Source organism: Hyphomonas sp. (assembly GCF_036964145.1).
Classification (GTDB): domain Bacteria; phylum Pseudomonadota; class Alphaproteobacteria; order Caulobacterales; family Hyphomonadaceae; genus Hyphomonas.
On sequence record NZ_JBALUC010000005.1, the window covers coordinates 217,657 to 329,340 of the forward strand.

Genomic DNA, 111,684 nt, shown 5'->3' on the forward strand with positions numbered 1-111,684 from the left:
GCGAACAATACTCGAATCCATACGCCTCATAGATGCGCCGCGCCGGCAGGAAGCCGACCATGGACCCGGTTTCGAGATACAAGGCGGAATAGTTGCGTCGCTCGGCTTCGGCCATGATGTGTTCCAGCATCCGGCGGCCATGCCCCTGCCCCCGCAAATCGGAGCGTGTGTGCATGGATTTCACCTCACCCGTCCCGTCAGGCAGGGCCTTCAGGGCACCACACCCCACCAGCACGTCATCATCCCACATTGACCAGACGGTCACATCCGGTGTGCGCAGGCCCTCCGCGGGCAGGAAATGGCAACTGCCCGGGGGGGACAGGGCCAGCATCAGATCCGCATGTGTGCGCAATAGCGCCAGCATGTCCGGACTGGTCACATCATCTACTCTGATCTCAATCGGCATATATATGCGCCGCTCCCGAATTTACTCCGGCGCACATGTAATCGCAATTTGCAGAGCTATTCCAGCCCGGCAATCTCTGCGCGTAATTCGGGAATTCCCCACCCTTTTTCGGACGAGGTCTGACGCACGACCGGATGGGCTGCACCGCGCTTTTTGAGCTTGGTGGCAATCTCGTCGACGCGTGCTTCAACTTCGGATTTCTGCATCTTGTCGACCTTGGTCAGGACGATCTGATAGGTGACCGCCGCCTTGTCGAGCATGGTCATGACTTCCTCGTCCGTATCCATCAGGCCCCGGCGGGAATCGACCAGCAGGAAGACCCGGCGCAACGACGGACGGCCGCGCAGATAGGAGCGCGTCAGCCGCATCCAGCCCTCGGCCTGCGTACGACTGACCTTGGCATAGCCGAAGCCCGGCAGGTCGACGAGGAACATGCGGCCTTCGCCGAGGTCGAAATAATTGATCTCGCGCGTGCGGCCCGGCTCAGCCGAAGACCGCGCCAGTTTCGCGCGATTGGTCAGCGCATTGATGAGGGAGGATTTGCCGACATTCGACCGGCCCGCAAAGCAGACTTCCGGGCGGTCTGCCGTGGGCAGGCCCTTCAGGTCCACCACGCCCTTGACGAACACGACCGACCCGGCAAACAGGACACGTCCAGCTTCGAGCGCTTCTTCACTGAAGCCGTCTGCGGTTTCCATCTGACTATTCCGCCGCTTTCTTCTTGCCGTGGAACAGCCGGCTCACGAATTTGCCAATCTCGGTGTCCACGCCATTCCGGCGCATGATGAAGTATTGCTGCGCGAAGGACAGCAGGTTCGACCACACCCAGTACATAACGAGGCCTGACGCAAATCCACCGAATACGAACATGAAGACAAGTGGCATCGCCTGGATGATCCGGCGCTGGGTCGGGTCTGGTGGCGGCGGGCTGAGGGTCTGGATGGCGGCCATGGTCACACCATACAGGATCGGCAGGATGCCGATGCCGATAACGATCCCGACGAATGGAATGGATTTCAGGTCTGTCGCAGACCACCATGGAATCAGGCCGAACAGATTGCCGATGGCGGTTGGGTCTGGCGCCGAGAGGTCCTTAAGGAACATGAAGGACGCATGGCGCATCTCGATGGTGACATAGAGGGTCTTGTAGAGCGCGTAGAAGATCGGGATCGTGAACAGGATCGGCAGGCAGCCTCCAACCGGATTGGCGCCCTCCTGCTTGTACAGCTTCATGACTTCCTGCTGCTGGCGCTGGGGATCGGCTTTGAAGCGCTCGCGGATCTCCTGCATCGGCTCCTGCAGCTTCTTCATCTTCGCCATGGATTTGTAGCTCTGATTGTAGAGCGGCACGAGCGGCAGCTTGATCAGGACCGTGAAGGCCAGGATTGCCCAGCCGAACGAGCCGACAATGCCGGATAGCCATTCCAGCGCATAGAAGAAGGGCTTGGTCAGGAAGAAGGCCCAGCCCCAGTCGATCGCATCCACCATGCGCGGAATGCCAAGGTCATTCTGGTAATGCTGCAGCACTTCAAACCGTTTCGCACCGGCATAGAGGCTGTTGGCCATGGTCTGGCTCTCGCCGGGCGCGAGCGTCAGCGGCGCAGATTCCGTGCGCACCTCCAGGGGCTGGCCGCGCGACAGCTTGCGCTTGTCGACAAGGCCGGCAAAGAACTGATCCTGCTGGGGTACGAGCGCGCCGAGCCAGTACATGTCTGACAGGCCCCACCAACCGCCCGTGTCGGACGGAAACGTGCCTTCGCTGGTCTCGCCCTTGATATCCTTCAACTGGAACAAGGGCTTATACTTCTTCATGCGCAGCTCATCATTCACCACGCCCATCAGGCCCATATGCGCCATGCCCTTCTTGGCGGACGAGCCGGGATCGGTGGATTCGAGAAATTCCTGATAATCCCCGTGGCGCTCAATCGAGCCAATGGCGCGCAGCTGGCGCGCCTCGCCGGAATTGTTCGTCACCGTATCGGTAAAGGTGAACAGGTAATCCTCGTCGACGGAAATGACTCGGTCGATGGTCAGCCCTTCGCTTTCGAGACGCAGCGTGAGGGGATTGCCGGGCGTCAGCTGGCCTTCCCCGACTTGCGTCCAGGGCGAGTTGCGCCCTGCAACCAGTTTTGAGCCATCCGCCCAATACCAGGTGGCGAAATAGCCGAACTCGGTATTCTCCGGACGAAACAGGCGGACTTCCTGTTCCTTGTCGACGGTAAGGTAGTGCTTCTTCAGGCTGAGATCGTCGATCCGCGATCCGGCAAGGCGGATCGAGCCGTCTACGGAGGCGGCATCAAACGGCACGCGCGCATCATCCTGCAGCGCTTCCTCGACGGGCTTGATTTCGGCAATCGCCGGCGCGTCGGCCGCGACCGTCGGACCCGTTTGCTGTTCGGCTTCACGTACGGCCTGATTGGCTTCGAACTCTTCCTGCGCGGGCTTCATGATGAAGGCCTGATAGGCAAAAACGAAGGCGATCATGGCGACCATGGCGATCAGAAAATTGCGCTGGTCTTGTTTTTCCATCTGGCGGGATCCCGGCAAATCTTGTGAGCACGCCGGAATCGGCGGCGGTGGGGTTAATCAGCGGCGAGGCTTATCAGCGCGCTTTCCATATCGTCAAGCAAACGCGGCCACGCAATGTCAGCGGTGTCCATACGTGCAATGAAGACATAATCCCACCCCGGTTTGCCATGCTGCGGCAAGAGAACACGCGCGGCCTCACGCAGGCGCCGTTTCGCCCGGTTGCGGGTCACGGCGTTCCCGATCTTCTTGGTGGCGGTAAATCCGGCGCCGACATGGTCACCGCGCGCCTCGTCCTTGCGGCGGCGCGCCTGCACCAGCAGGGCTTTGCGGCGCTCGGTCTTGCCGTTGCGCACATAAAGAAATTGAGGCCGCACGCGCAGGCGGGCGACCTCAAATTCGGTAGTGTCTGTTTCGCTGGTCATGGCCTGTTGCCGCCTGCTTGAGACGGTCCCTGGCCTGCCGCCTTAAGCGGAAAGCGTCTTGCGGCCCTTGGCGCGGCGACGTGCCAGCACCTTGCGGCCGTTTTTGGTCGACATGCGCTCGCGGAAACCGTGCGTGCGGCTGCGGCGAAGGTTGCTTGGCTGGAAAGTGCGTTTCATGGGTCTGCTCTGAAAGCTAAGAATCTCGGAAAGAGGGGCCAATACAAGCAGCACAGGCCCCAAGTCAAGCCGAAGGGACAGCCAAAACCGAATATATCTGTCCGCCGACGCGACGGACTCTTTACATGGCGGCAAAGTCTTGTGAACTCTGGGCGCTGAGGCTGGGTGCAGAAATCTAAGAGGTCCTATGCGGTTTCCACGCTTCGTTATCCCCTGCCTGATGGTCCTGCTCGCTGTCCCCGGAAATGCGGTCGCGCAGATCATAGACTATGGACGCCTTGATGCCCGGCTGACCCAGCTTGCGGCCGACGAGGAGATTGTCGGCCTGTCCGTCGCCGTTATCGACCGGGGCGAGCTTTCCTTTGCCAAGGGATATGGCGTGACCGAGATCGGGGGAGAGCCCGTCACAGCCGAGACCGTCTTTCGGTGGGCGTCGCTCTCCAAAGGGGTGGCTGCGACAGAAATCGCCATCCTCGCAACCCAGGCTCGGCTCAATATTTCCGATCCCGTGTCGAAATTTCACACTTCGCTCCGGCTGCCAGAGGGCGGCGAAACCAGGGCCACGCTGGAGGATGTCCTCTCCCACCGGCTGGGCATTCTGCCAAACGCTTATGATACCAGGCTGGAGGATGGCTGGGATCCGGCGAAGATCCGGAACAGTCTGAAATCCCTGAAGCCCATTTGCCCCATTGGCGACTGCCACACCTATCAGAATGTGGCCTATGACAGCATTGCGGAAGTGATCGAGAACGTCACACAGTCCAGATATGCTGACGCCGTTGATGCGGCGATCTTCAAGCCTATCGGCATGGTCACCGCCAGTATCGGCCGGTCAGGACTGGAAAATTCCGCATCCTGGGCCCGCCCCTATTCCAAACGAGGCAGCGGCCCGCCCCGCAAGAAGATCGTCAATGATGACTATTACCGCGTCCCCGCCGCCGGCGGGGTTAATGGGTCGATTCGCGATCTCGCCCTCTATGCGAGGGCGCATATGGGCCTGCTCCCGGACGTGTTGAGCGATACGACACTGGAACTCCTCCAGACCCCGCGCATCTATACCCGCCGCGAACAGGCCAGCATGTCCAGTCGCTATCGCGGGACAGTCCGCGATGCGCGCTATGCCCTTGGCTGGCGCGTCTATAAATATGGTGAGGCCGGTAACCGGGTTGTCGGTCATCGCGGCGCGGTGGAAGGCTACCGGTCCTACATCCTGTTCGATCCGGACCGTGACACCGGCGTTGTCATCCTCTGGAATTCCAGTTCCCGCCGCCCCAATGGCATCGGGTTCGAGGTCATGGACATGGCCTACAACCTCCCCTTCCACGACTGGATGGATCTCGGCACGTCCGCCAGCGCCGGCACTCACTGACATTCCAATCACGGGCCTGTCAGCGGGACGCACGCAGACGTGACGGGATATTTCTGCGGCATCGGGCTATGTGGGGGCTTTATTCGCTCCCTATGCCAGACCCGGTGCCCATGCCTGATTGTCTTCCTGCCAAACGCTTGCTGACCAGCCTGCTGCTCGCCCTTCTCGTGGCCCTGCCCGGCGCGGCGCAGGAGCACGACGTGTGGACCCGCCTCCTCGAAACCTATGTCCATGAGAGCGCCGACGGCGTGACCCGCGTGGACTATGCCGCCCTCGCCGCGAGCCCCGAAGACCGCGCGGCGCTGGATACCTACATTGCCAGCTTCGAGTCGCGTGATCTCTCCGGTGCCAGCGATGCCGATTTCGCCGCTTGGGCCAATCTCTATAATGCCGTGACGGTCCGCTATATCGTGCAGGCCTACCCGCTAGAGTCGATCCGCGACGGCTATCTGTTCGGTGGCCCGTGGAAGAAGATCAAAGTCATGGCTGGCGGCCGCGAGGTCTCCCTCGACGCTATCGAGCATGAAATCCTGCGTCCGCGCTTTGCCGATCCGCGCGTGCATTATGCCATCAATTGCGCGTCCTATGGCTGCCCGAACCTGCTCAGACACGCCTGGACAACCGACACGCTGGACGCAGACCTCGACGCCGCCGTACGGGATTACATCAACCATCCACGCGGCGTCCGCGTGGGGAAACATGGCCTGACCGTCTCCTCGATCTACAAATGGTTCGAAGCCGATTTCGGCGGATCGAAAGACGGCGTTATCAAACACCTGCTTGAATATGCCGAGCCCGCACTGGCCGAAAGCCTTCGCGCCGCCCCGAAAATCCGCGACTATCAGTATGACTGGTCGCTCAACGACAGCCGGACGGATCCAGCCAATGACTGAAGACACGCCCCAGCCATCGCGCCCGCTCTGGATCCGCCTTTGGCCGCTTTACCTGATCGCTGGCGGCCTCATCGCCGCCTGGGCGTTCGGCCTGTTCGATTATCTCTCGCTCGACACGCTGCGCCAGCAGCAGGCCAGCCTCCGCGCCTTCGTTGAAGACAATCTCTTCCTCGCCATCGCGGCCTATATCGGCATCTATGCCGCCAGCACAGTCTTCATGCTGCCCGGCGCCTTGTGGATCACGATCAGCGGCGGCTTCCTGTTTGGGCTGGCCGGCGGCACGCTCGCCACCGTGGTGGGCGCGACGCTTGGCGCCAGCCTGCTCTTCCTCGCTGCGAAGACGTCCCTTGGCGGCTTCATGCGCAAGATCGCCAGTGGCTATGCCGACAAGGTCCGCACCGAATTCCAGAACAGTCCGCTGGCCTACATGTTCGCCATGCGCTTCATCCCGGCCATGCCCTTCCCCATCGCCAACATCCTGCCCGCAATCCTCGGCGCGAAGTATCGTGACTATGCCATCACCACCTCGCTTGGCATCGTGCCCGGCGTGCTCGCCTATACCTGGGTCGGGGCCGGGCTCGGCGCGACCTTTGCCCGCGGCGAAGACCCGGACCTTGCCTCCGTGTTCCAGAATCTCTTGCCAGCCGCCATTGCGCTTGGGATCGTGTCCCTGCTGCCAGTCGCGTGGAAGAAATTCTTCCCGCGTAAAGCCAACCAGATCGAAGAGGCCGCCTGATGCCCGAAACCGCCGACCAGAATGCCCGCGCCCCGCTCGCCGGCGCGGTCGATCCCGCCCGCACGCCGACCTCCCCTGCTCCGCATTCGCCGGGCGCGGCCCCCATGCGCGAGATGAAAGCGGACCTCGTCGTCATCGGCGCAGGCTCGGCTGGCCTGTCCGCCGCCGCAGGCGCAGCCCAGTTCGGCCTGTCGGTCGTGCTCTATGAGAAAGGCGAAATGGGCGGAGACTGCCTGAACACAGGCTGCGTGCCGTCCAAGGCCCTGCTCAGCGCGGCGAAAGCCGCCGCCCAAATCCGCGAAGCTGGCAAGTTCGGCATCGAGACCACTCCCCCCCGTGTGGACTGGGAAAAGGTCAAGCTGCACGTCCGCACCGCCATCGCCACGATTGCGCCGGTCGACAGCCAGGAACGGTTTGAAGGCCTAGGCTGCACCGTGATCCGCGAGCATGCGAAATTCGCCGCGCCCGATACGATCATCTCTCCGAGCACACGGGTGAAAGCCCGGCGCATTGTCATCGCCACCGGCTCGCGCGCGTTCATCCCGCCCATCGAGGGGCTCGCAAAAATCCCCTACCTCACCAATGAAACCCTTTTCGACCTGCCGGACTTTCCGGAACACCTTGTCATTCTCGGCGGCGGACCGATCGGCATGGAAATGGCGCAGGCCTTTGTCCGCCTCGGCGCCAAGGTCACCGTGATCGAAATGGACAAGGCGCTCGGCCGCTCCGACCGCGCCCATGCCGAAATTGCCATCGAGACGCTGCGCGCCGAAGGCGTCACGATCCTGGAAGGCTACAAGGCCACGAAGGTCGAGCAGGAAGGCCAAACTATCCGTATCCACACAGAGCCAAAGGATGGCGCAGCCTGGATCGTCGAAGGTTCCCACCTGCTCGTCGCGGTGGGCCGCCAGACTGTGTTCGACGGCATGGACCTCGAAAAGGGCGATGTCGATCATGACCGAAAAGGCATCCTCGTCGGCGACACTCTGCGCTCCAGATCCAATCGCCGCGTCTGGGCGCTGGGCGATGCCGCCGGGCGCGAACAATTCACCCATATTGCCGGCTGGCACGCCTCCGTGTTCGCGCGCCGCGCCTTTTTCAAACAGCGCACCACGGCCGACAGCCTGCCCGTGCCAGCCGTGACCTATACCTCCCCCGAAATCGCCCAACTCGGCCTCACCGAAGCCGAGGCCCGCAAACAACATGCCGACGACATTACCACACCGAGTTTCCGTTTCGAGGAAAGCGACCGCGCCATCGCCGAAGCTGATACCGAAGGCGAGGTGAAGCTGATCGTGCGCAAGGGCAAATTGCTCGGCGCCTCCATCATCGGCAAGGATGCGGGTGACCTGATCCAGCTGGTTTCGGTCGCCATGTCCAACGGGCTCGGCGTCAAGGAACTGACCAATTTCATCTCCCCCTACCCGACCCGTGCCGAAGGGGTGAAACGCGCCGCCAATGCACATTATGCCGATGTCGTGTTCGGCAAAAGCGCGAAACGGCTCGTCGGCTTGCTCCAACGTATCCCCTAGGCTAGTTCAGGCGATGTGAACGACACCGCCGACCTGCCCCTGCCGGATCCAGGCCGAACCCGCGCCGGAGCGCGCTGGTTCAACAGCCTTTCGTTCCGGCTTTTCGGTCTGACCATTCTCGCCATCCTCGTCGTGGAAGCCTTCATCTTCGTGCCGAGCGCGTCCGGTTTCCGGACCACATGGCTGACCGAACGCGTCGAGGCAGCCCGCATCGCGTCCCTGGCCCTCGAGGCCGCCCCGGACAGGTCGGTCTCTGAGGAATTGTCGGCGCAGCTTCTGAAATACGCCGAAGTGTGGGCCGTCACCGAAATGGAAGACGACATGCGCTTCCAGCTCCTGCCAGCACAAATGCCCCTCGACGGCGGCATGCATATGCTTGACCTCCGTGAGACAACGTCCATGAACCGTGTCGGCAACACGCTCGGCGCTTTCTTTGCCCCGGCTGATCGCATTCTTGTGGTCACGGCGCGGGGCGTGGAAGACGACCGGGTGATTGAAGTCCTGATGCCACAAGCCCCGATGAAATCTGCGCTGCTTGCCTATGCGCGCCGGATTGCGGGCCTGTCGCTATTGATCGCACTCGCGGCGGCCACGATTATCTATGTCCTGCTTCACCTCTTGGTCGTGCGCCCCATGCAGCGCGTCACGCTCAGCGTCGAACAATTCCGCATGGATCCCGGCGCCTGGACCCGGCGCCTGCCACATATCAAACGCCGCGACGAGATCGGCCGGGCCCAGAATGCCCTCGCAGACATGGAAAGCGCCGTCGCCGAGAGCTTCCGCCAGCGCTCTCATCTTGCCGAACTCGGCACGGCAGTCGCCAAGATCAATCATGACCTGCGCAATTCGCTCGCCTCGGCGCAGCTGGTCTCGGACTCGCTCGACCGCTCCGAGGATGCACGTGTACAGAAGGCTGCGCCCCGTCTGGAACGGGCTCTGACCCGCGCCATCAAGCTGGCCACCGAAACGCTGGACTATGGCAAGGCCACGCCTCAACCCGCTGAGCTGGAAGGGGTGGGTCTGAGGCAGGCGCTTGACGAGGCCGCTGACGAAGCGCTCGCGGCATGGCCATCGGTCGAATTCGTCAACAATGTCCATATGCTCGACCATGTCATGGCGGACCCGGACCATTTGCATCGCATCGCATCCAATTTGATCCGGAACGCCGCAGAGGCCATGTCCGCCGCCGGATCGGATCCGTCCCGCATTTTCGTCAGTCTGGAAACGAACGATATCATCTTCACAGACACCGGTCCCGGCCTGCCGGACAAGGCCGCCCAGAACCTGTTCACCCCCTTTGCAGCCACCACGCGCCAGACCGGCACAGGGCTTGGCCTCGTCATCGCGCGGGAACTCGCCCGGTCCATGGGCGGCGACCTCTCCCTGTCGGAAACCGGCCCGGATGGCTCGGTCTTCCGCCTCACACTTCCGCCACAGGACTGACACCTCCTGCCATAAAGCCGGGAACCAAGCCCCGCCGCATGCATTGGTCCACCAGATAGCTGGATGGACACCATGACCCCCGAAACCATTGTTTCTACTTTATTTTCCACAGGCGCTGCTGCGGCGGCCGGACTGGCCGTCATGCTGCAGCCCACGCTTCCCCACCCGGATGTGACGCCGGTTGACCACTTTCAGGAAGCTGACTTCGCGATCTATGACCGCGACTTCACCCTGCAAAACCGGAATTGCGAAATCGGCATCCAGAAGCGCGGTATCTGCCTGAGCGGATCGCCTCTGGAAGACTTTATCGTTCCCGGCATGGTCCTGCCAGTGGAAGTGCCGGCCACAAGCGCGGAATTTCCCATCATCCTTGAGAGCCCCCTGAAGAAACCGAACCTGCAGACGGTCCGGTTCGGTCATCGCATCGCCCTGTTCAATACGAGCACCCGCGAGATTATCGACGTCATGGACCTTGATGCGCAGAGCTTTGCCGAAGCCCATGACCTCAGCCGCCAGAAAGCTGACCTGGCCGAGAGCGCGGCACGTTCCAGCTAGGGTTTTCCTCCCGAAACAACCCGGCACAAAAAAAGCCAGCCCCGAAAGGCTGGCTTTTTGCTGTCGATGGCAGCGAGACTAGTTGGCCTCGTCTTCGATGTCGTCAGCAGCATCGTCAATCTCTTCACCAAGCTCTTCAGCCGGGCCTTCATTCGTGTCACATGCTGCGAGACCAAACGCGCCGAGACCGAGCAGAATTGCAATTAGTGGCTTTTTCATTTCCATAACTCCTTTATCAGTCAGCCCCCAGAGTGAAGGCGTCCCCCTCCCAACGTGCGGATGGGGGTCTGGTTCCGACGGAGCAGGACCGGTTTGACATCCCCCTATACCCCCCCACCGGAGGCCCCTGCCCTGATCCATGTCGATGAGTGGCTGATCGTGGCAGACAAGCCGTCCGGTCTGCTCTCGGTGCCGGGGCGCGGCCCGGACAAGGCCGATTGTGCGCGATCCCGCATTCAGGACACCTATCCCGATGCGCTGACCATTCACCGGCTCGACATGTCCACCAGCGGCCTGTTGCTGTTTGCCCGGTCAAAGGAGGTGCAGCGCGCCCTCGCGGCCGAATTCGAACAGGGGCGCGTGGAAAAGTCCTATCTGGCAGATGTCTGGGGCGCCCCCGCCAGTGACGCCGGCCTGATCGATCTGCCGCTCATCAATGACTGGCCAAACCGGCCCCGCCAGAAAGTCGATCACGAAAGCGGAAAACCGAGCCAGACCCGCTATGAAATTCTGGACCGCCGGAAAAACACCGCCCGCCTGCAACTCACACCGCTGACCGGGCGCACCCACCAGCTGCGCGTACACCTTGCTGCGCTCGGCCATCCCATTCTCGGCGACGACCTCTATGCACACGAGGAGGCCCTTCAGATGACGCCGCGGCTGCACCTGCACGCCACGGAACTTCACTTCCGCCACCCCCGCACCGGGGTCATGTCACGCTACGAATCCCGGTGCCCTTTCAAAACGCCTTGACCCGAGCCGATTTCGATATTATCGTTTTTCGATAATTTGGAGATTTCCCATGCACGCCGAGATCGTTCGCCTGTCGCTTCATCATGTCGATATCAAGATCGTGAAAGACGACCAGATGCATGTGCTGCAATGGCGGCGCAATCTGCTCTGGGACGAAGTGCTGCTCGACGGCAAGCGCCAGGCCTCCAGTCACGGCCTGTTCGGCCGGGAGAAGGTTTACGGTCTCGTCTTCGGCCGTGATGAAGAGGGAAAAGGCGGCGAACAGGTCATGCTGCTGCTTGATCCCGCAACGCATCACGAATGGCTGGAAAGCACCCAGCGCGTCAAAGGGGTTCGGCTGGAAGGCCGGGATGGCCCGCTCGTCGCCTTCGGATCCCTTGATCCCAAGACACTCGAAAAGCCCGCAACATTTGCGGACTGGATGAAAAAGAGCATGGGCATGGAATGGGGCGACGCGCCTTCGAGCCGCCCCAATTAGCAATCCTTAGGAATCCCGCGAGTTCGCGGACACCGGAACGAGACGGACCGTGGCTTTCCGGTTCAGCGGTTCGACAATACCGTTCGCCGCATAGGCTTGGGCTTCGCCTTTCGGCATGACGCCAATCTGCTCGGCAGAAATCCGGCGGGCTTCCAGAGCGGCCATCACGGCTTCAGCGCGATCTTCCGACACTTTCTGGTTCAGCTCTGCTGGTCCGGTCGCATCGGCATGGCCAGCCACTTCAATGCGGAAATACTCGCACTGCGCGGAATCCGCAGCGACAGCATCGAGAACCGCTTCAGCCTGATCACCAAGCTGAGTGACACCGCGCTCGAAATAGATCGTGAATTCCTCGACGGCGCAGGCGGCAGGTGCCGTTTCATAGGTGACCGGCTCCTGCGGTGGGGCGGGCAATTCTGCATGGGCCGCCAGGGCTGCCGTCGCGGCAGAAATCAGGGTCAGGCTGGCGAGTTTCATGGTCGTCTCCATAAGTGACTATGCAAACAGAAACGCCGCCTTTCCCGCCCGGTTCCTCACAATCTTTTCTTCGTCCGCCCCTCATGAGCCTTCGCCGAGGCCGGATCGGCCGGCCAGTCATGCTTCGGATAGCGTCCGCGCATGTCCTTTGCCATGTCCAGATAGCCCGCCCCCCAGAACCGTCCGAGATCCTGTGTCGTGGCCACAGGCTTCATGCCCGGCGACAGCATTTCCACGGTCACCGGCACCCGCCCCGACGCCAGTTTCGGATGCGCGCTTAACCCATAAAAGGCCTGGGCCCGCGCAGACACCAGCGGCGCGCGGTCATCGAGATAATCGACCTGCGCCGTCTGGCCGGACGGCAGCGACAGGCTGAGCGGCGTCTCCTTGCGCAGGGCCTCCTGCACCCGCCAGTCGAGCGAGGCGATCAGGGCCTCGCGGACCGCATGTGGCGCAGGCACCTGCGCCCCCTTCCGTTTCAACAGGGGGAACAACCAGTCGTTTGCCGTCTCAACCAGTTTCACTGTGTTCCAACCCGTTTCATCCAGGCACCCTGCCGTTTCAAGCATTGCGATCCGGGCCAGAGTCTCGCGCACCACATCGCCTGCGCCGATGGCTTCGAAGCCCTCTTCCGCGACCGCTTCCAGCATCGCGCGGGCGGCCACAGCCGGGCTCGGCTTTGGCAGCGGACTTTCCGACAGGACAATCGCGCCGAGCGCCTTCACCCGCCGCGCCGCAAACTTGCCGGTCTTCGGGTCGAAACTGGCCCGGTCTTCCGAGACGATCCCGCCAATTTCCAGTGCGTCCGCCTCGGAAATCGGCGCAGCCAGCGAAATTCGCGCTTCCTTCGCCGCGCCGCCAAGATCTGCAATCACCAGCCAGTCCTGTTTCGCAAGCGCTTCGGTCTCCGGCAGCATGGCCGCCCGGCCCGACGCCATGAGGTAGCTGCCCGAACTGCCGGGGCGCTTGCGGGCAATCTGATCCGGCCAGGCGCGCGCCAGCAATTTCGCCACATCGCCGCCCGGCGCAGCCCCCTTCCCCCAGCTTTTCGCCTGCGCCTTCAGGCTGCGGGCGCGCGGCGAGCCATCGCGGCGGAACCCGGCCAGCCGGTCGCGCACATCCGGCGAATTCCCGCCCATACCGCGCTCCCCGGCAAGGGCGGCAATCTCTGCCGCCAAGGCCCGCGCCTCGGCGTTCGGTGCGCTCGCCACCAGAGCGCCAAGCCGGGGGGGCAATGGCAGGCGGGCCATTTCGGAGCCAAGCCCCGTCAAGGCGCCCGCTTCATCAATGGCACCCAGCGTTGAGAGCAGATCCTGCGCCGCCTTCAGACGCCCGGCGGGTGGGGCATCCATCCAGGTCAGGCGCCCGGCATCGCGTTCGCCCCATTCCGCGAGGGTGAGGACGAGCCCGGAAAGGTCACTCTTCAGTATTTCCGGCACCGGGGCGGGCATCAGGCCCCGCGTCGCCGCCTCGTCCCATAGCCGGTAACAGACGCCCGGTGACAGGCGCCCCGCCCGGCCGCGCCGCTGGTCCACGGAGGCGCGCGAGGCTTTCACTGTCGACAGGCGCGTCCCCAAGCCGCCGACGGCCTCTTCCGCCACGCGCGAGAGGCCGGAATCGATCACGATCCGCACACCTTCAATGGTCAGCGCGCTCTCCGCAATATCCGTCGCCAGCACAATCTTGCGCATTCCTTCCGGCGCGGGTGACACGGCCGCATCCTGCTCTGCCGGGCTCAGCGCGCCGAACAGAGGAGCCACGCGCACATTGTCCGGCACGGTCTCAAGCTGCTCTGCCGTCCGCTGGATTTCCCGCGCGCCGGGCAGGAAGGCGAGGATCGAGCCTTCCTCCTCGCGCAGCGCCTTGCGCACAGCGGCCGCCATCCGGTCTTCGATCCGGTCCTGCGACCGGCCGAGATATTTCGTCTCCACGGGATATTGCCGCCCCTGACTCTCCACGACCGGAGCCCCGAGCACGCTGGATACCTTTTCCGTATCGAGCGTGGCCGACATGATCAGGATCCGGAGATCATCGCGCAGCGCGCCCTGGGCTTCCATTGCCAGCGTCAGTCCCAAATCCGAATTCAGCCTGCGCTCATGGAATTCGTCAAAGATCACCGCGCCGACGCCTGCCAGTTCCGGATCCGACAGGATGCGCCGTGTGAACAGGCCATCCGTGATCACTTCGACGCGCGTCGCCGCAGACACCTTTCGGTCTACCCTTGTCGTCAGGCCGACAGATTGCCCGAGCTTCTCCCCGAGAGAGTTCGCCATCTGCTGCGCCGCCATGCGGGCCGCAATGCGCCGCGGCTCCAGCATGATGATCTTGCCGTCTATGACGGGGGCGTCGCCGAGCAAGCCCGCCAGCGCCAGGGGCACGCGCGTCGTCTTGCCTGCGCCGGGCGGCGCCGCGAGCACAAGCCGCGCATGGTCGCGCAAGCCCGCGCATATTTCGGCCAGCACATCATCAATCGGCAAGAAGGGCAGGGAAGGCCGCATCCTGCCTGATAGGCTTTTCATCATCCGGCTGGCAAGCTGCAGGAATGCGCACCGCGCGATTGCCTTCCCCTGCAGCGCGCCCTACCGTCGGGCGCTACAGACGGGGCAGGAGCAGCTTATGAAATGGTGGTTTGGTATTGATCTCTGGAAACGGGTGATCGCAGGACTGGTTCTGGGCGCCCTCGTCGGCTTGGGCCTGCGTTATGGCCTTGGCCCGGAAGCCGCCAGCGCCAATGTCTCCGCTTGGGCCAAGCCCATTGGCGATGCCTTCATCAATCTCATCAAGATGCTGGTTGTCCCCCTGATCTTCACCACGCTGCTGTCCGGTGTGCTGGCGATGGGCGACCCGAAAAAACTCGGCAGCCTCGGGGGACGCGCCCTGCTCATGTATATGGGCACCACGCTCATCGCCGTCAGTTTCGGCCTGCTCATGGGCACGCTGATCCAGCCCGGCGCGGGCTTTGACCTCTCGATTGCCTCAGCCGCAGACATTGCCGAGGCCAAATCCCGGCTCGATGCGAACCCGCAGCCCGGCAGCATCGGCGAACAGCTGATGAATACGCTGCTGTCCATCATCCCGACCAATCCCGTCGCGGCCCTGACCAATGGCGATGTGCTTCAGATCATCTTCTTTGCCATCCTGCTCGGCATCGGCATCCTGATGACGGGCGAGGCCGGCAAGCCTCTGGCAAATGTCATCAACAGCGCCGCCGAAGCGGTCATGAAGCTGACCCTGATTGTCATGGAGACCGCGCCCTTCGGCGTCTTCGCCCTGATGGCCTGGGTGCTTGGCGAGCGCGGGCTCGATATTCTCATCTTCCTCGGCAAGCTGACGTTGACCCATTACCTCGCCTGTTTCCTGCACATCGCCATCACCTATGGTCTGATCATTCGCGGCGGCCTGCGCCTGCCACTCATGCCCTTCTTCCGGGGGGTTGTGGACGCCCAGGCCGTGGCCTTCTCGACCTCGTCCTCGAATGCAACGCTGCCCATGACGATTTCCTGTGCGCGGGAAAACCTCGGCATCGGCAAACCGGTTGCCTCCTCCGTCCTGCCGCTTGGCGCGACGATCAACATGGACGGCACCGCGCTCTATCAGGGCGTGATTGCCCTGTTCGCGGCCCAGGCCATGGGCACCTCGATGACGGCGGGCATGTATCTCACCATCATCCTGATGGCGACGCTCGTCTCGATCGGCACGGCCGGCATTCCCTCGGTCAGCCTGTTCCTCGCCGCCACCACGCTCAGCGTGATCGGCGCAACGCCGGAACAGATTGTCGTCGTGATCGCCGTCCTGTTCCCGTTTGACCGCATCCTCGACATGATGCGGACGGTGACCAATGTGACGGGCGACCTCACTGTCGCGACGGCGGTGGCGAAATGGGAAGGCGAACTGGACGAAGAGGTCTTCCGCGCCCGCGACCCGGTCTAGGCCCATGGCGCACACTTGGATTGCCTTGTTGCGCGGGGTAAATGTCGGGGGCACGGGCAAGCTGCCCATGGCGGATTTCCGCGCCGCGCTGTCGGCAGCCGGGTTCGGCAATGTGCGCAGCTACATCCAGTCCGGCAACCTCATCCTTGAATCCGAACGCGACCGCGAGACGGTCGAAAGTCGGATCAAGGACATCCTGCAAGACGAATTCGGCCTCGACCGGCCCGTCCTGCTGCGCTCTGTTAATCAATTGCGCACGGCCCTCGCGGACAATCCCTTCCCTCCGGCCGAAGCGGACCCCAAGACGCTGCACATCATGTTCCTGACCGGGGATGTCTCACTGGACGAAGAGGGGTTGCGCGCGCTCTGCGACAAGGGCGAGGAATTTTCCCTGCATGGCGATGTCTTCTACCTGTACACCCCCAATGGCTATGGCCGCTCCAAACCTGCAGAAAAGCTCGACCGATTCCTCAAGGCCGGAGCCGTTACCGCACGCAATCTCAATTCATGCATGAAAATTCTGGCCCTGGCTGACAGGTGAAACATCCTGACGTCCCCCTGCATCTGGGGAAGTGCACTCACTGGCATTCGCCGGGCTAAGCCAGAACAAAGATCGGGATGACGCGCCGCCAGGGCTCGGAACCGGACGCTGCCTGAGGTATTGAAACCTCATGCATTTTTCCCGGACCCAATGGCTGTGCGCCGCTCTCAGCCTGTTCGTCTTTGCCGGTCTCGCTCTGGGCGAGGCCGGCATCTGGCCTCTGGAGGCGTTTGACCGCGCCATTACCGATGCCGTCCCGGCCCTTCGCACGGAAACCCTCAACCTGCTGATGCTGGCCATTACGGGGCTTGGGGATTCCCGCTTTCTGGTCTTTGCCGCCTCGGTAACCGTGCTCGCCCTGCTCGCCGCCAGGGCCTGGCGCGAGGCGCTCCTGTTCGGCGCCGCCTTCGCGCTGATGCCGGTCATCGTGAAGCTGTTGAAGATGACCATCGCCCGCCCCCGGCCCACGGTGGACCTTTATGGCGGCGTCGAATCCTTCAGCTTCCCGAGCGGCCATGCCACCAATTCCGCGCTCATCTATGGCGCGCTGGCCCTGCTCGCGCTCGCGGTCTTCCGCAAGCTGCCCGGCCGCCTGCTGGCCGCCGCCTTCGCCCTGCTCGCCGTCATGATCGCCGTCTCGCGCATTTATCTCGGCGCGCACTGGCCGAGCGACACGCTTGCCGGGCTCGGCCTCGCGGGCCTGATGCTGACCCTCATGTCGGTCGTCCAGGACGAATTGCGCCTGCCGGACGCGGCGAAATTCGTCCCCTTTGTCCTGATCCTGCTCACCGCCGCCTTCCCGCTCTACCTGCTCATCGCCCTGCCGGAAGCGCGCGAACTCTACACAGCGCTCCACGCCGAATAGGCCTCGCCCCCACACCGCAATCAGGCTAAGCGGGCGGGCATGCTGACCCGCGGAAAAGTCTTTTCCCTCGCCGTGCCGATCATCCTGGCGCAGGCCGCGACCGCCACGACGGGCGTCGTCGACACGGCCATCATGGGCCGGTTCGGGGACAAGGCAGACCTTGCCGCCGTGGCCATCGCGGCCGTCGCCTACAGTTTCATCTATTGGGGCTTCGGCTTCCTGCGCATGTCCACCACGGGCCTGACGGCGCAGGCCAATGGTCAGGGCGACACAGCCGAATCCCGCGCCATCCTGCTGCGCGCGCTGATGCTCGGCGGCGCCATCGGCGTGTCCCTGTTCCTGCTCTCTCCCCTCTTGAAGATCGGCACCTTTGCGGCCTTTGAGGGCACACAGACGGTCGAATCCCTTGCCAAGGGCTATTTCAATGCCCGCATCTGGGGCGCGCCCGCCTATCTCATGGGGCTTGCTGTCACCGGCTGGATGCTTGGTACGGGCAAGACCGGCCAGATGCTCGCCTTCCAGATTGTCATGAACGGCACCAATGCCGGGCTCGATGCATGGTTCGTCGCGGGTCTTGATTGGGGGCCGACGGGCATCGGCGCGGGCACCGCGATTGCCGAATGGGTCGCCCTCGGCTTTGGCCTCATCCTCGTCGCGCCCGCCTTCCGGGGCCATGCCCGCCTGCTCGACCGCGACAAGCTCACCGCGCTGTTCGCCGCCAATCGCGACATCATGCTCCGCACGCTGGCGCTGGTCTTCTGCTTTGCCTGGTTCGTCCGCTCCGGCACGCTGATCTCGACCGCCGTGACCGCCGGCAATGAAGTCCTGCTCCAGTTCATCACCGTCGCCGCCTTCGTCCTCGACGGCTTTGCCTTCGTCGCGGAGAAGGAGGCGGGCGAGGCCTATGGCGCCCGCGACAGCAAACGCCTTGCCCGCGCGATGCGCCTGACAACCGAATTCGCCCTCGTCTCTGGCGCCGTGATCTCGCTGCTCTATTTGTTCGGCGGAGGCTGGGTGATCGAGACCTTTATCCGCGATCCCGAAGCGCGCGCCGCAACACTGGCTTACCTTCCCTATTGCGCGGCTGTGCCCCTGCTCGGCATCGCGGCCTGGCAACTGGACGGGCTCTTCCTCGGCACGACACAGGGCCGCGCGCTGCGCAATGCCGGCATCATCTCTGCCGGGCTCTATCTCGGGGCAGACCTGCTGCTCCGCCCGGCCTGGGGCAATGCCGGCGTCTGGACGGCCTTCCTGATGATGTATGTTTTCCGCGCCGCCGCGCTCGGCGCCTATGTGCCGGGCCTGTTCAGAGATCTTTCCCGACGGCTTCAGCCAGTGTCGTGAACCCGTCTGCCTGCACAAGGCGGACAAGTTCGCGGTTGATCCGCTCAGCGAGGCCCGGCCCCTCATAGATCATCGCGGAATAGAGTTGCACGGCATGGGCCCCTGCCCGGATCTTGCGATAGGCATCGGCCCCGCTGGCAATGCCGCCCGCGCCGATCAGGTCGAACTCGCCCTTCAGCTCCCGCGCGAACGCCGCCAGAATATCCGTTGATGCATCCATCAGCGGGGCGCCCGAGAGCCCGCCTGCCTCATCCTTTTGTGCACTCTTCAAGCTGTCCGGTCGCGCCAGGGTCGTGTTCGACACGATCAGGCCGGACAGCCATGCGCCCGGCCCGCGCAAGACACCGCAAATGTCCGCAATCGCTTCCGGATCGAGATCGGGCGCCACTTTCAGGAAGACCGGCTTGCCCACCCGCTCGGCTGCTCCACAAGCGGTCAAAAGCGCTTCCAGAGAGGCCTTGTCCTGCAGGCCGCGCAGGCCCGGCGTATTCGGCGAGGAAATATTGACCGTGATATAGTCCGCATGGGGCGCAACGGATTCGATGCCGAGCACATAGTCCGCCACACGGTCATCACTGTCCTTGTTCGCGCCGACATTTGCGCCTAACGGGACAGCGCCTGAATAGGCCTTGAGGTTGGCAACGAACGTGTCCAGCCCCTCATTGTTGAAGCCCATCCGGTTGATGACCGCCTTGTCATCGCTGAGGCGGAACAGGCGCGGTTTCGGATTGCCGGCCTGCGGCTTCGGCGTGACCGTGCCGCACTCGACAAAACCGAACCCATATTTCGACATGGCGGTCGGCACGTCACAATTCTTGTCGAACCCGGCGGCCAGGCCAACCGGCCCGGACAGGGCGAGACCAGATTTCGGCAGCTTCACCGCGAGGGTCGGATGCGTGGCCGGAGCATTGATCGGCACACCCAGCCTGGCCTTCAGCAGACGGATCGTCGCGGTGTGCGCCGCCTCCGGGGGCAACAGTTTCACAGCGGCAACGCCGAGATCAGTCAGGCTCATCATTCAGATCCTCTGGCATGACCGGGGCCCCGTCCTCACCACGCGCAAGCCGCCAGACGGCATCGGCCTTGGCGATCTGCAGGCGGCCATAGAGGTGGGGGAACAATTGCCCGCCCCGGCTCGTTTCCCATTTGAGTGGCGGCAACCGGTCCACCGGGAAGCGGACAAGCCGCACATCCTTCAGGCCGGAAAAATACTTTGCCGCCGTCTCGCCGACCTGCTCGGCCTTAGAGAAGTGCACATAGCCATCCTCCCGGTCGATGGGCACATCGGTCACGCCGGAGGCCTCGGCCGCGCGCCACTGGTCATCGGTCAGCAATTTGTAGACATGCGCGTCTTCCATACTCGCCATTCAGCAGGCTTTGACGCGCGGCGCAATATTGGGCCACTGTTGGAAAGGACCAAAGGGACAGATTATGCCATCACGGATTACGCGCGAAGAAGCCGAATTGCTCCATTTGCCCAATGGGCGCACCGTCGCTGACGAAATCGCCGGCTTCGACCGGTTCTCGGATCTGATGGATACGCGCTTCAAGATTGCGGGCGTTCCGTTTGGTCTCGACTCCCTGCTCGGCCTCTTGCCCGTGGCAGGCGATGCGATCACGGGCGCGGCGGGCCTCTATGCGCTCGGCACGGCAGCGCGGCTCAAACTGCCCATCACGGCGCACATTCAGATCGTCTGGAATCTTGTTGTCGATGTGGTTATCGGCTCCGTCCCGCTGGCGGGCGACGTGTTCGACTTCTTCTTCCGGTCTCACCGCAAGAATTTCCGCGTGGTCGAGAAACACCTGATCAAGCGCGCCAAGCGTCATCACAAGGATCTGGCCAAAGCCTAGATGCTTGATTTGGAGCCTTCGGTCGCCCGCGAGATCAGCCATTCGCCCTTGCCGGATTCGCAGGCGGCGAACCGGCCGCGCTCCTTGCCCGGAATGACATAGCTGAGATCCCGGCAGGTCAGCGTCACGCTGCGATCGACCTGCGCCGTCACCGACCGCTGCACCGCGCGATATTCGCTGACCGAATAGCTGACCGTCTTCAGCACCGGACGGCTCGCTTCGCGCGTCGTGGTCTGCTCGATGGTGATCTCTATCCGCCCGCCTTCTGGCAGGGTAATCTCCGAGATCGTGCCATCCTGCGCGGAATTCACGATTGTCAGGAACTCGGCCTGCAGCGTCTCAAGCGCCGCCTCGGATACAGGCGCATCCGCGGTGCGCTGCACGCGCTCGGCCATGAAGGCTTCGACCTTTTGCGACGCCTGTTGCACCGGCACCGGGCGATCAAAGGCGCGCACATGGGCCACGTTCGGCTTCAGGGCCGGCGGCACGGCGCGCTCGACCGGGGTCTGCGCGACCAGCACCAGGGGCTTGGACGGTTTCAGCGACGCCGTGGTCGGCATCGGGCCTGAATAGGCGGCCCAGGTCGCAGCCGGCTTCGCTTTCGGCGTCCGCACCAGCGGCTTGACCTGCGGCGTCGGCGCGACCGGCAGGCTCACCGCATTGGCCATCGACACATACTGCACCGGCGCGCGCAGCGCCTGCACTTCCGCAGCGGCCACCCGGCGCGCCTCGGCAAGACGGTCGGCTTCCAGATTGGCAAGGCGCATGGCCTCCGCCTCGGCATGGGCGATACGGCGCGCTTCCAGTTCGGCGAGACGGGTCGCCTCGGCGCGCATGGCGGCGGCCTGCTCTGCGTCCAGTTCAGCCCGACGGATCGCTTCCATCCGGGCGACACGGGCGGCTTCCTCTTCGGCAAGGCGGCGCTTTTCTGCGGTCGCATCGGCAAGGCGGGTCGCTTCGGCGAGGCGCGCGAGGCGCTGCTCTTCGGCGAGTTGCTGGGCTTCGGCTTCTGCGATGGCAGCGGCGGCGCGGCGTTCCGCCTCAGCGGAGGCAGCCATTTCGGCGGCGCGCTGGGCCTCGACCTGCGCCTCGTTGCGGGCGGCAATGTCAAACGCGATGGCCTTGTAATCGAACCAGGGCTGGGCCGCCCCATCCATCGGCGCAGAGGCACTGGCCATGGCAAGGGCCGAGGCCTGGCTGGACGTGATGCGCTGGCTGGTCGCCGCTTTCAGGGCCGCGCGCGTTTCCGCCGCCGCCGCATCCTCGTCGCCATCGGCCGTGTCATTGCCAGTCAGCGCATTGTCGGCCGCCATGAAAGAGAGGCCCGCAAAGCCGAGCACGGCAAGGCCGGCAAAGGCGAGCTGGGACAGTTTCGACAGCCGCTCGCCCATCTTGGACTCATCATCGCCATCCCCGCCGCCGAGGCTCAGGCCATTCGACAGGGTGATCGCCGGCAGGGCGCCGCCCATGGACGACATCGCCCTCATCAGCATCGGCGCGCGACGTGGCTGCGGCTCGGTCATCGCATTGACGGGCCGCTTCGGCCTGGCCGCACGTATCGGCGCAGAACGGGTACGGCCAGCCTCCAGCGTCGGATACTGAATGCCGGATGTGATCGCCAGCGTAGACTGGGGCCGCACGGCGCGCCGCGCTTCCAGCCGCTCGCGGAAGGAGGCGTCGGGCGCTGGCCGCACCGGCGCGTCCACACGCTCATGGACACTGTCCAGAACGGCGCGGCGAAGGGAGTCGGGAAGAAGGGAAACGGGCTCATGCCCATCTGTCATGTGCGTCTCAAGCATGACCCTATCTAACCTCCCTCTGCCTACCTTAACCTTAACGGCCCGACTATATCGCGTTAACCGAGATCAAACTATCCCTCCCGGCAAAGAGTCTTGTGAGAGTTGCGTGACCGCCCGGATCGTGTGCAGCGCTTGTCACGACGGGCTTTCCCACCTATTGCATCCCCGCAATCAGCAGGCCCCATAGAAGGTACAAATTCATGTCCGTTTCCGCTCCGAAAAAAGTCGTGCTCGCCTATTCCGGCGGACTGGACACGTCGATCATCCTGAAATGGCTGCAGACGGAATTCGGCGCCGAAGTCGTCACCTTCACCGCAGACCTCGGCCAGGGCGAGGAGCTGGAGCCCGCCCGCGCCAAGGCGCTCGCCGCCGGGGTCAAGCCGGAGAACATCTTCATCGAAGACGTGCGCGAGGAATTCGTCCGCGACTTCGTCTTCCCGATGTTCCGCGCCAATGCCGTCTATGAAGGCGTCTACCTGCTCGGCACCTCGATTGCCCGGCCGCTGATCTCCAAGCGCCAGATCGAGATCGCAGACATGGTCGGCGCCGACGCCGTCTGTCATGGCGCGACCGGCAAGGGCAATGACCAGGTCCGCTTCGAGCTTGGCTATTATGGCCTGAACCCCGACATCAAGGTCATCGCCCCGTGGCGCGACTGGGATTTCAAATCCCGCACAGATTTGCTCGCCTTCGCCGAACAGCACGGGATCGAGATCACAAAGGACAAGCGCGGCGAGGCCCCCTTCTCCGTCGATGCAAACCTGCTGCACTCCTCCTCTGAAGGCAAAGTCCTCGAAGACCCGGCAGAGCCCGCACCGGAATTCGTCCATATGCGGACGATCAGCCCGGAAGACGCCCCCGATGAAGCCGAGATCATCACGATCGGCTTCGAGCGCGGCGACGCGGTCTCGATCAATGGCGAGGACATGTCGCCCGCCACTCTGCTCACCGCGCTCAACGCCTATGGCAAGAAGCATGGCATCGGCCGGCTGGACCTGCTCGAAAACCGCTTTGTCGGCATGAAGTCGCGCGGCATCTATGAGACGCCCGGCGGCACCATCCTGCTGACGGCGCATCGCGGCATCGAACAGGCCACGCTCGACAAGGGCGCGGCCCATCTGAAAGACGAGCTGATGCCGCGCTATGCGGAGCTGATCTATAATGGCTTCTGGTGGAGCCCGGAGCGCGAAATGCTACAGGCCGCCATCGACCATTCCCAGCGCTGGGTGACGGGCGAAGTCACGCTGAAGCTCTACAAGGGCCAGGCCTACCTCACCGGCCGCTCCAGCCCCTATTCTCTGTACCGGGAAGACATCGTCACCTTCGAAGACGACCACGGCGCTTATGATCAGAAAGACGCCGAGGGCTTCATCAAGCTGAACGCGTTGCGCTTGCGGTTGCTGGCGGGGCGGGACCGGAAGTTCGGGAAGAATGACTAACAAACCAACTCTTGCGATTGTGTGCGGGCACTGCAAGGAAACAGTGATTGCGCACGCGCATTATTGGCAGGTTTTGCCCGAGGACGACATTTTCGAGCATGTTGAAGTTAGCGTTTCCTGCAACAACTGCTTTAAGCTTTCAATATTGACCTTTGTTTTCTTTCCAAGGGCACAACGGCATACTGAATTGCAGAAAACCCTTCTTGCGGAGCTCGAATCTGGGATCCCAATTTCTGCCAAGCCGGGTCGACAAAATCCCTCGCTTACACGCCTTCTCCCTCGAGGCGCACCGTATAATGAGCTTAGTGAAGCCTGGAACGAGGCTGAAAGAGCATACTCCAGGAATGATATGCCCACACTAGCCACCATAGCGTATAGGCGGGTTCTGGAAGGGGCAGCAAAGTATCTCGACAATCAAGGTGCCGATAAAAAAGTACCACTTGGGCCGCGAATGAAGAGCCTTAAAGAAAACGGAATCATCAGCCAAGAATTGTACGATCTAACTTCGCAAGCTCTGGAATTTGGCAATGCCGCAGCTCATGAATCTAAGCCCCTGAAACAAGCAGACGCTAGAGTAGCACGCGATCTGGCAGAGGCATTTCTGAGGCAAGCTTTTTCTGTTCCACGACTTCTGCTTGATGCGAAAGAAGCGCTAGAAGCACGAGCAAACGAAGTTGATGATGACGAAGTACCTTTCTGATTAAGATACACACAGAGTCATGCCGTTTCCTATGACGTACTGTGACCTTCGGCTCGGCCTACACCCCCAATCAAGCAATAGCTTATGGCGTAACTTCACTCTCCTACTCAGGATGAGTCCGGTGTTTGCTGCACTCTCTATTGCCAATCCCCGACCTATGCGCCAAATCGCGTCCCATGCCCATCCGTCCCTACACCCCTTCCGACCTCCCTGCTCTCTACGCCATCAACCAGGCCTCAACGCCCGGTGTGGGGCATGAGGCAACGGCAGAGGGCCTGAAGCGCTGGATTGATCTGGCCACCTGCCTCGTCGCGACAGATGCAGGCGGCGCGCCGCTCGGCTTCATCAATTTGATCGAGCCCGGCACGCTGGCCTATGAGAGCGCCAATCTCCGCTGGTTCGAAGCGTGGCAGGCGGAGCAAGACTGTGACCTGCTCTATGTCGACCGCATCGCCCTATCCGAGGCCACGCGCGGACAGGGCCTCGGCCAGCGCCTCTATGAGGCCGCATTCGACCTCGCCAGGGGCCGCCAATGGCTCGGCGCGGAAGTGAACACAGACCCGGACAATCCGGGCTCACACAAATTCCATACCCGCTTGGGATTCGCCTGTGTCGGCGAGAAACGCTACACGCCGGATTATGCCGTCGCCTATTATGCTCGCCCGGTGTGAGCCCTCCATAAAAAAGTCCCCCGGAAACACCGGGGGAAGGTCCGAGGAAACGCAGACAGGGATTGGAAGGAGAGAGCAAAGACGGCTCGCCTTAATTAGGCGGAACGGAACAATCATCCGTGGGCGTGATGATCCAGTCGCCTCCACAATCCCAGATACAGGAAAAGCCCGTATCCATGACGAGGGTGCAGCTATAGGAGGTCGTACCAGCGGGCTCAGCCCATGGCGCGAGGGACATGTTCTGCGCGCGGTTCACCACCGGGACAGACGCGTCGGTCACAGGCAATCCTGTGCCAACCATCATGATTGCGGCCAGAGGGGCCGCCAAGAGAGACAACATATCTATTCTCCAAGTCAGTTGAAGGAAATGTTGCCTGGCCAAGCCCTTGCAGCATAGCGCAGCTAGAAAGAGATTTCTACTATTTGGAGAATTTTTGTTTTCAAGGTTCCAAGAATGCCTTCATTTCCAGCATTTTTCTCCCCTCAGCCATGCATTCGCTTGCCTGGGGCTAGGTAAGGCCGGGGTCGCGGAGTTGAGGGGAAAGAAATCTCTCTCCCCCGCAGGCCCCTGCGGAGGCAGGGGCCTATCTCCGGATGTTTCCTCCTGTGCATGAGGGAGCAGCAGGAGATGGATCCTGCCTCGGGAAATCGCAGTGCGATTTCTTATCCTCGGCAGCTGCGCAGGTATCTTCGGAGGTGAGGTTTTGATCCCGTATCCGTCTGATACTCCCTCACCCCATACTAAGCATCTGCTCTCACAGGAGCCGGATCAGGTACCGTTCTGGTTGTGGGGGCAGGGTCAGGAGGGTGCGGGTCGGAGATACGGTCCGATGCGCGCCTAGGCAGGTCAGGCCAGGGTGGGCTTGCGAAGGCAAGTTGGGAATCCGCCTCGTCCGGTCGCACGGGAGTAAGACCTCCCCGGATGGGCCATGCGTGTCAAAAGCACGGTGGAATCATTCGCGCGGCGCCGGTAACGAAGACCCGGGACCACGGGCCCCCTTGAGGGTGCTCGCCGAAATTCCTGGCCGGCGCGGCGGGCGGTAACGCTCCATTCCGTAGCCTTTATTTATTTCAGGCGGAGCGCCACGGCGCCTGCCGCGCCGACGGTTCCGTGAGGGGCCGGCTACGAGATACCCGGATGGCGTGCGCCAGTCCGGCTTTGGGTGCTGCCGAGGAACGGGAGCGGCCCGGGCACGTTGCTTCCTCATGCCGAGCCTGTCAGACGCCAAGCATCTCAAGAAGGATCCGGACCGCGTGCTGCACGGCAAGTGGGCGCTGCCGGGTGCTGCGGGCCTCGGCTTCCTGGAAGGCAGTTTCGTGATCGCCCCGATGGAGCCGCTCTTCATCCCGCTGATGGCAAGCCGGGGGCGCGGCGCGTGGGTCATCGCGCTGGCCCTTCTGGTCGGGAATGTGCTGGGCGGCCTGCTCATGTATGGCCTTGGCGCCCTGCTGGCCGAGCCGGTGATCGAGCCCTTCATCCGCTGGATGGGGGCGATGGAATCGTATCGCGAGACGGTGGAGACGCTGAAACAGGACGGCTTCGCGACACTGTTCATGATCGGCATTACCCCCTTCCCCTACCAGGTCGGCACGGCGGCGGCCGGCGCGGTGCAATATGCGCTGCTGCCCTTTATTGCGGCCATCCTGCTGGCGCGCGGCATTCGCTATTTCGCGCTTGCCGGGCTGGTCATGGTGATTGGCGAACGGGCGCAGGACTGGATCCAGAAACATGAGGGCAAGATCATGGCTGGCGGGATCCTCCTCTTTCTCGGCCTGCTCGTCTGGATGGTCCTGCGATAAGGCGACTGCCCGCATGTCTGGCTCCCCTGTCGCAAACCCGCTAAAGCCCGCGCATGAGCGAAATCGCCTCTTTCGACACGATTGTCCTCGGCGCCGGCGCGGCGGGCCTGTTCCATGCGGGCCTTGCCGGTCAGCGCGGGCGGCGGGTGCTGGTGCTGGACCATGCGAAACGCGCGGCCGACAAGGTGCGTATCTCCGGCGGCGGGCGGTGCAATTTCACCAATCTGGAAACACGCGCCGACCGCTTCCTCAGCCAGAACCCGCATTTCGCGAAATCGGCGCTCGCCCGCTACACGGCCTGGGATTTCATTTCCCTGATGGCCGCCCACGGCCTGACCTATACCGAAAAGCACAAGGGCCAGCTCTTCTGCGACCAGAAATCCGGCGCCATCATCCAGATGCTGCTTGACGAGTGCGACAAGGGCGGGGCGGAGATTCGCCTGTCCACGGAGGTTTCGGACGTCGCGCATCGGGATGGCCGTTTCCTCGTTGAGACAAGTGGCGGCGTGGTCAGCGCAGAGCGGCTCATCGTTGCCACGGGCGGGCTCTCCATTCCCAAGATGGGCGCGACCGGCCTTGCCTATGACATTGCCCGCCAGTTCGGGCACGACATCGTGGAGACGCGGCCCGGCCTTGTCCCCTTCACCTTTTCGGGCGAGCTCGGCGAGAAGTTTGCCGCCATTTCCGGCGTCGCCACACCCGTCATCGCCAGCGTGCCCGGTGCACGCTTTGACGAAGACCTGCTGTTCACCCATCGCGGCCTGTCCGGCCCGGCAGCGCTGCAGACCTCCTCCTACTGGCATCAGGGCGAAACCCTGTCGCTCAGCCTGCAGACGAAAGAAGATGTGGGGGACGCGCTGCGCACGGCCAAGCAGGCCACGCCGAAGCAGACGCTTGTAAAGGCGCTGGAAGCCCACGTCCCTGCCCGCCTCGCTGGCCTGATCGCCGATGTGGGACCGCTTCCGCAAGATGCCCGGCTGGCGGACCTTTCCCACGCCGCCATCGACGAGTTCGCAGCCTTCCTCAAGGATTGGCGCGTCACCCCGATGGGCACGGAAGGCTATCGCACCGCCGAAGTCACCGTGGGCGGAATATCAACCGACGACCTCGACCAGAAGACCATGGAAAGCCGGCATGTGCCCGGCCTGCATTTCATCGGCGAATGCGTGGACGTCACCGGCTGGCTGGGCGGATACAATTTCCAATGGGCCTGGGCCAGCGCCCACGCCGCCGCAATGCCCTGATCAGGGCGTCCAGCGCGGCCGCGACAGAAAGCCATCCCGCTTGCGCTGGGCGACGAGGTCCGTATGGTCGAGCTTCACCGGCGCCCCGCCCTGCGGCGTGTCGAGGGCCTGCAGGGCTTCGGCGAGTCGCTGATGGAACAGCGCATCAGTCTCGACCCGCAGCGGAAAGGGATGCTCCAGGATACGGGAATTGTTGGGATTGGTGTTGATTTCGTAGACTTCGACCTTGCCGTTCACCAGCGTGAAATCCGCGCGGCCGAAGGCGATCCCCGCTGCCTTGAAATGCTTCGCAATCGCCTCGGCATGGCGGTTCGTTTTGACCGCGTCCATTTCATCGAGATAGAGCGCCTCATTGGCGACGCCCTCCTTGCCATATTTGGCATGCCAGGTTTCGTCGTGGACGGACATTCCAGTGATGACGCGGCCCCGGACACAATAGGCGGCGAGCTTGCGGAACAGGCCCTCCCCGATCGGCTCGGCGCAATATTCGACAAACATCAGGTCGGCGCGGCACAGGCCAGATTCCACGGCTGCGTCCAGCGCGGCCTGCGCGTCTTCGGTATTGGCCAACAAATCCGACAGCGCGCCCCGGTGCGCTGCACGCGTGCGCAGGAAGACAGGGTAGCGATCCGGCAGGCCGTCCGTTTCGGCATCCCAGACCGCGAAACTGTTCAGCCCCTCCGCCTTCAATCGCTTCAGCATGGGCAGGCGCGTCAATGCGGTGGCCGGATCGTTCAGCACGGTCAGGCCAGCCGCCGCCATATTGCGAAAGGCCTTGGCCGCAAGTTCCCGGGTCCAGAAGTTGATACGGTCAAAATCGGTAAAGATGTAGGTCGCGCGCGGCAGGGACGCTTTCCGCAACAACTGGTTGTACGACATCAGGCCAATTTTCGGCATGCCAGGAACATCGCGCAGTTCACGCACGGCATATTTGTGCGCGCCGGAGGTAATGAAACAGATCAAGTTCTCGTCCCTGTGTGTCGGCGCCTAGACGGCGTCTGCAACGCCATCATGATGATTCCGGAACCAGCTCATGCCGTCCCTGATTTCCCGGACCTGCCGCGCTCCGATGACCAGCATCAACCCGGCATAAACGAGCATACCTGTCGCAACCAGGCAGGCAATGGTGACAACCTCCGGCAATCCCTCCGGCAGGAAACTCCGGACCCACCACACGGCCCCGACCATGCCCAAAGCGCTCAGCAGCGCCCGCCAGCCGACCGTCAGCTGGTGCAGAGCCGAATAGCCCGCAGCCTTCTGCACAAGCCAGGCGGACAGCGGCCAGGTCAGGAAGGTGCGCAGCGCGATCATCGCCGCAATCCCGGAGACCCCATAAGGCATCAGGAAGGGTGCCATAACACCCAGCAGCACGATGCCGATCATCAGGATCAGGAGCGGAGAGCGGCTGTCGCCGACCCCTCGCAGGATCGCGATATTGAAAGTGCCGGTGGCATCCCGGATGCCCAGAATCAGGAAGATCTGGACAGGAAGGATTGCGGCCACCCATTCCTCTCCAACAAGGAGCGGGATCAGCAGCGGCGCGACCATGGCCAGCCCCAGCGTGGCAGGATAGATCGCGGCCGTCGTCATGGCAAAGACCCGGTCGAGCAAATCATGGACCGTCTTGCGGCTGGACTGCAGGCGCGCAACCACATTCATGGCAATCTCGTTGAACGGTCCCATCAGCAATTCCGTCAACATGCCAGAGACATTGCCTGCCATAGCCAGCAAGCCGACGGCGCGTTCCCCGCCGACGATACTGAGCAGGAAGCGCGGAATGGCATCATCGATATATCCGAGCAAATAGGTCAGTACCGTATCGCGATTGAATCCGAACAGCTCCCGAAACGCCTCGCCGCTGACGGCAAAGCCTGGTCGCCACTTCGCGACATAGATAATGCCAGCCGCCGAGATGACCGTCCCGACCGCCATGCTGAGGACGAGCGCCCAAACCCCGAACCCCATGATCGCCAGCACGAGCCCCGTCCCGGTGGAAACCACTTCCGATACGGTTTCGATCAAGACCACCTTCTCATTTTCCAGGCGTCTCTGAAGCAACGCGCCGGGCACCCCCTCGATACTGCCCACGACCATGAGGAGGCTGAGCGCCGGCAGGACGTCTGCAACAGCCGGAGCTCCTATGAGGCTGGCGATAGGGCCAGCCAGCAAGGCGATCACAAGCGAGAACAGGATTGTCAGGCCTGAATTCAGCCAAAAAGTCGTATCAAGGTGCGTGTCAGTGATTTCCTCGCGCTGCTGCAGACTTTCGGTCAATGGCGGGCCGACGAAAATTCCGACCACGCCAAACACCAGACTGGCAAGCGCCATGACGCCATAGGGCTCTGGCCCCAGAATGCGCGCCATAATCGCAAAGCTCACAAGGCCAAAAACCGCAGAGCCCCAAGAGTGCGCAAACATCCAGACAAGGTTGCGCATGGCCCGGCGTATGACGAGAGAGGCCGTCATGTCAGACGGTGATCGGTATCTTGCCGGGGGCATCCATGAAACGGGTCATCGCCTGAAGCACAGCCTTTCCGGTCTCGGTCAATCGACCTTCCCGGCGGACGATGTCGGCCGAGTCACGCTGGATGGCTTCCGCCTCCCTAAGGATCGTGCGGAGCCGACGCCGCTCCAGCCATCCGAACTCCTTGCTGGCCAGCATGTGGCGCAACACCCAGATCATTCGCGCGGACACGAACGACGCATGGAAGATACCTTCAAGCGGGCGTTTTGTGCGCCGGATCGGAGACCAGAAGAGTTCCGAATCCGGATTCTCCACCAGCATCTCGTTCTTGCAGGCGCCAAACAGGGCGGCATGGCCTTCCTCGTGCGCGAGCGTGACGATCAGGTCTGCGACAGACGCCTTGCGCTCAGCATTCAGGGCGACAGCGCCCCAGAGGCGGAAACATGTGCCGCCTTCGAATTCGAGCGAGCCTTCCGCCGGACCGACCAGGATCAACTCTCCCAGCAAGGCATTCATCTCATCGTGCAACTCAGGCAGATGGTGCTCAATCCAGGTAATAGCTTCCCGCAGTTTCGTCGCGAAGCGGTCAGCCTGCGCCTGATCTGGCTGGGTTACACCTGCGGCGCCCGTTTCCGGAGCCCCCATAAATGTTTCAATTCGGCGACTGTCTGGCTCGGCATAGTCACGCCCCAGAACAGTAATCTTCGTACCGCGCATGACAGGCTGTACCATTAGGATACGCTGAATAAGCGCCACACCTGTTTCGGTGTCTCCGGCTTGCAGGGCCTCGACGACGTCATAGTACATCCCGAACACGGCGGACGACAGGCGTTGGGCTGGTCCAATATTCTGGTGCCAGGCTTCAAAGTCAGAAGCGAGCCGGGGGGCTTCATTGCTCAACTCTTCGGCAAGGTATCGAAGACTGTCATACAGACCATCATGCATGGCCTGATTGGTCGCGTCGGCGTCGCCAGAGTTTGGAATAAATTGGAAATGCAGCATTTTCGACGGATCTCTCGGCGTACACAAACCTGAAGATGTGCACCGCCTCTTACGAGGCGGTGCACGTTCGCTAGCGCTGGTAAACTACCAAAACTTGAAGAATTTTCTTCCGCCGCGCCGGCGTTTGTTGCGACCTCCCTTGCAGCCCACCATCGTATCGTTTTTCGCGTCACGAAGGTTGCTGAAGCCGAGGAGCATTTCTTTCTTGAGGTTCATAAGAGTACTCCCTTAGTTCCCACCATCATTGGTGGGACTCACCATCTTGCAGATTCCGTGCAACTTTCCAGTTGAATCTCGTTGCAAGCGAAAAAAGTCATGGCTGGCCTCCCGCGAGCGTATGCCCCCTCGAACCAGTGCGCGCCTGGGCAGTCAAAGACCGTTTTTCTCACCGCGCGTGTTAAGCCGGATTTGCTCTCCGCGGTCTTGACGTTACGCGCGTCGCGCCTTCACGCACCCGCCCAGATCAGGGCCTGAAAATCTTGCACCGCATGCCCGGAATGCCTTGGCACACCGAACCGAATCCCGTGCCACGACGGAGGGAATAATCCTAATTCAGGTTGTGAAGACCCGGCTGGGCTCAAACCGGCCCGCGCGGACATCTCCCAAGGCAACCGCATGACCGTCACAGACGGCAATGGCAGCCCGGTCGTCCGGATCGTCAGAGGTTTCGTCCTTCCAGCGCTCGACAACATGCGGGAGCAGAACGATGGTTCGACCATGACGGATGTTGCCGGCCTCTTCGCGGGTGATGTCCACACTTGGCACATTCTCCAGCATGGCGTGGATCGGCTGGAGGAACCCCATCAGGGTCTCCATGTCTTCGGCTTCCTCGATCTTTGCGAGCGGAATGGCAGTTGGGGCGCCGAACTGGCCGACGCGCGTGCGTCGCAACTGGCTGATATGGCCTTCACAGTCGAGGTCGAACGCCAAATCCCGCGCCATGGCGCGGACATAGAACCCCTTGCCGGACGTCACATGGATGACCGTATGATCCGCATCCGGCATTCCAATGATATCAGCATTGAACACATCGACTTCGCGGGAGGTGAGTTCGAACTCCTCCCCTTCCCTCGCAAGGTCATAAGCGCGCTGGCCGTCAACCTTGATGGCGGAGAATTTCGGCGGCACCTGTTCAATCGTGCCGATATAGCCCTTGAGAAGCGCTTCCACCTGTTCACGTGTCGGCCGCGCGTCAGACGTGGCGGTCACCTCGCCTTCGGCATCCTGGCTTTCGGTCGATATGCCCCACCGAATGGTGAAGACATATTCCTTCTGCGCGTCCATCGCCCACTGGACGGTCTTGGTCGCCTCTCCGAAAGCAATCGGCAGGATGCCGTCCGCCAGCGGATCCAGCGTCCCGCCATGACCGACCTTCTGGGCATTGTACTTCCGCTTCAGGATGGCAACCGCCTGGGTGGACGTGATGTCGACAGGTTTGAACAGGTTGAGCCACCCGTTGATCGGGTCGCCTTTGCGCTTTCTTTGACGGGCCAAGTTGCAGATCTTTCTGGTTGCGCCGGCACGCGGTTCGAACGCGGGCAGCGGTGGGTCGAAAAGGATTAAGGCGCGGCCTTACGCAGCCCCGTCCAGCCCGTCAAGCCGATGGGGTCAGCCCTGCGTCAATGATGTCAGGAGGCGTCGCGAATGATTTCGGCATCCTGATCGAACAGGACTTCGGATTCTGTCTCCGCTGTCGCGGCCTCGACCTCCGTTTCCCGTTGCCTGGACTTCGGCACAATGTCCGGGCCACGCGACAGGGTCTGTGCCTTCTGCGCTTCGGTGGGAAGATTCAGATTCACGAGATCCAGATCAAGGTCAAAGTCGCCCCGGATTTCCCGATCCCCGGAATCCATCTTGTGCCGCACCACATCGCGAATGCGCATCAGGACGTCCCGGTTATTGTCGACGAGCGGGATCCGCCGTCCATCCGACGCGCCGATCACCAGACGGTAATAAGGCTGGCGCCGCTTCATGCGACGCGCCATCATGGCCGCGCGGATGCCCAGGACAAATCCCAGGAGCGTCAGCACGCCTCCAATGACGAGCGCGATGAAGCTGGAGCCATTACCCGGAAACAGGCCGCCCCAGGCGAGCGCCATCAGGCCAAAGAACAAATTGATCACGAAAAACGACGCATACAGGCTTTGGGCCCGTTTGTTCGTCGCAGTTTCCCATGGAGAGAATTCCATGGACTCCACTGACATGGTGGCGATGCACTGAATGGCGATCGTGTCTTCGCCCATCTGAAGCGATGCGGAAGAAATCTCTCCGCGCCGGGCCCCTTCCATGTCGAGCGTCTGGCGGTCCATCGGTTCGGCCCCTGCTTGCGATCATGAAACGCTCGCAATCCGTGCGGCGCGAGTCAACTTACAACCTGTCCAGAGAGTGCCGGTTGGGTGTTATTCCTGGTCCAGATCGCGTCTCACGCGAGGATCCGCCAGCAAGCGGTCAATCGCGGTGGCCTCATCATAGGATCTGTCCGCGATGAAATGCAGCTGCGGCGTGAATTTCAGCTCGATCTCCCGGCCGAGCTTGCCGCGCAGGAAGCTCGCCGCCCGGTTCAGCGCTTCGGCGAGTTTGGCGCGGCCCGCTTCGCTGTCATCCCCGAGGGGAGAGACGAAGATGTTTGCATGCCGCAGGTCTGGCGAACAGCGGACCTCGCCCACCGTCACAATAATCCCTTTCAGGTCAGGGTCGCGAAAGTCTTCCCTGGCGAGAATGTCGGATATTGCGTGACGCACGAGTTCGCCCGCCCGCAATTGGCGCTGGCTGGGGAGACCCGGAGAAGAAGATTTGCGTGCCATTCAGACACCTGCTTTCTGTTTGAGGCGCTCCACAAAATTCCGGCGCGCCTGCTTGTCCTTGTTGAACCAGACATCGGGAATGATCAGGGCGTCCGCCCCCTTCACGAGTACCGACGTGAACCCCCGGTTGGCCTTGACCGACAGAATACTGGCCCAGTCGATCCGTGTTTCAATACCGCCACGCCGGACCTGAAGACAGTCATCCAGCGTGCATACTTCCGTTTCCAACCGGGTCACGCCGAACGGATCGTCCGCCGAGCGGTAGGACCAGCGGATAAAGATCAGATACCATGAGATCCCCGCTAACGCCGCGACCAGCGCCGACAGAAACCATTGCCAGTACGGGCTGAAGCCCGCCATTTCGATGGCATTCTTCATCATCACGGACATACTGGCCGAAATGATGGGTGCGGTGACACCGGCATAATAGATCGCTGTAGGCCCCACGATGCCGCGCCGCGAAAGGCGGGCTAGGCGTTTCTGGTCCTTTTCGTCCAGAAAGCCGGATATTTTGTCAGGCGCCGTCATCTCGTACCGATTTAGTCGAGGGACCTTGCGATTTCTTCGACCTGGAAGCACTCGATCTTGTCGCCCGCGCGAATATCGTCATAGCGCTCGAACGCCATGCCACATTCCATGCCGGAACTCACTTCGGTCACTTCGTCCTTGAAGCGCTTCAGCGTTTTCAGCTTGCCTTCGTGGATCACGACATCATCCCTCAGCAGGCGCACACCGCAACCGCGGAGCACTTTGCCTTCGGAAACCCGGCACCCGGCAACCTTGCCGACCTTGGTGATGTTGAACACTTCGAGGATTTCCGCGTAGCCGATGAAGGTTTCGCGTTTCTCCGGTGCCAGCATGCCCGACAGGGTCGCCTTCACATCGTCGATCAGGTCGTAGATCACCGAATAATAGCGGATCTCCACGCCTTCTTTCTCGGCAAGGTCACGCGCCTGCTTGTTGGCACGCACGTTGAAGGCAAAGATCGGCGCTTCGGAAGATTGGGCCAGCAGGACATCGCTTTCGGAAATACCGCCGACGGCGCCATGAATGACCCGCGCGCGAACTTCTTCTGTCGACACCTTGTCGAGTGACTGGCTGATCGCTTCCACGGAGCCCTGGACGTCGCCCTTGACGACGACCGGCAGTTCCGACGTCTCGATGGATCCATCCTTCAGCTTGCTGAGCAGTTGATCGAGCGAGGCACGCGCAGCTGCGCCAGCCTTGCCAGACACCTGACGCTTCTGACGGACACGGTATTCGGTAACTTCACGGGCGCGAGCCTCAGTATCGACAACCACGAACTGGTCGCCCGGATCGGGCGCACCATCAAGGCCGAGCACTTCGACCGGCAGGGATGGGCCTGCGTCTTTCAGCTGTTGGCCGCGTTCATCGACCAGGGCACGAACCTTGCCCCACTGCGCGCCGGCAACAACGATGTCGCCCCGCTTGAGCGTGCCGCGCTTGACCAGAACCGTGGCGACAGGGCCACGGCCCTTGTCCAGCTGGCTCTCAATGACGGTCCCGTCAGCAGGCCGGTCTGGATTGGCCTTCAGTTCGAGGAGTTCCGCCTGCAGCGTGATGGCATCGGTCAGCTCGTCCAGTCCTGCGCCGGTCAGCGCAGAGACCTTCACGGCCTGGGTGGAGCCGCCCATGCTCTCGACCTGAACGTCATGCTGGAGCAGGTCGGTCAGCACCTTGTCCGGGTTGGCATCCGGCAGGTCGCTCTTGTTGACGGCGACAATGATCGGCACGCCGGCGGCCTTGGCGTGATTGATGGATTCGATCGTCTGCGGCATGACCGAGTCATCGGCTGCCACGACGAGAATTGCGATATCGGTTGCGGTTGCGCCGCGTGCCCGCATGGCCGTGAAGGCTGCGTGGCCCGGCGTATCCAGGAAGGTAATCCGGTCACCGGATTTCAGCTGAACCTGATAAGCGCCGATATGCTGGGTGATGCCGCCGGCTTCGCCTGCCACAACATCCGTCTTGCGCAGCGAGTCCAGAAGCGAGGTCTTGCCGTGGTCGACATGGCCCATGATGGTCACGATCGGGGCGCGCGGTTTCAGATCCTTCGGATCATCTTCGCCACCTTCGAGACCGATCTCGACATCAGACTCCGAAACGCGCTTCACTGTGTGGCCGAATTCCTCGGCAATCAGTTCTGCGGTGTCCGCATCGACAATGTCATTTCCGCGCAGCATTTCGCCCTGCTGGATCATGAATTTCACGACGTCACCGACGCGCTCATTCATCCGCCCGGCAAGGTCCTGCAGCGTGATCGTTTCTGGCAGGGTCACCTCGATGGAGACCTTTTCGCGCTGGTCGTTTCCGCCGGTGCGGCGCTCACGTTCGCGTTCACGGGCACGGCGCAGTGACGCCAGCGAACGCTGACGATCGGCATCATCCCCAAGCGCCGACGAAATGGTCAGCTTGCCGCGGCGACGTTCGCCACCACCGCCACCACGTGCGCTGCGATTCTGGGAGTCGCGGCTGGCGCGATCACGGTCGTCCCGGCCAGACTTGCCACGCTTGGCGCGCGTCGGGCTGTCCTCGACGGGCGGCGCAGCTGCTGCGGCCGGCTCGGCTTTTCCACGCGCTTTCGGCGCGCGTTCGGCGCGTTCCTTCGCGGCGGCTTCCTCGACCTTGCGAGCTTCTTCCTCGGCCTTGCGGCGGGCTTCAGCCTCTTCACGTTCCTTGACTTCCTGGAACTTCTTTTCCTGCTCTGAGCGCAGCCGATCCTGAGCAGCCTTCTGGGTCTGCTCTTCCTTGGCGCGATTGGCCTCTTCCTGCTTGCGCTCATACAGCGCCTTCTGGCGGGCCTTCAGCTCATTGACCGTAATGCCAAGCTTCTTGGCCGTCGCGATCATCCGCGCTTCAAGGGAATCTGAAGCCGCTTTCGATGCATCACCAGCTGGCGCAGCAGACGAACCGCTCGGCCCGACGGACCGGCGCTTCTTGGTCTCGACGACCACCTGCTTCGAGCGGCCATGACTGAAGCTCTGCTTCACCGTGCCGGAGGATTTCCGCGCAACAGTGAGCGGCTTGCGTCCGCCCGTATTACCACCAGTGTCTTTCGTATCGCTCATACGTTCTTCATACCACGTTTCTTGCCGATCCGCGCCCATGCGCCTCGGCCTTGTTTTCCGCTACCGATCCTGATCCGGGAACCAGTCCAGTTCGGGCCTTGTTCGAAATCCGGCTAGCCGCTGATAAGCCAGCACTGTCGCCTTCGCAATTGGACCCTTGCGGACGAGACCGTGTATCACACGCTCACGTCCAAAAGCCACGCCCAATTCCTCGGAACTGAGCGCACCGGCCATTTTCACGTTGCTATATAATGCTTTGGCGAGAAAATACACCTTTGAACGGCCATCTTCTGCACCATCGGCCGCTTCCAGCAACAGGCCGGGCCGCTTCTTCTGCAGTGCATCGCGCACCTGGTCGAAGCCGAGCACGATATCGCCCGCCTTCTTCCCCATGCCCAGCAATCCGGTCAGCCTTTGCAGCAGCAGACTCTCAACCATCCCGGAAAGTCCTTCCGGGACAACGACCTGCTGCTTGAAGCCACGCGCAAAGGCGCCCTTCTTCACGGCTGTTTCAAGCGTCTCCCGGTCCGCGCGAATCCACACACCCCTGCCCGGCAACTTGCCGGCGATGTCAGGTGTGACGACATTGTCGGGCGACAGTGCAAATCGCACCATCGCGTCCTGTGGAAGCTTTTCCCGGGTGACGGCGCATTGACGGACGGGGCTCTCCCCGTCCGCAATACTGCCTTCAATAGCGGTTACCCGCGCATCACTCTTGCGGTGCGGCCTCTTCATCACCGCCCTCCGCTGCCAGGGCATCGAGATCAAACTCAAGCTCTTCAAGGGCTTCGTCCACCGCATCCGGGGACGGGTTGTTGCCCAGCTCGCCGAGTGCCAGGAGCGCACGCTCCTCTTCGGTCAACTCTGGCGTTTCCTCTTCGGCCTTTTCAGCCAGCATCTGCTCGATGGCATCCGGCTCGATCCAGCCTGCGGCGACCCGCGCGCGCATGATGAACATCTGGGCGTCGTCCTTGCGCATTTCGCCCTTCTTGAGCACGCCTTCGACCCAGACCGGCTTGCCGTCGGGGCCCGGCTCGCGCCAGCCCGTGATGTCATCCGGCACCAGGCCAGCCACATCGTCCAGCGTCTGCACGCCCTCTTCGCCAAGACGGACCGCAAAGGATGGCGTCATGCCTTCCAGTTCCATCACCGCATCCTCGACACCCAGCTCCTTGCGCTTGGCATCATTCTCAGCGGCCAGACGGTCCAGGAATTCCCGGGCGCGTTCCTGCAGCTCTTCTGCGACGTCTTCGTCAAAGCCTTCGATCGTGATGAAGTCTTCCGGAGCCACATAGGCGATCTCTTCGACTGTCTCGAAGCCTTCGGAGGCCAGCAGCTGGGCCAGCGTCTCATCAGCGTCGAGCGCCTTCATGAACAGGTCGGTCCGCTCCTGGAACTCGCGCTGGTACCGCTCGGAATCGGCGGTCTCGGTCACGAGGTCGATCTGCCAGCCGGTCAGCTGGGACGCGAGCCGCACATTCTGGCCCCGGCGACCGATGGCCAGCGGGAACTGATCGTCAGCGACCACGACTTCCACGCGGCGCTCTTCCTCGTCCAGCACCACTTTCGACACTTCGGCCGGCTGCAGCGCGTTCACGATGAAGGTCGCGTCGTCATAATTCCACGGAATGATGTCGATCTTCTCGCCCGACAATTCGCCGACCACTGCCTGGACACGCGCACCGCGCATACCCACACAGGCGCCGACCGGGTCGATCGAGGAATCATTGGAGATGACGCCGATCTTGGCGCGGCTGCCCGCATCACGCGAACAGGCCTTGATCTCGATGACGCCCTCGTAAACTTCCGGCACCTCCTGGGCGAACAGCTTGACCATGAATTCCGGCGCAGAGCGCGACAGGAAGATCTGCGGACCCTTGGTCTCGCGGCTCACCTTGTAGAGATAGGCGCGGACGCGGTCATTGGTCTGGAAGTTCTCGCGCGGGATACCGTCATTGCGGCGGATGATGCCTTCGGCGCGGCCGAGGTCCACGATGACGTGGCCGTATTCAACGCGCTTGACGACACCGGAGATCACTTCACCGACGCGGTCCTTGTACTCATTGTACTGGCGCTCGCGCTCGGCATCGCGCACCTTCTGCATGATGACCTGTTTTGCGGTCTGCGCTGCGACACGGCCAAAATCGAAGGGCGGAAGCTCTTCCTTCAGCTCGTCGCCGGCCACGAGGTCCGCATCGATCTTCTTGGCTTCGGACAGGCGAAGCTCTTTGGACTCGTCCTCGAACTCTTCGTCCGCCACGACGGTCTGGATACGCCAGAGCGTCTGTTCGCCGGTCGTTGAATCGATCTTCGCACGGATGTCGTGCTCCTGGCCGTATTTTGCTTTTGCGGCCTTCTCGATTGCTTCCTGCATAGCCTCGATGACAATCGACTGGTCAATTGCCTTCTCTTCGGCGACCGCCTTGGCGATCTGCAGGATTTCCAGCCTGTTGGCTGAAACGCCGATGGTGTTCATGTGACGTCTCCCGTCTCTTCGTTTGTATCGGTGTCTTCGTCCGTCTCGTCGATCTCAAGATCGCCGAGGTCGTCTTCATCCGGCTGCGGCGGCAAGGTGCCGGCTGCGCGGGCCGCATCAATCAGTTCGTCCGTGAGGATCAGGCTCGCCCGGCTCATCTCGTGGACATGGGCAACGAGTTCGGTTTCGTCATCCAGTTCGATGTGCGCGCCGTCCTCGTCTTCACCCCGGATCACACCCGTGAACCGGCGGCGACCATCAATCGGCCGGGACAGTTCAATCTTCACCGCATGGCCAATCCAGCGCCCGAAATCCCCTTCCCGTGTCAGGGGGCGGTCGATGCCGGGGGTAGAGACTTCCAGCGTATAGGCTTCGGTGATCGGGTCCGCCTCGTCCATCATTGGCGCGATTGCGCGCGACAGGCGGGCGCAATCCTCGACATTGGTCGGCGCGCCGCCGGCCCGCTCGGCCATGATCTGGAGTTGCGGGCGGCGCCCGCCCTGCACGCGCAGGCGGACGATTTCCATGCCAAGCGACTCGGCCACGGGCGTGACGAGCGCGAGAATCTGGCGTTCCTGTTCGGTCAGGGCAATCATCGGAGAAAGGGACTATTCCGGTAAAGAAAAGCGGCGGCCCCGTTGCCGGAACCGCCGCCGATATGTTTCGACTTGCGGTTCATATACTCCCTGCGGTCCGGCCTGTCGAGAGATCGGATGCGGAAGGCACGAAAAACGGCGGTCCCGTTGCCGGAACCGCCGCCTTAAACCCGAATGGGTATATTCGTGCTTACAGAACCTTCAGGTCCACAGCCGAGGTCTTGCCGCGGCGTTCATCCTTGAAGAGTTCGTAAGATACTGCCTGGTCTTCAGCCAGCGTGCGCAGGCCGGAGCGCTCAACGGCCGAAATGTGCACAAAAACGTCCGCGCCGCCCTCATCAGGTTTGATGAAGCCAAAGCCCTTCTGGTCGTTGAACCATTTCACTTTGCCAGTTGCCATTACTTGTAGTCCTTTACGTTAGATAGAAGCGTCCCAGCCCGGATTTGAACCAGGTCCACTTATCGAAACGGGTAGGAAGAAAGTCATGGCCGCCGGTCTGACGGGGTCTTGAAGTTTCAGACCGACCGAATTCGATGCCAATATAAACGCACGGGTGCGACATTCGGTCAAGTGACTGTCTTGTGTCAGCTGCGAACCAAGTCCAGCCAAACCGGGGCGCAATCGCCCAATTTCTTGCTTTCATATCGGGTTGTGAGGTGATCTTTCGGTGGACGGCGCCAATCATCGGCACAATTCGCCCCCCACTCAAATCCGCCCTGCTCCAGAAACCGCGCAAGGGCCTCATCGGCATAGCTTTTGACATCGGTGGCGAACCGAATTCGCGCCCCTGGCCGACAGATGCGGTGCAACTCTTCCAGGAATTCCGGCTGGATCAGACGGCGCTTCTGCTGCCGCTTCTTGGGCCAGGGATCCGGAAACAGGATGAAGACGCGGGAAATGCTCTCATCCTGAAGCGCAGACAGGACCGGACGGGCATCATCCATGACCAGCCGGACATTGCGCAGATCGTTCGCCCTGATCCCGGTCAGCGCCTTGGCCATGCCTTCCACGAAAGGTTCGCACCCGATGAAACCGACCTCCGGATGCATGCTGGCCTGGCCCACGAAGTGCTCGCCGCCGCCAAAGCCGATTTCCAGCCAGATTTCGCGCTCATCCCCAAACAAGCCCGCCGGCGCGAGCGTGCCCGGCTCCGCCGCCGGCACTTCCAGCTCGGGCAACAGGGTGTCGATCAGATCCTGCTGGCGCGCCGACAGCGCGCGTCCGCCGGTCCGGCCGAACGTGCGAAGGGGCCGGGATTTCATGGAAGAGGTGTCTTCGGTCATCGCGGCGTCTGATGCCTCAGTGGCCGGGCCGGATCAATCCTCGCCCTGCTGCTTTCCGTCGAAGGCGGTTGCGGCGGCCTGGACGGTCGCCAGCAGGGATTTGCGCAGCGACTGGTCCTCGATCTTCTGGAACGCGGCGATCAGGTCGAGGATTTCCCCTGTCATGACAGGGGCATGAATCGCCTCGCCATCTTCGGCAACCTGCAATGCCTGATGGTCGAGGAAGGTTTCGGCCCCATCGAAGAAATAGGTGATCGGCACGCCCATTGCGGTGGACATCTCGAACAGGCGGCCTGCCGAAACCCGGTTCACGCCCTTTTCGTATTTCTGCACCTGCTGGAAGGTCAGGCCCAGCAACTCCCCCAGCTTCTCCTGGGTCAGCTTCAGCTCCTTGCGCCTCCACCGGATACGCTGGCCGACCACGCGATCAATACCGCTGGGGAGCTTGTTGTCGGCCATGTCTGCCCTTTTTGTGTAGTCGTCTTGTACTTTTTCTATCTGCGCCAGGTAAGGAAGGCCAGTCCAGCGAACAGGAACAGGGATAACCAGAACAACATCATGCCAATCCGGGTCTGGAAAAGCGTGACGGATTCCGGAAGCGGGAGCCGCCCCCGGCCGAAACTCATACTCCATCCGCTCGGGGCATCCGCAACCGGCGCAGCGCGAAGCACTTCGCGGCCCAGCCCGTCGACAATCGCCGAGGCCCCCCGGCTGGCGACGCGCGCCATCGGCAAGCCCGTCTCGATCGACCGGTAGCGGTTCTGGGCATAATGCTGCGCCGGGCCCATGCCGCCGCCAAACCAGGCATCGTTCGAGATCAGCACCAGCCAGTCGGCCCGCGCCCCCAGATTGGCATTGCGCGGGATTGAAGGGTAGAGGCCTTCATAACAGATCATCGCCACGAAAGGCGGAATGTCATCGGCATAGATCACGGCCGGGCCGGGACCAGGCCGGAAGCCGTCACTGGCCATGCGCTGGATCGCGCCCGGCAGGATGCCGGACAGGGCTTCGCCAAAGGGAATGATCCGCGTGGCCGGCAATTCGCCGAACGGAACGAGGCGGTGCTTGTCATACAGGGCGACCGGACCGGACCGGATGGCGTTCTCGTCGATCACGGTCAGACTGTTATAATAGTCCCGCATATTCTTGCCGGTGATCTCGTAGCGCGTCGTCCCGGCGATCAGTTCGCGGGGGCCAAGATAGGCGCCGACCGCGTCCAGCGCGTTCGCATCCTGAAGCAGCGTGGTAGGCAGGGCGCCTTCCGGCCAGAGAATGATGTCCCCCGCCTCCCCTTCCTGTGTGGAGAGCATACGCAGATATTCGATCAGGATCGGATCGGGGCCGATCTCCCATTTCTCATTCTGCGGGACGCCGGAATCCATCAGCACGACGAACTGGTCAGACTGGGCCGACGGTTGAGCGATGCGCTGGGCGCCCCAGGTCCAGCCGAGGGCCAGCAGGATCACAGCGGCAAACACCGGCGCGATGCGCACGGCCAGCTGGCGGGACTCGCGCGTGTCCACCAGGGCGGCCGGGGCCGACATGATGAAGACCGTCACCAGCGTCAACCAGTAGACCCCGCCAATGGAGGCTGTCTGGGAGAGCGCGCCGCCCGGAATCCAGGTCGTGCCCGGCAAATTCCACGGGAAGCCCCCGAAGAGGTGCCCGCGCACATATTCTGCCAGCGCGAAGAACAGGGCAAAGATGAAGATACGGGAGGGCGAGGAGGACCAGAAAGCCCCGGCCATCGCCCCGAACGCGCCCCAGATGAGGGCCATGCCGCCCGGCAACAGGATCAGCGGCATCCACAGGAAGATCGCGTGCTTTTCCGGCTCCACCAGGAAGGGCGCGGCCGTCCAGTGCATGCTGATCAGGAAGAATCCCGCTCCGAAGGCCCATGTGCGCAGGAAGACGGCCTTGCCCCATTTGCGGTGGCCGCGCGCACCATCCAGCATCCAGATCAGGCAGGTGAATGAAATCACCAGGACGGCGCTGAAATGAAACGGTGCAAAGGCCACAGACGAAAAGGCCCCCAGCAACAGGCTGGTGATCACGGCCGGCCAGCCGGTCAGGCGCGCAAAGGCTTCGTGCAGGGGTCCAAGCGCAGTGAACCCGTGGCTGCGCACAGCATGAGTCATGACTTACTCCTGAGCGGCAGGGGCAGGCATTTCGGGTGTACGCAGGCGGACGCGGCGAATACGCCGGGCGTCGGCTTCCATGATCTCGATCTCGACACCGGTCGGGTGCTCCAGCACTTCGCCGCGCACAGGGACTTTTCCGGCCAGCGCGAAGGCCACGCCGCCGAGCGTGTCAAAATCCGTGTCGTTGTCCCCAAGTGCGAGGTCAATGCCCGTTTCCTCTGCAAAATCGTCGATCTCCGTGCGGGCGTCCGCCTCCCAGATTCTCTGGCTCCGGCGCACGAACATGGCTTCTTCATCATCGTGTTCGTCTTCGATGTCACCGACGATTTCCTCAACCAGATCTTCCAGGCTGACCAGCCCGTCCGTCCCGCCATACTCGTCCACAACCAACGCCAGATGAATACGGGTCGACTGCATTTTCACAAGCAAATCGGTCAGCTTCATGGAGGGCGGCACATAGAGCACTTCGCGGTGCAGCTTTTCCAGCGGCCGCTTCATGGGCTCCTCGCCCTTGGCCAGTTCGCTGACCACGTCCTTCATGTGGACAAAGCCGATCGGATCGTCGAGGGATTCCCGGAACACCGGCAGGCGCGAATGCGTCACTTCGGCGAAGTATTTCAGCAGGTCAGGGAATTCCGTGCCGACTTCAACCGCCTTGATCTCGGCGCGCGGCACCATGACGTCCTCGACGCGCAAATCCTGGAATTCGGCCAGACGCAGGCGCATTTCGTTGGGATTGTGCTGGGGCACTTCCCCATTTGCCTCGGCAAGCGCGGGGTCCACGGGAGCCGGTTTCCGGCGGAAACCGAAAAAGCTACGCAATCGGCCGCTTGGCGGCGCTTCAGAAGGGTCAGGGTCGCTCATGGCCTCAGATGGTTCAGTCAGTCAAATATGGATTATCAATGCCCAGCGATGCAAGCGCCTTTATTTCAAGGCCTTCCATTGTCTCGGCCTCGGGGGCGGTTTCATGATCATGTCCCAGCAAGTGGAGATAGCCATGAATCAGGAGGTGGGTCAGGTGATCGGCAAGCGGCTTGCCCTGCTCAGTGGCATCAGATTGCGCCACACCGAGCGCCACGGCGATGTCACCCAGCAGCGGCCGGTCCATCGGATCTGCCGGGAAGGACAGGACATCCGTCGGCTTGTCCTTGCCACGAAATTGCAGGTTCAGCGCCTGCAACGCGTCATTGTCCGCCAGCAGCAGCGAAACAAGGCCGGTCGCAGGCTCGACGTTCGCGCCGGCCTTGAACGCCGTCTCGCAGACGGTTTGCAAATCCGGAATTGCCGACCATTGGTCGTCTTCAATGATGAGATCCAGTTCGATCATGCGCGCGGCGATCAGCCTTCCCCGTGGGCGGCATAGGCATCAATGATGCGGCTGACCAGCCCGTGACGGACAACGTCCGCAGCGGTGAGCGTATGCACGTTGACGCCTTCAACGTCTGACAGGATCTGCAAGGCATGTTTGAGGCCAGAAGGCTGGCTGCCCGGCAAATCCACCTGGCCCGGATCACCGGTAATCACCATGCGGCTGTCACGGCCAAGCCGCGTCAGCACCATCTTCATCTGCGGCACGGTCGTGTTCTGCGCTTCGTCCACGATGACGAAGGCATTCTTCAGCGTACGTCCGCGCATGAAGGCGAGCGGCGCAACTTCGATCTCGCCCCGCGCCATGCGGCGTTCCATCTGTTCCTGCCCCATCAGCTCGCGTAGCGAGTCCCAGATCGGCAGCATGTAGGGATCGACCTTCTCTTCCAGCGTGCCCGGAAGGAAACCCAGCTTCTCACCTGCCTCGACAGCAGGCCGGGTCACGATCAGGCGCTGGCGTGTGCCGGACAGGAGTTCCGACACGCCCGCCGCAACCGCAAGGAACGTCTTGCCGGTGCCGGCCGGGCCAACCCCGAAGATCATCGCATTGTCCGGACTGGCCAGCAGGTCGATATAGCGTGACTGGCCGCGCGTCTGCGGCGTGATCGGTTTTTTCAGGGAGCGGAAGGTTCCAAAAGTCTGCGCTGGCGTCTGCGCCGCTTCCACCGCGCCATCGACATCCATGTCGGAAATATCCGCGCCGCTGCGCAGCCGCCGCTCAAGCTCGGCGAGCACTGCCTCGGCAATCGACACGCCCTCGGCCTTGCCAACCAGAAGGATACCGCCGCCCTGGCTTTCCGCCTTCAGGCCATACTCGTCCAGCCGCGTCTCCAGCAACTGGAGATGACGATGGTGCGGACCGCACAAATCCCGCAGCCATTCGGCATTGCGAACTTCATAGATACGGCTGACCGGAGCCTCTGGCGAAGCGGAAGGACGACGTTTCACGCTCAAAGCGCCACCTCATGTTCCCGGACAAGATCGCCGGTGAGCGAGCTCATGGTCGCGCCGGTCACTTTCACATCGACGATTTGACCCGTCAGATCTTTCGGACCCTGGAAATGGACCGATTGCATCCAGGGGGAGCGACCATGCGCCTGTCCCTCAAGGCGTCCGCGCCCTGTCACGAGGACGGGCACAGTCTGACCGATCTTGGACTGGTTGAATTCGGTCTGCTGGTCACGGAGCAGTTTCTGCAACGCCTGCAGGCGCGCATCCTTCACGTCCTCCGGCACCTGGCCGAACATTTCTGCCGCAGGCGTACCGGGCCGCTGGGAATATTTGAACGAATAGGCGACCGCATAATTTACGTCGCGGACGAGCTGCATGGTCGCTTCGAAATCCTCGTCGCTTTCGCCGGGAAAGCCGACGATGAAATCCGATGCCACGGCAATATCCGGCTGGGCCTCACGCACCTTGCGAATGATCTCCCTGTATTCCTCCGCCGTGTGGCCCCGGTTCATGGCCTTCAGGATACGGTCGGATCCCGACTGAACGGGCAAGTGCAGGAAGGGTTGCATCTGGGCCGTGTCGCCATGTGCGGCGATCAGGTCATCCTCCATGTCACGCGGATGGCTGGTCGTATAGCGAATACGCTCGATGCCGCCGATCTTCGCGATGTGCCGGCAGAGTTGCCCCAGCGTCCAGTCCGCGCCGCCTTCGAGGGCAGGCGCTGCGCCGTGGAAGGCATTCACGTTCTGGCCCAGCAGCATGATTTCCCGCACGCCTTGCGCGGCCAGGCTGCGCGCCTCCATGACGAGATCATCCACGGGACGCGAAAGCTCCGCCCCCCGCGTATAGGGCACCACGCAGAACGTGCAGAACTTGTCGCAGCCTTCCTGCACGGACACAAACGCCGTCGGGCCATCGGCCTCACGCGTCTTGGGCAGCGCGTCGAACTTTTCGAGCGTCTCGAATTCGGTTTCCAGCCGGTCGCCCATGGCGCGGCTGGCACGGGCGATCATTTCCGGCAATTTGTGATAGGCCTGCGGGCCGAGCACGAGGTCCACGAGCGGCTGGCGGCGCATGATTTCCTCGCCTTCGGCCTGCGCGACGCATCCGGCGACGGCAATCGTCATCCGGCTGCCGGTTGCCTGCTTCATCCGCTTGAGCTGGCCGAGTTCGGAATAGACCTTCTCCGTCGCCTTTTCGCGAATATGACAGGTGTTCAGCACGACCAGATCGGCGGCTTCCGGTGTGTCCACGGGCGCATAGCCGAGCGGACGCAATACGTCCCGCATGCGCTCTGAATCATACACGTTCATCTGGCACCCATAGGTCTTGATGAAGAGACCCTTGGTGTTCTGTTTTGCCTCTGGTGCGGTCATGCGCGGGCTTATGCCTGAAAATGGCTGTGGCTGCCAGAACCTTGTGCGCCTTGCCTGCAGCACCCGCGATTACTCCCTCCACCTGCGACAGTGACTTCACAGCGCGCCAAAGGCGGCTAGTGTGGCCCGCAAGCAATCAAAGGAGCCGGGGAGGCCCATGGAAACTCTTGTATCATTAATTCAGAACATCGCCGGATTTATCTGGGGTGGCACCTGGGGTGACACCGTGATTATCCCGGGCGAGATCGGACCGCTGGCGATCCTCTTGCTTGGTACCGGCTTGTTACTGATGGTCCGCCTTGCTGGCCGGCCTGTCCGCCGGTTTGTGCCCGCCCTCGTAGAAGTGTGGCAGGGACGCAAGGCGCAAGGCGAAGACGGCGCCATCACCCCCTGGCAAGCTCTGTCGACCGCCTTGTCTGGCCAGGTCGGGACCGGCAACCTTGCCGGCGTCGCCACGGCAATTGCGATGGGCGGACCGGGCGCGATCTTCTGGATGTGGGTCACGGCCCTGTTCGGCATGGCCCTCGCCTTCTCGGAAAGCTCCCTCGCCATCAAGTATCGTGAAACCGATGAATATGGCCGCATCAATGGCGGGCCCATGTATTACATCAAGAACGGTCTGGGCCGTAAGTGGGCCTGGCTTGCCGTCATCTTCTGTATCGGCACCCTGTTCTCGGCCATGGCCACAGGATCCATGATCCAGGCCAATTCCATTGCCCAGACAGCCGTTGAAACGGCGCGGGGCAGCTTCGGCCTGTCGCTCCCGTCCTGGGGCATCGGCATCCTGATCTCGGTGCTGGTCTTCGCGGTGATCATCGGAGGGATCAAGTCGATCGGCTCGGTCGCCGGCAAGGTCGTCCCGCTGATGGCGGCGGCCTATGTGCTTTGCGCCCTGGTCGTTCTCATCATGAATGCATCGGAAATTCCTCATGCCTTCGCGGTGATCTTCAAATCCGCCTTCGGGCTTCAGGAAGTCGTCGGCGGGGCAGCCGGCTATGGCATGATGCAGGCCGTCCGGTTCGGCATCGCCCGCGGCCTCTTCTCCAACGAAGCAGGTCAGGGCTCGGCCCCGATCGCTCACGCAGCGGCGCAGACGAAGAACCCGGTCCAGCAGGGTGAGATCGCCATGATTGGCGTCTTCATCGACACGATCGTCATCTGCACCATGACCGCCCTCGTCATCCTGACCGTGTCAGGTGACTTCAAGCGCAATCCGGCCCTGATTGCCGCGAACCAGTGCGTCGCCGAAGGCCACGCCGCGCTTCCGGAAGGCCTCAGCACGGACGGCCTGTTCCCGTCTGCCTACACGGACGGCCGCGAAGCCACGATGGCCGAGACGGGCGCAGAGGCCCAGGCATTCCTGAACGCATGCCGCGCAGGCGGGCTGGACCTGACCAACGATCTGCCTGTTGGCACGACGCCAGAGGAAGAGGAGGCCTATTTCCAGAAAGCCTTCGCGGCCGCGGCCGATCCTGCCGTGCTGAATGACGTCCGCTATGTCTATGAGACCGACGCGGAATCCTCGGGCATCACAGCCCGCGCCTATGGCGCAGCCCTGCCCTATGGCGAATGGGTCGTCACGATCGCCCTGTTCTTCTTTGCCTTCACCACGATCATTGGCTGGTCGTATTATGGCGAGCAGGCGGTGACCTATCTGATCGGCGAATGGGCCACACACCCCTTCCGCTATCTCTGGGTCCTGGTGGTGTTTGCCGGCACGATTGTCACCAATACCGATGCGCTCTGGCTGCTCGGCGATATCGCGAACGCCTCCATGGCTTTCCCGAACCTTATCGCCCTACTTGCCCTGTCGGGTGTGATCGTCGCCATGCACAAGGCCAATGGCGATCCGGACAAGGGCCATCCCGTGCACGACTATCGCGAAGAGGAACGCCATCCTGAAAAGGAATAGGCGCTGACCCCATCCAAAAGAGAAAGCCCCGCTTGGTGCAGACCAGGCGGGGCTTTTTTTCATGTGGGCTGTCTTCGGACACCAGCTCCCTCTGTTCGGGCACTTTATGGACAGTTTATGGGCATGTTTATGGACCAGACCGTCGGGCCGACTTACCAGGCGCCGATATTCTCTGCGCTCGCCCAAGGCTCCTTGGGGGCAAGCGACTCGCCCTTCTGAAGCAGTTCGACAGAAATGCCGTCCGGCGACCGGATGAAGGCCATCCGGCCATCGCGCGGAGGCCGGTTGATGGTGACGCCCATTTCCTGCAGCCGCTCAACCGCTCCATAGATATCATCGACCATGTAGGCGAGATGGCCAAAGTTCCGGCCGCCTGCATACTCTTCCGGATCCCAATTGTAGGTCAGTTCCACCATCGGAATATCGGTCTGCGTCGGGCTGACGCCATCCGGCATGCCGCCCATACGCTCGACATCTTCCGGCGTGGCCAGGAAAACCAGCGTGAACCGTCCGGCCTCACTGTCCATCCGGCTGACCTCTTTCAGGCCCAGTCCCTCACAGAAGAATTTCAGCGACGCGTCGATATCGCTGACGCGCACCATAGTGTGCAGATATTGAATGCTCATGTCTGGCCTCCATTAAGGTCCCGGATGACGTGTTTGAAACTGGGCGGCATCAACGCGTAATACCGGCGCATGGCAATCGCCAGCAAAGCGATTGTGACCAGCATGAACGCGATGAATACCGAGAATGTGTGGATCAATGTGCCTGTCTCGAAAACCGGCGACTGGCCGCTCAACCGCCAGAATATCCGCCAGACCTGATTGAAACCGGCCACGAAGGGTGCGAGCAGGACGAACACGATAGCGGCGCAGACAAAGAAATATGTCGCTGCGCGCGGGCCTTCACTGCGCAAATAAAGATCGGTGAATTCCACGTCGCTGACGTCTTCCGGAACTTCACCCGCCGCCTTGCGCACGGCCAGCACTTCCGGCGCGAAGTCGCGGGTCTGCTTCCAACGCCAGGCAAGGTGGCCTCCCCAGGCGACAAGGCCAGCGAGAATGATCAGGAAAAACATCATGGGCGGTGCAGAATCCGGCTTGGGCGGCGTGGGCCGACTGCCCGCCGCCCGGTTCAGGCTGCGCAGGCACGTTCAAGGGTCAGCATGGCACGCTTGCGCGCCACACCCCAATGATAATTATGAAGCCGGCCGTCTGCTGCAAGGGCACGATGGCAGGGAATGAACCAGCTGATCGGATTTGCGCCCACTGCAGCGCCGACGGCGCGCGCCGCCTTTGGATTGCCACTGGCCTTTGCGAGCGCGCCGTAGGTCCAGACAGACCCGGTGGGAATCTCCAGCAAGGCGCGCCAGATCTGACGCCGGAAGGGTGTGCCATACAGCGCGACGGGCAAGGGCTCGCCGGATTCAAATACCTTTCGTGCCAGGGCCTCGGCTTCGCGGTCGTCGCGCCGGACGCTTGCCCCAGGATAGCGAGCCACGAGATCGGCAAAGGCGTCTTGTTCACTCCGGCCCTGATGTTCGAAGCCAGTCCGTTCCGGCGCATGCTCGTCAATGAAGCCCAGCGCCACGAGACCGCGCGGCGACATAAGCCAGGCCCCTTCCCCGAATGGGGTCGGCGCCCGGCCGAGGGTGAGATCAGCCCCCTTCCCGCCTGTCTTGGCCTCGCCCGGAGACAGGCCTTCATGCGCAATGAAGAGGTCATGCAAGCGACCCGGTCCGGACAGGCCGGCCTCCAGGGTTGCGTCCAGCACGCTCGCCCCTTCACGCAGCAGGTCGCCCGCCGCCGCATGGGCAAGCGCAGACTGGTATTGTTTCGGGCTGATACCGGCCCAGCGGGTGAATTCGCGCTGGAAATGGCTGGGCGACAGGCCAACAGCCCGGGCGGCTGTCGTCAGGTCTGGCCATTCCTGCCAGGTGTCGCCGAGATAGGACAAGGCATCCGCCATGCGCTCATAGGCAACAGCGCGCTCATCAAGGGGGGAAGCGAGGAGGGTCATACGAGATTAATGCCGTGCCCGGCGCCCCGTCGCCACCCGTTTCTTGCGCCCGGTTAGACCAATTGAGACTTTCCAGCCCGCCAAAAGCCCGGCAAGAGTAGGGGCCAATAATAAGAAGGTTGGGAGAAATAGAATGGCTGATGCGCGCAGTATTATCCTGCATGAGTACCCTACTTCACCCTATGCAGAGAAAATCCGGCTCGCGCTGCGCCTGAAGAATCTCGCCTATAGCCGGGTCGAAATCCCGGTCATCATGCCCCGCCCGGACCTGATGCCCCTGACAGGGGGCTATCGCCGGACACCCGTCCTTCAGATCGGCGCGGACATTTTCTGTGATACCGCGATCATCCTGCGCGAACTGGAAGCCCGCTTCCCGATGCCTGCGCTTAAATTGACCGGCCATGAGGGGCTTGCCCAGATGGTGGCCGGCTGGACCGATGGCCGATGGTTCCAGAGCTCGGTCGCCGTCATCTTCGGGGACAAGGGCGACAGTGTGCCGGATGCCTTCCGAAAGGACCGCGAGGCACTGTCTGGCCGGCCCTTCGACATCGACGCCATGAAAGCCATCGCGCCCATGATGCGGGACCAGTGGCGCGCCCGGCTGATGTTGCTGGAGGAGCGCCTGCAAGGCGGCAAGGGCGCCGGGTCCGGCATCTATCTCGTCGGCATGAAACCGGGCCTTGTGGACATTCACGCCTACATGAATGTCTGGTTCATGTATGAGAATCTGCCGGACTTCGTCGAAAAATGTTTCGAAACGGCGGATCTGACCAAGGCCTGGTTCGAGCGGCTGAAGGAGTTTGAAGGGCAAACGCCGGAAACGATCAGCTCCGCGGAAGCCCTTGAGATCGGCCTGAATGCGGCGCCTCGTCTCGTGGCTGCAACCACGCGCGACGAACCGCAACAATTTGCACCGGGCGAAAACGTCGCCGTTGCGCCCGATGATTATGGCCAGGTCTGGGTGGAAGGGGAACTCGTCCACGCCGACTCCCAGCGTGTCATCCTCCAGCGCACCTCACCTGAGGCGGAAACAGTGCATGTGCATTTCCCACGCGCGGGCTTCCTCGTCCGGCGTGCCTAGCCTGCCTTGCAAGGCGGGCCGGCCCCGCTAGTCTCTTCGGCATCAGCAATTCGGACGGAGGGTAGCCATGGACCGGCGACTTTGCCTCATCACAGGCGCTTCAGCAGGCATTGGCGCGGAATTCGCCCGGCAATACGCAGCCCTCGGCTGGGACATTGCCCTGACGGCCCGCCGGGAGGAGCGGCTGACCGCGCTGGCCTCTGAACTTGAGGCAAAATACGGCGTTCACACGATCAGCATCGCGCAGGACCTCGCGCGCGCCAATTCGGCTGACAAGATCATCTCCGCCTTGTCCGAACAGGGCCGCCATGTCGACGCGCTGGTCAACAATGCGGGCTATGGCCTGCCGGGCACCTTCTTCAATACGAGCTGGAAGTCTCAGGCCGACTTCATTCGCGTTCTCTACACCGCCCCGATCGAACTGGCGCACAAGGTGCTGCCCGGCATGGCAGACCGTGGCTATGGCCGGATCATCAATGTCGCATCCCTTGCGGGCTACGCCGCCGGCAGCAATGGGCACACACTCTATGCCAGCGTGAAGTCCGGTCTGATCAAATTCTCCGAAAGCCTGAATGCCGAATGCGACGCTTTCGAAGGTGCGGACATTCACTGCACCGCACTCTGTCCGGGCTTCACCTATAGTGAATTCCATGACGTGAACGGCACGCGTGAGCAGATGAACAAGATGAGCAAGCGTATGTGGATGGACGCTGCGCCTGTCGTGAAAGCCGGCATTGATGCGGTCAATCGCGGCCAACCGGTCGTGGTGCCGGGGCTCGTCAACAAGAGCCTTGCCACGCTGACCCGCATCATGCCCGAACCCATCGGCCGGGCCATCATGCGGCGCCAGAGCCGGACAATCCGGCGCCAGGACTAGTCAGCAGACGCGGAAAACTCGTCGCGGATGCGATCAGCCGTCGGCGTGGTGTCCGATTTCCGCCAATCCTTCGCGCCACGCTGTCGCAGGATTTCGACCTTGCCTGACCGCTTTCCGCCCTTCTGGCTGGCATCATCGCTATCGCGGGCGACCGTCACGATCGGGCCTTCGAAGAAGGCAGACCAGTATTTTGACAACACGTCCCGGCGGCCCTCAAGGGAGCGCAACTGACGGCGCTCCTTGCCATTGGTCAGCTTGATCGCTTCGGTCTTGATGCGTTTGTCGATGCCCGCCATCTGCAGACACCCCGCATAGCGGCGCGGTGCGCCCCCGGTCAGGTCAAACTGGATTTCCCCGAACCCTTCGGCTTGCCGGCCGGAATCGGTGGGCAGGGTTTCCCGGAATTTGAAGTCCAGCTTGGGCCAGCTCAGCTGGTGAAACTCGGTATGCAGGCCACTTTCGATCTCGCCCATCCGGGTCAGCGTGGACGAGGTCAGCAGGACCCCGTTCCTTGCCGGCTTGAGCGAGACGATGGCGAGGCGCGGGCCATTCGGGCCCCCGCGCTCTGCCTGAATCCAGCTGCCTTCCACGAAGGCGCGGCCAAGAACCCAGCGGCGGAGCACACCCATTTTCAGAAGACCCGGCACAATCACGCCTGCGAGGACTGCCCACACCACAAGGAGGACGATGCCTGCACCGATCAGTCCGCTCCACTGCGCGACCGGGCTGGGTCGGGCAACCTGCAGGATGGTTTCGCGCACGACAGGCCCGAAAGCCACAACACCGGCAAGCACGGCGCTGGAGGCCAGCAGGCCGGAGACGGTGCGAAAACGTTCATAAGGGTTCATATCTGAGGCAGCTCCGTTAGGAATTCGCATCGAAAACGGCCATTTAGGGAGCCGGAACCGAAGTTTCAGTTAACGCTGGGACACCCGGCGCCCCTTTCACAATTTCCAGTGACAGCGAACCGAGACGTTTTGTTGCAGCGCACAAAATAATCATGACTTGCTGTACCCTGCGCCCTATACTCTCCAAAAATAAAGTCCAGTGGAGGAAATTCGAATGGATGGTGCTGTTGAGGGCCAGGAACTGAAATCTGCAGTAATCCCAAATCTTGTTTCGGTGATCGGCGACGCGTGCACGGCCATTGAGGCCTATGCAGACGCTGCCCGTGGCAAATGCCGGGAAGCGCTGACGAAGGATGATGGCCGCCCTGACCGCGCCGAACTTGAACGCCAACAGCATATGGCTCACGGCCTGTCCTGGGTGGTGACTTACGCCGAGACCCTCCGCCAGACAGCCGACTGGGCAGCGCGGCTGGAGCAGGACGGCAAGTTCGGCACCACGGAAGCTCTCCTCACCCAGATCCTGTTCAGCGATTACAGCGCCCAGCTGGTTGGCGGTATCCCCATGAACCAGGGCGAAGTGATCCGCCCCCACGAACTTGGCGTGCTCACTGAAGCTGACACCCTGTTCGCAGTGCCGGCCGTCAAGAAGCTGATCCTGGATGGCAAGACCCCCACGGTAATGGCCGCAGCAGCGGAATGCCTGCCCGATGCGCTCAGCCGGAACACGGTCGAGGAAACCGGGCTCGATGAAACCATGTCCATGGTGCGCGACCAATTCTCCAAATACGCTGCTGACAAGATCAAGCCCTATGCCCATGAGTGGCATCTGAAGAATGAATACATTCCGATGGAGGTCGTGAACGAGATGGCCGAACTCGGCGTGTTCGGCCTGACCATCCCGGAAGAATTCGGCGGCTTCGGCATGGGCAAGATCGCCATGTGTGTCGTGTCCGAGGAATTGTCTCGCGGCTATATCGGCACGGGCTCCCTCGGCACGCGCTCCGAGATTGCCGCCGAGCTGATCCTGATCGGCGGAACGGATGACCAGAAGACAAAATGGTTGCCTCAGATTGCCAGTGGCGAAATTCTGCCCACGGCCGTCTTCACAGAACCCAATACGGGCTCGGACCTCGGATCGCTGCGCACGCGCGCGGTAAAATCCGAAGACGGCACCCAGTACAGCGTCACAGGCAACAAGACCTGGATCACGCATCCGGTGCGCGCCGACCTGATGACGCTGCTGGCCCGAACCGATCCGGCGACGAATAATTTCTCTGGTCTCTCGATGCTGCTGGCGGAAAAGCCACGCGGGTCGGACGAGACCCCCTTCCCTGCAGATGGCATGACGGGCGGCGAGATCGAAGTGCTCGGCTATCGCGGCATGAAGGAGTACGAGATCGGCTTTGACGATTTCAAGGTGAAGTCCGAAAACCTGCTCGGCGGCGTCGAAGGCCAGGGCTTCAAGCATCTGATGGCGACCTTCGAGAGCGCGCGTATCCAGACGGCCGCCCGCGCCATTGGTGTTGCGCAGAACGCATTCGAGACAGGTCTCCAATACGCGCTCGACCGCAACCAGTTCGGCAAGCCGATCTTTGAATTCCCGCGTGTCTCCAACAAGCTGGTCATGATGGCGGCCGAACTGGTCGGCGTTCGTCAGCTAACCTATTTCTCCGCGCGCCAGAAAGATGGCGGCAAGCGCTGTGACCTTGAAGCGGGTATGGCAAAACTGCTGGCTGCGCGCATCGCCTGGGCCGCAGCCGACAATGCCGTCCAGATTCATGGCGGGAACGGGTTTGCACTGGAATATCCGGTCAGTCGCATTCTGCAGGACGCCCGTATCCTGAACATCTTCGAGGGCGCAGGCGAAGTTCAGGCCATGGTCATTGCGCGTCGCCTGATTGAAGGCGGGAACTAGGAAAACTGCCGTAGGGCGCCTGCCGCTCTACGGTTTTGCCTTTTCATAAACGCGCACCCAGTCAACCAGAAACCGGTCGGGCAAGCGCTTGTCTTCCGGCATATTGGACCACCATTTGTGGGCCACGCTGGAATGCGTGCTGATCTCGCCGGACAGCTTCACCCACAAGGGAACCTTCGAGACTCCCCCGGCAGAACTCTGCCAGACCTGTTCTCCGTCAACAAACCAAGTGTATTCGGTTTCCGTCCATTCGAGCGCGAAAACATGCCAGCCGCTCCGGATGCCCGGACGAAAGTCCCGCTTGTTCTGGGTCTCGTGATACTTGCCATATCCGTCCCAGTGAAGCGCATAACCGATCTTGTCGGTCCAGCCGAAGGCTTCGATGATATCGATTTCGGTCCCGTCCTCTCCGGAACCATCCACATGATGAACTTCGTCAGCGAACAACCAGAACGCCATCCACCAGCCCGGATCCTGAGGAAGTTTCATCCGGGCTTCGAACCGCCCGAATGTCGTTTCAAACTTTCCTTCGGTCGACACCATGCCGGATGCATAGTCATAGGGATCGTCATCTTCATCCGGATTGCGGTTCGGAATCCGGGTGGCACTGATTTCCAGCTGCCCCCACCCTGTCAGGTTGACATTGTCCCGTAGCCACCACCCATCGGGACCGTCCGCATTCTGCTTGCGATTGTACTCCTGCGAAATCCATTTCTCGGGATCTGGCCGTCCGTGTCCGTTGAACTCATCCTGAAATACCAGGGACCAGCCGGAATTGGGCTGGTTAAGCACGGAATGGGAGGGGCTGGACGTGGAACACGACGCGAGCATGGCGAGGGCCGAAATGCCCAGAAACGTCTTAGCGCCGCGTCTCACCGGATTTTGCCTTCCAGCGGCTCGATGTCCGCAGGTTCATGCTGGATGATGACCTTGGCGCCCAGCTCTTCGGCTCGGGCCTCGAATTCATCCATTGATGCGAGAGTCATCTCTTCATCTGAATTGAATCGCGGCACCCGCTTCAATTCACGGCTTTCGGCCCGGTGATAGAGGTCCCCGGTCAGGAGAACCGGGCCGGACTCCGGCATCATCAGTTGAAGAGATGTATGTCCCGGCGTATGGCCCGGCGTCTCGAAGATCACCACGCTGCCATCCCCGAAGACATCAAGCTCTCCATCGAAAACCTGCTGTTCCATCGGTTCGAACAGAGAGAACAGCGCCTGCTGTTCCGGCGCAACGTCTACGCCGTCACCGAACATCACATCCAGCTCTGTCTGGCTCACCAGCCAGGTCGAGCCCGACACCTGATCGGCCTGGCCAATATGATCGAAATGGCTGTGCGAGACGGACACATAGTCCACATCGTCCGGCGACATGCCTCTTTCCGCCAATTGCTGGGTAAGCGTTTGGGCCAGCGACACGGTGAAGATCTGCTGCGTTTGCGGTCCTGCAATCGTCAGGACGCCCGGCAGGCCCAGATCCCAGAGCAATGTGCCGTCCGGATGTTTCACCAGGAAGCAGGAATCGGTGAAGGTATCGGTCTGGCCTGCATAATCGCCAGCCGTCGAGAACACGTCCAGATCAGATACTTCGAGCTTGCCGCAATCGAGCACATCGACTTCCAGCGCCGCTTCCTGTTGCGTATCGGCGGGTTGCTCCGCCGGCATTTCGGCGGGTGCGTCGCTCTCCGAGCCGCATGCCGTGGCGAGCGCCAATGCGGAAACTGTTGCAATCATGGTGATAAGACGCATGCCAGAGGCCCCCTTCTGTCTTGAGGGAAATACAATCTCAAGTATCAGTCTTTGGCAACAGACAGGCTGCGCCCGCCATCCTCCACAATCCGGTAGAAACAACTGGCCCGGCCCGTATGGCAGGCGCCTCCGGTCTGATTGACCTTCAGCAGGACCGCGTCCTGATCGCAATCAATCCGGAGTTCCACGATCTGCTGGACATGGCCGGAGGTTTCCCCCTTCACCCAGAGCGTCTGACGTGAGCGCGACCAATAGGTTGCCCGGCCGGTCTCGATTGTCGCGGCCAGCGCGTCGGCATTCATCCAGGCGAGCATCAGGACCTCGCCGGTCCCGGCGTCCTGCGCGATGGCCGCGATCAGGCCTTCGGCATTGAATTTCGGGCGCAGGTCGCGTGTTTCGTCCTGCGCGCTGCCGGAAAGGGGATCGGGATAATCGGTCATGAGGGCGGCTTAATCGAAATGCCGCCGGTGAGCCAGTCAAGATTCGCGCTAGATGACGCCCTGCGCGCGCAGCGCCGCCTGCTGGTCCGCGCTATATCCAAGGCCTCCAAGGATGCCTTCTGTATGCTCACTCAGGCCCGGAGACGTCTCCTCCACCCCACCGGGCGTATCGGACAGTTTCGGGAAGACGCCCTGCATCGGTACGTCGCCCAGAACCGGATGGGCCACGCGAATGATGGCTTTGCGGGCCGCGATATGCGCATCTTCCAGCATCTCCTTGGCCCGGTTCACGGGCCCGCAGGGAATGCCATTCTCTTCGCAAGTTGCCAGAACGTCCGCCATTGTGCGCTGTTTCGTCCATTTCGAAATCATTTCATCCAGTTCCAACTGGTTCTCGCCGCGTGCATCATGCGTTGCGTAGCGTGCATCATCAGACCATTTCGTTCCACACATGACCGAGAGGCGCCGGAACAGGGAGTCCTGATTGGCGCCGATGATGACCATGCCATCGGAACAGGGATAGACGCCCGACGGCGCAATGCGCGGCAGGATCGGGCCGCTGCGCTCGCGTGTATGTCCCATCAGCGCATATTCGGGAATCAGGCTTTCCATGAAGGCCATGACGGTTTCATAGATGGCCGCGTCCACCACCTGCCCCTTCCCTGATTTCTCACGGGCAAACAGCGCCATCATCGTGCCCAGCGCCGCAAACGTGCCAGTCATTGTGTCCCCCAAGGAGACCCCGGCCCGCGCGGGCAATCTGTCCGGCTCGCCGATCAGGTAGCGCAGGCCGCCCTTGGCCTCGCCGACGCTGGCATAGCCCGCCTTGTGGCTTTCCGGTCCCGTCTGGCCGTAGCCGGAAACGCGCGTGATCACGAGGCGGGGATTGATCTCGTGCAATACATCCGGCCCAAGTCCCCAGCGCTCCAGCGTGCCCGGCCGGAAATTCTCGACCAGCACGTCGGCGGTTTTCACCAGCTCTCGCAGGATCACCTGCCCCGCTTCCACGCGCAGGTTCAGCGTCAGAGATTTCTTGTTGCGGCCAATGATCGGCCAGAACAGGCCTATGTCATCCTTCTTCACCGCGCCCCAGCCACGGGCCGGGTCCGGCAGGCCGGGCGCCTCGACCTTGATGACTTCGGCGCCGAAGTCACCGAGCAATTGTCCGCAGAAGGGGCCAGCGATCAGCTGACCGAGTTCGATGACGCGCAGGCCATCCAGGGGGCGTTTGGAGTCTGTCATTTGTCCTCAATGCACATTACATAGGCATCATGACAAGACGCATCGACATTGTAGAAGTCGGCCCGCGCGACGGGCTGCAGAATGATCCGGCCGACCTGACGACCGAACAGAAGCTGGAATTCATTGCCCGGCTGGAAGAAGCCGGCGTCCGGCGAATGGAATCCGGCAGCTTTGTCAGCCCCAAGGCTGTGCCCAAAATGGCGGATTCTGCCGCAGTCTTTGCAGGGGTCGACCGATCCAGGCCGACGCACCACATCGCGCTCGCGCTCAACGAAAAAGGCGTGCGCCGCGCCATCGATGCCAAAGCCGACGAGATTAATTTCGTTCTGGTGGCCGGCGAGGGCTTCGGCAAACGCAATCAGGGCATGAGCCCGCAGGAAAGTGCCGACATGCTGGCCCAGTGCGCACCGCTGGTGTTGGAGGCCGGCATTCCCCTGTCCGCCACCATCTCGGTCGCGTTCGGCGATCCCTATGATGGCGAAGTCGATATCAAAGTAGTCGGCAATCTCGCCGCGCAGGCCCAGCGGGCAGGCGTGGGCGAACTGGCGCTGGGCGACACGATAGGCGTCGCGGATCCGTGGGATGTCCACAAGCGGATCGACCGGGTTCGCATGGAAGCGCCTGACGTGTTCCTGCGCATGCATTTCCATGACACGCGCGGCGCGGCACTGGCGAATGTCGCCACCGCCGTCGAGTGCGGCGTTGATGTGATCGATGCGAGCTGTGGCGGGATTGGCGGCTGCCCGTTTGCTCCGGCGGCGACCGGCAATGTGGCCACGGAAGATGTCGTCTACATGCTGGAACGGGGCGGCTTCGAAACCGGGCTGGACCTCAGCAAGCTAATCGAGACGGCGCACTGGCTGGAGAAAGTTCTGGGCCACCCGGTTGCGTCCTCGCTCAGCAAGGCGGGCAGGTTTCCGGTCTGATTCCTACTTCTTCGCGCCCTTGACTTCCTGCAGCGTCGTCGACTTCACCGCGCGGCCGAGATCGACTTTCTTGCCATAGCTTGGCGCGCCGCTGGTGGCGCCTGAGACGGCGCTGCCGCCGCGCACGGTGCGGTTGGTCAAGGGTGGAATGGCCATCGCCTTTGGCTCCGGTGCGTTCTCGTCGAACAGGCTGGCCAATTGCTCCGTCATCGCACCACCGAGCTGTTCGGCGTCCACAATGGTGACCGCGCGCTTGTAGTAGCGCGTCACATCATGGCCGATGCCGATGGCAATCAGTTCCACCGGGCTCCTGGTTTCGATCTCTTCGATCACCTGCCGCAAATGGCGCTCAAGATAGTTGCCGACATTCACATTCAGCGTGGAATCATCCACCGGCGCGCCGTCCGAGATCACCATGAGGATCTTGCGCTGTTCCGGCCGCCCCAGCATCCGGTCATGCGCCCAGAGCAAGGCTTCGCCGTCGATATTCTCTTTCAACAGGCCTTCGCGCATCATCAGGCCAAGATTCTTGCGCGCCCGGCGCCAGGGCGCATCGGCCTGCTTGTAGACGATGTGGCGAATGTCGTTGAGGCGGCCCGGCCCGGCCGGCTTGCCCGCCTTGACCCAGTCTTCGCGCGAGATGCCGCCTTTCCATGCCTTGGTCGTGAAGCCGAGGATTTCAGTCTTCACGCCGCAGCGCTCCAGCGTGCGGGCCAGAATGTCCGCACACAGCGCCGCGACCATGATCGGCCGCCCACGCATGGAGCCGGAATTGTCGAGCAGCAGGGTCACGATTGTATCGCGGAATTCGGAATCATCTTCCTGCTTGAAGGAGAGCGGCGCCGTCGGGTCGGTGATCACACGCGTCAGGCGGGCCGTGTCGAGCACGCCCTCTTCAAGATCGAAGCTCCAGGACCGGTTCTGCTGCGCCATCAGGCGGCGCTGCAGCTTGTTGGCGAGTTTCGAGACGGCGCCCTGCAGGCCCTGCAGCTGGTGATCCAGATAGGCGCGCAGTCGCGTCAGCTCTTCCGCGTCGCAAAGGTCTGGCGCATTGGCGACTTCATCATGTTCGCGCGTGAAGACATTGTAGTTGAAGCGGTCACGATCATCGCCATCCTTGAAGTTCGGGCGCAGCGGCTTGGTGCCGTCCTCGTCATCATCCGGCGTGTCATCGGCTTCGGCATCAACATCCATGTCGACGCTGACATTGGATTCCTCGCCTTCCATTTCCTCCGTGTCGCCTGCATCCATCTGCTCGGCGGAGGAGCCCATCTGCTCCTCGGACTCCATGTCCTGATCGCCTTCGGAGGGCTGTTCATTCTCTTCGGACTGTTCGGAGTCTTCCTGTTCCTGCGTCTCGGCGTCTTCGCCCGGCGCATCAGAGGCGGTCAGGTCGCGGATCATGTCGCGCACGGTGCGCGCAAAACCCGGCTGGTCATGCAATTGTTCGATCAGCCGATCAATGGCCCCGCCCGTCTCGGCTTCCACGCGCTCGCGCCAGACATCGGCCACGCGTTTCGCGCTGTCCGGCAGCGGCCGACCCGTCAGCTTCTCGCGCAGCAAGAATTCAAGTGCGGGAGCGAGCACAGCGTCCGCATCTTCGGCGCCCATCGCGAACTCACCGGACTGGCAGCGATGGTCGAGCACGGCGTCGAGATTGTCGGCCGTGCCGCGCATGGCATTGGCGCCCAAACTTTCGATGCGCGCCTGTTCGGCCGCGTCATAGACCTTGCGGGGCAGATCTCCGCCGGGGCGGTGCGCGAAATGTGCCTCGGCATTGTGGTGCGCCCGGCGCAGGGCGATGGCGTCTGCCTCGCCGCGAATACGCGCCGCGATGTGGGATTCCAGCTGTTGCGGCGGCGGGCGCAGCGTGATGGTCTCGCCATCTCCGCCCACATCATTGCCAAAGCCGACCTCCACGTCCCGGTCCGCGCTCATCGCCTTGGTGGTCGTGGCCAGCGCCTGCTTGAACAATTCCTGAGGAGAGGTGTCTTTGGACATGACTGTGACTTAGCGCGCCCTGTCGCGTTTGCGAAGAGGGACGCAGCGTCACGATCCAGTAATTCCGCGTCTGGCTAATCCACTGCCTGCATGGACGACCGCTTACGCTTCGGCACACTGGCCAATTTGGCCCAGCTGCGGAAAGGATAGAGCAACAGCGGAATCAGCCGGTCGCCAGGATTGTCCTCAAAGCCTGTTGCCAATCCCCTGGCGGGTCCCGGCACATAGTAGGTGCCGAAAGCCATGTCGATGAAAGGGAAAAACAGGGAGAAATTCTTGTTGTGAGCTTCCGGAAGGTCAACATGGTGCCAGCGATGGAAACGCGGGCCGGCGATGACATGGCGAAAGGGGCCGTGTGACCAGTCCAGTCCGGAATGGACATAGAACTGGTGAAGCTCGCGAATCAGGATCAGGAACGCCACGCCTTCCACGGAAAGCCCGCACAAGAAAGCAGCCCCTGCGACGAGAGGCACCGTCACCACCCATTCCAGAATGTGGGCCCTCTGCGATGACAGGAAATGCAGGTCCGTATCGGAGTGGTGAACGGCATGCAGGGGCCAGAACCACGCATTTGCGTGCGCCCACCGGTGCAACCAATAATTCGTGAAGTCGAGAATGAAGAGGGCTGTGAAGGCCTGGATAATCCATGGCATGTCCAACCAGACCCTTTCAGGTACATGCGGCAAGCTCTGCATCAGATCGAGCAGAAATGTCGTGGCAACCAGAACCAGTCCCAGGGTGGCCCCATTGAACACCACAAGTCCGACATTCACGGCGCCGCTACGCCGCAAACCGGGGCCCCATGACAGGGATCCTGCGCCATACTTCAACCATGCCAGAGCAGTGATCATGACGAATCCCATCGAGATCAAGACGGCCTTCGACGAGAGCAGGATCAGGAAATATCGAAGGTAATCAGTCATCGGGAATGCCCACCATTTGGTGACCAACCTAACCGAACAGCCTTAACCTACAGTATAATCAGGGAATATTCTGCCGACCTAAGCGACTCTCACCATCAGGGCGCTTTCCGGCAGTTCCTCGGCAAAGCAACGCTGGTACATTTCAGCCACCAGGGGCCGCTCCAACTCGTCGCACTTGTTCAGGAAGGTCATCCGGAAGGCATGGCCGAGATCGCCGAAGATGGCGAAGTTTTCGGCCCATGTGATCACGGTCCGCGGGCTCATGACGGTCGACAGGTCGCCGCTCATGAAGGCGTTCCGGGTCAGGTCGGCCAGCGTGACCATCTTGGCCAGCGTGTCGTCATCCACGCCGGTGGCCTTGGACTTCACGATCTCCACTTCGGCGTCGTGTTCCAGATAGTTCAGCGTGGTCACGATGCTCCAGCGGTCCATCTGACCCTGGTTCAGCTGTTGGGTGCCGTGATAGAGGCCCGTCGTATCGCCGAGGCCGACCGTGTTGGTCGTGGCGAACAGGCGGAAATACGGATTCGGCTCGATGACGCGGTTCTGGTCGAGCAGGGTCAGCTTGCCGCTGGCTTCCAGTACGCGCTGGATCACGAACATCACGTCCGGCCGGCCGGCATCATATTCGTCAAAGGTGATCGCCACCGGCCGCTGCAGCGCCCAGGGCAGGATGCCTTCGCGGAATTCGGTGATTTGGGCGCCATCCTTCAGGACGATGGCATCCTTGCCGACCATGTCGATCCGGCTGACATGGCTGTCGAGATTGACCCGGATCATCGGCCAGTTCAGGCGCGCGGCCACCTGTTCGATATGGGTCGATTTCCCGGTGCCGTGATAGCCCTGCACCATGACACGGCGATTATGCTGAAACCCCGCCAGGATCGCCATCGTGGTCTGCGGATCGAAGCGATAGGCCTCGTCGATCGCAGGCACATATTCCGTGCGTGTCTTGAACCCATGCACGACCATGTCCGTATCGAGGCCGAATACCTCGCGGACATTGATCTCTTCGGTCGGCTCCATGCCTTCCAGCACATCGGTATCACTCATCACAGTCATGGCATGCGTCTCGTCATCTATTGCATTGATGGACCTATCACACCTGACGCCGCCGCCAAGCGTGACATAGGGTCAAATGTGGGTTTGGTGCGCCGCGCGACAACTCATTCAGCTGCTTGCCACACGATTTCACCCCCAATGATGGTCATCCGGGCCTGCGCCTCAAGGATCTCGGCGGCGGGCACACTCATCAAATCCCGGTCGAAGACGGAGAAATCCGCGATCTTGCCGACTTCGATCGTGCCCAGGTCGTCCTCCTGAAAAGCCGCAAAGGCTGCCGCAGACGTGAACAAGGCCAGGGCTTCATCCCGTGACAGGGCCTGTTCGGGATGCCACCCCTCCCCTGCATTGCCGTCGAGGTCCTGCCGGGCCACCGCCGCATAGAATTCGATCAGGGGTGAGCCGACTTCAACTGGCGCATCCGACCCCCCCGCGACGACCGCGCCGCCCGCCAGCATGTCCTGCCAGGCATAGGCCCCCGCCAGCCGGTCCATGCCAAGGCGGGACGGCGCGAATTTCAGATCACCAATCGCATGAGATGGCTGCATGGAGGCAATCAGGCCCAGCTCTCCGACGCGCGCGACATCCTCAGGCGCGAAGATCTGCGCATGCTCAATCCGCCAGCGCAGCTCGTCGTCATACCCCAGCGCCTCGAAGGTTTCGAGAATATGCCGGTTGGCGAGGTCCCCGATGGCATGGATGGCCAACTGAACGTCCGCGTCCTCGGCTTTCATCATCAGGTCGTGGAGCGACTCCGTATCGAGCAAGGGGAGACCATTCGTGTCCGGCTGGTCTGAATAGGGCGCGATCAACAGCGCGCCGCGGCTGCCGAGCGCGCCGTCCATGTAGAGCTTCACGGCGCGATTGATGACCGTGTCGGTCTCGAATTGCCGGGACTCCGCTACATCGAAGGCGTCCATGTCAAAGGCATTGTAAATGCGCAGTGGCAGGCGCCCTTCCCCGTCAAGGCGCTCCATAATGGGGGCCTGGGCTGCGCTGACGCTCATATTGTGAACCCCGGTCCAGCCCCGGCTGGCATAGGTCTTCGCGCCAACCTCCAGGGCTGTCTCGACATCTTCTTCCGTCGGGGCCGCAAGAAGCTGGAAAACAGGCCCCATCGCACTGTCGATCACAATGCCCGTGGCTTTGCCGCTGTCATCCCGTTCCACACGGCCGCCCGAGGGGTCTTCGGTCAGATCGTAAATGCTGGCCGCCTTCAGCGCGGCTGTATTCGCCACGAGGGCATGCCCATCCGCGCGCGTATAGATTACCGGATTGTTGGGGCTGACCGCGTCGAGGTCTGCGGCGGAGGGCATGCGCCCTTCCGGCCAGCCCGTCTCGATCCAGCCGCGCCCGAACAGGATTTCGCCGGAGGCCTTGCCCTGGATCTCTGCCTCCGTGCGGGTGACAAGTTCATCTACGGAGGCGGTGCCTTCCAGGTTGAGCGTCAGTTCCCGCTGGCCAATCCCCATCAGGTGCGCGTGGGCATCGGTGAATCCCGGAAACATGACTGCCCCACCCAGATCCACAATCGTGACCTCATCTTCGCTCCAGTCCGCCGAGGCCGGCGGCACGACCGCAACGATCCGGCCATCAGGCCCGACGACCACCGCGTCGGCGGTGGGCTGGTCAGCAACTCCGGTATAAATCGTGCCCCCGGTAAAGACGGTCAGCGCAGGCGGCTCGTCCGTTGCAGATTGCGGAGCCCCGCCCGGCTGACACGCCGCAACAACCCCCAACGCCAGTGCAAAACCGAATACCCGCATGATCACATTCCCTCCAAGACGGAACCATGTGTGGCATGCACGGGCGGCCGCTGCCAGATTATGAACGTAAAAAAGCGCGCGCAGCCTGTGCTGCGCGCGCTTTCAAATCTCATCTGCCCAAAAGGGCCAGACCTTAGGCGACAGCTTTCTTTTCGATGTCGCGCTTGATCTTCAGGGCCTTGGAAGACAGGGCATCTTCCTTTGCCTTCGCCAGGAACGCATCCAGGCCGCCGAGCTTGTCGACAGTGCGCAGGGCTTTCGCCGCGATGCGCATGCGGAAATTCTGGCCCAGTGCATCGGAATGCAGCGTAACCTGTACGAGGTTAGGGCGGAAAATCCGCTTAGTTTTCATTTGCGAGTGGCTCACATTGTGGCCAGTCATCGGCTTGGTGCCGGTAAGTTCACATTCGCGGGACATGGCCTCGCTCCGAATAGGTCTATAGGGATCTCGAAGGCGCGTCGTTACAGGGCAGATGGCCCCCGTGTCAACTCTGAGGATCAGGCATTTCGGCAGTTTTCCGGTTGCAGGTGTCATCCGCTGTCATACTTGTTGAATGCAAACCCCGTCCGAATGAGGCATGATAAGGGCATGGCTGTTCAGGTGGTGTTGGAGAAGACGGGGTATAGGGGGTGTTGCAACCTAGTGCTCCGGAAAGGATTCTGGTTCAGATGAAACGCACCTTCCTTCTTGCCTCCGCTGCAGGACTTGCTCTCGCCGGTTTTTCAGCCGCCGATACGGCCCCAAGCAGTGCGGCCCCTGCCGTCCTTGCCAATGTGAAGGCCGGTGAGACCACACGCATGGTCTATGAACTGGAGGCGAAAGCCTATGTCCTGTTCATCCCGGCAACCGGCCGGGCCCATTTCGATGTCGAGATGCGCCCCGATACCTACAATATCAAATCACGCGTCAAGGTGACGGGCATCGCCGACTGGTTCGTGAATTACGACATGCATCTGCAGGCCTCCGGCTATACGCGCGGCGACGAGCTGAAGACCTATAATTATGTGTCGCAGAACCGGGACGGTAAAAAGAACCGCCGGGTCAATCTGACGATCACGGATGACGATTTCTCCATGACTGCCAATCCGGTCTTCGGGAATCTGGGCGAGCCCCCGGCCACGGTTGAGCAGGTCCTCAAGACGAATGACCCGATCACCGCCCTCATCACGTTTGCGCTAGAGCCCCGCGCGCCGGGCGCTGACCCTTGCGGCGGTCCGATCCGCCTGTTTGATGGTCGCCAGCTGACATATCTGCACCTCAAGAATGCCGGCACGAAACAGGTTGATGTGAAGGCCTGGTCGGGCGAGGCTATTGAATGCCACATCACCATGGAAAAGGTCGCAGGCTACAAGAAAGACAAGTCTGACAATGACAATCTTTCTGGCATCGACGGTCCGCTGCGCATGTGGCTGGCGCCGCTACCGAATGGCGCGACCGTTCCGGTCAAGATCCAGGCCGACACGGACAAGATCGGCAAGGTCACCCTTCAGGCGTCGAAACTCTATTTCGAGCCAGTGGTGACATCCGAAGCCTCCTTGAATTCCGACGGCGGCTAGGCCCGCTATCTTTCAACAGGCAGGCGCCGCAGCACGTCGATCAGTCCTGACATATCTTCCGGAAGAGGCGCTTCAAACCGAAGCGCCTCTTTCGTTATGGGATGAACAAACCCCAGCACCGCCGCATGCAGCGCCTGACGCGGAAAGGCGCGGGCCGCCTTCATGCCTGCATCATGGGCCTCGCCCTGCCCATATGCGCTGATCCCCTTGTGCCGCCCATAGACCGGGTCGCCTATGAGGGGCACGCCAATATGCGCCATGTGAACCCGGATCTGGTGAGTCCGGCCAGTTTCGAGCCGGCATTCCATCAGGGCCGCTGCAGGCAGACGGGTACCCTTGTCCCGTGTGCCGAAAGTTTCGAGCGCCCGGTAGTGCGTGATGGCGTTTCGGCCAACCCCGCTGTCCGGATTGCGCACCACGGCCATCTTCTTGCGGTCCCCCGTGGACCGCGCGATGGGCGCATCCACCGTGCCGGACAGAGGCCTCGGCGCGCCGCGCGTGACGGCCAGGTATTTCCGCTCGATATCGTGTTTTTGGAACAGTTCCGACAGGCCCAGATGCGCAGGCTCGGTCTTTGCCGCCACAAGTACGCCGGTCGTCAGCTTGTCGATCCGGTGGACAATGCCCGGTCGCTCGACCCCGCCGATACCCGAGAGCTGCCCCCGGCAATGATGCAGCAACGCGTTGACCAGCGTGCCGTCCCAGCTGCCGGGCGCCGGGTGCACCGCCATGCCAGACGGCTTGTTGATCAGGATCAGGTGCTCGTCTTCGAACAGGACATCGAGGGGAATGTGCTCGGCTTCCGGCGTCGCCGGGACCGGTTCCGGTAACTGGATCAGGTATCTGGCGCCAGCGACCACACTGCGCCGTGGGTCCAGCACCGCCTCCCCATCCTGCGCGACAGCGCCTTCCAGGATCAAAGCCTTGACCCGCGAACGGGACAATTGCTCGGCCTGCGAGGCGAGAAACGTATCGAGCCGGAGGCCAGCGTCGTCAGCGGATGCGGTGATTGTCAGGTGGTCCATCGCCGCGCTTATAGACGAACTTCCGGCAAACCGTCATGCTATTGTCAACAGACCGGATTAGGGGAGATCCGGAACACGGGAGAGAGCCATGACCAAGATTACTCGCCGCGGCCTGCTTGGCGCCGCCGCAACAGGAACCCTCAGCGTCGCCGCTTGCGCGACTCCCGCCACGAAAGTGGCGCCGAAAGCGGCGGCCTATGCCGGCGAAGTTGAATTCCTGCATGGCGTCGCTTCCGGCGACCCGCTCAGCGACCGGGTGATCATCTGGACCCGTGTCACGCCAAAATCCGGCACAGGCCCAGTTCCAGTTGCCTACAGCGTGACCGACCCGGACAATCCTACCAGCGCGCCCATCACCGGCACGACCACAGCCAGCGAGTCCCGCGACTATTGCGTGAAGGTCGATGTCACCGGTCTGAAACCCGGAAAGACCTATCTCTACACATTCACCGTGGCGACTGAAGCCGGCGCTGTGGCGTCACCGGAAGGCCGCCTGAAAACCACTGCCGCCGAGGGCGACAAACCCCTGCGCATGGGCGTGGTCTCCTGCTCCAACTGGCAGTTCGGTTTCTTCAACGCCTATGAGGCCCTGTCGCAGGAAGAGGAGCTCGATGTCATCCTCCACCTCGGCGATTACCTGTATGAATATGGCGTGGACGGCTACGGCGCGGAGGTCGCGACGAAGCTGGGCCGCGTGCACGATCCGATCACGGAGATGGTCACGCTCTCGGACTACCGGATGCGCCACGCCCAGTACAAGACCGATCCGGCCCTGCAGGCGGCCCACGCGCTGGCGCCATGGATCTGCACATGGGACGATCACGAGAGTGCAAACAATTCCTACCGGACCGGCGCGCAGAACCACAATCCCGAGAATGGCGAAGGGGACTGGTCTGATCGCAAGCAGGCCGCCATTCAGGCCTATTTCGAATGGCTGCCGCTTCGTGAGCCGGCCGCAGGGGATATCACGTCTGCTGTCTGGCGCAGTTTCACCTTTGGTGATGTTGCCACGATCCATGCACTGGAAAGCCGCCTGACCGGCAGGTCCCCGGATGTCAGCTGGTTTGATGCACTCGCAGGCGTCACCGATCAGGACGTGATGATGCAGCGTGTGACGGAGACCCTTCAGACCGTCAACGATCCGGCTCGCACCATGCTGGGCTCCGAACAGGAAGCCTGGCTCGCCACCGAGCTGAAAGCCTCCGCCGACGCCGGAAAAGCGTGGCAGGTCCTTGCCAACCAGGTTGTCATGGCCAAGACAAAACTGCCGAATTTCCAGGAGACGCTTACTCCTGAACAGCTGGCGGCGCAGGACAATGGATTCGTCCAGACCATGGTCGGCTTCTCGGCCCTCGGCCTGCCCTTCAACCTCGATGCGTGGGACGGCTTCCCGGCCGCCCGTGAACGCCTCTATTCCGGCGCTGCGTCAGCAGGCGCCAACCTGGTCACGCTGGCCGGCGACACGCATACTGCCTGGGCGAACACGCTCTATGATGCACAGGGTGGCAAGCGCGGCGTTGAATTCGGCTGCACCTCGATCACCTCGCCCGGCACGGGCGCCTACATCCAGGGCATTCCGGACCTTGGCGAGCAATTTGCTGAAGCGAACACGGAAGTGCACTGGCACGATCCCTTCAATCGCGGCTACACGATTGTCACCCTGACAAAGGATACCGCGCGCGCGGAATACCGCACCGTTTCGAACATTCTCACGCGTGACTACACGGTCGAAACCGTAGCCGTTTGCGAGACACGTCAGGAAGCGGGTGAACTGACCGATCTGGTCAGTGTAGCCTAGTCGAGGATACCGGCGAGGCTGGAGCGGCCCCCGTCCAGCTTCAGCAACTCGCCGGTGACTATCGCGGCCTCTGGCGAAGACAGGTAGCGCGCCGCATCGGCGATCTCATCAGCAATTGCGGCGCGTCCCAGCGGGGTACGCCGGGTTGTCCAACTTTCGATACGCTCTTCGCGCGGACGGATGGCAATGATGCCATTCACCCGTACCTGCTGCTCCGCAAGTTCCACGGCCCCGGCCTTGATGACCCCAAGGACGGCAGATTGCGTGATCGTCTCGGTGAAGCGGCCGGGCATGGTGGCCATGGCCGAATAGGACAACACGAAAGTGACGGCGCCCTTCTGGCGGATGCGGTCAACCCCGGATTCCGGCAGGTCTTCCTGTTCGACAATCCGTTCCGAGAACACTTTCAGCGCCAGTGCCGCGCCGCGGGTTGCCTTGGCAACTGCCTTGTCGAATTTCTCCTGAACGAAATCATCCAGAGTGTCCGGCGCCTCAATGTCCGGAATGACAATCAGATTGTCGACCCGGCCAAACGCTTCGACAGCAACGGTCAGCGCGTTGCGTAAGCCGAGCCGCGTATGCAGTTCGCCATGATGGAGCAGGACTTCATCCGGCACGGCATTGCGCGCTGTTGCGATCCGCTCGTCGGACGGATCCGCCGCGACGACATGATGGCCGAACTTGCTGAAGCGACGTGCAACAGCGTCTCCGACCTCGCGGCCGAGCCCCAGAATGACCGTGACTGGTTGTGCCATCGCCTCTAGGCCTTGGTATCTGTCGCAGGGTCGGTGATCGGCTGGTTCCGCCTTGTACGGATTTCGTCGCCGACAATGGACAGCCGGTCATTCAACCGATGCAGCGCGGCAAGAATTTCAGCCAGCAACCGCACCATGAGATAGAGGAAGCCGAGCAGAGCCAAGCTGCCGACGATGCGGCCTATTCCGTGAAACAGATGACCCGTGAAGATCTGGCCGAGTCCTGACAATACAGCAAAGACTGCAACTATCAGAAACAGGATGGCGAGGACGCCCGTCGCCTGTTTGACGGCCCCAAGCGTCATCGCTCTTTCCTGATCAAAAATCTCGCGCATGCTGTATCCTTATGCCTGCTGAAACTCAGGCTAGGGCACAAAGATGAAGGCGAGGTTTCAAGGCCCTAGCTCGCTTCCAGCAGGTGAAGCTGTTCCTTGATCTGCAGTTTTTCGCGCTTAAGGCGTTTTAATCGAAGGGCATCTGCCGACGGTCGTTTCTGTTCCTCGTGGATGATTTCGTCGAGTTTGCGGTGCTTGTTGGCGAGCTCATTGATCCGGCCTTTAAGCGACATGGCAGTCTCCTTCTTGCTGTTAAGTGGCTGTGTCTTAACGGCCACAGTTAATCACAAGAGTGCGAAGGCGTCACGGGGGCGAACCGCCGGAATCGGGCCCGGCGGCATGAATTATTGTTTATCTGCCTGCAGGCTGGTTTTCCTGCGCGCTTTCTGGGCGAACATCGCCTGGTCGGCCAGTGCCAACAGGCTTTCAGCGTTCTGGCCCACCTGCCATTCGACCACACCACAGGACGCGCCGATGCGGACTCCCGGATGGGCATCATCGCCATCATTCCGCACCACCAGCTGGTCGACTTCATGCGTGAGCTGTTCTGCCTTCAGCCGGCTGTCGTCCACATTGGCCTGCGCCAGGACGATTCCGAATTCATCCCCGCCTAGCCGCCCCACGATATCGGTCTCGCGCGTATGGCGCAGCAACAGCTCCGCGATACGGATCAGTACTTCATCGCCCGCCGCATGACCGAACACGTCATTGACCTGTTTGAAATGGTCGAGGTCGATATAGATGACGGATAGGGGCGTACGAAAACGGACCGAAAGGGCAATTTCGCGGCGGATCTCGCGCTCGAAGGCCCGCCGGTTGAAGACCGGGCACAACGCATCATTGTCTGCCAGCGATGCGGCCTCATCGAGCGCTTCACGCAGTTCGTCCGCATCCTCGCGAAGCACGAGCACTTCATCACAAAGCGCTTCGATGGCGGCGCGCGTCCTGAAATCCAGCGCAGGGAGATCGACGCCCAGCACGTTCAGCAGGGCCAGCCGCTCATCTGCCTTCGGAGTGTAGAAATCATCTGCCATGCGGGAAGGTTAAGCAAATATTACGCCGAGATACAGTCATTCCTGCCGTACCGCCGGACACGCGGACAGTTGACGCGGCAACCCGCTTACCTATGTTGCGCGCTTTCCAGCGCGAGGCTTCCCATGACGGACACAGATTCCCCAAAGGTCGGCATCATCATGGGCAGTCAGTCGGACTGGCCGGTGATGCGTCTGGCCGCCGAAATCCTTGAGGAACTGGGTGTCTCCCATGAGACCCGTATCGTGTCCGCGCATCGCACGCCTGAGCGTCTGGTCGAATATGCGAAGGCTGCCCGCGGCCGGGGCCTGAAGGTCATCATTGCCGGGGCCGGCGGCGCCGCGCATCTGCCTGGCATGACCGCCTCGATGACCCCCCTGCCCGTACTCGGTGTCCCGGTACAGTCGCGGGCCCTGTCCGGCATGGATAGCCTGCTGTCCATCGTACAGATGCCCAAGGGCGTTCCGGTCGGCACTTTGGCCATCGGAGAAGCCGGCGCGGCGAATGCCGGGCTGCTGGCCGCGTCGATCATTGCCCTCCAGGATCCTGCCGTCGCCGACAAGCTGGATGCATTCCGCCAAGCCCAGTCGGACAAGATCGGCGAGTCTCCCGAGGCATGACGATGATCGCGCCCGGTCGCACCATCGGGATACTGGGCGGCGGCCAGCTCGGCCGGATGCTGGCCAGCGCCGCCAACCAGCTTGGTTTTGATGTCCACATCTTTTGCCCGGAAACGGACTCGCCCGCCTCGCGGGCCGCGCGCAAGACGTGGACCGCCCACTATCTCGACGCCGACGCGCTGCGCGACTTCGCCAAATCCTGTGATGTGGTCACACTCGAATTCGAAAACATTCCGGTCGAAGCCACGGATATCATTACCGCCTGCGGCGTGCCGCTGCATCCTGGCCCCAAGGCACTCGCCATTTCGCAGGACCGCGCCGAAGAGAAAGCCTTCCTCAATGGCATCGGCATACCGACCGCGCCCTATGAAGTGATTGAGTCCGCGAGCGATATTCCGCGCGCGCTGGACCGGGTCGGCGGGACAGGCGTGCTGAAGACACGGCGCGACGGGTATGATGGCAAGGGTCAGGCCTGGGTCCGCGACCCCGATGAGGCCGAGGCGGCTTGGTCCGCTATTGGCGAGGCCCCCGCTGTGCTGGAAGCAGCCATCCCTTTCGAGTGTGAAATTTCAGTCATTGTCGCCCGTTCCAGCAAGGGGGAAACGCTGAGCTGGGCCCCACCCCGTAACGTGCATGAAGACGGCATTCTGGCCCAGTCGGTCGCGCCGTCCGGTCTCAGCAAGGCCGTCGAGACCGAGGCCCGGGAAAAGGCCATGAAGCTGGTCGGCGCCCTCGACTATGTCGGCGTCCTTGCCCTTGAATTCTTTGTGCTTTCGGACGGGACACTTCTGGCCAACGAGTTCGCCCCAAGGGTTCACAATTCCGGTCATTGGACCCCGGAAGCGTGCCAGACAGGCCAGTTCGAACAGCATATCCGCGCTATCTGCTGCTGGCCACTCGGCGACACCCGCCGCCTCTATGATGCAGAAATGCGGAACCTGATCGGCGATGCGGGGATTGTTGACCCAGCCCAGTTGAACGCCGATGAGACTCTGACCCTGTATGGCAAGAGAGATGCCCGCCCCGGCCGCAAGATGGGACACATCACGCGGCGGGTCGCGCCCCGAAAGGACTGATCGCATGCTGCTTCCCGTTTCGAACTGGACCGATATCGAAACCTGGCTGGAGACGTCCAAGACCATTGTTGTCCCGATCGGCTCCATGGAGCAGCACGGGCCGAACGGCTTCATCGGGACGGACGCGCTGTGCCCTGAAATCATTGCCCGTGAAGCTGAAAAGCTCGCGCCGGATGACCTGCTGGTCGGTCCAACCTTCAGTGTCGGCTGTGCCCAGCACCATCTCGGCTTTCCCGGCACGATCACGCTGCGCCCCTCAACCATGATCGCTGCAATGGCGGACTGGACCGAAAGCCTGATGCGGCACGGCTTTGAGCGCATCTACTGGCTGAATGGCCATGGAGGAAACATCGCCACGATCGAGGCCGCCTTTTCCGAAATCCATGCGCGGCGCAGCTTTGACCCGCGCGGCGAAGACAATCGCCACGGACTGACCCTGAAACGCCGCGACTGGTGGGACTTCAAATCCGTCATGTCGCTGTGCAACCAACTCTACCCGGTCGGCCATGGCAGCCACGCAACCGCCTCAGAAGTCTCGGTCACATATTACGGCTATCCGGATCATGCCCGCACAGATGTGGAAATGACCCCGAAAATCGCCCCGAACGGCAAGATTGGTGATGCCGTGCAATATCGGCGCGACTTCCCGGACGGCCGCATCGGGTCGGACCCTACGCAATCGAATGTGGAAGACGGCGGAAAGATCGTGACGGCCGCCGCGCAGGCGGTGCTGGACGAGGTCCGCCGCTTCTCTGCTTAGCAGGGTTGATCTTGTTTTAGGCCACTGGCCAGACTCGCTTAAGAACGCTATCACGAGGCTCCCGGGAAAGGACCTGTCGCGAAGAATGCTGGACATTCAGAAGCTGGAAAAATCCTTTGGTGAAAAGCGGGCCGTGCAGGGCCTCTCCTTCACCGTAGAGAAGGGAACCGTGCTCGGTTTTCTCGGCCCGAACGGGGCGGGAAAGTCGACCACGATGCGCATGATTGCGGGTGTGCTGGAGCCGGATTCCGGCGATGCCACGATTGACGGCAAGTCGATTGTCTCGGCCCGCCGCGACGCGCAGGCCGCGCTCGGCTATCTGCCCGAGGGCGCTCCCCTCTATGACGATATGACCCCACCGGAATTTCTCGCCTTCATGGCAGCGGCCCGGTCCCTCCCCCGCTCCGAGCGCAAGCCCGCCATCGAGCGCGCCATTGCGGATTCGCGGATTTCCACGGTCTGCTCCCAACGAATTGGGTCGCTCTCCAAGGGCTACCGCCGCCGGGTCGGCCTTGCGGGCGCAATCCTGCATGATCCCCCCGTCCTGGTGCTGGACGAGCCGACCGACGGCCTCGACCCCAACCAGAAACGCGCCGTGCGTGCCCTGATCGCCCGCATGGCACCGCGCAAGGCGATCGTGATCTCGACCCATACGCTGACGGAAGTGCCGGCCATGTGCACGCGCGCCATTGTCGTCGACCGGGGCCGTATCGTGGCCGACGAAACGCCTGAAGGCCTGTTGAAACTATCCGCAGACGGCACGTTGGAGAATGCCTTTACCCGGCTGACAGACCAGGCGGAGGCCGAATCCGCATGAACCGGTTCCGCCAGCAATTCGACAGCTTCCTGCCGACCTTCCGTCGCGAACTCGGCGCCTATTTCGCGACGCCGATGGCCTATGTCTTCCTTGCCGTGTTCCTGCTCTCCATCGGCATGTTCACATGGGAGGCCGCCCGGTTCTTCGATACGGGCACGGCGGACTTGTCCCCCTTCTTTGTCTGGCATCCGTGGATCTACATGATCTTCCTACCGGCACTCGCCATGCGGCTCTGGGCGGATGAGACCAGTGCCGGGACGGACGAATTGCTGCTGTCCCTTCCGCTGGGCATGCCGGGGCTGGTCCTCGGGAAACTGTGCGCGGCCTGGACCGTCGCAGCCGTCGGACTGGTCCTGACCCTGCCCATGTGGATCACGGTCAATTATCTTGGCAATCCGGATAATGCTGCCATAGCGCTGACCTATTTTGTCAGCCTCCTGATGGCTGGCTCATATCTTTCCATCGGCGCTGCTATTTCTGCCCTCACACGCAGCCAGGTGACCGCCTTCGTCATCAGCGTTGTCGTCGCCTTTGTATTCACCGCCGCCGGCTGGCCGCTCGTCCTGTCGGGCGTCAAGAACCTGTTCGGGGCGGGCCTCGCCGACCTTGTCGCGCAATTTTCCTTCCTGTCGCATTTCGAGGCCGCCCAGCGCGGCGTCCTGGAATTGCGGGCTGTCCTGTTCTTCGTCGGGTTCATGACGCTCTGGACCATTCTCAATGGCCTCTGGGCCTCGCGTCAGAGGCTGGGCTGAGATGAAGGCGAAACACTATCTCATCGCCGCCACGGCGCTGACCGGGATCATCTTCGTCTCGGCAAACCTTCTGGTGCAGAAGGTGTTCACCGGCGCGCGGATCGATTTTACCGAGAACAATCTCTACACGCTGTCGGACGCGACGAAGACGACGTTGAAGACGGTGGCAGAACCCGTCGACATCACCTTCGTCTACACACGCAGCACCGGGCAAGAGTTTCCGGCCATCCGCGCTTATGCGGCGCGTGTGCGGGAATTGCTGCGCGTGTATGAAAGCCAGTCGGACGGGAAAATCCAGGTCACGGAAATCGATCCCGTCCCCTTCTCGCCCGCCGAGGACCAGGCGCTTGCCGCCGGCATTACGGCCGTCGACACGAATGGCAGCGACCCGCTCTATTTCGGCATCATCGGCCGCAACTCCATCGACGACCAACGGGTCATGCCCTTCCTCGCGCCGGAACGGGAAGTAACGCTGGAGTATGATCTGACACGCATGGTGGCCCGGCTGGATGATCCGGACCCGCCTCGGGTCGGCATCCTGTCCTCCCTGCCCGGCCTGACCGCGCCCGGCGGCGAGGGCGGCTACACGCTGCTTCGCGATATCCACAAATCCTTTGACGTCGAGCCTATTGCGGAAACGTTCCAATCCTTGCCGGAAGACCTGGATGTGTTGCTGGTGGCCCAGCCGCCGCGCCTCTCCCCGCGTCAGGAATGGCTGATCGACCAATTCGTCCTGCGCACCGGACGCGCGGTATTTCTTGTCGACCCTGCGGCCAAGACCGTGGCGAACACCGGCCCGTTCGACATGAGTGATGCCGAGACAGCCTCCTCCCTGATGGCGCTTGGCGAGGCATGGGGCGTTACGCTGTCCGAAGACGCGGTTGCAGATGCAGCCAGTGCCCTGCCCGTGCCGGTCGATACTGGCGGCGGACGCATCGAGGAGCTCGCGCATCCGCTGTTTCTTGGCATTCCAGCGGGGGACATGAATCAGGACGATCTGATCACGGCCGATCTGAGCCGCACCGTCAATTTCGGCGCGCCGGGCGCCTTCACGGCAGGTGATCTCGCCGAAGGCGCAGAACTGACACCCTTGCTGACAACTGGCCCCAGCCCGTCCTTCATTGATGCCACGGAAGCGGTAACGGACATGACGCCTCAGCAGGTTCTGCGCCAATACCAGACCGAGCCGGCCCCATTGGCGCTCGCCGCGCGCCTGTCAGGTCACTTGAACACAGCATTCCCGCAAGGCGCGCCTGCCTTTGACGAACCATCCGCCCCCATGCTGGCCGAGATCGCCCGCGCCGAGGCGGCCAGCGCCCTGCCCCACATTCCGGAAAGCGAGACCGAGGCACAAATTGTCCTCATCGCGGACGTCGATTTCATTGCGGATGAATTCTACATCATCCCGAACGAACAGATCGTCGTGGCGGACAATGGCGCACTGGTCCTCAACGCCCTCGACGCCCTCGCAGGTGGCGGGGAACTCTCGCGGCTGCGGTCCCGCGCGCCAAGCCTGCGCCGCATGGAACGCATCGACCGTATGCGGGAGAATGCCGAGGCCATTTATTTCCGCCAGCAGGCCGCACTCCAAGACAATCTCCAAACCGCCCAGGCGCGACTCGAGGAATTGCAGGCCATAGGCGCGGCGGACGGGTTTTTCTCAGGCGATCTCGAAGCCGATCTGACCGAGGCCGAGCGCACTGAATTGCTCGATCTGCGCCAGCGGATTGTGAATTTGCGCGCCCAGCTGCGGGAGATTGAACGCAATTACCGCCGCGACATAGACAGCCTCGAGGGCACGCTCAAGGCCATCAATATCTGGGGCGGCCCCTTCCTGGTCTGTCTGATCGGCCTGTTTGTCTGGTATCGTCAGAAGCGGAAGGAAGCCGCATGAGCGACATCCGCACACAGCAGCGCACTCGCCGCCTCCAGATCATGGGCGGCATTGCGGCCGGACTGGTCGTGCTGACCCTGATTGCCTACAGTTTCGACGGTCCATCGGTCCGCTCCTCCGAACGTGACGGCCAGCCCGTCATTCCGGGCTTTGCCGCCATTCGCGCTGATGCCAGCGAAATACGTGTCACCCTGTCGGATGAGGCCTATACGCTCGTCAACACACAGGATGGCTGGAAGATGGGCGATGAGGCGGGTTATCCGATCCGCCCCGACCGGCTTGCAGAGCTTGCGACCGGACTCGAAGGGCTGAGCTGGGGCGAAGGCCGCACGCGCGATCCGGACAAGCTGAACCGGATCGGTCTGGGGGATCCGCGCGATGGCGGCACCGGCGCTTTGGTCGAGATCGTCGATGATGATGGCGAGATTACCGCCGCCCTGATCACCGGGCGCAAGGACAGCCATGTCTATGGCCGCCTCCCGGATCAGGAACAGGCCTTTCAGGTCAAGGGCGAGCTGCCCCCCTTCTACAATCATGATGCCTGGCTGGATTTCGACATTCTGGACATCAACTCCGATGCGATTTCCGCCGTGCGCATTTTCGATTCCATGGGCGAAAGCCTCTATCTTCAGCGCTCTGTCGGATCGAGTGACCGCAGCTTCGTACCCGGTCCGCCCTTCCAGGATTTCCGGCTGGTCAGCCGTCTGGCCGCTTCAACGCCTGCGCTGGCCCTGACTCGCTTCGCCCCGATTGGCGTGAAACCCTCCAGCAAACTCCAGACGCAGCCCGTGGCGCGCCACATCACGGAGACGCATGACGGATTGGAAGTCGAGGTGCGGGCATTCCGCGAACCCGATGGCTATTTCGTCACCATACGGGCTATTGAGGCGGGCGAAGGCGCCCATCGCGGCAGCACGATCAATGACAAGGCCGAAGGCTGGGCGTTCGAACTGGCAGAATATGACTGGAACGAGTTTACGCCGCGCGTCTCCGCCATTGTGCGGCCGCCGGTCATGGTGTTTGAATCAGGCCAACCGGCCCAGCCCTGATCAGGGCTGAATCACCATCGTTTCCAGAACAGGGCCGAAGCCCGCTTCCTGGACAATGATCGAGCAGCCGGCCTCGCAATCGGGGACGCTGAGTTCGACCGGATTCCCAAGCCACGGCCCGAGCGCGGAGACATGCGTGACCGGATGAAGCATGTCGGTCGTATTGGCATCGCCAGACAGATAATTGACCAGCCAGATATCGGCGAGGTCCGGTACGCGGCCCGACAGGCGAATCTTGTCGCCGGTGCGAACCAGTTTCACATCAAACTCCGGCTGCCCGTGAATCCTCTCAAGCGCGCGTTCGACATAGTGACGCTTGTTGCCAGCGCATTGCTCCTGACCATTGTAGACAGTCTGCGGTGTGTAGGGGCCCCGCAGGCGGAAGCGATCCGTGTAGCCGCGCTGGCGTTCCTTGGACTCGGTCAGCGCCATCGGGTCCTTGTCGCCAAGATAATCCCAGTAATCGACCGACCAGGTCAGCACGAGCAGATCGTCCCGCTCGGCATCGACGGCTTTCAACGTGCGGTGCGCCTTGGGGCAAGCCCGGCAATTCTGCGATGCAAACAGCTCTACCAGCACGGGCCCTTCGGCCAATGCAGGAGGCGCCATGACGCCTACGGCGATCAGGAAGGAAAACAGAATTCGTGTCATCTCAGTCCCTGTTTATAGGGCCAACTCCATTTCCGTGACAGTCACAGGGATGTGAGGGCTGTAAAAAAGCCCCCACAGCATGCTGCAGGGGCTTTCTTGTCAGGCGTCGCGCGGCAGATCAGGCCGCAGCGCGGGCAAGGTTGCGCAGCACATAGTGCAGGATGCCGCCATTGCGATAATAATCCAGCTCGTTCTCGGTATCGATGCGAACCGTCGTATTGGCGGTGAAGCTCGTGCCATCTTCGCGCGTGATAGCCACTTCGAGGGTCTGGCGCGGCTTGATGGATTCGATGCCCTTGATAGTTACCTGCTCCTTGCCGGTCAGGCCGAGCGATGCGGCGCTTTCACCGTCTGCGAATTCCAGCGGCAGGACGCCCATGCCGATCAGGTTCGAACGGTGGATCCGCTCAAAGCTGCCAGCGATCACAGCGCGAACGCCGAGCAGGACCGTACCCTTGGCCGCCCAGTCACGTGAGGAGCCGTTGCCGTAAAGATCGCCAGCAAACACAACAAGCGGCGTGCCTTCGGCTTCGTATTTCATGGCCGCATCATAGATCGGCATCTGCTCGCCGTCCGGATAGTGCACCGTCACGCCGCCTTCGACACCCGGAACCATCTGGTTCTTGATACGGATGTTGGCGAACGTGCCGCGCATCATGACTTCATGGTTGCCCCGGCGCGAGCCGTAGGAGTTGAAGTCCAGCGGAGAGACCTGGTGTTCCTGCAGGTAGACCCCAGCCGGGCTGGACGCCTTGATCGAACCGGCCGGTGAGATGTGGTCGGTCGTGATGGAATCGCCGAACAACGCCAGCACGCGGGCATTCTCGACATCCTTCGGCGCGTCGATGTCCAGGCCCATGCCTTCAAAGTAAGGCGGGTTCTGAACATAGGTGGAGGCTGGGGGCCAGCTATAGGTCTGGCCGCCAGACACTTCGATGCCCTGCCAGTGCTCGTCGCCCTTGAAGACGTCGGAATAGCGCTCGGCAAACATCTGCGGCGTCACAGCCTTGACCATGATCTCTGCGATTTCGTGCGAAGTCGGCCAGATGTCCTTCAGGAAGACGTCATTGCCATTCTTGTCCTTGCCCAGCGGATCCGTGGTCAGGTTCACGCGCAGCGAGCCCGCGATGGCATAGGCGACTACCAGCGGTGGCGAGGCAAGATAGTTGGCCTTGATGTCCGGGCCAATCCGGCCTTCGAAGTTCCGGTTGCCGGACAGGACCGAACAGGAGACGAGGTCACCATCGGCAATGGCCTGCGCCAGCGGCGCTTCGAGCGGGCCTGAGTTACCGATACAGGTGGTGCACCCATAGCCAACGAGGTTGAAGCCGAGGGCATCCAGCTCATCCGACAGGCCAGCCTTGTCGAGATAATCGGTCACGACCTGCGAGCCCGGCGCGAGGGAGGTCTTCACCCAAGGCTTGCGGTTGAGGCCCAGTTCGCGCGCCTTCTTGGCCACGAGGCCGGCGGCGATGAGGACGGATGGGTTGGATGTGTTGGTACAGGACGTGATGGCCGCGATGAACACATCGCCATGCGTGACGGTGTAGTCCTTGCCTTCAACGGCGATTGGCTCAGCAGCATCAGCCGCCTTGTCGAATTCCTTCGCCATGGCCTCGGCAAAGGCGGTGTCGCCTTCCGATAGCAGGACACGGTCCTGCGGACGCTTTGGTCCGGAGATCGATGGCACGACGGCGCCGAGGTCGAGTTCCAGCGTATCAGTGAAGATTGGCTCGACCTGTTCCGGGCGCCAATAGCCTTGCGCCTTGGCATAGGCCTCGACGAGGGCAACACGCTCGGCGTCACGGCCGGTATTGGTGAGGTATTTGACCGTGTCTTCATCAACCGGGAAGAAGCCACAGGTCGCGCCATATTCGGGCGCCATGTTGGAGATCGTTGCCTGATCTTCGAGGGTCAGGTTCGACAGGCCCGGGCCGTAGAATTCGACGAATTTGCCGACGACGCCCTTGGCGCGCAGCATCTGCACGACCGTCAGCACGAGGTCGGTCGCCGTCGCACCTTCGGCCATCTTGCCGTCGAGGCGGAAGCCGATGACTTCCGGGATCAGCATGGAGACTGGCTGGCCAAGCATGGCCGCTTCAGCTTCGATGCCGCCAACACCCCATCCGAGCACGGCGAGGCCGTTGATCATGGTCGTGTGCGAGTCGGTGCCGACGCAGGTGTCAGGATAGGCAACGGTTTCGCCGTCTTCATCCTTCGTCCAGACCGTCTGGCCGAGATATTCGAGGTTTACCTGGTGGCAGATGCCGGTGCCCGGAGGCACAACGCGGAAATTCTTGAACGCCGTGGAGCCCCAGCGCAGGAACTCATACCGTTCCTGGTTGCGCTTGTATTCGATCTCGACGTTCTTCTCGAAGCTGTTTTCGCCGCCAAAGCTGTCGACCATGACCGAGTGGTCAATGACGAGGTCGACCGGAACCTGCGGGTTGATCGCGTCTGCCGCCGCGCCGAGCTTCTGCGCAGCATCGCGCATCGCGGCGAGGTCGACCACGGCCGGAACGCCGGTGAAGTCCTGCATCAGCACGCGGGCCGGGCGATAGGCGATCTCGTGGCTGACACCGCCCTTGTTCTCAAGCCAGGATTTGAAGGCGAGAATGTCTTCCTTGGTGACGGTCTTGCCGTCTTCGTGGCGCAGCATGTTCTCAAGCAGGACCTTGAGAGACGCAGGCAGGCGGGAGACGTCGCCAAGACCGTTTTCTGCGGCTGCGGACAGCGAGAAATACGTGTAGGTCTTGCTACCGACGGTGAGTGTGCGTTTTGACTTGAAGCTGTCGAGGGACGGCATGGAGAGGGAACCTCGCGTCTGGAATTATCGATCTGCGGCGATGAGCCGCCGCGCTGGCCTGTCTCATATAGGCCCTAATGGATTGAGGCAATTGGGACAAAGGGTCTAAACGGGACATATGAGCGCCGGTTCACTTCTTTCCGCAGCCGATATTGGCATGATCCGCGGCGAACGCCTCCTGTTCCGGGGGGTGTCACTGTCCTTGGCGCCAGGCGAAGCGATTGTCCTGCGCGGACCTAATGGCGCCGGCAAGACGACCCTTCTGCGTATTCTCGCAGGTCTGACACAGGCCGAGACAGGAATGATTGACCGCAACGCGCCGCATCATTGGGTAGCGCATCGGGACGGATTGAAACCGCATGAAACACCGCGGGAGCATTTGACCCTCTGGGCACGCGCATGGGGAGAGCCTCAAACAGAAATTGAACCTCTCCTGGACAAAATGGGGCTTTCGCGTCCGTCAGATGTGCCCGCCAAGCATCTATCGGCCGGCCAGCGCCGCCGGACCGCCCTCGCCCGCCTGCATTTGGAAAACCGCCCGGTCTGGCTGCTGGATGAACCGCTGACTGCCCTTGATGCGGACGGAAAGGCCCTCTTGCTGGACATGATCTCCGCTCACCGCACCCAAGGCGGAGGACTTATTGCTGCCCTCCATGGCGAGCCTGAGTTTGAAATTGATATGCAGGTGGATATTTGAGCCCCGCGCCAATCCTTTCCGCGTTCCAGCAAGCGCTGGGCGAAGCCTGGGCGGGCGGCGCCGGCGCGCTGCTGCCGGTGGGCTTCTTCGCAGGGGCGGCTGTTCTCGTGCCACTGGGCGTCGGAACTGACCCGGAAACTCTGCGCGCGATTGGTCCCGGGATCCTGTGGGTTTCGCTGGCGCTTTCCAGCCTCGTGACACTGGAACGCATCTTTCAGGCGGACGCCGAAGATGGCTCGCTGGATCTCTGGTTACAGACCAGCGCCCCCGCCGCGTCCATAGCCGCAGCAAAGACATTCGCGCATTGGCTGACCGCTGGCCTGCCCCTCGCCCTGCTCTCTCCCCTGCTGCTCCTGATGTTCCAGGCACAGATTGGCGGCGCATTGGTTGAAAACATGCTGTACTATGCGATCGGCGGGCTCGCCTTCTATTTCTGGGGCGGTGTCGGCGCCGCGCTTGCTGCGACCGTACGCCGGGGCGGACTGTTGATCAGCCTCATCGCCCTGCCCCTCTACGTTCCAACTGCCATCTTTGGCGCCCTCGCCATGGGAGACGGCCCAAGCAGCGCCGCCGCCCCATTATTTCTCGCCGCCTCTACGCTGTTTGCGTTGGCTGTCGCACCATTTGCCATGGGTGCAGCCCTGCGCTTGGCGGCAGACTGAGGGAAGGGTATTCCGAACGCGATGTTTTCCTGGTTCGCCAATCCGCACCGTTTCCTTATGCTGTCCAGCTGGCTCGCGCCCCTGTTCTATGCGGCCGCAGCCCTGTTGATTGCATGGGGGTTCTGGCAAGGCCTCTGGATGGTCCCGAAGGATGACTATCAGGGCGGCGACATCATGCGGGTCATGTTCATTCACGTCCCGGCCGCATGGCTTGCGATGGCCAGCTATCTCGGTATGGCCGTGATGAGTTTCGTCTGGTTCATCTGGCGCCATGAAGTCGCAGACATTGCCGCCAAGGCGATTGCGCCGCTGGGCGCAACATGGACAGCGCTCTGCCTTGTCACGGGCGCGATCTGGGGCAAACCGACCTGGGGCACTTGGTGGCAATGGGATGACGCCAGGATGATGTCGGTCCTGTTCATGTTCTTCCTGTTCCTAGGCTATATGGCCCTGCGCGCCGCAATGGATACGCGCCAGAAGGCCGCCCGGGCGGGTGCGATCCTCGCCATGGTGGGAGCATTGAATGTGCCGCTGATCAAATTCTCCGTGGACCTCTTCACTTCCCTGCATCAGGACGCCAGCGTCATCACGGCGGAGGGTCCGAAGATGGCCGCCGTCTATCTCTGGCCATTGCTGATCAGCTCTCTGGGCCACTCGCTACTGTTTGCCGCCCTTGTCATGACGCTGATGCGGGCCGAAATATGGACTAGACGCGCAGCCCAGATTCGGGCTCGCCTGATGACAGGAGACTGATCCATGCTGCCAGACTTTGATTCCAATGCCGCATTCATCTGGGCGAGCTATTCGGTCGGCCTATTACTGATCGGTGCCGCAATGGTGTCCGTCATGATGAAGGCCCGCGCCGCGAAAACTCAACTTATCCGCATCGAAGCCCGCATCCGGGACCAGAAGCGCGGATGAAGCGGTGGCTCGCGATTGTCCCGGTCGGCGTCCTCGTCGTATTCGGAGCCATTGCCGCCGGCCAATTGATCAATCCCGAAAAGGGCGATTTCAGGCGCAATTTGCGCAGCGCGCCTGATACGGCATTCCCGACCCTCGATTCCGAACCCCTCACCTTCGCGCCCTCGCCAACCGGCGGGGCCATTGCCGTGAACCTGTTCGCCAGCTGGTGTGCGCCCTGTGAGGCGGAACACAAATATATTTCAGAGCTGTCAGCCGCCCATCCTGGGCAGGTCTTTGGCGTCCTCTACAAGGACAAGCTGGAGGATGGCCTCGCCTTCCTCGACCGGCTTGGCAATCCGTATACGCGGATCGCACTCGATCCGGACGGTCAGGGAGGGCTCGATTTCGGCCTGACCGGTGTGCCGGAAACATTCGTTATCTCAGCTGACGGTGAGATCATTGACCATGTTCAGGGCCCCCTGAACGAAAATTCGGTCAAAAAAATAGGCGAGGCGCTGAAAAGCGCCCCGCCGAATTAGATCCGTCTCCGGAACCTTACTTTTTCGTCGACTTGCGAGCCTTGCGGGCTGGAGCCTTCTTCGCAGGCTTGGTTGTCGTAGCCGCTTTGGCCTTAGGGGCCGCCTTGGCTTTGGCTTTAGGCGCAGCTTTCTTGGCCGGGGCCTTCTTCACAGCTGGCTTCGGTGCTGCTTTGGCAGCCGGAGCTTTCTTGGCAGCTGGTTTTTTCGCAGCCGGCTTGCGGGCCGGAGCTTTCTTGACGGCCGGCTTGGCAGCGGCTTTGGCGGCAGGAGCCGGAGCAGCTGGCTTCGGAGCAGGCGCTTCGACCTTGTCAGCTTCAGCAACCATGTCCTTCAGGCCGGACACGAGCGCAGCCTGCTTGGTTTTCGGCAGGGCTTCGAAAATGGCAGCGTCAGCCTTTTCGACAGCCGGAAGAGCTTTCTCGTAAGCTTTCTTGCCTTTGGACATCAGCGAAACGACCTTGGCGCGCTTGTCCGTCTTGGAGGCAACGCGCTTGATCAGGCCGGCCTTCTCCATACGGGCGACCATGTCAGCGAGCGTCGAGCGGTCGATGCCGGTTGCGTTGACCAAGTCAGACTGGCTCACGCCATCATTGCCGGACAGAGCGGCCAGGACAGAGAACTGACGCAGCGTGATGCCGGCAGAGGTGAGCGCGGAAGCGGATTCATTGGCCGCGAGTTGCTGGGCACGGTGCAGCAGGTGGCTCGGCGAAGTTTTGAGATTGTAAGTCATGATGAAGTGTATCTTTCTGTGTTCATTTAGGCGTTGGGCGCGATGGATAATCCGGTTAGTGGTCTGTTAAGTATAGGACCCGTGTGCGGATCAACATTTACCCAAATACGAGCAAGAGGCTTAAGGTTCGATGACGGATGAATTATCAAATGGTTTCTTTTCTCAAGATTTCAAACTGAAAATACCCGATGGCGACGACCGAATACGCCGTGTTTGCTCACATTGCCAGTTCGTAGACTACATAAATCCGAAAATTATTGCAGCTACGGTTGCGACAAAAGGTGACAAAATCCTGCTTTGCAAGCGCGCGATTGATCCGCGTAAAGGATTCTGGACCCTTCCCGCAGGGTTCATGGAGGAAGGGGAGACGGTCGAAGAAGCGGCTCGGCGCGAGGCGCAGGAAGAGGCAAATGCCGAAATCCGCATCGGTCAGGTACTCGCAATCTATTCAGTTCCCCGCATTGCACAGGTCCATGTCATGTTCCGGGCAGAGCTTGTGTCGGATATTTCAGCCGGTCCGGAGAGCGAGGAAGTCGGCCTGTTTGACTGGAAGGACATACCGTGGGCGAATCTTGCCTTCCCGACGGTCGTGTGGGCGCTGACCCATTTTGCGAGCGTTCGCCACAAGGCCGGCTTCCCGCCCTTTTCCAATCCGCCCGGCACCGAACACCTGACGCGCTAGGCTTCAGGCGTTTCAGCCTCAGGCTTGCGCATGTGCTTCAGCGTATACGGCGTATTGGCCAGCGCGAAGACAATCCCGATGACAATGTTCCCAAGCTTCCAGTTCGCCCAGGTCGCTTCGGAGAAGTTGCGCCAGAGGTATTCGTTCCACGCGGCCATGGCGACAAAGTAGAGCCCCCACCGGATGGCCAACGTTCTCCAGGCGTGATCCGGAAGATCGAAGAGCGTGTGAAACAACATCTTCCAGATGTTCCGGCCCACTGCGAGCCCCCCAAAGATCACACCCGCATACAGCAGATTGATGATGGTCGGCTTGATGAACAGGAAAAGCTTCGACTGAAGCAGGATCCCCGCAGTTCCGAACGCGCCGATCAGGGCGGAGGACACAATCAGAAAAGGCGGGATTCTCTCGCCGCGGATCAGTTTCTGGATAATCACGTATGCGGTGAAGATAATGAGCGCGCCCGTCGCCCAGTAGAGCGCGGTGTCTTTCGTGAAGAGCCCCTCCCCTTCCGGAAACCGCAGCATCACATTATAGATGCCGATAAAGGCAAGCGTTGGCCCGATCTCGGTCCAGATGCTCCCGGCTTTGGCCGTTGCATCGCTGAGCTCAGCCGAGCCTTCCGTGTCCTGTGTCTCTGTCATCACTTCTCTACGCATTGTTGCCGCTTATGGATTAGTCCCAAGCTGTAGCGCCTCTCAGACTATAGTCGACCTAACAAATCACGAATGGGCCTGTATTGTTTTGAAACAGGTCACGCACAAATTTGCATCGACAGGAGTCCGGCCGCCAGCAGGCCGGCTGCACATATTCGTCTGTACCCGAATCCCTCCTTCAGTAAAATTGCGCCGAGCACCGCCGCAAATACAACTGAGGTTTCTCTCAAGGCGGTCACGATCACCGCATCAGTCAGCGTGTAGGCATAGATTGCCAGGGCATAGGAGAATGTACCGAGGATTCCGCCGGCAAGCCCTCCCTTCCATTGTTTTGCGACAGCTGTGCGTATGCGCCCGCGGCGCTGGATCAGTGTAACGACCGTGACGCCGATCCAGTCCAGCAGGAACAACCAGACAACAAACGTCATGGGGTTGGGCATGGCCCGTGCAGCACGTGTGTCGGCCACCGCGTAGAGGCCGACGCCAAGCGCCGTCAGCACCGCCCAGATCAGCGCCTGCCGATCGAGCCGCCGCGTGCGGGCCGTTTTCCCGGTCGGCAGCGCAAAGAGGATGATCGAGAAACTGGCCACGCCCAGCCCGGCCATTTGCAGAACCGTCAGATGCTCCTGCAGGACAATGAGCGCAAAGCACGCCGTCGCCAGGGGCGCCAGGCCCCGCATGACTGGAAAGACCAGTGACAGGTCTCCACGATGCAGGGACCGCACAAGGCAGAACTGGTAGACCCAATGCACCATGACGGAGACAAGGATGAGCGGCCAGGTCTCTCGGGGCGGCGTTGGAACAAAGGGCGCGAAGGGCAGCACGCTGAGCCCCATCACGAGCGCCACGGCCATGCGCGCCGTCAGCACGTCCCCGCCCCGCTTCACGAACATGTTGGTCGCAGCAACCGTTACTGCGGACAAAAGGCACAGAACCACAGGCAGGAGCGTCATCGTCATCGCGGCGACCTATGCACGACTCGCTGACGCGTGGGAAGGATTTGACTCTTGCCCGGTTGAGGGTCTGACTCGCCTCAAACAAGAAACTCCGGAGGAAACCCATCATGACGCACGATCTGGTCTTGCGCGGCGGAACGATCATAGACGGCACAGGCGGCGAAAGCTTCGAGGGTGATGTCGCTGTTTCGAATGGGATGATCACGGAAATTGGCAACGTCGCGGGCCGGGGCATTGAAGAAATCGACGCCCGCGGACAAATCGTGACGCCCGGCTTTGTGGACATTCATACGCATTATGATGGCCAGGCGACCTGGACCGGCTCGATCAGCCCGTCATCCCTGCACGGCGTCACAACGGTGGTTATAGGCAATTGCGGCGTCGGCTTCGCACCCTGCAAGCCGGAAGACCATGATCGGCTAATCCGTCTGATGGAAGGCGTGGAGGATATCCCCTTCCCCGTCCTCGCCGAAGGCCTTCCCTGGAATTGGGAGAGCTTTCCCGATTATCTCGACAGCCTCTCAAATGGACAATTTGATGCTGACATCTGCGCCCAGCTGCCCCACGCCGCGCTGCGCGTCTATGTCATGGGAGAGCGCGGCGCCAACCGGGAGCCTGCTACGGAGGAGGACATTCGCCAGATGCGAGCCCTGGCAACCGAGGCGATCCTTGCAGGCGCCATCGGGTTTTCGACCTCCCGCACACTTAACCATCGCACAAGCGATGGTCAGCCGACGCCTACTCTCACCGCCAGTGAATCGGAACTGACCGGCATCGCTCAGGGCGTGGCAGACGCCGGGCGCGGTGTCCTGCAATTCGTGTCCGATTTTGACGATCCCGAGAAGGAGGCCGCCATGCTGCGCCGGATTGTCGAAGCAAGCAGGCGCCCCTTGTCAGTCTCTCTGGCTCAGGCAGATGTTGCCCCGGATGGCTGGCGGCGCCTGCTGGGCGCCATCGAACAAGCCGTCGAGGACGGCCTGCCGATGCGTGCACAGGTCGCGCCGCGTCCTGTGGGGGTTCTGCTGGGGTTCGAACTGACGCTGAATCCGTTCAGCGCGTATCCGGTTTACCGGGAAATCGCTGGCCTGCCTTTTGACGAACGCATCAAGCGGCTTCGCACAGAGGATTTCCGCAAACGATTGCTGGCCGACGCGCCGGACACAGATAATCCGTTCCTGAAAGTCATGCTGCGCAGCTTTGGCAAAATCTTCCAGCTCGACGACCCGGTGAATTACGAGCCCACCCCCGACCGTACCCTGGAAGCCATTGCGGCCCGCCGCGGTGTATCACCAGAAGAAGCCGCCCTCGACCTGATGCTGGAGCGCGACGGCCACGGCATGCTCTACCTGCCCTTCCTGAACTATTCCGGCGGCTCGCTCGATCCGTCCTATGAGATGATGCTCAGCCCGGCGACGCTGCCCGGCCTGTCGGATGGCGGCGCGCATGTCGGCATGATCTGTGATGGATCTTTTACCACCACGATGCTGACCCATTGGGTCCGCGACCGAACACGGGGGCCACGCATTCCCATTGAGCACATCGTGCACCGTCAGGCCCGCGCGACCGCCCAATGGATTGGCCTGAATGATCGCGGCCTGATCGCGCCCGGCTATCGTGCTGATCTGAACGTGATCGATCTGGCTAATCTCAAACTCCACTTGCCTCAAGTGGATTATGACCTGCCTGCTGGCGGCCGACGCCTGATGCAACATGCCTCAGGCTATACGGCGACCATCCTCAACGGACAGATTACCCACCGAGACGGAGATCCCACCGGCGCAAGACCAGGCCGCCTCCTTCGAGGGGCAAGGGAACCCCAATCGGCAGCCATCGCCGCCGAATAGTCAGTCTTTAAGTCCGACTAATGCCTTCGAGAAGGCTTCCGCGCTGAAGGGGCGGAGGTCTTCTGCCTTCTCGCCAATGCCGATGAAGTGAATTGGCAAATCATACGCCTCGGCGATGGCCACCAGCACACCGCCCTTGGCCGTGCCGTCGAGTTTGGTCATCACGAGGCCCGTCACTCCGGCCGTGTTTCGGAACGCCTCGACCTGTGACAGCGCGTTCTGGCCAACGGTAGCGTCCAGAACGAGAATAACATCATGTGGTGCCGTCGGGTCCAGCTTGCGCACGACACGGACGACTTTTTCAAGCTCGGCCATCAATTCAGCCTTGTTCTGCAGGCGTCCAGCCGTGTCTACCAGCACCAGATCGAGATCGTCCGCCTTCGCCTGTTCCATCGCCTCGTAAACAAGGCCTGCCGCATCGGCACCCGTAGGCTTTGACATGACCGGTATACCGGCCCGCTCGCCCCAGACCGTAAGTTGCTCAATCGCCGCCGCCCGGAATGTATCGCCGGCCACGAGCAGCGCTTTCGCCCCCTGCTCTGTCAGCTTGGAAGCAATCTTGCCGATTGTCGTCGTCTTGCCGGAGCCGTTAACCCCGACGAACAGAACAATGCGCGGACGCGGGCCTACGGAGAAGTCCACGATCTTTTCGCGAGGCTTCAGAACGTCGGTGATTTCATCCGCCAGCGCCTGTCGGATTTCGTCTTCGCTGATTTCCTTGTCGAACCGTTCCTTGGCGAGATTGCCCGTCACCCGCATCGCAACCTTGGCGCCGAGGTCGGACGTGATCAGAAGGTCTTCCAGCTCCTCAAGCGTCTCATCATCAAGCTTGCGGCGGCCGAATACAGCCAAGCCGGACGTCAGCCGCGCAGATGACCGAGACAGGCCAGACCCGAGTTTCGCGACAAAGCCCGGATCGTTCGCTTCGGCTTCCATGGCCGCACGTGCCGCCGCTTCGCGTTCAGCTCGCAAGCGCTCGCCCTCGCGCCGGTCTTCGAGCAATTTGAGTTCTGCAGCCGCCTTGGCCTGCGCCGCTTCGCGTTCTTCTTTGGCCTTGCGCGCGCGATCAGCTTCTTCGGCGAGACGCGCAGCCTCGGCATCGTCAGCGCGGGCTTGCGCGGCGGCGCGCGCCTCTTCTGCCTTGCGGGCCTCCTCGTCGAGGCGCTTCGCCTCTGCTGCGGCTGCCTCGGCCTCGCGCGCCTGTCGCTCTTCCCAGGCCTTGTTGGCTTCAGCGACCTTGCGCTCAATCTCTTCCTGTTCGGCAATCTTGCGCGCAGCTTCAGCTTCCTGGGCCGCCAGCTCATCCGCAGACAGCTCCGGCGATTCCATTGCTGCGCCAGCCTTTTTCAGCTCTTCTTCTTTTTTCTTTTTTCCGAACCAAAGGATCATGCGGTCAGCGCTCCGATCAGCTGTTTTCCATCCTGCCGGACTATACGGGCGCGCACCGGGCGTCCAGCATCGCCCGGATCACTCTCGAACTGCACCGGCGTGAAGTCCGGCAGACGCGCGGAGTTCCCGCGCTCGACCAGCGCTTCAACGGTCTGGCCGTCATATTTCCTGAGATGCCGCTCCAAAGCCGCCGCCCCGACGTCTCTCAGACGCGCGGCGCGCGCTTTCACCACGGCCTTATTGAGTTGCGGCATGCGGGCAGCCGGGGTGCCGGGACGCGGCGAATACGGAAAGACGTGCAGGAAGGACAAGCCGCAGTCTTCCACGAGCCGGGCCGAATTCTCGAAATGGGCTTCGGTCTCGGTCGGAAAACCGGCAATGATATCCGCGCCAAGGGCAATATCGGGTCGAACCGCGCGGAGACGGTCTGTCAGCGCAATGGCGTCGGCGCGCGAATGCCGCCGCTTCATGCGCTTCAGGATCAAATCGTCTCCGTGCTGAAGGGAAAGATGCATGAAGGGCGCGAGGCGCGCCTCGGCCATCGTCTCCATCAAGGCATCATCTATCTCGATGGCGTCGATGGAGGAAATGCGCAGCTGTTTCAACTTCGGCACCAGTTTCAGGATGCGCTGGACCAGATTGCCGAGTTGCGGCGCGCCCGGCAGGTCAGCGCCCCAGCTTGTGAGGTCCACGCCCGTCAGGACAACTTCATAATGGCCGGTCTCGACGAGCCGCCGGACCTGACTGACCACCTCCCCTGCCGGCACAGATCGGGAATTGCCGCGGCCATACGGAATGATGCAGAAAGTGCAGCGATGGTCACATCCATTCTGGACCTGGACATAAGCGCGGGCTCGACCTTCCATGCCATCAATCAGGTGTGCAGCGGTTTCCCGCACTGACATGATGTCATTCACGCGGACCTTTTCGTGCCCGCCCAGCAATTCGGCTGGCCGCCAGGTTTCCGCCTGCATCTTTTCATGATTGCCGATGACGCGCGTGACTTCCGGCATCTTTGCGAACATGTCCGGATCGATCTGCGCCGCACAACCCGTCACGAGGATCGGCGCGCCCGGATTGTCTTTAGCCGCCCGGCGAATGGTCTGGCGCGCACTGCGGACGGCCTCGGACGTGACCGCGCACGTATTGATGATCACCGCATCATTCAGGCCAGCATCGGTGGCATGGCCCCGCATCACCTCGGATTCATAGGTGTTGAGGCGGCATCCGAGCGTGATCAGCTGCGGGCTGGAAGGGGATTTGGTCTCAGTCATCGCGATGTGTTGCAGCGGACATCGCGCCGCCAGCCCAGCAAATCAAGGGATCTGTGCAGGATGAACCCTTTGCCCGGTTCAGATCTCGGTCTCGAATTCCAGTTCGACCGGCCCGGTCATGTAGACCCGGTCATCGGATTCCTGCCAGTCGATGATGAGCGTGCCGCCATCGAGAATGAGGTTGGCGCGGCGGTCGGTGAGCTTCGCCCGTGCTGCGCACACGAGCGCCGCGCACGCGCCGGTGCCACACGCCTTGGTCAGGCCTGCCCCGCGCTCCCAGACGCGAAGGCGAATGTTCTGCCGGTCAATGACCTGCGCGAACCCGACATTCACCCCTTCAGGAAAGGTCGGGTGCCATTCAACGAGCGGCCCGATGGCCGGAATGTCGTAATCGTCGATATTCTTCACGAAAAACACGGCGTGCGGATTGCCCATCGAGACCACTGCCGGACGGGAGAGCCAGGGATTGTCGATCGGTCCGACTTTCACATCAACGCCGCGGACGTCCATTTTCTCGGAAAGCGGAATGTCCTCCCATCCCATCAGGGGCGAGCCCATATCCACGGTGATCTGGCCATCTTCGGCGGCGAACGCCTTCAGCACATCTGCCTCGGTCTGAATCGAGACCTGGACCTTGCCGGTTTCGGCCAGTAACAGCTTGCCGACACAGCGCGACGCGTTCCCGCACGCGGACACTTCGCTGCCATCGGCGTTCCAGATGCGCATGAACACATCCCGCGCCACGTCACGCTCAAGCGCTATGATCTGGTCGGCTTTCAAATCCTCGGCAATCTGGCGCACCTGCTCGGTGCTCGGCACGAACGAGGTCGACCGGGCATCAAAAATGGCAAACGCGTTGCCGGCCCCATTCATTTTCCAGACTTTCATTCGCTTGCCCTTAGATGGTTTCCCGCGTCCAGAAAAGCGGAACTTCGTCTGTTGCCCGGCCCATTACCTGGCGTGTCACTTGGGAAGCCCGAAGGACACGATCCATCCCGCCACCTGAATCACCAGGGCCGTGATCAACGCGCCGCCGACGAGAGGATGTGAAACAAAAATAGCAAGGGCCACAGCGCCAAGACAGGCATAGTCGACCATGTCACTCGACATCAGCCACCCCTCGGGCTGCCTGTGTCGCCTTACGTCAAAGAGCGTGACGGTTCGCCAGATACGCCCCATATCGGGCGGGCCGAAGGCTTCCTGCAGCTTCTTGGGATCACGGATGCCGGTCATCTCTGCAAGATCACCGACGGTGGCTTCGCCCAGCGCCACATTGCGCTTGCGCGCCGACGTGCCAATCAGGCTGACAATTGCCGACAACACCACCGCGATCGCGATGGCGAACAGGGTGAAATCGTCAAATGGCCCATATCCGCTCATGCGGGCTTATATAGGTGCTGACCTTGCCTGCCGAAAGCGCTCGCTTCAGACCGTCGGAACTGTTCCTCCATCAATAATGTATTCCGCGCCAGTGATCGCGCCGGCACGTGAGGAGGACAGGAAGATTACCAGGTCAGCGACTTCCTCCGGTTTCGACGGTCGCCCGAGAGGTATCCCGCCCAGCGACTGCATGAGCTTGCCTTCGGCTTCCGCATAATTGCTGCCATCTGCGCGGGCGATCCGATTGACCAGATCAACCGCAGCTTCCGTCTCTATCCAGCCCGGCGAAACCCGCATAACGCGAACTCCCTTCGGCCCGACTTCCTTGGACAGGCTCTTGCTGTAGGCAGACAATGCCGCCTTGGCGGAGGCGTAAGCGGTCGTTGCGTCCGGCAAAGGCATCAGGCGCTGGATCGAACTAATGTGAATGATTGTACCAGACCCCTGTGCGATCATCCCCGGCAGAAGCGCACGGTCCAGCCGCACCGCCGGCATTAGATTGCGGTCCAGCTCGTGCTGCCATGTTACATCGTCCAATACCGCAAACCCGCCGGACGGTGCGTCCGATCCGCCAACCACATGCACAATGACGTCAACGCCGCCCAGGAGCGCAATCACCTCGTGGGCAAGCTGCGCGCATCCTTGAGCCGTGTTCAGATCAGCCGCTACGAACTGCACGCCCACCGGCAATTCTTGTGGTTGGCTGCGCGCGGTTGTCAGGATGTTGGCGCCCTGCTCTGCGAATGAATCCACAACCGCGCGGCCTACCCCTTTTGTCCCACCCGTGACCAGGACACGACGACCAGTCAGACCCAGATCCCAACTCATGGCCGGATCTCAAGTGACGCGATACGGTCATCGGCAAGCGTGAAGAAATAGCGCAACTGCACAGGGCTTCCGGGAAAGCTGCCTTCGACGTTTCCAGTCACGACATATCGCTGGCCGTCCTGCTCGGCTTCCAGCGGGGTCACCTGATAGGACGTTGCCGCCTTGGCTTCCTGCTTCCACGCCTGAATGGCCGCGAGACCTTTATGGGTCCTGCTTTCGTCAATCACGACTGCGTCTGTGGCAAACAAGTCTGCCATCCCGGCAGTACCGTTTGACGACTCAGTCTCGAAATAACGACGGATCGGTTGGGGAAGTTCGATAGCCATAGGCACCTCCTGATAGTAGCCCGGAATGGACTGTCTTGCGGGAATGCCGATATCGATCTAACCAGAACAAATGACAAGTACGGACAAAAAAGTAGGGTACTTACCTAAAAGTATGCGCCCTGAGTACACACCGCAAACGGCCGCGCATGACGTGGAAGCCGCTTTTCAGATACTGGAAGGCCGGTGGAAAATGATCATCCTGTTTCATCTCTTCGGCGAACGCCTGATGCGGTTTTCGGATCTTGAGCGCGCCATTCCGGCCATTTCCCAAAAGATGCTGATCCAGCAGCTGCGCAAGCTGGAAGCCGACGGTGTCATACGCCGCATTGTCCATCACCAGGTGCCGCCGAAAGTGGAATATGGCCTCACCGACTGGGGTGAACAGCTCTGCCCGGCGCTCGATGCACTTCTGCTATGGGCCGAGCAGAAACCGCCAGAGACGCCGTAACCTAACGCTTGCGCGGAATAGCGGCCCAATAGTCGAAGTCGAGCAGAACGCCGTCGGCATACTTTTCATCTTCGCCCTTGTAGGCGAAGGCACCGGGGTCCTGGTCCTTCACCGCCACGAGGCGCAGGCGTAGCGCGCCAACCTTGTCGGACAGTTCCGCCGTCTCCAGCACTTCGCTCCACGCATAGATCGTGTCACCCGCAAACAGCGGGCTGACATGGCTGCCGGCATTGATGGCCAGCATGTGCCCTGCATTGGCGAGGCCGTTAAAGGACAGTGACCGCGCAATGGATATCACCACGCCGCCATAGATCAGGCGCTTGCCGAACCGGCTCGATTTCTGGCCATGCGCATCGAAATGGACCTTGGCGGTGTTCTGGTAGAGGCGTGTCGCAATCTGGTGCTCGGCCTCTTCCACGGTCATGCCATCGACATGATTGATCTTCTCGCCCACTGCATAATCTTCGAACATGTATTCGCTGCCGGCGAGGGATGTGTCCCAAGTCTCCATGGAGGCAAACCCGGACAATTCGGCCCCGGGCACACTCTTCGGCAGGTCGGGGATCACCACGTCCGGCGCCGGCGCGCTGGCCTCCCGCTTGTTGACCATGACCCAGCGCACAAAGGACATGACCTCTTCGCCGCGCTGGTTGCTGCCACGTGTGCGTACCCAGACGACGCCGGTCCTGCCATTCGAATTCTCTTTCACACCAATCACTTCGGAAACGGTGTTCAGCGTATCGCCCGGCAGGACGGGTTGGGAGAAGCGGCCATCGGCATAGCCAAGGTTGGCCACCGCGTTCAAGGACACATCCGGCACGGACTTGCCGAACACGACATGGAAAGCGTGCAGCGGATCAATCGTGAGACCCGGATAGCCGGCCGACTTCGCGAATTCAGATGAGGAATACTGGACAAACCGGCCGCCCGTCAGCGCCCGATAGAGGGCGATATCGCCTTCAGTCAGCGTCTGGGGCGTCGCATGCACGAGGGGCATGCCCACGAAAAAATCTTCGAAGAAATGGCCGGGATTGGATTTCGATGTGCTGGTCATGCGCCCCTCAAGTGGAAAAGGGGCAAGACTTCCCGGCGTCAGGCCTGGATTTGCCCCATATACAGATCAGCCAGCACCTGACCGCCAGTAGGCGAGGAAATCAAGGCGGGTGAGACGAAGGGCAGCAGGAAGAGCGCAATGATAGCGGTCCCAAGCAGGCCGGCCATCATTTGCTGTTCACGATTGTCCGCAAAGTCTTCCAGCATGCGGGGACCGGCCAGCATGTAGGACACACCAAAGGTGCAGAATACGGAAAAGGCGATCAACAGCGCCGCAAGGGTCATGAACAGGATCATGCCGCCTGTCTTGCCATGCAGATATTGAATCTTCGCGTGGGAGATCGATGAAATTTCATCGATCTTCCCGCAATATCAGCTGTGTAATGCTATTTCAGCTTGAGCAGTTTCTCGATCGGACGGCCGAGCACGGCCTTCTTGCCGACGATGCCGATGGGGCGCTGGATGATCTTTGGATTGGCGGCCATCGCCTGGAAGATCTCGTCATCTGTCGAAGACGCATCGATGCCAAACTCTGCCGCGTTCTTCTCCCGCAGGAACTCACGCGGCGAACTGGCCCCCATCTTTTTCGCGATGTCCTTCAACTCATCCAGGCTGAGCTGTTCAGAGGCATTCATGTATTTCCGGACCTCCGGCTCGATGCGGTTCTCCTGCAACAGGGCGAGCCCCTTGCGCGACGTGCTGCAGCCGGAATGGTGAAGAAGTGTGTAGGTCATGCGTATTCCTGAATGTGTCGGTTTACCATGCGAATGCCCGAGAGCATTGGGGATCAGCTCTCAAAAGCGCGGATTGCTTCATCCATGGCGACGGTCCGGCGGGCTTCGTCCAGATGGAGCAATTCGGTCATCTTGCCGTTCACCTTCAGCACGCCCTTGCCGGCGTTTTCCGGGTCGGCGAACGCCTCGATCACGGCCTGCGCATGTTCCACATCATGCGGACTCGGCGCGAAGACGCGATTGGCCGTATCGAGCTGTGACGGATGGATCAGCGTCTTACCGTCAAAGCCGAGGTCCCGTCCCTGCTCGCACTCGTCGATCAGGCCCTGCTCATTCTTGATGTCATTGTAGACGCCATCAATCGCGACGATGTTGTAGGCGCGCGCCGCAGCCATGCTCATGCCCAGAGCAGTCTGGAAAGCCAGCCGGTCCGGCGTCATCCGGGCCCGGTATTCCTTGGCAAGGTCGTTTGTCCCCATCACAAACGTCGTCATGCGGGTGCGGCCAACGGCTTCGGCAATATCCTGGATGTTCAGGATCGCCTTGGGCATCTCGATCATCACCCACAGTCCCATCTCGGCCGGGGCGCCGGCGCGACTCATCGCGTCGTCGAGACGATCAATGTCGCTGCCATCAATCACTTTGGGCGCAAGCAGGGCATGTGCTCCGGCTTCCACGGCCATCTTCAAATCCGCCTGGCCCCATTCGGTATCCAGCCCGTTCATCCGGACCACGATTTCACGGTGGCCATAGCCCCCTGCGCTCACTGCGGCCCGGATTGTGTCACGCGCGGTTTCCTTGGCCTCTGGTGCCACGGCGTCTTCCAGATCCATGATGACCGTATCGGCGGGCAGCGTCTTCGCCTTTTCCAGGGCGCGCTCATTGGCGCCGGGCATGTAGAGGCAGGATCGGCGGGGACGGTGGACGTGGGACATATGTGACAACTCCTTGACCTGAACTGTCCATTTGATGCGTGATTGCGAGCCGAATACTCGTCCCACATTGCACCGAGATGGACCAATGATGTTTCGCCTGCTCTTACTGGCTCAAATCTTCCTGTTTTGCGAGCCTGCCTTTGCGAAACCCATTACGCTGATCGAGTTTCGCGACGAATTCCTCATACGGGAATTCCAGTCCGTCAAAATCGGGTACATCGACACGCATCCCACAATGTCCGCAGCGGTGGACAAACAGGGGTTCGAGGCCGTGCTGCGGGAATGTTCCCAGATTGACGGCACCTGCCAGGCGGCCCGCTTCACCGCCTGCCGGGACCTGCCCGGCTATTCGCGGCTGGAAACGCTGGAACTCGCCAACCAGATGAATGAAGGCTTCAACCCCGGAACCGCCTACGCGAAAAAGGGTCGCTCTCCGAGCGGGATATGCGTGAGGTTCCATGTCTCCTTTCGGGGAGAGGATGATTTCGGCCTCAGGCAAATCTTCGAATGGCAGCAGGCGCTGGAGGATTTCATAGCCTCCGTAGACAGCGACCTCACCAGCCGTATTGCCGCCGATGTGCGGACCCTGGTTCAGCCCTAACGCTTGTCGGCCAGTTCGGTTTGTGCGAGCCAACACCGATGAACGACACAACATCTGACAGCTGGCCAGTGGCCGGACATACCGACAGCGGCTTCGAATCCGTTCGCCGCATCTTCGAACAAAACTTCGAGCATGGCGAGGAGCTCGGCGCGGGATTCGCTGTCATCAAGGATGGCCAAACCGTCGTAAACTTGGTCGGTGGCTGGGCTGACCGGAAAAAGGAGACCGCTTGGTCGGACACCACCCTCGTACCGGTCTATTCGACCACCAAAGGTATCGCAGCCATCGTCCTGGCCCATCTGGTGGAGCGCCTGCCCGGCGGTTTCGAAACGCCCGTGGCCGATGTCTGGCCCGAATTTGCAGCCAATGGAAAAGGCGCGATCACCATTGCCGAAGTTGCGAGTCATCAGGCCGGCCTGCCCGGCTTTCCCGAAGAGATTGACCCTGAGCTCTGGCTCGACCCGCCCGCCTGCGCCGCCGCGCTGGCGGACCTCGCCCCCATGTGGCCGCTTGGCAGCGCGCATGGCTACCATCCCCTCAGCTGGGGCTATCTGGTCGGCGAGATCGCACGGCGCATCAGCGGCGAAACGCTCGGGACCACACTGAAATCCCTGTTTCCGCACGTCGACTTCATGATCGGCACCCCGGCCAGCGAGCATGATCGCTGCGCCGATATCCAGCGTCCGCGCGACCTCGCAGACCTCGGTGAAATCACCCCTCCGAGGCGGGCAGCATTCGTCAGCAAATGGTCCGCCCCGAACCGGGGAGGCGCGATCTGGCGCGAGATCGAAATCCCCTCGGCAAATGGCCACGGCACAGCCCTGTCGGTCGCCCAGATCTATGAGACCTATACGCAGGGTGGCGCAGGCATCATGGGGGAAACAATTTTCGACGCCCTGACCACCGCCCGCACACATGGGCCGGATCTCGTCCTGCCCATGATCACCAGTTTCGGCGCAGGCATCATGCACAACACGCATGGCCTGTTCGGGCCTGAGCCCACGACACTCGGCCATTCCGGCTGGGGCGGGTCCATGGCAATCGCCGACCAGCGACATGGCCTGACCTGCGCCTATGTCATGAACAAGCAGTCCAACATCCTTGTCGGGGATCCACGGGCGGTGCGGCTCGTCGAAGCCGTTTATGACTGCCTCTGATCCATGTTCGATCATATTGACTGGATAGCTTTCCTGATCGCCATGGCGGCGGTCGAACTGACACCGGGCCCAAATATGGGATGGCTGGCAGCCCTGTCGGCCCAATATGGGCGCGCGGCCGGCTTGCGCGCTGTCGTGGGGATTACGCTGGGCCTGACGGTCCAGCTGCTTGCAGCGGCCACAGGGCTCTCCACACTGCTCGCCGAGCTGCCGGTGCTTTACGAAGCGCTGCGCTGGGCGGGGGTGGCCTTCATGATCTATCTCGCCTTCGAGGCCTGGCGCGATACGGGATCGGTGTCACCACTCAATCGCAACCGGGCGGCTGGTTTCTGGCGCGGACTGGTCGCCAATCTGCTGAATCCCAAGGCGCTCGTATTCTATCTCGTTGTTGTCGGGCAATTCGCGAGTGACCATGCCGGCCCAATCTGGGTGCAGATTGTTGCACTCGGCGTCATCCATCTCGCCTTGGCGACAACCATTCACACGACCATCGTAATGGCGGGGGACCGGTTCGGACAAAAACTGGAAGCCTACCGCACGGCGCCTGTCGTGCGCGCGACTTTCGCGCTCATGCTGTTCGGAATCGCCATCTGGATTGGCATTTCGACCGGCCGGCCGGCTACCTGATTGGCATGCGCCTTGCGAGGGCATGTGTGGAGGCAACTCCAATCATGCAAAATTCCCTCATGCTCCGGTGTCCCAACAGACCGGAGCATTTTTTTCAGCTGACTCGCGCCGCGCGCGCGAGCCGCCGGGCCTTGGCGTCGCCCATGACACTGTCGGCGGTAAAGATCGCCAGCGCCGTCCAGATGAAGCCGAAAGCTGCCGCATGGGTCCAGCCGAACGGCTCCCGGAAGATCAGGACCGCGATCAGGAACTGAATCGTCGGCCCGATATATTGCATCATGCCGACCGTTGAGAGCTTCAACCGCCGCGCGGACAAGGCAAACAGGATCAATGGGATCGACGTGATCGGTCCGGCCGCCATCAGCAGTGCGATATCCCAGCCGCCCTCCCCGAAGACATGAGCTTCAGGCTGCCGCGACACCCAGACGAGCCAGACCAGAGCCAGCGGCGCAAGCAGCAGCACTTCCATCAGGAAGCCGGCCCGGCTGTCGATCGCGACCTGTTTCCGGATCAGGGAATAGACCGCAAACGTCATGCACAGGAAGAGCGCCACCCAGGGGATGTGGCCAAAGGCGATTGTCATGATGCCGACGCCGATCGTGGCGATGCCGACCGCAATCCATTGAGCCAGCCGCAACCGCTCCGAGAAGAAGATCATGCCGAACAGGACGTTGACCAGCGGGTTGATGTAATAGCCCAGCGAGGCCTCAACGGTCCGGTCTGCGTTGACGGCCCAGATATAACAGCCCCAGTTCGCGCCGATCAGCGCCCCTGACACACCGAGCCATTTCAGCTTGTCCCATTTCAATGCGGTACGCACATCGCGCCAGTTCGCCGCCAATGCGATGAAGATCAGCGCCGTAGGAATGGACCAGACCACGCGATGCGCCAGAAGATCCGGCGCGCTGATATGCTTCATCAGCCGGATGTAGAGCGGCAAGCTCCCCCAGATGAAATAGGCTCCCAGGCCCGCAAAGAATCCCAAGCGTGTTTCAGTGTTCATGACACCGGCCTCTAGCAGGGCGGGAAGGCGCTAGCCACCCGATTCAGACTGTCGCCTAGCGCACCTGGCGTAGCAGGCAGGAGACGGCAAGACCGGTTGCGCCGGAAGACGAAAGATTATGACCGGCTGGCCAGTCTCGGCGTCAAATCTAGCGCCCCCTGACAGATAGTTCAGCTCGTAACGACCGGCTTTTTCTCTGGCTTCAGGACGCCGCGATTGAGGAGCTCCTCAGCAATCTGGATCGCGTTCAGGGCCGCGCCCTTGCGGAGATTGTCGGAGACGCACCAGAAGGCGATACCGTTCTCAACCGTCGGGTCCTTGCGGACGCGAGAGATATAGGTCGCCCACTCACCGACACATTCCTTCGGCGTGATGTAGAGCTCGTCTTCCGGATCATCGACCAGCATGATGCCGGGGCTCTCGCGCAGGATTTCCTTGGCCTTCTTGGCGCTCAATGGGCCGGCCAGTTCGACATTCACCGCTTCGGAGTGGCCAACAAAGACCGGCACACGCACACAGGTGGCGACCAGTTCAATGGACGGATCGAGGATCTTCTTGGTCTCGACGCGCATCTTCCATTCTTCCTTGGTGAAGCCATCCTCCATGAAGACGTCGATCTGCGGGATCACGTTGAAGGCAATTTCCTTCTGGAAGACTTCCGGAGTTGGCTCGTCATTGACGAACACGCCGCGCGTCTGGTTCCAGAGTTCGTCCATCGCATCCTTGCCGGCGCCGGACACGGACTGGTAGGTCGAACAGACGACGCGCGTGATGCCGACGGCATCATGCAGCGGCTTCAACGCCACGACGAGCTGCGCGGTCGAGCAGTTCGGGTTCGCGATGATCATCTTCTTCTTGTAGCCCAGCACCGCTTCGCCATTGCATTCCGGCACAACGAGCGGCACGTCCGGGTCCATCCGCCAGGCGGACGAGTTATCGATGGTGATCGCGCCGGCCTTGGCAATCTTCGGGGCCCATTCCTTCGCGGTGGCGCCGCCAGCCGACATCAGGACGAGGTCAACCTGCGAGAAGTCGAACTGTTCAATATCGTGGCATTTCAGGGTGCGGTCGCCATAGGAGACTTCCTTGCCCAGGGACCGCCGGGACGCTACCGCAAAGACTTCATCGGCTGGGAACATGCGTTCTTCCAGAATGTTCAGCAGTTCGCGTCCGACATTACCTGTTGCGCCGACGACTGCGATCCGAGTGGCCATGATATTCCTGCTCCTAAAAATGAACCGGGCTTATGGCGCATCTTTGAGGCATTTTAAAGCCTGTTGCCAATGGGTCGCTGCTGAGGCAGACCGGACACAATCCGGAATTGGGAGCTGACACCGTGCTTGATGACGTGATCAACCGCTACCTTGCCTGTTACAATGCCCGCGATATCGAGGGAATGCTCGATTGCGTGACGCAGGATGTTGTTTTCGAAAACATCTCGAATACGGGCCAATCCATGCGCCTCGACGGCAAGGACATGATGCGCCAGGTGGCCGAATTGTCCGGCAATGCCTTCTCCTATCGGCGCCAGAGACTGGTCAATATCGTCAGCGGTGGCGGCAAGGCAGCGGCCGAAATCGAGTTCGAAGGCAAGGCCGCCGTGGACCTGCCCAATGGCATCAAATCCGGCGAGACGGTCAAGGTACGGGGCGCCAGCTTTTTCGAATTCCGCGGCGATTTGCTCTGCCGGATCGCGGATTACAGCTGATCGCCATGCAGCAAGCGACCGATTTCCTGGACGAGACCCATGCGCTGGGCGAATTGATCGCACCCTTGTCTGACGCAGACTATCTGCAGGAAACCGCCTTCAAGCGCTGGACCATCGACATGGTGCTCCGCCATTTGCATTTCTGGAACACGGCCGCCCTGCTCTCGGTCAAGGACGAAGCCGCCTTCCAGGCGCTCGTCTCCGGCCTGACCGACGCGCTTCGCAAAGGCGCCCTGCCGGACCATGAGCGGGCACATTTCAATGGCCTGTCAGGCCGCGCCTTGCGGGAAGACTGGCTGGCCATGGCCCGCGAGACGGCCGATGTGTTCGCACAAACCGATCCATCCCAGCGCCTGAAATGGGTTGGGCCCAGCATGAGCGCGCGCTCCTCAATCACGGCCCGCCTGATGGAAACGTGGGCGCACGGACAGGAAGTCTATGACCAGCTGGGCGTGGTTCGCGAGAATGCCGACCGCATCCGGAATATCGTCGTGCTTGGCGTGAACACCTATGGCTGGACGTTTGCCAATCGCAAATTGCCAATCCCGGAGCCCATGCCCCATCTGGTCCTGACGGCGCCCTCCGGCGAAATCTGGACCTATGGAGACGCGCAGGCCGATGAGCGCATCGAAGGCCCGGCAGAAGATTTCTGCCAAATTGTCACGCAAGTGCGCAACATTGCCGATACGGGTCTCTCCGTATCCGGCGCAAATGCAAGCGCATGGATGGAACATGCGCAATGTTTTGCCGGCCCGCCCCAGTCACCCCCCGCCCCCGGAACGCGCTGCCTTCGCAGCTAGGCGACCTGCCTATGCCGGCATCATCGCAGGATGCCGGAGCTCCGGCGAAAGGCCATCACCCATCAGGTCAATGAAGTTCTCCGAGTAGAAGCGTTCCACACCGCGCGCGGACGTGCCTTTCAGGCTTTCGTCGAACCGTTTCAGGGGATTGCGTCCGCCTTCGACATGTGGGTAATCGGACGAAAACATGCAGACCTCTTCGCCCGCATTGGCAATGATCCAGCCAGCATCCTCGTGAGGATAAGGCGCGACGCGCAATTGTCGCCGAACGATTTCCGAAGGCTTTGCCGACAGGTTCTGCAGGCGCTCCTCATTGCGCATGAAGGCATGAGCTGCCGAATCCAGGGACCTCATCCATCCCGGCAGCCAGGACGCTCCCAATTCGATGGCGCCCCATTTCAGGTTTGGGAACCGGTCGAACACGCCATCGAATATCAGCGTTGCGAGCGTCTGCATGGCGGCCTCGGGAATCGGCATGTAGCTGACCGAAGTGAAATTGTCGTCGCCCCCGTGGAAGTCGGGCACCGGCGGCAAGCCGTTCTTCTTGTAGACGGGGTTCAACTTGGTCTCCCCCCCGACATGCAGCACGACCGGCAATCCGGCCTCCTCGGCCATCGCCCAGAGCGGGTCCAGTGCAATGTGACTCGGCGCATGGTTCTGCGGGCATCGGCTCGGCACCATCAGCGCCTTGGCGCCCAAGTCGATTGCCAGCTTGGCCGAAACTAGCGTCCGGTGAAACTCTTCCAGCGGAATATAGGCGACGGGCAAGAGCCGCGGATCGACGCTGCAGAAATCGGTCATCATGCGATTATGGGCATCGGCGGCGGCGTAGCAGAGGTCCATATCGTCGCCCTGGTCGAGGCCGAAATTGCCCAGGCAGTGCGTCGTGAAGACAAGCTGGCTCGCAAATCCGAGGCCGTCCAGCGCATGGGGCCGGTCATCCCGAAGCCAGGCGCCCTGAGCTTCGTAATTCTTACGCACCATCAATTCGCCATCGGCGTCAGCCCGGAATTCGGCATCGCTCTGGAGGTCGAGGCGCTCACGGATCCAGTCGGCGCGCTCCGCCAGGAGTTCCCGCATCTGCGGCGTTTCCCGGAAGCGTGCCAGCAGGCGCTTGTCAAAATACGGATCCAGGCAATCCACCGGCTCCATCAGATGGCTGTCTGCATCATGAATCAGCCGACCACTCGCATACGTCATTACATTCCTCCCATTTATTATTTTGGAGAAATGCTCTCATGCACGGCGCGGCAGGGCAAGAAGTTCGCAGTCCCTTTAAAGGGCGGCGATAATCGCGTCGGTCATCTGGCGCGTGGACAATTCGCCGCCCAGATCACGCGTGCGCGCGCCATTGTCCAGCGCCTTGCCGACCGCTGCGAAGAGCGTGTCGGCAACCTTCTCCCGGCCGAGCGACCAACGAAGCGCCATTTCAAATGACAGGATCGCCGCACAGGGATTGGCAATCCCCTGCCCGGCAATATCCGGAGCAGAGCCATGCACCGGTTCATACAGGCCCGGCGTGCCATCTGCCCCGAGGGAGGCCGATGGCAGCATACCGATCGAGCCGGTGAGCATGGCCGCCTCATCAGACAGAATGTCCCCGAACAGATTGCCGGCCAGGATGACGTCGAACTGTTTCGGCGCGCGGACCAGCTCCATTGCGCAGGCATCGGCATACATGTGGCTGAGCTCCACGCCTCCGCCAAATTCCGCGTGGGCCAGCGTCACTTCCTGACGCCAGAACAGCCCGGTCTCCATCACGTTCGATTTCTCGACCGAACAGACGCGCCCATTCCGGCCGCGCGCGATTTCGAAGGCGACCCGGGTCACACGTTCGATTTCGGGGTGCGTGTAGATTGATGTATCGTAGCCGCGGCGCAGACCGCCCTTCTCGTCGATCCCGCGTGGCGTGCCGAAATAAACACCGCCTGTCAGCTCCCGGACGATCATGATGTCGAGGCCTTCCACCACTTCGGGCTTCAGGCTGGACGCGCTGACCAGCGCCGGGAAACAGAAGGCAGGCCGAAGATTCGCGAATACATCCAGCCCCTTGCGCAAGGCGAGCAGGCCCGCTTCCGGGCGCTTGTCGCGCGCTGTGCCCGTCCATTTCGGTCCGCCCACGGCGCCGAGCAGGACGGCGTCTGATTTGAGAGCACGCTTCAGCGTTTCATCTGTCAGCGGCGTGCCGTGCGCATCATAGGACGCGCCTCCGACGAGGCCTTCTTCCAGTTTGAGATCAGGCGCGAGCACATCCACCAACCGCCGGACTTCGGCCACCACTTCCGGGCCAATTCCATCGCCGGGCAACAGCAACAGGGTTTGTTTCACGTTCGCACTCCACTCATGTAATGGGTTTCATGCTCTACTAGACCCGACATTTCAGCGGCGCAATGCGATCACATGGCATCTTCCGCGACAGATAGGCTCAGCTATCAGGATTTTCCGATGTATCGCCCGGCTCCTCGTCAACCGGTTCGGCGGGAGTATCCGGCAGGGTGACATTGACTTCAGGCTTCACGCTGAACGGATCCGTGTGACATGCGGCAATGGTGGCGAGAAACATGCCGCCCACAACCATCAGACCAAATCTCTTCATGTCACGCTCCTGTACGGATGGGCTCAGCTGGCCTTTTCGAGCCAGGGCATGGATATCCGGCGCTGGGCCTCGAATGTGTCAATCTCGCCGGCAGCGGTCAAGGAACTGCCGATTTCATCAAGGCCAGCCATCAAATTGGTCTTCCGGCCTGCATCCACCTCGAAGGCATAGATCTCACCATCCGGGCCCGTCACGATTTGTGCCTCAAGGTCCACGGTGAAGACATGGTTGGAGCCTCCCGCCTGATCGGCCAGTTTCTGGCATACATCTACTGGCAGGCGCACCGGCAGGATACCATTCTTGTAGCAATTATTATGGAAGATGTCGGCGAAACTCGGCGCGATGACACAGGTGATCCCCTGGTCCAGCAGTGCCCAGGGCGCATGCTCGCGCGAAGACCCGCAGCCGAAATTCTCGCCCGCAATCAGGATGCTCGCAGCGGCGTATTCTGGCCGGTTCAATACGAAATCGGACCGAGGCGAGCCGTCAGACAGCGTTTTCAGTTCGTGGAACAGGCCCTTGGACAGGCCTGTGCGTTCGGTCGTCTTAAGGAACTGCTTGGGAATGATCATGTCTGTGTCGACATTGGACATCGGCTTGCCCTTTTCGAGCAGCGGTGCAGCGGTTCCGGTGAGTTGCGTAAAGGCTTTCATGAGGCGTGTCCTAGCGTGAAGAATGCGCGATGAACAGGGTCGGCACGCCAAGAGTCCCGTCCCGGACCGTAAAAACACTCGAGCCCGGTTTGCGCCCTGTGCGCAGGTCGGACACATCGAAGCCGGCGTCCGTGAGCCGCGCATGCGCGGCGGGCAGATCGTCCACAGCCCATGTCAGTCCCCAGATGCTGTCTGGGACGGCGGGATCATGGTCTTCCCCAAGCCGATGGATCACCTCAAAGGTCAGCCCGCCGGTGCGGAAGAACAGGAAGCGCGTCTTCCATTCTTCCCGCCTCCGGTCGAGCGCCAGATCCAGCCCCAGCCGAGCCCCATAGAGCCCGAGGGCCCGGTCCGGATTGGGCGTGTTGATGACGATATGATCCAGGGTCGTGGCGCTGCCGGATGGCGCATCAGCTACGGGCAAAGCCTCTACCGGAGATATGAGGAAGGTCTTCACGCCAGCTGTTTGAGTATCGGCACAGCGAAAACGCGTCCATTTCCGTGCTTTCCCATCGATTTCATTCGTGCTGGCGCCCTCAGTGATCTCACTTGGCATCAGGCCGCGCCGGGTCAGCTTGTGGTGCGCAGCAGAAATATCGGCGGTACCGAAAGCAAGGCTCTTCAGGCCGGGCCCCTCATCCGAGACGATTTCCCGCAGCCGATCAGCCACTGCCCCCTCCCCGTCCGGGGCCATCAATTCGAGACTTGTATTCTCCAATCGGAAAATCGCCGTCGCGGCGCCGTCCGACGCGGCACGCCAGTCTGCCGGTCGCCCGAGCAGGCTTTCATAAACCGCCGTCGCTGCCTCGATCTCCGGACAGACCAGAACGAAATGGTCGAGACCTGTAATCATGGTGGGTTAGAGACCCTCGAACAGCGCCGTCGAAACATAGCGTTCGGCAAAGCTCGGCAAGAAAACAACCAGCGTCTTGCCCTCCATGTCTGCCCGCGTGCCGACCTTCACCGCCGCCGCCGCCGCCGCGCCGGAGGAGATACCGCCCGGAATGCCTTCCAGCCGGGCCAGCTTGCGGGCCATGGCGAAGGATTCCTCGTTCGAGACTTTCACCACTTCGTCGATCAAATCCGTTTCTGCATTGGCTGGGATGAAGCCCGCCCCGATGCCCTGGATCATGTGCGGTCCCGGCTCGCCGCCGGACAGGACAGGGCTGCCTTCCGGCTCGACGGCCAGCATTTTCAGGCCCGGCTTGCGCGCCTTCAGCACGCGGCCACACCCGGTAAATGTGCCACCAGTGCCGATGCCGGCAATCACCGCATCCACGGCGCCGTTCGTATCGGCCCAGATCTCTTCGGCCGTCGTCAGCTCGTGGATGGCCGGATTGGCGGGGTTGTCGAACTGGCTCGGCATCACTGCGCCCGGTGTCGCCTCGAGGATTTCCTTCGCCTTCGCGATGGCGCCGCCCATACCCTTCTCTTTCGGGGTCAGCTCCAGCTCCGCGCCGAGATAGGCCAGCATCTTGCGGCGCTCGATCGACATGGATTCCGGCATGGTCAGGATCAGGCGGTATCCCCGGCTGGCCGCGGCAAAGGCAAGGCCGATGCCGGTGTTTCCGGACGTTGGCTCAACCAAAACGCCGCCGGGCTTCAGCTTGCCGTCGGCTTCCAGCTGCAACACCATGTTCAGGCCGATCCGGTCCTTTACACTGGCCAGCGGATTGAAGAACTCGCATTTGAACAGAAGGTTCGCCTTGATGCCTTCGGCCTCGGCGAATTTCGGCGCAGCCACCAGCGGCGTCGATCCGACCGTTTCGAGGATAGACGCATAGGTACGACCGCGCGGGCCATCCAAAGTGACGTTTCCGGGCAGGCTGACAGTATTGCTCATGGGTCCACTCCATCTGGTTTTGGCCGGACTATCTGCCCTCCCTGCTCCAGACGCAACTGAAGGATGGGTTTAGCCAATCACACCCTGGATCGCGGCGCGCGCCGCGAGGGTCGGGCTCATCAGATGGGTGCGGCCGTCGCGGCCCTGGCGGCCTTCGAAGTTCCGGTTGGAGGTGGATGCGCACCGCTCGCCCGGCGCCAGCGTGTCGGGATTCATGCCGAGACACATGGAGCAACCCGGCTCGCGCCATTCAAATCCGGCTTCGAGGAGGATCTCGTCCAGCCCTTCGGATTCCGCCTGCGCGCGGACGAGGCCAGACCCCGGCACGACCATGGCGCGAACGCCTTCAGCGACCTTGTTGCCCTTGGCGACTTCGGCGGCAGCGCGAAGGTCCTCGATCCGGCTGTTCGTACACGAGCCGATGAAGACACGCTGGACCGGCGTACCTTTAATGGGCGTACCGCCTTCGAGACCCATATAGGCCAGCGCGCGTTCGCAGGCTGCGGCCTTGACCGGGTCACTGAAATCTTCCGGCTTGGGAATAATGCCGGACAAGGGAATCGCTTGTTCCGGGCTGGTGCCCCAGGTCAATGTCGGCTCGACCTCTTCGCCCTTGATGTGGACGAGTTCATCAAACACGGCGTCGTCATCTGAATAGAGCGTCGTCCAGAAGGATTTCGCGACATCCCATGCGCCGCCCTTTGGCGCGGCCGGGCGGCCCTTGATGTAGTCAAACGTGGTCTCATCCGGCGCAACAAGACCCGCGCGGGCGCCGCCCTCGATGGCGAGATTGCACAGCGTCATGCGCCCTTCCATGGAGAGGTTGCGGATCGCATCGCCGCGATATTCCATGACGTATCCCGTGCCCCCGGCCGTGCCGATGACCGAGATGATGTGCAGCGCGAGGTCCTTTGCGGTCACGCCCTCCTTCAGGCTGCCGGAGACTTCAATGGCCATGTTCTTCGACTTGCGCGCCCGCAGCGTCTGTGTGGCGAGCACATGCTCGACCTCGGACGTGCCGATGCCATGCGCCAGCGCGCCGAACGCGCCATGCGTCGACGTGTGGCTGTCACCGCAGACAATCGTCATGCCGGGCTGGGTACGCCCCTGCTCCGGCCCGACGACATGTACGATGCCATTGCGGATATCGCCCATCGGGAAATATTCAATGTTATGTTCGGCAACGTTGCGGGTCAGGGTTTCCAGCTGGTTGCGTGCGTCCGGATCGGTCACGCCCGCGAGGCCGGCA

At 61.6% G+C, this 111,684-nt stretch carries 119 protein-coding genes (2 of these 119 cut by a window edge); 45 read left to right on the top strand and 74 right to left on the bottom strand.

The window, feature by feature from the left end:
- The 5 genes in view from V7660_RS15400 to rpmH are tightly spaced (at most 56 nt apart) and all read right to left on the bottom strand, a layout consistent with a single transcriptional unit that may run on beyond the window.
- Window positions 1–406, bottom strand: the 5' portion of a protein-coding gene (locus V7660_RS15400; RefSeq protein WP_335603936.1) for a GNAT family N-acetyltransferase. It extends 56 nt beyond the left edge of the window; 406 of the gene's 462 nt are visible here — the first part of the coding sequence; it begins with the start codon at window positions 404–406; its stop codon lies beyond the left edge, outside the window.
- Window positions 407–462: 56 nt separating this feature from the next.
- A complete protein-coding gene (yihA, locus tag V7660_RS15405; protein WP_335603937.1) occupies window positions 463–1,104 on the bottom strand; it encodes a ribosome biogenesis GTP-binding protein YihA/YsxC in 642 nt (213 codons plus the stop codon).
- 4 nt (window positions 1,105–1,108) lie between these two features.
- A complete protein-coding gene (yidC, locus tag V7660_RS15410; RefSeq protein WP_335603938.1) occupies window positions 1,109–2,935 on the bottom strand; it encodes a membrane protein insertase YidC in 1,827 nt (608 codons plus the stop codon).
- A gap of 53 nt (window positions 2,936–2,988) precedes the next feature.
- Window positions 2,989–3,357 carry a ribonuclease P protein component gene (gene rnpA, locus V7660_RS15415; RefSeq protein ID WP_335603939.1) on the bottom strand — a complete coding sequence of 123 codons (369 nt, stop codon included), beginning with the start codon at window positions 3,355–3,357 and terminating at the stop codon, window positions 2,989–2,991.
- A 42-nt stretch (window positions 3,358–3,399) separates the two neighbouring features.
- Window positions 3,400–3,534: a 50S ribosomal protein L34 gene (gene rpmH, locus V7660_RS15420; protein ID WP_335603940.1), complete on the bottom strand. Its 135-nt coding sequence runs from the start codon at window positions 3,532–3,534 to the stop codon at window positions 3,400–3,402.
- A 187-nt stretch (window positions 3,535–3,721) separates the two neighbouring features.
- Between rpmH and V7660_RS15425 the strand changes: the two genes are divergently transcribed.
- The 6 genes from V7660_RS15425 (at window position 3,722) to V7660_RS15450 (ending at window position 10,062) form a co-directional block, all read left to right on the top strand.
- Window positions 3,722–4,903, top strand: coding sequence for a serine hydrolase domain-containing protein (locus tag V7660_RS15425; protein ID WP_335603941.1), 1,182 nt, complete (start codon window positions 3,722–3,724; stop codon window positions 4,901–4,903).
- 110 nt (window positions 4,904–5,013) lie between these two features.
- Window positions 5,014–5,796 carry a DUF547 domain-containing protein gene (locus V7660_RS15430; RefSeq protein ID WP_335603942.1) on the top strand — a complete coding sequence of 261 codons (783 nt, stop codon included), beginning with the start codon at window positions 5,014–5,016 and terminating at the stop codon, window positions 5,794–5,796.
- Window positions 5,789–6,532 (top strand): TVP38/TMEM64 family protein, encoded by a 744-nt coding sequence (locus V7660_RS15435; RefSeq protein WP_335603943.1) that lies wholly within the window; start codon window positions 5,789–5,791, stop codon window positions 6,530–6,532. Before V7660_RS15430 ends, V7660_RS15435 begins: the two co-directional genes overlap by 8 nt.
- Before the next feature lie 104 nt (window positions 6,533–6,636).
- Complete coding sequence (locus tag V7660_RS15440) at window positions 6,637–8,064, top strand: dihydrolipoyl dehydrogenase family protein (protein ID WP_442910057.1); 1,428 nt, start codon at window positions 6,637–6,639, stop codon at window positions 8,062–8,064.
- A 15-nt stretch (window positions 8,065–8,079) separates the two neighbouring features.
- Window positions 8,080–9,507, top strand: a complete 1,428-nt coding sequence (locus V7660_RS15445; protein ID WP_335603945.1) for a sensor histidine kinase — start codon at window positions 8,080–8,082, stop codon at window positions 9,505–9,507.
- Between the two features lie 72 nt (window positions 9,508–9,579).
- Window positions 9,580–10,062 (top strand): hypothetical protein, encoded by a 483-nt coding sequence (locus tag V7660_RS15450; RefSeq protein ID WP_335603946.1) that lies wholly within the window; start codon window positions 9,580–9,582, stop codon window positions 10,060–10,062.
- 78 nt (window positions 10,063–10,140) lie between these two features.
- Here the strand turns inward: V7660_RS15450 and V7660_RS15455 are convergent, their stop codons facing one another.
- Window positions 10,141–10,281: a hypothetical protein gene (locus V7660_RS15455; RefSeq protein WP_335603947.1), complete on the bottom strand. Its 141-nt coding sequence runs from the start codon at window positions 10,279–10,281 to the stop codon at window positions 10,141–10,143.
- Between the two features lie 93 nt (window positions 10,282–10,374).
- Between V7660_RS15455 and V7660_RS15460 the strand changes: the two genes are divergently transcribed.
- Window positions 10,375–11,034 carry a pseudouridine synthase gene (locus tag V7660_RS15460; protein WP_335603948.1) on the top strand — a complete coding sequence of 220 codons (660 nt, stop codon included), beginning with the start codon at window positions 10,375–10,377 and terminating at the stop codon, window positions 11,032–11,034.
- A gap of 49 nt (window positions 11,035–11,083) precedes the next feature.
- Window positions 11,084–11,512 carry a hypothetical protein gene (locus tag V7660_RS15465; RefSeq protein ID WP_335603949.1) on the top strand — a complete coding sequence of 143 codons (429 nt, stop codon included), beginning with the start codon at window positions 11,084–11,086 and terminating at the stop codon, window positions 11,510–11,512.
- Between the two features lie 6 nt (window positions 11,513–11,518).
- Here the strand turns inward: V7660_RS15465 and V7660_RS15470 are convergent, their stop codons facing one another.
- Window positions 11,519–11,989, bottom strand: coding sequence for an OmpA family protein (locus V7660_RS15470; protein ID WP_335603950.1), 471 nt, complete (start codon window positions 11,987–11,989; stop codon window positions 11,519–11,521).
- A gap of 56 nt (window positions 11,990–12,045) precedes the next feature.
- The gene (hrpB, locus tag V7660_RS15475; protein ID WP_335603951.1) at window positions 12,046–14,487 is read right to left on the bottom strand and encodes an ATP-dependent helicase HrpB; all 2,442 of its coding nucleotides are present in this window, start codon (window positions 14,485–14,487) and stop codon (window positions 12,046–12,048) included.
- 118 nt (window positions 14,488–14,605) lie between these two features.
- Here hrpB and V7660_RS15480 point away from each other — a divergent pair, with 118 nt between their 5' ends.
- The 4 genes from V7660_RS15480 to V7660_RS15495 all read left to right on the top strand — a co-directional run bounded on the left by V7660_RS15480 (window position 14,606) and on the right by V7660_RS15495 (window position 18,669).
- Window positions 14,606–15,919 (top strand): dicarboxylate/amino acid:cation symporter, encoded by a 1,314-nt coding sequence (locus V7660_RS15480; RefSeq protein WP_335603952.1) that lies wholly within the window; start codon window positions 14,606–14,608, stop codon window positions 15,917–15,919.
- Window positions 15,920–15,923: 4 nt separating this feature from the next.
- Window positions 15,924–16,460 (top strand): DUF1697 domain-containing protein, encoded by a 537-nt coding sequence (locus V7660_RS15485; protein WP_335603953.1) that lies wholly within the window; start codon window positions 15,924–15,926, stop codon window positions 16,458–16,460.
- 130 nt (window positions 16,461–16,590) lie between these two features.
- Window positions 16,591–17,325, top strand: coding sequence for a phosphatase PAP2 family protein (locus V7660_RS15490; protein WP_335603954.1), 735 nt, complete (start codon window positions 16,591–16,593; stop codon window positions 17,323–17,325).
- Between the two features lie 39 nt (window positions 17,326–17,364).
- The gene (locus V7660_RS15495; protein ID WP_335603955.1) at window positions 17,365–18,669 is read left to right on the top strand and encodes an MATE family efflux transporter; all 1,305 of its coding nucleotides are present in this window, start codon (window positions 17,365–17,367) and stop codon (window positions 18,667–18,669) included.
- Here V7660_RS15495 and V7660_RS15500 read toward each other — a convergent pair.
- Both V7660_RS15500 and V7660_RS15505 read right to left on the bottom strand, forming a co-directional pair.
- Entirely contained in the window at window positions 18,632–19,684 is a 1,053-nt protein-coding gene (locus tag V7660_RS15500) for a quinone-dependent dihydroorotate dehydrogenase (RefSeq protein WP_335603956.1), read from the bottom strand. The genes V7660_RS15495 and V7660_RS15500 overlap by 38 nt on opposite strands.
- Window positions 19,671–20,036 (bottom strand): DUF952 domain-containing protein, encoded by a 366-nt coding sequence (locus V7660_RS15505; protein WP_335603957.1) that lies wholly within the window; start codon window positions 20,034–20,036, stop codon window positions 19,671–19,673. Before V7660_RS15505 ends, V7660_RS15500 begins: the two co-directional genes overlap by 14 nt.
- 64 nt (window positions 20,037–20,100) lie before the next feature.
- On the opposite strand from V7660_RS15505, the gene V7660_RS15510 reads away from it, so the two are divergent.
- Window positions 20,101–20,520 carry a DUF4112 domain-containing protein gene (locus tag V7660_RS15510; RefSeq protein ID WP_335603958.1) on the top strand — a complete coding sequence of 140 codons (420 nt, stop codon included), beginning with the start codon at window positions 20,101–20,103 and terminating at the stop codon, window positions 20,518–20,520.
- On the opposite strand, the gene V7660_RS15515 is transcribed toward V7660_RS15510, so the two are convergent.
- On the bottom strand, window positions 20,517–22,319 hold the full coding sequence (locus tag V7660_RS15515; protein ID WP_335603959.1) for a hypothetical protein: 1,803 nt from the start codon (window positions 22,317–22,319) through the stop codon (window positions 20,517–20,519). The genes V7660_RS15510 and V7660_RS15515 overlap by 4 nt on opposite strands.
- Window positions 22,320–22,519: 200 nt before the next feature.
- Here V7660_RS15515 and V7660_RS15520 point away from each other — a divergent pair, with 200 nt between their 5' ends.
- The 3 genes from V7660_RS15520 to V7660_RS15530 all read left to right on the top strand — a co-directional run bounded on the left by V7660_RS15520 (window position 22,520) and on the right by V7660_RS15530 (window position 25,129).
- Complete coding sequence (locus tag V7660_RS15520) at window positions 22,520–23,758, top strand: argininosuccinate synthase (protein ID WP_335603960.1); 1,239 nt, start codon at window positions 22,520–22,522, stop codon at window positions 23,756–23,758.
- Window positions 23,751–24,458 (top strand): DUF4145 domain-containing protein, encoded by a 708-nt coding sequence (locus tag V7660_RS15525; RefSeq protein ID WP_335603961.1) that lies wholly within the window; start codon window positions 23,751–23,753, stop codon window positions 24,456–24,458. Before V7660_RS15520 ends, V7660_RS15525 begins: the two co-directional genes overlap by 8 nt.
- 176 nt (window positions 24,459–24,634) lie before the next feature.
- The gene (locus tag V7660_RS15530; protein WP_335603962.1) at window positions 24,635–25,129 is read left to right on the top strand and encodes a GNAT family N-acetyltransferase; all 495 of its coding nucleotides are present in this window, start codon (window positions 24,635–24,637) and stop codon (window positions 25,127–25,129) included.
- Between the two features lie 91 nt (window positions 25,130–25,220).
- On the opposite strand, the gene V7660_RS15535 is transcribed toward V7660_RS15530, so the two are convergent.
- Entirely contained in the window at window positions 25,221–25,469 is a 249-nt protein-coding gene (locus V7660_RS15535) for a hypothetical protein (protein WP_335603963.1), read from the bottom strand.
- A gap of 866 nt (window positions 25,470–26,335) precedes the next feature.
- Between V7660_RS15535 and V7660_RS15540 the strand changes: the two genes are divergently transcribed.
- A complete protein-coding gene (locus V7660_RS15540) occupies window positions 26,336–26,929 on the top strand; it encodes a YqaA family protein (protein WP_335603964.1) in 594 nt (197 codons plus the stop codon).
- Between the two features lie 53 nt (window positions 26,930–26,982).
- A complete protein-coding gene (locus V7660_RS15545) occupies window positions 26,983–28,173 on the top strand; it encodes an NAD(P)/FAD-dependent oxidoreductase (protein ID WP_335603965.1) in 1,191 nt (396 codons plus the stop codon).
- On the opposite strand, the gene V7660_RS15550 is transcribed toward V7660_RS15545, so the two are convergent.
- From V7660_RS15550 to miaB, 20 genes are all read right to left on the bottom strand, one after another.
- Window positions 28,174–29,136 (bottom strand): hypothetical protein, encoded by a 963-nt coding sequence (locus V7660_RS15550; RefSeq protein ID WP_335603966.1) that lies wholly within the window; start codon window positions 29,134–29,136, stop codon window positions 28,174–28,176. It abuts the gene before it with no gap.
- Window positions 29,137–29,160: 24 nt separating this feature from the next.
- Entirely contained in the window at window positions 29,161–30,672 is a 1,512-nt protein-coding gene (locus tag V7660_RS15555) for a lipopolysaccharide biosynthesis protein (protein WP_335603967.1), read from the bottom strand.
- The gene (locus V7660_RS15560) at window positions 30,641–31,639 is read right to left on the bottom strand and encodes an aKG-HExxH-type peptide beta-hydroxylase (protein ID WP_335603968.1); all 999 of its coding nucleotides are present in this window, start codon (window positions 31,637–31,639) and stop codon (window positions 30,641–30,643) included. Before V7660_RS15560 ends, V7660_RS15555 begins: the two co-directional genes overlap by 32 nt.
- A gap of 84 nt (window positions 31,640–31,723) precedes the next feature.
- Window positions 31,724–31,855, bottom strand: a complete 132-nt coding sequence (locus tag V7660_RS15565; RefSeq protein WP_335603969.1) for a hypothetical protein — start codon at window positions 31,853–31,855, stop codon at window positions 31,724–31,726.
- Between the two features lie 336 nt (window positions 31,856–32,191).
- Window positions 32,192–33,133: a tRNA pseudouridine(55) synthase TruB gene (truB, locus tag V7660_RS15570; RefSeq protein ID WP_335603970.1), complete on the bottom strand. Its 942-nt coding sequence runs from the start codon at window positions 33,131–33,133 to the stop codon at window positions 32,192–32,194.
- 134 nt (window positions 33,134–33,267) lie between these two features.
- Window positions 33,268–33,948, bottom strand: a complete 681-nt coding sequence (locus tag V7660_RS15575) for a DUF308 domain-containing protein (RefSeq protein ID WP_335603971.1) — start codon at window positions 33,946–33,948, stop codon at window positions 33,268–33,270.
- Between the two features lie 90 nt (window positions 33,949–34,038).
- Window positions 34,039–34,443: a 30S ribosome-binding factor RbfA gene (gene rbfA / locus V7660_RS15580; protein ID WP_335603972.1), complete on the bottom strand. Its 405-nt coding sequence runs from the start codon at window positions 34,441–34,443 to the stop codon at window positions 34,039–34,041.
- A complete protein-coding gene (locus V7660_RS15585; protein ID WP_335603973.1) occupies window positions 34,444–34,971 on the bottom strand; it encodes a YcxB family protein in 528 nt (175 codons plus the stop codon). It lies immediately after the preceding gene.
- A gap of 11 nt (window positions 34,972–34,982) precedes the next feature.
- On the bottom strand, window positions 34,983–37,532 hold the full coding sequence (infB, locus tag V7660_RS15590; RefSeq protein WP_335603974.1) for a translation initiation factor IF-2: 2,550 nt from the start codon (window positions 37,530–37,532) through the stop codon (window positions 34,983–34,985).
- A 60-nt stretch (window positions 37,533–37,592) separates the two neighbouring features.
- Window positions 37,593–38,291, bottom strand: coding sequence for an RNA-binding protein (locus V7660_RS15595; RefSeq protein WP_335604085.1), 699 nt, complete (start codon window positions 38,289–38,291; stop codon window positions 37,593–37,595).
- Window positions 38,242–40,008, bottom strand: coding sequence for a transcription termination factor NusA (gene nusA, locus V7660_RS15600; RefSeq protein ID WP_335603976.1), 1,767 nt, complete (start codon window positions 40,006–40,008; stop codon window positions 38,242–38,244). Before nusA ends, V7660_RS15595 begins: the two co-directional genes overlap by 50 nt.
- On the bottom strand, window positions 40,005–40,604 hold the full coding sequence (gene rimP / locus V7660_RS15605; RefSeq protein WP_335603977.1) for a ribosome maturation factor RimP: 600 nt from the start codon (window positions 40,602–40,604) through the stop codon (window positions 40,005–40,007). Before rimP ends, nusA begins: the two co-directional genes overlap by 4 nt.
- 190 nt (window positions 40,605–40,794) lie before the next feature.
- Window positions 40,795–41,004 (bottom strand): cold-shock protein, encoded by a 210-nt coding sequence (locus V7660_RS15610; protein WP_034817395.1) that lies wholly within the window; start codon window positions 41,002–41,004, stop codon window positions 40,795–40,797.
- Between the two features lie 185 nt (window positions 41,005–41,189).
- Complete coding sequence (gene trmB / locus V7660_RS15615; RefSeq protein ID WP_335603978.1) at window positions 41,190–41,867, bottom strand: tRNA (guanosine(46)-N7)-methyltransferase TrmB; 678 nt, start codon at window positions 41,865–41,867, stop codon at window positions 41,190–41,192.
- Between the two features lie 54 nt (window positions 41,868–41,921).
- Window positions 41,922–42,347 (bottom strand): helix-turn-helix domain-containing protein, encoded by a 426-nt coding sequence (locus V7660_RS15620; protein ID WP_335603979.1) that lies wholly within the window; start codon window positions 42,345–42,347, stop codon window positions 41,922–41,924.
- A 35-nt stretch (window positions 42,348–42,382) separates the two neighbouring features.
- Window positions 42,383–44,026 carry an apolipoprotein N-acyltransferase gene (lnt, locus tag V7660_RS15625; protein WP_335603980.1) on the bottom strand — a complete coding sequence of 548 codons (1,644 nt, stop codon included), beginning with the start codon at window positions 44,024–44,026 and terminating at the stop codon, window positions 42,383–42,385.
- Between the two features lie 3 nt (window positions 44,027–44,029).
- The gene (locus V7660_RS15630; RefSeq protein WP_335603981.1) at window positions 44,030–44,812 is read right to left on the bottom strand and encodes a transporter associated domain-containing protein; all 783 of its coding nucleotides are present in this window, start codon (window positions 44,810–44,812) and stop codon (window positions 44,030–44,032) included.
- Window positions 44,813–44,906: 94 nt separating this feature from the next.
- Window positions 44,907–45,356 (bottom strand): rRNA maturation RNase YbeY, encoded by a 450-nt coding sequence (ybeY, locus tag V7660_RS15635; RefSeq protein WP_335603982.1) that lies wholly within the window; start codon window positions 45,354–45,356, stop codon window positions 44,907–44,909.
- 11 nt (window positions 45,357–45,367) lie between these two features.
- Window positions 45,368–46,345, bottom strand: coding sequence for a PhoH family protein (locus tag V7660_RS15640; RefSeq protein ID WP_335603983.1), 978 nt, complete (start codon window positions 46,343–46,345; stop codon window positions 45,368–45,370).
- A gap of 2 nt (window positions 46,346–46,347) precedes the next feature.
- A complete protein-coding gene (gene miaB, locus V7660_RS15645) occupies window positions 46,348–47,724 on the bottom strand; it encodes a tRNA (N6-isopentenyl adenosine(37)-C2)-methylthiotransferase MiaB (RefSeq protein ID WP_335603984.1) in 1,377 nt (458 codons plus the stop codon).
- Window positions 47,725–47,881: 157 nt separating this feature from the next.
- Here miaB and V7660_RS15650 point away from each other — a divergent pair, with 157 nt between their 5' ends.
- A complete protein-coding gene (locus V7660_RS15650; RefSeq protein ID WP_335603985.1) occupies window positions 47,882–49,636 on the top strand; it encodes an alanine/glycine:cation symporter family protein in 1,755 nt (584 codons plus the stop codon).
- A 152-nt stretch (window positions 49,637–49,788) separates the two neighbouring features.
- Here the strand turns inward: V7660_RS15650 and V7660_RS15655 are convergent, their stop codons facing one another.
- From V7660_RS15655 to V7660_RS15665, 3 genes are read right to left on the bottom strand one after another with little or no spacing between them, the layout of a single operon-like run.
- A complete protein-coding gene (locus tag V7660_RS15655) occupies window positions 49,789–50,256 on the bottom strand; it encodes a lactoylglutathione lyase (protein ID WP_348212062.1) in 468 nt (155 codons plus the stop codon).
- A 2-nt stretch (window positions 50,257–50,258) separates the two neighbouring features.
- On the bottom strand, window positions 50,259–50,717 hold the full coding sequence (locus tag V7660_RS15660; protein ID WP_335603987.1) for a hypothetical protein: 459 nt from the start codon (window positions 50,715–50,717) through the stop codon (window positions 50,259–50,261).
- A 53-nt stretch (window positions 50,718–50,770) separates the two neighbouring features.
- On the bottom strand, window positions 50,771–51,655 hold the full coding sequence (locus V7660_RS15665) for a bifunctional helix-turn-helix domain-containing protein/methylated-DNA--[protein]-cysteine S-methyltransferase (RefSeq protein WP_335603988.1): 885 nt from the start codon (window positions 51,653–51,655) through the stop codon (window positions 50,771–50,773).
- A 133-nt stretch (window positions 51,656–51,788) separates the two neighbouring features.
- Between V7660_RS15665 and V7660_RS15670 the strand changes: the two genes are divergently transcribed.
- Window positions 51,789–52,736 (top strand): glutathione S-transferase family protein, encoded by a 948-nt coding sequence (locus V7660_RS15670; protein WP_335603989.1) that lies wholly within the window; start codon window positions 51,789–51,791, stop codon window positions 52,734–52,736.
- Window positions 52,737–52,803: 67 nt separating this feature from the next.
- Window positions 52,804–53,613, top strand: a complete 810-nt coding sequence (locus tag V7660_RS15675; protein ID WP_335603990.1) for an SDR family NAD(P)-dependent oxidoreductase — start codon at window positions 52,804–52,806, stop codon at window positions 53,611–53,613.
- On the opposite strand, the gene V7660_RS15680 is transcribed toward V7660_RS15675, so the two are convergent.
- Window positions 53,610–54,461, bottom strand: coding sequence for a hypothetical protein (locus V7660_RS15680; RefSeq protein WP_335603991.1), 852 nt, complete (start codon window positions 54,459–54,461; stop codon window positions 53,610–53,612). The genes V7660_RS15675 and V7660_RS15680 overlap by 4 nt on opposite strands.
- A 214-nt stretch (window positions 54,462–54,675) precedes the next feature.
- Here V7660_RS15680 and V7660_RS15685 point away from each other — a divergent pair, with 214 nt between their 5' ends.
- On the top strand, window positions 54,676–56,376 hold the full coding sequence (locus tag V7660_RS15685) for an acyl-CoA dehydrogenase family protein (protein ID WP_335603992.1): 1,701 nt from the start codon (window positions 54,676–54,678) through the stop codon (window positions 56,374–56,376).
- A 27-nt stretch (window positions 56,377–56,403) separates the two neighbouring features.
- On the opposite strand, the gene V7660_RS15690 is transcribed toward V7660_RS15685, so the two are convergent.
- Genes V7660_RS15690 through V7660_RS15705 form a run of 4 tightly spaced genes read right to left on the bottom strand, consistent with a single transcriptional unit; the run spans window position 56,404 to window position 59,806 of the window.
- Entirely contained in the window at window positions 56,404–57,252 is an 849-nt protein-coding gene (locus V7660_RS15690; protein ID WP_335603993.1) for a glycoside hydrolase family 16 protein, read from the bottom strand.
- Window positions 57,249–58,124: an N-acyl homoserine lactonase family protein gene (locus V7660_RS15695; RefSeq protein WP_335603994.1), complete on the bottom strand. Its 876-nt coding sequence runs from the start codon at window positions 58,122–58,124 to the stop codon at window positions 57,249–57,251. The genes V7660_RS15690 and V7660_RS15695 overlap by 4 nt, the downstream gene beginning before the upstream one ends.
- Window positions 58,125–58,168: 44 nt before the next feature.
- Entirely contained in the window at window positions 58,169–58,564 is a 396-nt protein-coding gene (gene hisI, locus V7660_RS15700) for a phosphoribosyl-AMP cyclohydrolase (RefSeq protein WP_335603995.1), read from the bottom strand.
- 48 nt (window positions 58,565–58,612) lie between these two features.
- Window positions 58,613–59,806, bottom strand: coding sequence for a CaiB/BaiF CoA transferase family protein (locus V7660_RS15705; protein WP_335603996.1), 1,194 nt, complete (start codon window positions 59,804–59,806; stop codon window positions 58,613–58,615).
- A gap of 29 nt (window positions 59,807–59,835) precedes the next feature.
- Between V7660_RS15705 and V7660_RS15710 the strand changes: the two genes are divergently transcribed.
- Entirely contained in the window at window positions 59,836–60,732 is an 897-nt protein-coding gene (locus V7660_RS15710; protein ID WP_335603997.1) for a hydroxymethylglutaryl-CoA lyase, read from the top strand.
- 3 nt (window positions 60,733–60,735) lie between these two features.
- Here the strand turns inward: V7660_RS15710 and cobT are convergent, their stop codons facing one another.
- From cobT to rpmB, 5 genes are all read right to left on the bottom strand, one after another.
- A complete protein-coding gene (cobT, locus tag V7660_RS15715; RefSeq protein ID WP_335603998.1) occupies window positions 60,736–62,733 on the bottom strand; it encodes a cobaltochelatase subunit CobT in 1,998 nt (665 codons plus the stop codon).
- A gap of 74 nt (window positions 62,734–62,807) precedes the next feature.
- The gene (locus tag V7660_RS15720; RefSeq protein ID WP_335603999.1) at window positions 62,808–63,656 is read right to left on the bottom strand and encodes a sterol desaturase family protein; all 849 of its coding nucleotides are present in this window, start codon (window positions 63,654–63,656) and stop codon (window positions 62,808–62,810) included.
- Between the two features lie 78 nt (window positions 63,657–63,734).
- The gene (cobS, locus tag V7660_RS15725) at window positions 63,735–64,718 is read right to left on the bottom strand and encodes a cobaltochelatase subunit CobS (protein WP_335604000.1); all 984 of its coding nucleotides are present in this window, start codon (window positions 64,716–64,718) and stop codon (window positions 63,735–63,737) included.
- Window positions 64,719–64,822: 104 nt separating this feature from the next.
- The gene (locus V7660_RS15730) at window positions 64,823–66,484 is read right to left on the bottom strand and encodes an amidohydrolase (protein WP_335604001.1); all 1,662 of its coding nucleotides are present in this window, start codon (window positions 66,482–66,484) and stop codon (window positions 64,823–64,825) included.
- A gap of 133 nt (window positions 66,485–66,617) precedes the next feature.
- Entirely contained in the window at window positions 66,618–66,902 is a 285-nt protein-coding gene (gene rpmB, locus V7660_RS15735; protein ID WP_034817354.1) for a 50S ribosomal protein L28, read from the bottom strand.
- Window positions 66,903–67,153: 251 nt separating this feature from the next.
- Here rpmB and V7660_RS15740 point away from each other — a divergent pair, with 251 nt between their 5' ends.
- Window positions 67,154–68,041, top strand: coding sequence for a DUF3108 domain-containing protein (locus V7660_RS15740; protein WP_335604002.1), 888 nt, complete (start codon window positions 67,154–67,156; stop codon window positions 68,039–68,041).
- A gap of 5 nt (window positions 68,042–68,046) precedes the next feature.
- Here V7660_RS15740 and V7660_RS15745 read toward each other — a convergent pair whose 3' ends face one another.
- Window positions 68,047–69,066, bottom strand: coding sequence for an RluA family pseudouridine synthase (locus V7660_RS15745; RefSeq protein WP_335604003.1), 1,020 nt, complete (start codon window positions 69,064–69,066; stop codon window positions 68,047–68,049).
- Between the two features lie 88 nt (window positions 69,067–69,154).
- Here V7660_RS15745 and V7660_RS15750 point away from each other — a divergent pair, with 88 nt between their 5' ends.
- Window positions 69,155–70,864 carry an alkaline phosphatase D family protein gene (locus V7660_RS15750; protein ID WP_335604004.1) on the top strand — a complete coding sequence of 570 codons (1,710 nt, stop codon included), beginning with the start codon at window positions 69,155–69,157 and terminating at the stop codon, window positions 70,862–70,864.
- Here V7660_RS15750 and V7660_RS15755 read toward each other — a convergent pair.
- The 4 genes from V7660_RS15755 to V7660_RS15770 form a co-directional block, all read right to left on the bottom strand.
- Complete coding sequence (locus tag V7660_RS15755; RefSeq protein WP_335604005.1) at window positions 70,861–71,619, bottom strand: SDR family oxidoreductase; 759 nt, start codon at window positions 71,617–71,619, stop codon at window positions 70,861–70,863. The two genes, V7660_RS15750 and V7660_RS15755, sit on opposite strands and share 4 nt — an antisense overlap.
- 5 nt (window positions 71,620–71,624) lie before the next feature.
- Window positions 71,625–71,954 (bottom strand): hypothetical protein, encoded by a 330-nt coding sequence (locus V7660_RS15760; RefSeq protein WP_335604006.1) that lies wholly within the window; start codon window positions 71,952–71,954, stop codon window positions 71,625–71,627.
- Window positions 71,955–72,019: 65 nt separating this feature from the next.
- Window positions 72,020–72,187 carry a YdcH family protein gene (locus V7660_RS15765; RefSeq protein ID WP_335604007.1) on the bottom strand — a complete coding sequence of 56 codons (168 nt, stop codon included), beginning with the start codon at window positions 72,185–72,187 and terminating at the stop codon, window positions 72,020–72,022.
- A 111-nt stretch (window positions 72,188–72,298) separates the two neighbouring features.
- Window positions 72,299–72,988, bottom strand: a complete 690-nt coding sequence (locus V7660_RS15770; RefSeq protein ID WP_335604008.1) for a GGDEF domain-containing protein — start codon at window positions 72,986–72,988, stop codon at window positions 72,299–72,301.
- Between the two features lie 123 nt (window positions 72,989–73,111).
- Here V7660_RS15770 and purE point away from each other — a divergent pair, with 123 nt between their 5' ends.
- The 7 genes from purE (at window position 73,112) to V7660_RS15805 (ending at window position 79,954) form a co-directional block, all read left to right on the top strand.
- Entirely contained in the window at window positions 73,112–73,606 is a 495-nt protein-coding gene (gene purE / locus V7660_RS15775) for a 5-(carboxyamino)imidazole ribonucleotide mutase (protein ID WP_335604009.1), read from the top strand.
- Window positions 73,603–74,682: a 5-(carboxyamino)imidazole ribonucleotide synthase gene (locus V7660_RS15780; protein WP_335604010.1), complete on the top strand. Its 1,080-nt coding sequence runs from the start codon at window positions 73,603–73,605 to the stop codon at window positions 74,680–74,682. Before purE ends, V7660_RS15780 begins: the two co-directional genes overlap by 4 nt.
- Before the next feature lie 4 nt (window positions 74,683–74,686).
- Entirely contained in the window at window positions 74,687–75,442 is a 756-nt protein-coding gene (locus V7660_RS15785; RefSeq protein WP_335604011.1) for a creatininase family protein, read from the top strand.
- An 85-nt stretch (window positions 75,443–75,527) separates the two neighbouring features.
- Window positions 75,528–76,259, top strand: a complete 732-nt coding sequence (locus V7660_RS15790; protein ID WP_335604012.1) for an ABC transporter ATP-binding protein — start codon at window positions 75,528–75,530, stop codon at window positions 76,257–76,259.
- The gene (locus V7660_RS15795; RefSeq protein ID WP_335604013.1) at window positions 76,256–77,011 is read left to right on the top strand and encodes an ABC transporter permease subunit; all 756 of its coding nucleotides are present in this window, start codon (window positions 76,256–76,258) and stop codon (window positions 77,009–77,011) included. The genes V7660_RS15790 and V7660_RS15795 overlap by 4 nt, the downstream gene beginning before the upstream one ends.
- A gap of 1 nt (window position 77,012) precedes the next feature.
- Window positions 77,013–78,905, top strand: a complete 1,893-nt coding sequence (locus V7660_RS15800; protein ID WP_335604014.1) for a Gldg family protein — start codon at window positions 77,013–77,015, stop codon at window positions 78,903–78,905.
- Window positions 78,902–79,954 carry a DUF4340 domain-containing protein gene (locus tag V7660_RS15805; protein ID WP_335604015.1) on the top strand — a complete coding sequence of 351 codons (1,053 nt, stop codon included), beginning with the start codon at window positions 78,902–78,904 and terminating at the stop codon, window positions 79,952–79,954. Before V7660_RS15800 ends, V7660_RS15805 begins: the two co-directional genes overlap by 4 nt.
- On the opposite strand, the gene V7660_RS15810 is transcribed toward V7660_RS15805, so the two are convergent.
- Both V7660_RS15810 and acnA read right to left on the bottom strand, forming a co-directional pair.
- Window positions 79,955–80,605, bottom strand: a complete 651-nt coding sequence (locus tag V7660_RS15810; protein ID WP_335604016.1) for a DUF1223 domain-containing protein — start codon at window positions 80,603–80,605, stop codon at window positions 79,955–79,957.
- Between the two features lie 118 nt (window positions 80,606–80,723).
- Window positions 80,724–83,411 carry an aconitate hydratase AcnA gene (acnA, locus tag V7660_RS15815; RefSeq protein ID WP_335604017.1) on the bottom strand — a complete coding sequence of 896 codons (2,688 nt, stop codon included), beginning with the start codon at window positions 83,409–83,411 and terminating at the stop codon, window positions 80,724–80,726.
- 118 nt (window positions 83,412–83,529) lie between these two features.
- Between acnA and ccmA the strand changes: the two genes are divergently transcribed.
- The 5 genes from ccmA to V7660_RS15840 are packed head-to-tail and all read left to right on the top strand — an operon-like array spanning window position 83,530 to window position 86,212.
- Complete coding sequence (ccmA, locus tag V7660_RS15820; RefSeq protein WP_335604018.1) at window positions 83,530–84,108, top strand: heme ABC exporter ATP-binding protein CcmA; 579 nt, start codon at window positions 83,530–83,532, stop codon at window positions 84,106–84,108.
- Window positions 84,105–84,770, top strand: coding sequence for a heme exporter protein CcmB (gene ccmB, locus V7660_RS15825; RefSeq protein ID WP_335604019.1), 666 nt, complete (start codon window positions 84,105–84,107; stop codon window positions 84,768–84,770). Before ccmA ends, ccmB begins: the two co-directional genes overlap by 4 nt.
- A gap of 21 nt (window positions 84,771–84,791) precedes the next feature.
- A complete protein-coding gene (ccmC, locus tag V7660_RS15830; protein WP_335604020.1) occupies window positions 84,792–85,523 on the top strand; it encodes a heme ABC transporter permease CcmC in 732 nt (243 codons plus the stop codon).
- A 3-nt stretch (window positions 85,524–85,526) separates the two neighbouring features.
- Window positions 85,527–85,691 (top strand): heme exporter protein CcmD, encoded by a 165-nt coding sequence (locus V7660_RS15835; RefSeq protein ID WP_335604021.1) that lies wholly within the window; start codon window positions 85,527–85,529, stop codon window positions 85,689–85,691.
- Entirely contained in the window at window positions 85,688–86,212 is a 525-nt protein-coding gene (locus tag V7660_RS15840; protein ID WP_335604022.1) for a redoxin family protein, read from the top strand. Before V7660_RS15835 ends, V7660_RS15840 begins: the two co-directional genes overlap by 4 nt.
- 16 nt (window positions 86,213–86,228) lie before the next feature.
- Here V7660_RS15840 and V7660_RS15845 read toward each other — a convergent pair whose 3' ends face one another.
- Complete coding sequence (locus V7660_RS15845; protein ID WP_335604023.1) at window positions 86,229–86,942, bottom strand: MarR family winged helix-turn-helix transcriptional regulator; 714 nt, start codon at window positions 86,940–86,942, stop codon at window positions 86,229–86,231.
- Between the two features lie 130 nt (window positions 86,943–87,072).
- On the opposite strand from V7660_RS15845, the gene V7660_RS15850 reads away from it, so the two are divergent.
- Window positions 87,073–87,624, top strand: a complete 552-nt coding sequence (locus V7660_RS15850) for an NUDIX hydrolase (protein ID WP_335604024.1) — start codon at window positions 87,073–87,075, stop codon at window positions 87,622–87,624.
- Here the strand turns inward: V7660_RS15850 and V7660_RS15855 are convergent.
- Together V7660_RS15855 and V7660_RS15860 are read right to left on the bottom strand one after the other, a co-directional pair.
- Window positions 87,621–88,268 (bottom strand): inner membrane-spanning protein YciB, encoded by a 648-nt coding sequence (locus V7660_RS15855; protein ID WP_335604025.1) that lies wholly within the window; start codon window positions 88,266–88,268, stop codon window positions 87,621–87,623. The two genes, V7660_RS15850 and V7660_RS15855, sit on opposite strands and share 4 nt — an antisense overlap.
- Before the next feature lie 110 nt (window positions 88,269–88,378).
- Window positions 88,379–89,239 carry a DMT family transporter gene (locus V7660_RS15860; RefSeq protein ID WP_335604026.1) on the bottom strand — a complete coding sequence of 287 codons (861 nt, stop codon included), beginning with the start codon at window positions 89,237–89,239 and terminating at the stop codon, window positions 88,379–88,381.
- A 104-nt stretch (window positions 89,240–89,343) separates the two neighbouring features.
- On the opposite strand from V7660_RS15860, the gene V7660_RS15865 reads away from it, so the two are divergent.
- On the top strand, window positions 89,344–91,080 hold the full coding sequence (locus V7660_RS15865) for an N-acyl-D-amino-acid deacylase family protein (protein WP_335604027.1): 1,737 nt from the start codon (window positions 89,344–89,346) through the stop codon (window positions 91,078–91,080).
- Here V7660_RS15865 and ftsY read toward each other — a convergent pair whose 3' ends face one another.
- From ftsY to V7660_RS15895, 6 genes are all read right to left on the bottom strand, one after another.
- Window positions 91,081–92,469, bottom strand: a complete 1,389-nt coding sequence (gene ftsY / locus V7660_RS15870) for a signal recognition particle-docking protein FtsY (protein ID WP_335604028.1) — start codon at window positions 92,467–92,469, stop codon at window positions 91,081–91,083.
- A complete protein-coding gene (gene mtaB, locus V7660_RS15875) occupies window positions 92,466–93,743 on the bottom strand; it encodes a tRNA (N(6)-L-threonylcarbamoyladenosine(37)-C(2))-methylthiotransferase MtaB (protein ID WP_335604029.1) in 1,278 nt (425 codons plus the stop codon). The genes ftsY and mtaB overlap by 4 nt, the downstream gene beginning before the upstream one ends.
- A 78-nt stretch (window positions 93,744–93,821) precedes the next feature.
- Entirely contained in the window at window positions 93,822–94,631 is an 810-nt protein-coding gene (dapF, locus tag V7660_RS15880; RefSeq protein WP_335604030.1) for a diaminopimelate epimerase, read from the bottom strand.
- Window positions 94,632–94,706: 75 nt separating this feature from the next.
- A complete protein-coding gene (locus V7660_RS15885) occupies window positions 94,707–95,123 on the bottom strand; it encodes a hypothetical protein (RefSeq protein WP_335604031.1) in 417 nt (138 codons plus the stop codon).
- A 45-nt stretch (window positions 95,124–95,168) separates the two neighbouring features.
- Window positions 95,169–95,951, bottom strand: coding sequence for an SDR family oxidoreductase (locus V7660_RS15890; protein WP_335604032.1), 783 nt, complete (start codon window positions 95,949–95,951; stop codon window positions 95,169–95,171).
- Entirely contained in the window at window positions 95,948–96,277 is a 330-nt protein-coding gene (locus tag V7660_RS15895) for a nuclear transport factor 2 family protein (protein WP_335604033.1), read from the bottom strand. Before V7660_RS15895 ends, V7660_RS15890 begins: the two co-directional genes overlap by 4 nt.
- Before the next feature lie 70 nt (window positions 96,278–96,347).
- Between V7660_RS15895 and V7660_RS15900 the strand changes: the two genes are divergently transcribed.
- A complete protein-coding gene (locus V7660_RS15900; protein WP_442910053.1) occupies window positions 96,348–96,725 on the top strand; it encodes a winged helix-turn-helix transcriptional regulator in 378 nt (125 codons plus the stop codon).
- A 1-nt stretch (window position 96,726) separates the two neighbouring features.
- Here the strand turns inward: V7660_RS15900 and V7660_RS15905 are convergent, their stop codons facing one another.
- The 4 genes from V7660_RS15905 to V7660_RS15920 form a co-directional block, all read right to left on the bottom strand.
- The gene (locus V7660_RS15905; RefSeq protein WP_335604035.1) at window positions 96,727–97,779 is read right to left on the bottom strand and encodes a MaoC family dehydratase; all 1,053 of its coding nucleotides are present in this window, start codon (window positions 97,777–97,779) and stop codon (window positions 96,727–96,729) included.
- A 38-nt stretch (window positions 97,780–97,817) separates the two neighbouring features.
- Complete coding sequence (locus V7660_RS15910; RefSeq protein WP_335604036.1) at window positions 97,818–98,075, bottom strand: hypothetical protein; 258 nt, start codon at window positions 98,073–98,075, stop codon at window positions 97,818–97,820.
- Between the two features lie 89 nt (window positions 98,076–98,164).
- On the bottom strand, window positions 98,165–98,512 hold the full coding sequence (locus tag V7660_RS15915; protein ID WP_335604037.1) for an ArsC/Spx/MgsR family protein: 348 nt from the start codon (window positions 98,510–98,512) through the stop codon (window positions 98,165–98,167).
- A gap of 53 nt (window positions 98,513–98,565) precedes the next feature.
- Entirely contained in the window at window positions 98,566–99,447 is an 882-nt protein-coding gene (locus tag V7660_RS15920; RefSeq protein ID WP_335604038.1) for an HpcH/HpaI aldolase/citrate lyase family protein, read from the bottom strand.
- A gap of 85 nt (window positions 99,448–99,532) precedes the next feature.
- On the opposite strand from V7660_RS15920, the gene V7660_RS15925 reads away from it, so the two are divergent.
- The 3 genes from V7660_RS15925 to V7660_RS15935 are packed head-to-tail and all read left to right on the top strand — an operon-like array spanning window position 99,533 to window position 101,832.
- Window positions 99,533–100,048 (top strand): hypothetical protein, encoded by a 516-nt coding sequence (locus V7660_RS15925; RefSeq protein ID WP_335604039.1) that lies wholly within the window; start codon window positions 99,533–99,535, stop codon window positions 100,046–100,048.
- 38 nt (window positions 100,049–100,086) lie between these two features.
- Window positions 100,087–101,205: a serine hydrolase domain-containing protein gene (locus V7660_RS15930; protein ID WP_335604040.1), complete on the top strand. Its 1,119-nt coding sequence runs from the start codon at window positions 100,087–100,089 to the stop codon at window positions 101,203–101,205.
- 3 nt (window positions 101,206–101,208) lie between these two features.
- Entirely contained in the window at window positions 101,209–101,832 is a 624-nt protein-coding gene (locus V7660_RS15935; RefSeq protein ID WP_335604041.1) for a LysE family translocator, read from the top strand.
- Window positions 101,833–101,926: 94 nt separating this feature from the next.
- On the opposite strand, the gene rarD is transcribed toward V7660_RS15935, so the two are convergent.
- Together rarD and V7660_RS15945 are read right to left on the bottom strand one after the other, a co-directional pair.
- Complete coding sequence (rarD, locus tag V7660_RS15940; RefSeq protein WP_335604042.1) at window positions 101,927–102,835, bottom strand: EamA family transporter RarD; 909 nt, start codon at window positions 102,833–102,835, stop codon at window positions 101,927–101,929.
- A 170-nt stretch (window positions 102,836–103,005) separates the two neighbouring features.
- Entirely contained in the window at window positions 103,006–104,049 is a 1,044-nt protein-coding gene (locus tag V7660_RS15945) for an aspartate-semialdehyde dehydrogenase (protein ID WP_335604043.1), read from the bottom strand.
- 122 nt (window positions 104,050–104,171) lie between these two features.
- On the opposite strand from V7660_RS15945, the gene V7660_RS15950 reads away from it, so the two are divergent.
- Both V7660_RS15950 and V7660_RS15955 read left to right on the top strand, forming a co-directional pair.
- On the top strand, window positions 104,172–104,543 hold the full coding sequence (locus V7660_RS15950; protein ID WP_335604044.1) for a nuclear transport factor 2 family protein: 372 nt from the start codon (window positions 104,172–104,174) through the stop codon (window positions 104,541–104,543).
- A 5-nt stretch (window positions 104,544–104,548) separates the two neighbouring features.
- Window positions 104,549–105,343, top strand: coding sequence for a TIGR03084 family metal-binding protein (locus V7660_RS15955; protein ID WP_335604045.1), 795 nt, complete (start codon window positions 104,549–104,551; stop codon window positions 105,341–105,343).
- Between the two features lie 9 nt (window positions 105,344–105,352).
- On the opposite strand, the gene V7660_RS15960 is transcribed toward V7660_RS15955, so the two are convergent.
- The 7 genes from V7660_RS15960 to leuC form a co-directional block, all read right to left on the bottom strand.
- A complete protein-coding gene (locus tag V7660_RS15960; RefSeq protein WP_335604046.1) occupies window positions 105,353–106,543 on the bottom strand; it encodes an amidohydrolase family protein in 1,191 nt (396 codons plus the stop codon).
- A 75-nt stretch (window positions 106,544–106,618) separates the two neighbouring features.
- A complete protein-coding gene (gene leuB / locus V7660_RS15965; RefSeq protein ID WP_335604047.1) occupies window positions 106,619–107,671 on the bottom strand; it encodes a 3-isopropylmalate dehydrogenase in 1,053 nt (350 codons plus the stop codon).
- A gap of 97 nt (window positions 107,672–107,768) precedes the next feature.
- The gene (locus tag V7660_RS15970) at window positions 107,769–107,939 is read right to left on the bottom strand and encodes a hypothetical protein (RefSeq protein ID WP_335604048.1); all 171 of its coding nucleotides are present in this window, start codon (window positions 107,937–107,939) and stop codon (window positions 107,769–107,771) included.
- 23 nt (window positions 107,940–107,962) lie between these two features.
- Window positions 107,963–108,592 carry a 3-isopropylmalate dehydratase small subunit gene (leuD, locus tag V7660_RS15975; protein ID WP_335604049.1) on the bottom strand — a complete coding sequence of 210 codons (630 nt, stop codon included), beginning with the start codon at window positions 108,590–108,592 and terminating at the stop codon, window positions 107,963–107,965.
- Window positions 108,593–108,602: 10 nt separating this feature from the next.
- Window positions 108,603–109,445: a VOC family protein gene (locus V7660_RS15980; protein ID WP_335604050.1), complete on the bottom strand. Its 843-nt coding sequence runs from the start codon at window positions 109,443–109,445 to the stop codon at window positions 108,603–108,605.
- A 6-nt stretch (window positions 109,446–109,451) separates the two neighbouring features.
- Complete coding sequence (gene cysK, locus V7660_RS15985; RefSeq protein ID WP_335604051.1) at window positions 109,452–110,435, bottom strand: cysteine synthase A; 984 nt, start codon at window positions 110,433–110,435, stop codon at window positions 109,452–109,454.
- Between the two features lie 69 nt (window positions 110,436–110,504).
- Window positions 110,505–111,684: the 3' portion of a 3-isopropylmalate dehydratase large subunit gene (leuC, locus tag V7660_RS15990; RefSeq protein WP_335604052.1), read on the bottom strand. The gene runs 215 nt beyond the window's last position; 1,180 of the gene's 1,395 nt are visible here — the last part of the coding sequence; its start codon lies off the right edge, out of view; it ends in the stop codon at window positions 110,505–110,507.

Coding starts and splice junctions, on each gene's coding strand:
- yihA (WP_335603937.1), bottom strand. CDS start 1,104: ATGGAAACCGCAGACGGCTTCAGTGAAGAAGCGCTCGAAGCTGGACGT.
- yidC (WP_335603938.1), bottom strand. CDS start 2,935: ATGGAAAAACAAGACCAGCGCAATTTTCTGATCGCCATGGTCGCCATG.
- rnpA (WP_335603939.1), bottom strand. CDS start 3,357: ATGACCAGCGAAACAGACACTACCGAATTTGAGGTCGCCCGCCTGCGC.
- rpmH (WP_335603940.1), bottom strand. CDS start 3,534: ATGAAACGCACTTTCCAGCCAAGCAACCTTCGCCGCAGCCGCACGCAC.
- V7660_RS15425 (WP_335603941.1), top strand. CDS start 3,722: ATGCGGTTTCCACGCTTCGTTATCCCCTGCCTGATGGTCCTGCTCGCT.
- V7660_RS15430 (WP_335603942.1), top strand. CDS start 5,014: ATGCCTGATTGTCTTCCTGCCAAACGCTTGCTGACCAGCCTGCTGCTC.
- V7660_RS15435 (WP_335603943.1), top strand. CDS start 5,789: ATGACTGAAGACACGCCCCAGCCATCGCGCCCGCTCTGGATCCGCCTT.
- V7660_RS15440 (WP_442910057.1), top strand. CDS start 6,637: ATGCGCGAGATGAAAGCGGACCTCGTCGTCATCGGCGCAGGCTCGGCT.
- V7660_RS15450 (WP_335603946.1), top strand. CDS start 9,580: ATGACCCCCGAAACCATTGTTTCTACTTTATTTTCCACAGGCGCTGCT.
- V7660_RS15455 (WP_335603947.1), bottom strand. CDS start 10,281: ATGAAAAAGCCACTAATTGCAATTCTGCTCGGTCTCGGCGCGTTTGGT.
- V7660_RS15465 (WP_335603949.1), top strand. CDS start 11,084: ATGCACGCCGAGATCGTTCGCCTGTCGCTTCATCATGTCGATATCAAG.
- V7660_RS15470 (WP_335603950.1), bottom strand. CDS start 11,989: ATGAAACTCGCCAGCCTGACCCTGATTTCTGCCGCGACGGCAGCCCTG.
- hrpB (WP_335603951.1), bottom strand. CDS start 14,487: ATGCGGCCTTCCCTGCCCTTCTTGCCGATTGATGATGTGCTGGCCGAA.
- V7660_RS15480 (WP_335603952.1), top strand. CDS start 14,606: ATGAAATGGTGGTTTGGTATTGATCTCTGGAAACGGGTGATCGCAGGA.
- V7660_RS15485 (WP_335603953.1), top strand. CDS start 15,924: ATGGCGCACACTTGGATTGCCTTGTTGCGCGGGGTAAATGTCGGGGGC.
- V7660_RS15490 (WP_335603954.1), top strand. CDS start 16,591: ATGCATTTTTCCCGGACCCAATGGCTGTGCGCCGCTCTCAGCCTGTTC.
- V7660_RS15495 (WP_335603955.1), top strand. CDS start 17,365: ATGCTGACCCGCGGAAAAGTCTTTTCCCTCGCCGTGCCGATCATCCTG.
- V7660_RS15500 (WP_335603956.1), bottom strand. CDS start 19,684: ATGAGCCTGACTGATCTCGGCGTTGCCGCTGTGAAACTGTTGCCCCCG.
- V7660_RS15505 (WP_335603957.1), bottom strand. CDS start 20,036: ATGGCGAGTATGGAAGACGCGCATGTCTACAAATTGCTGACCGATGAC.
- V7660_RS15510 (WP_335603958.1), top strand. CDS start 20,101: ATGCCATCACGGATTACGCGCGAAGAAGCCGAATTGCTCCATTTGCCC.
- V7660_RS15515 (WP_335603959.1), bottom strand. CDS start 22,319: ATGCTTGAGACGCACATGACAGATGGGCATGAGCCCGTTTCCCTTCTT.
- V7660_RS15520 (WP_335603960.1), top strand. CDS start 22,520: ATGTCCGTTTCCGCTCCGAAAAAAGTCGTGCTCGCCTATTCCGGCGGA.
- V7660_RS15525 (WP_335603961.1), top strand. CDS start 23,751: ATGACTAACAAACCAACTCTTGCGATTGTGTGCGGGCACTGCAAGGAA.
- V7660_RS15530 (WP_335603962.1), top strand. CDS start 24,635: ATGCCCATCCGTCCCTACACCCCTTCCGACCTCCCTGCTCTCTACGCC.
- V7660_RS15535 (WP_335603963.1), bottom strand. CDS start 25,469: ATGTTGTCTCTCTTGGCGGCCCCTCTGGCCGCAATCATGATGGTTGGC.
- V7660_RS15540 (WP_335603964.1), top strand. CDS start 26,336: ATGCCGAGCCTGTCAGACGCCAAGCATCTCAAGAAGGATCCGGACCGC.
- V7660_RS15545 (WP_335603965.1), top strand. CDS start 26,983: ATGAGCGAAATCGCCTCTTTCGACACGATTGTCCTCGGCGCCGGCGCG.
- V7660_RS15555 (WP_335603967.1), bottom strand. CDS start 30,672: ATGCCCCCGGCAAGATACCGATCACCGTCTGACATGACGGCCTCTCTC.
- V7660_RS15560 (WP_335603968.1), bottom strand. CDS start 31,639: ATGCTGCATTTCCAATTTATTCCAAACTCTGGCGACGCCGACGCGACC.
- V7660_RS15565 (WP_335603969.1), bottom strand. CDS start 31,855: ATGAACCTCAAGAAAGAAATGCTCCTCGGCTTCAGCAACCTTCGTGAC.
- V7660_RS15575 (WP_335603971.1), bottom strand. CDS start 33,948: ATGGACCGCCAGACGCTCGACATGGAAGGGGCCCGGCGCGGAGAGATT.
- rbfA (WP_335603972.1), bottom strand. CDS start 34,443: ATGGCACGCAAATCTTCTTCTCCGGGTCTCCCCAGCCAGCGCCAATTG.
- V7660_RS15585 (WP_335603973.1), bottom strand. CDS start 34,971: ATGACGGCGCCTGACAAAATATCCGGCTTTCTGGACGAAAAGGACCAG.
- infB (WP_335603974.1), bottom strand. CDS start 37,532: ATGAGCGATACGAAAGACACTGGTGGTAATACGGGCGGACGCAAGCCG.
- V7660_RS15595 (WP_335604085.1), bottom strand. CDS start 38,291: ATGCCCTGGCAGCGGAGGGCGGTGATGAAGAGGCCGCACCGCAAGAGT.
- nusA (WP_335603976.1), bottom strand. CDS start 40,008: ATGAACACCATCGGCGTTTCAGCCAACAGGCTGGAAATCCTGCAGATC.
- rimP (WP_335603977.1), bottom strand. CDS start 40,604: ATGATTGCCCTGACCGAACAGGAACGCCAGATTCTCGCGCTCGTCACG.
- V7660_RS15610 (WP_034817395.1), bottom strand. CDS start 41,004: ATGGCAACTGGCAAAGTGAAATGGTTCAACGACCAGAAGGGCTTTGGC.
- trmB (WP_335603978.1), bottom strand. CDS start 41,867: ATGAAATCCCGGCCCCTTCGCACGTTCGGCCGGACCGGCGGACGCGCG.
- V7660_RS15620 (WP_335603979.1), bottom strand. CDS start 42,347: ATGGCCGACAACAAGCTCCCCAGCGGTATTGATCGCGTGGTCGGCCAG.
- lnt (WP_335603980.1), bottom strand. CDS start 44,026: ATGACTCATGCTGTGCGCAGCCACGGGTTCACTGCGCTTGGACCCCTG.
- ybeY (WP_335603982.1), bottom strand. CDS start 45,356: ATGATCGAACTGGATCTCATCATTGAAGACGACCAATGGTCGGCAATT.
- miaB (WP_335603984.1), bottom strand. CDS start 47,724: ATGACCGCACCAGAGGCAAAACAGAACACCAAGGGTCTCTTCATCAAG.
- V7660_RS15650 (WP_335603985.1), top strand. CDS start 47,882: ATGGAAACTCTTGTATCATTAATTCAGAACATCGCCGGATTTATCTGG.
- V7660_RS15660 (WP_335603987.1), bottom strand. CDS start 50,717: ATGATGTTTTTCCTGATCATTCTCGCTGGCCTTGTCGCCTGGGGAGGC.
- V7660_RS15665 (WP_335603988.1), bottom strand. CDS start 51,655: ATGACCCTCCTCGCTTCCCCCCTTGATGAGCGCGCTGTTGCCTATGAG.
- V7660_RS15670 (WP_335603989.1), top strand. CDS start 51,789: ATGGCTGATGCGCGCAGTATTATCCTGCATGAGTACCCTACTTCACCC.
- V7660_RS15675 (WP_335603990.1), top strand. CDS start 52,804: ATGGACCGGCGACTTTGCCTCATCACAGGCGCTTCAGCAGGCATTGGC.
- V7660_RS15680 (WP_335603991.1), bottom strand. CDS start 54,461: ATGAACCCTTATGAACGTTTTCGCACCGTCTCCGGCCTGCTGGCCTCC.
- V7660_RS15685 (WP_335603992.1), top strand. CDS start 54,676: ATGGATGGTGCTGTTGAGGGCCAGGAACTGAAATCTGCAGTAATCCCA.
- V7660_RS15695 (WP_335603994.1), bottom strand. CDS start 58,124: ATGCGTCTTATCACCATGATTGCAACAGTTTCCGCATTGGCGCTCGCC.
- hisI (WP_335603995.1), bottom strand. CDS start 58,564: ATGACCGATTATCCCGATCCCCTTTCCGGCAGCGCGCAGGACGAAACA.
- V7660_RS15705 (WP_335603996.1), bottom strand. CDS start 59,806: ATGACAGACTCCAAACGCCCCCTGGATGGCCTGCGCGTCATCGAACTC.
- V7660_RS15710 (WP_335603997.1), top strand. CDS start 59,836: ATGACAAGACGCATCGACATTGTAGAAGTCGGCCCGCGCGACGGGCTG.
- cobT (WP_335603998.1), bottom strand. CDS start 62,733: ATGTCCAAAGACACCTCTCCTCAGGAATTGTTCAAGCAGGCGCTGGCC.
- V7660_RS15720 (WP_335603999.1), bottom strand. CDS start 63,656: ATGACTGATTACCTTCGATATTTCCTGATCCTGCTCTCGTCGAAGGCC.
- cobS (WP_335604000.1), bottom strand. CDS start 64,718: ATGACTGTGATGAGTGATACCGATGTGCTGGAAGGCATGGAGCCGACC.
- V7660_RS15730 (WP_335604001.1), bottom strand. CDS start 66,484: ATGCGGGTATTCGGTTTTGCACTGGCGTTGGGGGTTGTTGCGGCGTGT.
- rpmB (WP_034817354.1), bottom strand. CDS start 66,902: ATGTCCCGCGAATGTGAACTTACCGGCACCAAGCCGATGACTGGCCAC.
- V7660_RS15740 (WP_335604002.1), top strand. CDS start 67,154: ATGAAACGCACCTTCCTTCTTGCCTCCGCTGCAGGACTTGCTCTCGCC.
- V7660_RS15745 (WP_335604003.1), bottom strand. CDS start 69,066: ATGGACCACCTGACAATCACCGCATCCGCTGACGACGCTGGCCTCCGG.
- V7660_RS15750 (WP_335604004.1), top strand. CDS start 69,155: ATGACCAAGATTACTCGCCGCGGCCTGCTTGGCGCCGCCGCAACAGGA.
- V7660_RS15755 (WP_335604005.1), bottom strand. CDS start 71,619: ATGGCACAACCAGTCACGGTCATTCTGGGGCTCGGCCGCGAGGTCGGA.
- V7660_RS15760 (WP_335604006.1), bottom strand. CDS start 71,954: ATGCGCGAGATTTTTGATCAGGAAAGAGCGATGACGCTTGGGGCCGTC.
- V7660_RS15765 (WP_335604007.1), bottom strand. CDS start 72,187: ATGTCGCTTAAAGGCCGGATCAATGAGCTCGCCAACAAGCACCGCAAA.
- V7660_RS15770 (WP_335604008.1), bottom strand. CDS start 72,988: ATGGCAGATGATTTCTACACTCCGAAGGCAGATGAGCGGCTGGCCCTG.
- purE (WP_335604009.1), top strand. CDS start 73,112: ATGACGGACACAGATTCCCCAAAGGTCGGCATCATCATGGGCAGTCAG.
- V7660_RS15780 (WP_335604010.1), top strand. CDS start 73,603: ATGACGATGATCGCGCCCGGTCGCACCATCGGGATACTGGGCGGCGGC.
- V7660_RS15785 (WP_335604011.1), top strand. CDS start 74,687: ATGCTGCTTCCCGTTTCGAACTGGACCGATATCGAAACCTGGCTGGAG.
- V7660_RS15790 (WP_335604012.1), top strand. CDS start 75,528: ATGCTGGACATTCAGAAGCTGGAAAAATCCTTTGGTGAAAAGCGGGCC.
- V7660_RS15795 (WP_335604013.1), top strand. CDS start 76,256: ATGAACCGGTTCCGCCAGCAATTCGACAGCTTCCTGCCGACCTTCCGT.
- V7660_RS15800 (WP_335604014.1), top strand. CDS start 77,013: ATGAAGGCGAAACACTATCTCATCGCCGCCACGGCGCTGACCGGGATC.
- V7660_RS15805 (WP_335604015.1), top strand. CDS start 78,902: ATGAGCGACATCCGCACACAGCAGCGCACTCGCCGCCTCCAGATCATG.
- V7660_RS15810 (WP_335604016.1), bottom strand. CDS start 80,605: ATGACACGAATTCTGTTTTCCTTCCTGATCGCCGTAGGCGTCATGGCG.
- acnA (WP_335604017.1), bottom strand. CDS start 83,411: ATGCCGTCCCTCGACAGCTTCAAGTCAAAACGCACACTCACCGTCGGT.
- ccmA (WP_335604018.1), top strand. CDS start 83,530: ATGAGCGCCGGTTCACTTCTTTCCGCAGCCGATATTGGCATGATCCGC.
- ccmC (WP_335604020.1), top strand. CDS start 84,792: ATGTTTTCCTGGTTCGCCAATCCGCACCGTTTCCTTATGCTGTCCAGC.
- V7660_RS15835 (WP_335604021.1), top strand. CDS start 85,527: ATGCTGCCAGACTTTGATTCCAATGCCGCATTCATCTGGGCGAGCTAT.
- V7660_RS15840 (WP_335604022.1), top strand. CDS start 85,688: ATGAAGCGGTGGCTCGCGATTGTCCCGGTCGGCGTCCTCGTCGTATTC.
- V7660_RS15845 (WP_335604023.1), bottom strand. CDS start 86,942: ATGACTTACAATCTCAAAACTTCGCCGAGCCACCTGCTGCACCGTGCC.
- V7660_RS15850 (WP_335604024.1), top strand. CDS start 87,073: ATGACGGATGAATTATCAAATGGTTTCTTTTCTCAAGATTTCAAACTG.
- V7660_RS15855 (WP_335604025.1), bottom strand. CDS start 88,268: ATGACAGAGACACAGGACACGGAAGGCTCGGCTGAGCTCAGCGATGCA.
- V7660_RS15860 (WP_335604026.1), bottom strand. CDS start 89,239: ATGACGATGACGCTCCTGCCTGTGGTTCTGTGCCTTTTGTCCGCAGTA.
- V7660_RS15865 (WP_335604027.1), top strand. CDS start 89,344: ATGACGCACGATCTGGTCTTGCGCGGCGGAACGATCATAGACGGCACA.
- ftsY (WP_335604028.1), bottom strand. CDS start 92,469: ATGATCCTTTGGTTCGGAAAAAAGAAAAAAGAAGAAGAGCTGAAAAAG.
- mtaB (WP_335604029.1), bottom strand. CDS start 93,743: ATGACTGAGACCAAATCCCCTTCCAGCCCGCAGCTGATCACGCTCGGA.
- dapF (WP_335604030.1), bottom strand. CDS start 94,631: ATGAAAGTCTGGAAAATGAATGGGGCCGGCAACGCGTTTGCCATTTTT.
- V7660_RS15885 (WP_335604031.1), bottom strand. CDS start 95,123: ATGAGCGGATATGGGCCATTTGACGATTTCACCCTGTTCGCCATCGCG.
- V7660_RS15890 (WP_335604032.1), bottom strand. CDS start 95,951: ATGAGTTGGGATCTGGGTCTGACTGGTCGTCGTGTCCTGGTCACGGGT.
- V7660_RS15895 (WP_335604033.1), bottom strand. CDS start 96,277: ATGGCTATCGAACTTCCCCAACCGATCCGTCGTTATTTCGAGACTGAG.
- V7660_RS15900 (WP_442910053.1), top strand. CDS start 96,348: ATGACAAGTACGGACAAAAAAGTAGGGTACTTACCTAAAAGTATGCGC.
- V7660_RS15905 (WP_335604035.1), bottom strand. CDS start 97,779: ATGACCAGCACATCGAAATCCAATCCCGGCCATTTCTTCGAAGATTTT.
- V7660_RS15910 (WP_335604036.1), bottom strand. CDS start 98,075: ATGATCCTGTTCATGACCCTTGCGGCGCTGTTGATCGCCTTTTCCGTA.
- V7660_RS15915 (WP_335604037.1), bottom strand. CDS start 98,512: ATGACCTACACACTTCTTCACCATTCCGGCTGCAGCACGTCGCGCAAG.
- V7660_RS15920 (WP_335604038.1), bottom strand. CDS start 99,447: ATGTCCCACGTCCACCGTCCCCGCCGATCCTGCCTCTACATGCCCGGC.
- V7660_RS15925 (WP_335604039.1), top strand. CDS start 99,533: ATGATGTTTCGCCTGCTCTTACTGGCTCAAATCTTCCTGTTTTGCGAG.
- V7660_RS15930 (WP_335604040.1), top strand. CDS start 100,087: ATGAACGACACAACATCTGACAGCTGGCCAGTGGCCGGACATACCGAC.
- V7660_RS15935 (WP_335604041.1), top strand. CDS start 101,209: ATGTTCGATCATATTGACTGGATAGCTTTCCTGATCGCCATGGCGGCG.
- rarD (WP_335604042.1), bottom strand. CDS start 102,835: ATGAACACTGAAACACGCTTGGGATTCTTTGCGGGCCTGGGAGCCTAT.
- V7660_RS15945 (WP_335604043.1), bottom strand. CDS start 104,049: ATGGCCACTCGGATCGCAGTCGTCGGCGCAACAGGTAATGTCGGACGC.
- V7660_RS15955 (WP_335604045.1), top strand. CDS start 104,549: ATGCAGCAAGCGACCGATTTCCTGGACGAGACCCATGCGCTGGGCGAA.
- V7660_RS15960 (WP_335604046.1), bottom strand. CDS start 106,543: ATGACGTATGCGAGTGGTCGGCTGATTCATGATGCAGACAGCCATCTG.
- V7660_RS15970 (WP_335604048.1), bottom strand. CDS start 107,939: ATGAAGAGATTTGGTCTGATGGTTGTGGGCGGCATGTTTCTCGCCACC.
- leuD (WP_335604049.1), bottom strand. CDS start 108,592: ATGAAAGCCTTTACGCAACTCACCGGAACCGCTGCACCGCTGCTCGAA.
- V7660_RS15980 (WP_335604050.1), bottom strand. CDS start 109,445: ATGATTACAGGTCTCGACCATTTCGTTCTGGTCTGTCCGGAGATCGAG.
- cysK (WP_335604051.1), bottom strand. CDS start 110,435: ATGAGCAATACTGTCAGCCTGCCCGGAAACGTCACTTTGGATGGCCCG.